We start from the raw sequence: 115,343 nt of genomic DNA on the forward strand, positions 1-115,343 counted from the left end.
CATCGGCTACAAAACCTATAGACTCCCCTTGAACGAAACTACAAATCTGACCATTCGGCTTGAAAAAGATGACCGTGTGCTGGAGGATGTCGTGGTGGTGGGTTATGGCACGCAAAGAAAAGCGACGTTGACGGGTTCCATATCTGAAGTGAAGGGCAAAGATATCGTGAAAAGTCCACAGCCTAATTTATCCAATTCGCTCGCCGGACGTTTTTCTGGCGTGGTAATCAACAACCGGAGCGGTGAGCCCGGTTATGACGGTTCATCCATTACGGTACGTGGACAGGCAACTACAGGAAGTAATGATGTATTGGTTGTCGTAGATGGTGTACCCGGACAAATAGGTGGCCTGGAGCGTCTGGATCCAAACGATATTGAAAGTATTTCGGTTCTGAAAGATGCTTCAGCGGCAATTTATGGTAACAGGGCAGCAAATGGGGTTATTTTAGTCACGACCAAACGTGGAAAAAGTGGCAAACCTTCAATCACCTATAGCGGAAATCTCGGTGTCAGTTCGCCGACACGGTTGCCTAAAATGGCTGATGCCGCAACTTATGCCATTTTAAGGAACGAAATTGCTTATGGAAATAGTTCTTCCGGAGGAATGAATCAGATTTATTCAGCAGAACAGATTCAAAAATTTAGAGACGGATCTGATCCACTGTTATACCCCAATACTGATTGGGCAGATGTCACCTTGAAAAAAGCTGCAATACAAAGTCAGCACAATCTGTCTGTCGCAGGCGGGACCGAAGATATGCGATATTTTATGTCTTTGGGGTCGGTCTATCAGGATGGTTTATACAAAAATGGGGTCACAAAATATAAGCAGTATAATTTCAGAACAAATCTCGAAGCCAATGTAACCGATCGTTTTAAGGTCGGACTCTCTCTTTCGGGAAGACAGGAAGACCGTAAATTCCCCATCGCATCTGCCGGAGATATTTTTCGTTCCATATATAGAGCTTATCCTACAGTAAGCGCATATTATCCAAATGGCTTACCGACGCGTGGCATTGAGGGATCCAACCCCGCCTTAATGGTCACGGATATCGGTGGGACGGTAGATAATCCCAAACAGGTGTTCAATGGCATACTCAAAGCGAGCTATCAGCTTCCTTGGGTACAGGGCCTATCCGTAGATGGTTTTCTTTCGGTTGACAAATCCGCAAATTTTAGCAAAAACTTCAGTGTGCCCTATGTGTTAAATGCGTATGACCCGGCAAAAAACACTTACGAAGAATCTATTGTCGGCGGAAATAACAATAAGGCTACATTGACCGAATCACATACCAATGAATCCTTGATTACAAGCAATATAAAGCTGAATTTTGAACGTAGCTTTGGTGCCCACGCAATCAATGCTTTTGTAGGATATGAGCAAAGTAAAAGGCATTTGGAATATTTTGACGCGCAGCGTTTTAATTATCTTTCCAACCAGTTGCCTGAATTATCACAGGGTGGTTCCGCTGCGACAGATTACCTCAATTCAGGTTATAGCTCAAATTATACACGGCAAAGTATCATAAGTAGATTAGCTTACAATTATAACGAGAAGTACTTGTTTGAAGGGCAGCTCAGGGCAGATGGTTCTTCGATTTTCCCCGCAGGCAAGCGCTGGGGCTATTTCCCTTCGGTATCCGCTGGATGGCGAATCAGCAAAGAAGAGTGGTTTGCCGACAAGATCGGATTTTTAGATGACCTGAAACTTCGCGCCTCTTATGGTACCCTTGGTAACGATAATGTGGATGGATTCCAGTTCTACGATAACTATACCCTGGTAGGAAATGGTCTGGTCGCGCTGCTAAATGAAAAAAGCCAGATCGAACCCAATGTCAAATTGGCGAAATTAGCCAATCCTGATATAACCTGGGAGGTGTCCAAGAAGCTGGATATCGGATTGAATGCGCAATTTCTTAAGAATTTTACGATAGAGGCCATTTATTTCAAACAAAAGAGATCGGATATTCTGACAGAAAGGAATGCGTCGATACCAGCAACCTCAGGTATTGTCAATCCATACAAAGAGAATAGTTCCAAACCGCTTGTTCCTTCGGAGAATATTGGTAAGGTGAATAGCGAAGGATTTGAAGGAACCTTATCGTATCAAAGGCCAGGCGATTTTAGCTGGGGAGTATCCGGAAATTTTACCTTTGCCAAAAGTAAAATTATCTTTATTGATGAGGCCAGCGGCACGTTGGACTACCAACGTCAGACGGGAAGACCATTGGGAACCTATCTGCTCTATAATGCGATTGGACTAAACCGAAGCGAAGCAGATCTCAGCGTGTCGCCACAGGCGCCCGGAGCACAGGTCGGGGATCTGATTTATCAGGATTATAACCAAGATGGTAAGGTTACCGCAGATGATATGATCCGGACAAAATATGGCAATATTCCCCAGATTACCTATGGTTTCAATTTGAATGCGGCTTACAAAAATATGGATATATCTATTCTTTTTGCTGGGCAGGCTAAAGTAAGTCAGCACGTGCTTCCAGAGTCAGGAACTGTAGGAAACTTTTACAGTACCTGGGCCGACAATCGTTTTAACGAAGTCAATAACCCGAATGGAATCTATCCGAAAGTTTCTGAACGCGCCTCTTCAGCCGTGAGCGGTGGCTTATATAATAACACCTTTTGGTTGAATAATGCGTCCTTTTTGCGTTTAAAAAATGTCGAGATAGGATATACTTTGCCTACTGAGGTCTTATCGAGGCTGAAATTGGGCGGGCTTCGATTTTATGTCAACGGATTTAATCTCTTGACCATCACAAAAGTGAAGGACTATGATCCGGAAGGGAATAGCGGTAGCGGTCAATTCTATCCGCAACAACGTATTATTAATATAGGTGCAAATTTGAAATTTTAAGGAGGAACCTCAGCGATGAAATTTATAACTAAATATATAGTGCCTTTGGCCTTGGGATTGACCGTATTTTCGGCCTGTAACAAAAATCTATTGGATGTAACGGCGACTGATCGGATATCGACAGAAGCAATTGAGGCAGATACAGCTGTCTTGGAAGCTTTTATTATCAACAGGTACATCGGTGAAAAGATTATATCAAATGAAGCGGATGGGACGAATCCTGGATTTGGACGCGGTTTTGAATATGCGCTTTGGTCCTCACTATCTGATGAGTCCATGTATACCAATGATGATAACACCTGGCTAATTATTCGGGGGCAGTTGTCTCCTGAAAATTTAGGTGCCGCTGGATCACTTTGGGCACGTAGTTACCGTAGTATCCGTGAGTGTAATTATGCAAAAAAAGTGCTGTCTACTATTCAGATAAGCTCTTCACACAAACGGCATCTCGAAGGTGAACTACAGTTTATCAGGGCATTTCGGTATCACGATCTCATCCGGAACTTTGGTCGCGTCGTCCTGATGGGCGATACCGTGTATGGCCTGAAAGATAATTTAAACACGGTAAGCCTTTTCGAGCGGAAGTCTATGCAGGAAGGAATGGATTATGTGATAAAAGAGCTGGACGAAGCGATTGAAAAGCTGCCCCAGGATAATAGTGACCAGATCTGGGTGAAAGGCCGGGCAACGAAAGCCGCTGCCATGGCATTAAAATCAAGATTACTGCTGTATGCAGCGAGCCCACTGTATAACGTGGGAAGCTGGGCCGCAGCGGCCCAGGCAGCACAAGACCTGATTTCGCTAAATAAATTCAGCCTCTATACAGCGGGGTACCAATCGCTATTTTTGGTTGACCGGAACCCGGAAACTATTTTCGCCCGTTATTATACCAAAAATGCCAATCATGTGCATTTGGAGATTGCCAATGGACCAAACGGCTATGGTGGTTGGGGAGGAAACACGCCTTACCAAAATCTGGTGGATGCTTATCAGATGAAAAATGGTCAAGCCCCATTTAATGAGGATGGAACTGTAAATACAGCTTCAGGATACGATCCCAATAACCCCTATATCAATCGTGATCCACGCTTTGATGCAACAATTCTACACAATGGTTCGATGTACAGAGGACGCGCTGTTGAAACATTTACTCCAGGTGGACAGGATAGCAGGGAGGGAAGGGATAATTGGAATACATCCAAAACCGGTTATTATCTACGCAAGTTTATGAATGATGCATATCCGCTGGAAAACCCATGGGGAAATGCAGGATTTCAACCCTGGAATTATTTTCGTTATGCCGAAATTCTACTAAATTTTGCAGAGGCGGCCAATGAGGCCTACGGCCCGGATGTACTACCCCAAGGCAGTACTCTTACCGCTAGACAGGCCTTAAATTTAGTTCGGACAAGACCTTCTGTCGAGATGCCTGAAATCCCCGTTGGAAAATCGAAAGATGAATTTAGAAAACTGTTGCGTTACGAACGCCGGATAGAGCTGGCCTTCGAGGAACACCGTTTTTATGACGTAAGGAGATGGAAAATCGCCAACATAACAGAGAATGCGCCAGCTGCCGGAATGACGGTAACAAAAGGAAGCAATGGGCTTACCTATACGCGAAAAGAGGCATTATCGGGCCGCCGTTTTGAAGAAAAACATTATTGGCTTCCGATACCGCGGGCAGATATTTTGTCCTCGAACGGACAACTGGAACAAAATCCAGGTTATTAATGTTAATCAATCAAAAAAAGACATACGCGATGCGCTGGGACCTCTTTCGGAACCAGCGCATTGTTGTCAGATCAAGCAACCTTTTACTAAATTATTTTATACATGCGATTTACGGTTATAGCATTTTTATTGATAAATATTGCGGCATCGGCATACGCGCAGGCCTATCGCCATGGGCCTACCGAAAAGGATTTTGCCGGTTATTTATTTGCTTATTTTAAGGGTAATGCGGTGGCCGATGAAGCGGTCTGTTTTGCCATTAGCACCGATGGTTATACGTACCGTGCGCTGAACGGTAACCGTCCGGTACTGGATTCGAAGACCATCAGTAAAACCGGAGGTGTCCGGGATCCGCACATCCTTCGGGCTGAAGATGGAAAGACTTTCTATATGGTACTGACCGATATGACCTCCGCCAAAGGCTGGGATTCCAATCGCGGTATGGTCCTGCTAAAATCGCAGGATCTGCTGCACTGGTCCCATCGGGCCATCGATTTCCAGCAGCGATTTACTGGGCAGGAAGATCTGAAGCGCGTATGGGCGCCACAGACCATTTTTGATGCGGCAGCAGGAAAATATATGGTCTATTGGTCCATGCAACATGGGAATGGTCCGGATATCATTTATTACGCCTACGCGAATAAAGATTTTACCGATTTTGAAACAGAGCCAAAAGTGCTCTTCATGCCTAAAAATGGCAAATCCTGTATTGATGGCGATATTATCGAAAAGAACGGACTCTTTTATCTTTTCTACAAAACGGAAGGGCACGGCAATGGGATCAAACTTGCCATGACGGACTCCCTGACTTCGGGAAAATGGATCGAACAGCCTGGTTATAAGCAGCAAACAAAGGATGCCGTGGAGGGATCAAGTGTTTTCAAGCGAAACCAGTCGGACCAATATATCCTGATGTATGATGTGTATGGTAAAGGAAAATACCAATTCTGTATTTCCGATGATCTCGATCGTTTTAAAGTGATCGACCAAGAGATTGATATGGATTTTCATCCCCGTCACGGAACCATCATACCGCTTTCCAGAGAGGAGCTGATCCGGTTGACGGCAAAGTGGGGCAAACCCAAGGATATACCATTTGCGTTCAAAAAGAACCCTATTCTGGACGGTTACTATGCAGACCCCGACATCTTGTATGCTAACAAGACCAAACGATATTATATCTATCCCACAAGCGATGGCTTTGATGGCTGGGGTGGCTTTTATTTTAAGACTTTTTCTTCCGCCGATCTGATCCATTGGAAGGATGAGGGTGTCATCCTGGACCTTAAAAAAGAGGTTCCCTGGGGACCGAGTCATGCATGGGCGCCAACGATCACCGAGAAAAAAGTTAAAGGCGACTATAAATATTACTACTATTTTACGGCGGCGCAGAAAATCGGTGTCGCCGTAGCGGATCAGCCAACGGGGCCCTTCAAGGATTCGGGTAGGCCCTTGATCGACTTCAAACCTCCGGGGGTAACCGGGGGTCAGGAGATCGATCCCGCGGTGTTCAATGATCCCAAGTCGGGTAAAAGCTATTTGTATTGGGGGAATGGCTACCTTGCCGTTGCCGAACTAAATAAAGATATGGTCTCCATCAAAAAGAATACAATAAAGGTATTGACACCCGACAAAACATTTCGTGAAGGGGTATATGTGATCTTTCGCAATGGAATATACTATTTTCTTTGGTCAGAAGATGATACCCGCAGCGAGAATTACCGGGTTCGCTATGGGACATCAACCTCTCCCTATGGGCCAATCCAGGTGCCTGAGAACAATCTGATCTTGCAAAAAGATCCGGCGAAAGGAATCTATGGTACTGGTCATAACTCGATCTTGCAGGTTCCCGGAACCGACGAATGGTATATTGTCTATCATCGGTTTAATTATCCAAATGGGATCAGGATGGGGGATGCAGCAGGTTTCCATCGGGAAGTATGCATGGATCGGCTTTATTTCGATGCGAATGGCCAGATCGTACCTGTAATTCCAACCCATTAATAGCAATCAGATCAACCTAAACGACTACATAACATGAGCATAATAATTAAAAATATAGCGATCCTTGCGGCGTCAGTTTTAACCGGGCTGAGCTCCGTTTACGCCCAGCCGGGTTTTGGTGTCGCGCAGCGTATCAATGTAGACTGGCAGTTCCAGTTAGAAACCGCAGGAGCAGGGCAAAGCGCAACAGCACTAAACGAGCAGGCCTGGAAATCGGTTAGGCTACCCCATGACTGGGGCGTAAAGTACCCCTTGAGTCCAAATCTCGCCAGCGCCACGGGATATTTACCCGGGGGGATAGGCTGGTACCGAAAACAACTGGCCATACCTGCTGAAGACCAAGGAAAGAAGATCTTTCTTTATTTTGAGGGTGTTTACAACCGCAGTGAAGTTTTTGTCAACGGCAAATCTGTCGGCAAGCGCCCCAATGGCTATGTATCATTTTCCTATGATATCAGCCCGTACATTGAATTTGGGAAGGAAAATACCATTGCGGTCAAAGTCGACCATAGCAAAAGCGCGGATTCGCGCTGGTACACAGGATCCGGAATCTACCGCGATGTTTGGCTCGTCAAGGCCGATCAGGTGCATCTGGATCAATGGGGAGTATATGCCTATCCGGAAATCAAGGGCAGGAAAGGCGTGCTCAATACCGAAACTACGGTGGTCAACAGTTCGTCCCAGCGTAGCGCTGTTACCGTGCAGCAGGAGCTCATCGATGCCGAAGGTAGGCTTGTTGAGAAAAAATCCGGGCAGCTTACGATCGCTGCTACCGATAAAGCACGCCTGGATCTGAAATTGACAGCATCAAATCCAAAGCTGTGGAACTTAGCGCAGCCCATACAATACACCTTGCGGACAACAGTATGGCAAAATGGCAAGCAGATCGATCAGTCCGAAGTAAAGACAGGCTTTAGGACTTTTACCTTTGATCCGGATAAAGGCTTTGCCTTAAACAAGCAATGGATGAAAGTAAAAGGTGTCTGTTTGCATCACGATGCCGGTGTACTCGGTGCCGAGGTGTACCCTGAGGTGTGGCGGCGGCGCCTGCTCACACTGAAATCGCTTGGTGTTAACGCCGTGCGTACGAGCCATAATCCACAGGCAACCTCACTTTATAATTTATGTGATGAGCTGGGCCTGTTGGTCATGGATGAAGCATTTGATGAGTGGGAATTTCCGAAGCGAAAGTGGCTGCAGGGCTGGAATGCAGGGGTACCCGGTTTTGAGGGCGCTTACGATTTTTTTGAAGAGTGGGGGGAGCGGGATTTGGCCGATATGGTCCAAAGGGACCGGAATCACCTGTCGATATTTGCCTGGAGCATAGGCAATGAAGTGGATTATCCCAATGATCCCTATTCCCATCCGATTTTGAATGGCGAGAAAAAAGAAGGTGGCTTTACCCAGGCCTCTTATGGCGGTTATAAGAAAGATGCACCGGACGCCATGCGTTTGGGGGATATTGCCAAACGTCTGGTTGCTGTGGTAAAAAAATACGATCGCAGTCGGGCGGTAACAGCAGGCCTGGCGGGGGTAGCGATGTCTAATGAAACGGCCTACCCCGGAGCACTTGATATTGCGGGTTACAATTATACGGAGAGCCGATATCAGGAAGATCACCAGCGTTACCCGAAGCGTGTCATCTATGGCAGTGAAAATCGGCATGATCTTTCGGCATGGCTGGCTGTACGCGACAATGCGCATATATTTGGACAGTTCCTGTGGACAGGGATCGACTATCTGGGCGAATCGGGCCGTTGGCCTTCGCGTGGTTTTTATTCGGGCTTACTTGATTTTGCTGGCTTTATCAAACCCAGGGGATATTTTCGCCAGTCTTTGTGGGCAGAAAAACCCATGGCTTATTTGGGAACCTATCCATTGGCCGGGGCAACTGGTACGACAGATGTGTGGTCCGCTTTGGAAGCCCAGCAGGAACAACAAAAGAATGAAAGACCCTCCATGGATGCCTGGCCGATCTGGAATTATCAGGACGGGCAGCTTATCCGGGTAGTCTGCTATACCAATAGTGCTGCAGCCCAGCTAACACTGAATGGACAGACCGTGGGTGATGAGAAAAAATACGATGAGAAAACAGGGATTATCTTTTGGGATGTCCCTTATGCCACTGGTAAACTGGAAGTGATCGGGCTGGACGGCAATGGCAAAGAAGTTGTTCGCCATGCGATTCAATCGAGCCAGCGGCCGGCATCCATTCAGGCGGTGCTTGTTGGGGATCCGTTGATCAAAGCAGGTGGGCTGCTGCAGCTGATGGTGCAGCTTGTCGATGATAAGGGCATTCCCGTGGTTCTTTCGGAAGATGAAATTACCTGCGATATTGCCGGGAATGCGCGTTTATTGGGTATGGAGGCCGGAAATAATGCTGATATGGGCGATTATACGGATAATAAACAGCGGGTCCATCAAGGCAAAATGATCGTTTATGTACAATCAACGGGCAAAGCGGGTGACCAGATTACCATTCGGTTGAGCTCCCCTTGGCTGAAAGCCGCCACGGTATCCTATAACGTTAACTGATGGGCTTATTCATCCGAGCGGAGTGTTCGTATTTCTAAAATTTTATGACTGGGGGACCTTGATGTCCCCTTGATTTTTACCTCTATTGTCGACATAGCGGTACTTCCTTTGGGAAGCTTTATGCGCGAGGTTGTAATAATAGCACTGCTATCGGTGCTCTTTAGGGTTTCAACAAGGGTTCCATTGACGATGATTTCGGTACTCCGCAGCGCAGTATCTGTCATAAATTTCAGGTATAGTGCACTAGCGTCTGTATTTTTTAGCTGGTAACTGAACCAGCCGGTGGTTTCACGCCAACGCGTATCGTCTGTACTTCCGGCCTTGCTATTTTCTTCCTGAAAGAAGTGATCCGATTCCGGCTGTTGTTCACCTGCAATCACCTTGTCCACCGTGATTGCAGTGAGGGCAAGGCTTTCGCGTTCATCCCTTTCAATTTTATCCTGCAGGAGTTGAAGTTGGCTGGCAGTTGTTTGTGGCCAATATAGAATATATCTACTATCATGAAGTCCATAGAAAGGTTCAAGTTCCATGTTTAGTGTGTCTTTCCCTTGACGAAGTCCTGTGAGTGTAAAATGCAATGGTTTGCCAGGGATCGGATGAATAAGTGTCGGGATCGCTTTAGGATCAGTGACAAGGATAGGGATATCGCGCAATGGGACCTGTCTTCCGGATGCGATATGACCCATCCGGCTATCGCCGGCCTTTAGTCCTGTGAGATCACTTGTTCCCGAACGTGCAGCGAGCACAACAGGCCCATAGGATATGTTGTAATAGTTACTCTGATCAGGTAATTGTTCAGTCTGGATTTCCATTGGCAATTCCATACGCAGACGATCTCCGGGCTTCCAAGTACGTTTTATTTTGATATGCGTTTCCGTGGAATCCGTAATGGGATAAGATTTTTCGTTTATTGAAATAGTTGGCTTAGTTTTCAGCCATTTAGGTTTACGTAGATAAAGAGTAAATTCATGTTTATTTTTTGAATTAATTATCAGCGAGGTATATGGATCCTCCGGAAAGTTGTTGTTCTGAATGATCTCGATTCCCTTTTCTTTCCAATTTAGTCGAGAGGGAACAAAGAGATTGACGTACAAGTCATCCTTTGTATGTGCATAAATCATTTCACCATACTTGGCATGGTTTTCCATTCCAGACCCCACGCAGCACCACATACTCGTCTGTGGTTGTGAGTAGACGCGATAATGTCCCGGACGGATTTGCGTAAAGTAGACCAGTCCACCGTGTTCGGGATGTTGGGTAGATAAAATGTGATTATATAATGCCCTTTCATAAAAATCCATATACTTGGCCTGTTGATCTGTACGATACAGCATTTTTGTGAGCCTGAGCATATTGTAGGTGTTACAGGTCTCGGGACCCTCGATGCTATGAACCATCTTCGAAAAATCGTTTGTAGGATTAAAGTGTTCACTGACACTATTCCCTCCGATGGCAATGGATCTATGCAATACAACGTTATCCCAGAAATAGCGTACTGCCTCGGCCCATTGTATATCGTTGGAGAGTTCTGCAATTCGTGCGAAGCCCAAAACTTTTGGGATCTGTGTATTGGCATGTAATCCCGTTAATTTATCTTGATGTTGTTTTAAGGGGACCAAGATGGATTGGTGAGAAAATTTTCGCGCAAGCTCCAGGTATTTGGGGTTTTGAGTAATTGCAGCGACATCTGCAAAAGTTTCATTGAGACCACCATGTTCACTGCGTAACATGTCTTGTATTTGATTGTCAGATAGTTGGGAGACCAGTCTCACAGCCCAATCAGTCATCTCGATAAGCATGGTCTTAGCGGTTTGATTAGCCGTCAGCAAGTAGACATCACGCAATCCAGCGTAGGTTTTATGAATATTATAAAGCGGAACCCACTTTCCATTTAGACTAAAAGTGTTTGAATGGATATTACCCATATGAATTTCTTCCCAGATGCGTTTACCTCCCGGCACACCGCCAATATAGCCATTTCCATTTGCTTGCTGACAGCGCCGCAAGGTTATAATCATATAATCAAGTCGTTCTTTGATCCGCGGATCGTCAGTTGAAGCGTACATGTGGGAGAGTGCAGATAGGTAATGACCACCGATATGACCGTCCAAACCAGTGTTTTCCCAGTTCGTGTAAGATTCTTTAATGACCGGTAAGCCAGCTTCCCTTAAAAACGGGGCAAGTAGGCGATCAGGATCCATTGCCAATAAGTACTGCAAATCAAGTTGTTGTGCATGATAAAAGGGACACGGTAATAATCGAATATCCTTTAGATCGAAATAGTTTAGCTGTTTGGGTGTCTGTGCAAATAAAGAAGAACAGAAAGCGAATACAAAGATTATTTGAGAAAGACTACTATTTAATTTCATTTCAAATTTAAGGTATGTAATCAGCTGCATGTAAAAGTATGCAACAAGTTGGTTATTGGAAAATATGAAGTATTGTGTCGTTAAATCAAAGATATAAATTACCAAACGATTTTTAAATGTTTTTTTAACATTTATTTTGTTGCTATATTAAGGAACCTGTTGATCCTTTAATTTGGAGCAATTTTATCAGAGGAATATGGCTGTAAGTCTTATTGATGTTATATTGATTATACCTCCTGCGAGTCGGAATTTGCGAGAATGATCTGAACTTGTCTGAAGAAACCGGGATTAATCTGTTATTTACTAGTTTTATACATTTTTACCCTTCTTTTAATTATTTGTTGCAAGGTCATTTTTTTGAAACCTATAGCTTTGCTTTATAACCAATTGGCGAATGGCTAGCGCATTCCTAGGAATGCTCCGAGAAAGGAAATAATGAATCTTTAGCAATGCAACTTGTATTTTTTTGCCTACAGTCAGCAGGCTAGTAATAACCAATTCGTTTAAATAAATAACCAAGTACGCGCCTCTAGGGGCAAAAAGACATTTATCTCAGATAAGATTATGAACAGAAATTATGTGTCTTCTTTCTTTTGTTTTCCTAAAGAAAGGAACAGGAAAGTGAAGTGGTTGTTAATGGCTTCCATGTTAATGTCCATTGGACGGCTGTCTGCCCAAGAAAAAGTCGTTCATGGAAAGATTGTAAGTGATCAGGGAAAACCGATTATCGGGGCATCGATCAAAGTAAAGGATAAAGCCCTAAGTACATCAACCAACGATAAAGGCGAATTTGTACTCAAGCTCAATCCGGGCGAAACCATTATTGTATCCAACGTAGGGTATAATCATGTCGAATATGTAATCGGCAACTCTTCAGAAATCAGTATCCCGCTTGTCTCTTCGGAAATCGCAGTAGATGAGGTTGTGGTGGTGGGCTATGGTAAGCAGAAGAAGGTGGATCTGACCTCTTCTATTGCCGTGGTGGACACCAAAGATCTTGTCAAAGTTCCCGGCGGAACAATTGCCACGCTTCAGAGTGCTGTACCCGGGGTGCAGGTAACCAATGGCGCCGTCCGCATCCGTGGTGTTGGATCCATTAACGGCACGGATCCGCTCTATGTGGTTGATGGGATGATCGGCGGCGCTATGCCGGATGAAAATAATATTGCCAGCATTCAGGTGTTGAAAGATGCTGCATCCAGCGCCATCTATGGTGCCCGTGGAGCCAATGGCGTTATTTTGGTCACCACAAAACGGGGTAAAGCGGGGGATGTAAAGCTCGATTACAATGCTTTCGCCGGCATCAAAAATATTTCCCACAATGTCCCCCTGCTGAACGGACAGCAACTGGCCGAATTGATTAATGAGGAAATGTATAATAAAGATCCTTCGCGTAAAGACTATTTGGACGCTCTGTCTAAACCGTCAGCCATCGGGCAAGGGTATAATATGATGGATGAACTGTTACAGACGGGAAATTATCAAAGGCATAATCTCTCGGTCTCCGGTGGTTCTCAAAATGCCAATTTTCGGCTGAGCGGTATTTATGCAACAGATAAATCCATTATTATTCAGGACAAGAATAAGTATTATGGAGCCCAATTCATCTCTGATTTTACCAAAGGAAAACTTAAGATAGGCGAAACACTTTCCTTAGGCTATACCCGCCGCAACTGGAGTGACAAAAATATCATCGATGCGCAAAAGTGGTCCTCCACATTACCGTTATATGATGCCAACAGTAGCACCGGATTTGCAGGAGCAGGGAATGGAACAGATGTACAAAGTGCTTTGGCAAATGCTTATCTTAATAAAAATGTCAATGATAATTTTTCGGTAAACGGCAATGCTTGGGCTACCTATGAGATCATCAAAGGACTGATTTATAAGTTTAATATGGGCGTAGATCTTAGCCGTGTACGGAATGAAGGCTATATCGGTAACTACTCCGTTGGTCAATATCAGAACCATAGCCCGGATGAACTCAATATTTCCAGCAGTCAGAATAATCGTTGGCTATTTGAAAATACGCTGACTTACGAAAATAATTTTGGTAAACATGCGATTTCGGCTTTGGCAGGGATCACCTCGGAAGAATCGCGATACAATGCTGTAAACGCAGGTGCCCGCGGTTTGCCCAGTCCAGATGTTTTGATACTCAATTCGGCTTCCTTGGCAAGTTCCCGCCTGGTGGGCTCAGGTGTGGGGCAGTCGGCCATGTACTCCATGCTGGGACGTGTTAACTATAATTATGACAATCGTTACCTCCTGACCTTTAACATGCGGCGCGATGGATCGGCCAACTTCAGTAATCAATACCGCTATGGAAATTTTCCTTCGGTATCGGCAGGATGGCGGATCAGTCAGGAATCCTTTCTGAAAGCATTTCCCGCTATCAGCGAATTGAAGCTCCGTGGTAGCTATGGGCTCCTGGGTAATTCGGATATTGCGCAATATCAATATCAACGGACGGTTAGTTTCGACCATGTCTGGTATTACCTGAACAATGTGATGGTGACGGGAGCGCTGCCACAGACGCCTTCAAACCCGAATGTAAAATGGGAAAGTCAGTATTCAACTGACCTTGGTCTCGATCTCGAGCTCTTTGATCACAAATTGGCTTTGACGGTCGATTACTATAATAAGAAGACGGAGGACATGCTGATCAATGTACCCATTTCGTTCACTGCGGGCTACGTCAACAACTTCCCCGTGCTGAATGCCGGCAGCATACGAAACCGGGGCTGGGATATCCTGGCATCCTACAAAGATCAGATCGGTAATTTTGGCTATCATATCGGTGCCAATATTTCTTTTGTGAAAAACCGCGTCCTGAGCCTGGGTAACAATAATGAAATTCTATGGGGAAGTATTTCGCCTGGGGGAGAAAATGTCACCAGGACCGCCGTTGGCCGTTCGATAGGGGAATTTTGGGGCTATACCACTGACGGTTTATATACCAGTCAGGCACAATTGGATGCCGATAAAGCTTTTGCACCAAATGCAGCACTGGGTGATGTGCGCTTCAATGACCGAAATGGAGACAAGGTCTTAAATGATCAGGATAAGGACTTTCTGGGAAGTCCAATACCTGATTTTAGCTACGGTTTCAATGCGGATGTCAACTACAAAAGTGCCATTGGTACCTTTGACCTGTCGATGATCTGGCAGGGAAGCCAAGGAAACGATATCTACAACAATAGCCGCTACTGGGGCGAGGGAATGTATCATTACTACAATAATTTTGCCTCAACGTTGGATCGATACCGCGCAGAAGAACTTGTCTTCAAAAATCCGGTATCCGGTGAAACGACCGTTTATCCAAAAAATACAGATACCAATATTCCTCGTGCTGTACTCGGAGACCCGAATCAAAATTTAAGGGCATCTAACAGGTTTTTGGAGGATGGTTCTTATCTGCGGCTGAAAGTCGTCAACATTGGTTACAGTTTTTCAAGTCCGAGACTTGAACGCTGGAAGATCGACCGATTGCGGTTTTATGTCGGCGCAAAAAACCTACTGACCTTTACCAAGTACTCGGGCTATGATCCTGAGGTGGGATCGGGTGATACACGCTCCAATCTAAGCCGTGGTATCGATGGACAAACACCATGGGGACTGAGCTTCCCAAATTCAAGAGAGTATTTTATGGGGATTCAATTTACATTCTAACCACTTTATCGACATCATGAATAGACACTATATAAAACTAGCAGCTGCTGTTTTGTTGATACAGTTTTCGGGCTGCAAACCGAATCTGGATCTCTCCAACCCGCAGGAATTGTCGACAGACACCTATTATAAGACAGCAGATCAATTGGAAAACTCAGTCATACCTGCCTATCAGGCTCTAATCGGCCGTACGCAGGGGGGATATGCACGTAGTTTGTATTACGAACTTTTGGCTCCTGGGGACGATTATAACCATACCTTCAAATGGGAACCCATGTATCAGGATAGCTACAATACCCCTGCAAGCGATGGGATGACAGCCCAGACCTGGAGAGATTTTTGGAACGGTGTGTTTGCGGCTAATTTAGCCATCGACCGTATTCAGAAGTTTGAGGGCGAAATAGACCAGAATAGAAAGAATAGACTGTTGGGGGAAGCGCATTTTTTGAGAGCGCTGAACTATTTACACCTGGGAATGCTGTTTGGAGAAACCATTCCGCTAATGAATAAACCTGTTGAAACAAATGAAGATTATTATCCAGGCAACGCACCCACGGGTGCAGTATTTGCGCTGATTGTGGATGATTTTAAGAAAGCATCAGAATTGTTGCCAACGCGCGCAGCACTTTATGCCGACAGTAAAATGATCGGTAGGGCAACCAAAGGTGCTGCTCAGGCTTATCTAGCTAAAACTTACCTTTATAAACCCATCCTAGCAAAAGGACAAACCGCAGATTTTGCAAATGCCGAGATCCAATTGAAAGGCGTTATTGAAAGCAAGGAGTATCAATTGATGTCTTCTTACAGAGATAATTTTTTGGAAACGAAAGAGAATAATCAGGAGTCTGTTTTTGAAATACAGCTTTATAATGGTCCAGGTTGGCTAGGGGACGATATTTCGAGTTCATGGCGCTGGCAGGAAATCGGAATGTTTGACGGAACAGGTGGGGCCTGGTGGAATCTGGCGCCCAATAAAATGGCTCATGATGAATTTGAAGATGGAGACCCTCGTAAATATATGACCTTATGGTGCGAGAATGGCGCAAAGTTTACACAACTGGATGGTAAGGTCACGAACTATACAGACTGGATGAAAAACCTGGCGACCAATAAAGATTACTTTGGTACCCGGAAATATTGTCCGGATGTTCAGATAGCGGACTTTGATAATGGCAACAATGATCGTATTTTTCGCTATAGTGATGTGTTGCTACTGTATGCTGAGTGTCTCAATGAACGGGGGGATGTTACAGGAGCGAAACAATACATCAACCTGGTGCGTAAACGCGCCAATAATATCGTCCCCGATGAGCAGCCACACCTGTGGTACCAAAAATCCAATGGGACAATTCCCGATGTGGATGGGTTGCTCGCGCAGGGTTTAGTAAAAAATGGTGTTTCATTAAACACGGTCAAAAATATCATCGTACATGAGCGATTCGTCGAGTTCTTGGGTGAATATCAACGGTATTTTGACCTTCTGCGTTGGGGTATGGCTGATCCCGCCTGGCTGGAGCCTTTAAAGAAAGGGGGCTGGTCGCCAAAAGCCATGTACTATCCTTTCCCGCAGGCAGAACTGGACAATAACAAAAATTTGAAAGGGAATGACATGAACAATTGATCTGGGAAAATATATGTTTTTATTTATTCATAGTTAGTGTTAGGTGGAGGTGTCCTTTTTAGGGCACCTTTTTTGGGAATCAACCGAACAAAAAGAATCCTGTGTCGATATTGTACTAGTATTGATCGATTATGTAGTTTCTTTCCTAGAACAATACAGTTATTTTTGATTTTAGATAAAATAACAAATTATAAACCGAATGATTTTGTCCAGCAGTTTGGGCTCAAAGCATTCCGATCGAAGTTCAGATTACAATGGATAGAAGAACAGCAATTAAATGTCTCGGCGCGACTATTCCGAGCCTTTTCCTGAGTAAATTTAGCCTTGCCCAGGTTCATCTGGGAAAAGCTCCTTTTCATCCCAACTGGCGTTCACTAGAAAACTATCAGGTGCCTGAGTGGTTCAGGGATGCCAAATTCGGTATCTGGGCGCATTGGGGACCACAGTGTCAGCCCGAGCGCGGGGATTGGTATGCCCGGGGCATGTATCAGGAGGGGTCCGATCAGTATAATTACCACATCGAAAAATATGGACATCCTTCGGTGTTTGGCTTTAAGGATATTATTCATCAGTGGAAGGCCGAAAATTGGAATCCAGAAGAGTTAATGGAACTGTATCAAAATGCCGGAGCCCAATATTTTATGGCTTTGGCTAATCATCATGATAATCTGGATCTTTATCGCAGCAGTCATCATCAATGGAATAGTGTCAATGTCGGCCCCAAAAAAGATATTGTTGGCGGATGGGAACGTGCTGCTAAAAAGCGAGGGCTCAAATTTGGTGTGAGCGTTCACGCAGCGCATGCCTGGACCTGGTACGAAACAGCGCAACGAAGTGATAAAGCTGGAAAGTTTGCCGGAGTACCTTACGATGGGAAGTTGACAAAGAAAGATGGCGCAGGAAAATGGTGGGCGGATTACGATCCACAGGAACTCTACGCACAGGATCATGAGCCTAGTTTGGATAGCAAAGACGACAACACGGTTCATCGGCAGTGGCATTGGGATGTCGCCTCCGGCGTGAGCGTACCTAACAAAGCGTACTGTGAAAATTTTAAAGCACGCACGCTGGAACTGATGGACAACTACAAACCCGACATGGTTTACTTTGATGATACCGTCCTGCCACTCTGGCCGGTAAGCAATGTTGGACTGGAAATAGCAGCCGATTTTTATAATAAGAGCATGCAGGCAAATAAGGGTAAGGTCAATGTGGTCATCAACGGTAAAATCCTGAACGAACAGCAACGGAAATGCCTGGTATGGGATATCGAACGTGGACAGAGCAATACCATTGAACCGCACCCCTGGCAGACCTGTACCTGTATTGGTTCATGGCATTATGATCGACGGATTTACGATAATAATCACTATAAATCTGCCAAAACCGTTATTCATATGTTGATTGATGTGGTCAGTAAAAATGGTAATTTATTGTTAAGTGTACCCTTACGCGGTGATGGTTCTATCGACGACCGGGCAAAGGAGGTCGTCGAGGGAATAGGAAGTTGGATGGCGGTGCATAAAGAAGCCATTATCGGAACGAGACCATGGTTTATCTTTGGGGAGGGACCTGCACAGGAGGAGGCTCCGTCATTGAGTGTTCAGGGCTTCAACGAAGGAAAAGGAAAAGCTTTTACCAGCGATGATGTCCGTTTTACAACGAAGGGAAATGTTTTGTATGCCTTTATTATGGGAACAGCGACCGAAAAACAAATAAAAATTAAGTCATTAGGCCGTTCGGAACCGAATTCGAGAACAGTAAGGCGAATACAGATGCTCGGATGTGATGCTCGGATTTCATATCAGCAACTCGATAATGCTCTTCAAGTCTCCATACCCGATAGTTTGGCTCAAAACAATATCGCGATGGTATTAAAAATCACGTAAAGTTTTAATCTCTTCTGCTGCTAAAGCATGTTTTGTATGCTGGATAAAAAGTCCATGACCGTGTCTCGTGGGATAGCGAGGCAGGCTGTATGACTAAAACGTGCAATGTTGATGCCTATGAAGTTTCCCTTGCCATCGATGATCGGACTCCCACATTCGTCGGAATGAATACGAGAATCGTGGATAAATACGCGCGGAAAATTATCCCTTCGCAATGACTTTCCTTGAGGAATGTTGTTTGCAGGATGTGGATTTTCCCGAAGGTTCCATCTGGAAAGAATGATCTTCGTATGTAACTCGGTCACCCCGCGTCGGAAGTGAACTTGGAGTGTATCACCTGCATAAAATTGTTGCATCGCCGCGTTGATTTTAGCGGCGCTCGCTACATCATGACCGTTTAATGCAATTATTCCATCGCCGGCGCGCAGTCCAGCTCGGTCTGCAGCACCCATGCTGTCTACTTTTGTTAAGGTTGGAAGGCCTTGGATTTCCTGCATCTGTGCTTCGAAAGTTCCCGGGATGGGAATTCGTGGGAACGTTTGGGGCGACATGCCGAGGACTCCGCTTTTACGCTGATTGGCGGCAAGGAGCGACCACAACTTTATTCCGAGTAAAGAATCAGGAACGCCTTGTTCGGTTATCTTCGATGCAGTGACTGCTGGAAATTTATGGTCGCTCACAAGTGCTATCAGGTCGTTTTTTTCATCCCTGAATAAGATTTTCAAGGCATAGGTGCTGTTGTGAATTTCGGCGATTGGTGCGGCACCAACCTGGCTGCTTTTGGATAAGATCACCTGCTTATTGTTTGCCAGGTTAAATGCAGTGCCTAATATATACATGTTATTGCCATGTAATGTACTACGGATGGGGATAGACTGAACCTTTGTTTTGGGATCTTGTGCCGGTTTTTTGAGTCCCAATACCATGAGTTTTTTCGCTAAGGGATCGCTACCGATTGAATCAGTAGCAGTGGGATAGCTGTTAATTGCAACCGGGTGGGTCAGGGAGCGCCAATAGATGCGATAGCTGTTTACAGGTACCTCAAAATTGATGCCCTCTGCAGCATCGATACGGCTATGTAGACCAATTACGCGGCCTAAGGCGTCAAATAATGGACCGCCGGAATCACCCGGCTCCATGATACTGCTGCTTTGAATGAAACCATAGTCATCCATTTTTTTTAGAATGCGTCCAGCACGGAGAAAGGGAGTATTGAAGGGCAGCGTTTCAGGATAGGATAGTCCAAAGCAGCGTTGGTTTTCAGAGATGGTTGAGGACCAGCCCATCTCGGCAAAAGGCCAGGGGCCTTCGCCCTGCATCTTCATCATGGCAATATCGGGCAAGTTGGTCTGTTGGTCGACGACCAGACGTCCGAGCGCTTTGGCAAGCCCCTGCTTGCCATCAGGGAAAATCACACGATAGAAATTGCCAGGCTTCGTGGAATGCGCCACAGTGAGGATCGAACCATCCGGACACACGATGACTCCACTGAAAGGCGCACTGTTTTGTTGACCGCTCACACTGTCTATACCGAACATTTTTATGGAAGCAGCGAGCGCCCGGTCAATAATAGACCTCGGTATCTCGCGTTCAGCGGTCTGCTTGCGCTGTGCTAAGCAGTAATTGTCGCATGTGAATAAGCACAATATTGTCCAAATAATGAGGTATTGGAGGAAGGTGCTTTCAAGAAATTTTTTGGAATAAGGTGTCATATTGCAAATAGGTTGATTTATTGGATTAGGTTTTGCTTTGCAAAGCCACAGCTCAAAGGTAGCGGATTTGTTAACAGAAAAACAAGGGTAACGAAACAGTTCTGAATAAATTATTGACCTTGGCTTGTTTTTTATGCGGTTTGCTGAAAAATTTATGGCTTAATACACGAAAATTAAGAAAAAATAATAGGAAAAATCTAGAAATAGGTCGGCCATAGGAAGTATCCATTCTTTTTAGTTATCTTTGTCCACGAAAAGATTAACTGCTTGCTAAACCGATCTACCGATGAATTATACGAGCGAAAAAGAGCTGCTTGATGACTTTCTGAATGGAGAGGAGCGTGCCTGTGCGCATGTATACAACCGTTATTTTAGTCGCATTTGTTTATATGCATCGAACTTTGTGGATGAAAGTAAAGAAGCTGAAGATATTGCCGAAGAGGGATTTATCCGCTTGTGGCAGAGCAGGCGGCGCTTTGAAAGTTTATCACATCTGAAGGCAGCCCTTTATCAGGCTACGCGTCATGTAGGAATCAATCACCAGACCGCCCGGAAGCGAAGATTAAATCGGGTCGATAGTTATGTGGCGCAACAGGAGCCGGATCAAAAATCCCATTTGCATGAGCTTGTTTATGCCGAAACAATGGCCGAACTATACGATGCCATTCAGAAGCTACCTCCAAAAGCACGTGAAATTATTCAGCTGAGCTACCTCGCAGGCAACAGCAATCAGGAAATTGCGGATCTATTACAGCTAAATATTCAAACGGTAAAAAATCAAAAATTACGTGCCCTAGGCCTTCTACGTCAACATTTAACACGCGATTCCTTTAATTATTTGCTCTCGTTAATCGTTCTTTTTGGAAAAATTTAATTTTTTTTTATTGCCTTTGGTACTTTTTTTAATCGGTGTGGTATCTATAGATGAAATAGTTCGAAATGGATCCTAAAGAAGAAGAAAAACTTATTCATATCAGTTCGCTTGTCCTCCATGAAATGCGGGGATCGCTTAGCGACGAAGACCGCCTTTTTCTGGAGGGCTGGCTACAGGAATCCGCAATGAACAAACACATCTATCAACGCTGTCTGGATGAGGCGCAGCGGCGTAAAGGATATGCCAGTTTGCAGCAATTTGAAAAGCAACGTAATTTTGAGTCGATAAAAGCTAAACTTTCCTTCCGTTCTTCAAAGAGTAGGCAAGGACTAATGAAGCGTCTATGGCCTTACCTTGCTGCGGCAAGTGTGCTGTTGGCGCTTTCGGTTGTGTGGTATTGGAACCAGGATAACAGCCGACCCGTTCAAACCCATCTCGGCGCTGTAAATGACCGCCTTCCGGCTTCCCGTCAGGCGATTATAACGCTCTCAGACGGCAGACAATATGTTTTGAATAGGGACGAAAAACAAGTGGTTATCGATGGGAGCGGCATACGCTACGACGATGGTCACAAAGTGGCGTCGATCAATGCTGCGGTGTCTGCAAAAATAGAAACTCCGCGTGGCGGTACTTATGATGTCACTTTGCCCGATGGTACTCAGGTGAAATTAAATGCCGGAACAATACTTTCTTATCCAACGGTATTCGCAAAAGACAGACGCGAGGTCAGTCTCTGGGGCGAGGCCTATTTTGAAGTTAAAAAACGGAAAGATCAACCTTTTATGGTCCACACCCAAAATCAGCAGGTACAGGTACTTGGAACACACTTTAATATCAATGCCTATCCGACAGCAACACAGACAAAAACAACTTTGCTGGAGGGTAAAGTGCAGGTAAAGGAGCTTGTCAAAGGCCAAAAAGTAACCCTGCTGCCAGGCGATCAGTCGGTTAATACGGGAACGGAGCTGATTAAGCATCCGGTCAACATACAGCAGGAAATCGCCTGGATATACGGTAAATTTAACTTTGACGGGAAATCACTTCGGCAGGTTATGGATGAACTGTCCCGATGGTATGCAATTGATGTAATCTATAAGGGCGATGTACCCGATGTTTCCTTCTTCGGCGGAACATTCAGAACGAGTAAATTATCAACTATCCTGAAAATATTGAAAGACCAGGATCTGTCATACCATTTGACGGACGATGGTAAACTCATCATTGAAAAAAGTGATCCTAAAGAACAGAAAGGAGGGCAGTAAAAAACGTAAAATTATACATTACCATACATTATGAATTAACAAATTGGGCAGTGAATCCTATCATCTAAGCAATGGATCCTGCAATCTAACCTAACTAAACTAACTAGAATTAATGAAATTAAGTTGTTTTTCACAAGCGACAAGACCCTTTTTATGGCTACTTTTTGCTGTCTTAGTCCAGCTGGGCCATAAGGTAAATGCGCAGACCGTAACCTATGCCGGGCGCAATATTCCACTGATGGATGTGCTGCAGGTTGTCAAACTTCAGACGAACTATGAGGTGCTCGGAGCCAAAAAGATATTGGAATCGGCAAAGCCAATTTCAATTAAAGCAGACAAAATGCCCCTTAAATTATTTCTTGATAAAATTCTAATTCCGCAGGAAATCGGCTACACGATTGAATCCAAGACTATTTTCCTGGAAAAAAAAACAAGTTCACGGAGATCGGAGCCCAAAAGCCCTCCGCAAGGGGAAAAATCATTCCAAAGACAGATCCGGGGACAAGTGCTGGGAAAAGACCGGATGCCTCTTTCCGGAGTGAATATTTCACAGCTGGGCAATACCATCGCAGTAGCCGACCAAGAGGGACGTTTTTCCTTTGTTAGCACAATGCAACCGCTTACATTAAGTCGGGTTGGTTATAAAAACTTTACCCTCGCTTTGGTCGAAAACAAAGATGAATATAGCATTGTGATGGAAGAAGAGGCGAATGCACTGGAACAAGTCGTTGTTACTGGTTATCAGGTGCTAAAGAAAGATTCGTATACCGGAACTGCTATTACCAAAAGTGGCGATGAACTGCGGCAGGTCAATCCGCAGAATGTGCTGCAGGCTATGCAGGTGTTTGATCCATCATTTAAGATATTACCTAATAACTTAGCCGGGTCCAACCCAAATGCCCTGCCTAATATTAATGTGCGTGGGTCCTCGGCATTGCCCAGTGGAAGTACAGATGTTCTGAGACGTGATAATGTTACGACGACTATGAATTTGCCTGCTTTTATCTTGGATGGTTTTGAAGTGAGTCTGGAAAAAGTAATGGATCTAGATATGACACGCATTGAGAGTGTCACCACATTGAAAGATGCGGCTGCAAGTGCTATTTACGGCTCGCGTGCAGCCAATGGGGTAATGGTAATCGTTACTAAAGCTCCCAAAGATGGTAAACTGCAAGTCACATACACACATGAAACCAATGTCAACATGCCAGATTTGTCTGGCTATGACTTATTGAATGCACCAGATAAGCTCGCTTATGAGAAGCTTGCCGGGCTGTATGATGGGCAGAAACAACGTCAATCGCAGGACGTATTGGATGAACTATACTATCATAAACTCGCAAATGTGCTTGGAGGAATTGATACCTATTGGCTATCGCAACCTGTACGTACAGCAGTCGGGCAAAAGCATGGCGTTTTCTTGGAAGGTGGTGCGAAAACTTTTCGCTATGGTGTGGACATGCGTTATCAGACGCGTCCGGGCGTGATGAAAGGTTCGGGCAGAAACCAGTATTCCGGCGGATTAAATTTTAGTTACAATCCAAAAAATAAAATTCGTTTTCAAAATGAGCTCTCCATTACCGTCGTCGACGGCCGGGAATCTCCTTATGGTAGTTTTGAGAACTTTGTTAAAATGAATCCTTACTATAGACTGAAAGACGATCAAGGTAATATTACACAATTATCGGATCGTTGGATCAGGGTAGATCCTTCAGGAAATAGAAATGAGGAGTATGTCCTTAATCCTGCATATGACGCAACATTGAGCAGCTATAACAAATCGGGCTATACCGAATTATTGAATAACCTTTCTGCTGACGTTGATCTCGGTAAGGGGTTGCGCCTTAGGGGATTGCTTTCTTTGCTGAAACGGATGAATACGGGGGATGATTTCCGCTCGCCGCTGTCCAACGAGTTTTATTCTTACGAAACTTCAAGGGCAGATGAAAGAGGAAGTTATGGAAGTTATAGTAACAACGAATTGTATTGGGATGGAAATATACGTTTGAATTGGGACCGAAATATAGGGAAGCATTATTTCAATATGATTGCTGGTGCCAATATAAGAACAGAGAGTTATGATGAACGCTACTTCAAAGCGATTGGTTTTCCGAATGACCGCTTTACTGATATTGGTTTTGCGAAAGGTTATGAAGAAGGAAAAAGTCCGCAGACGAATGTGGGCGCTTCCCGTCTCTTTGGATCTTTCTTAAGTGGTAATTATAGTTATGACAACCGCTATCTTTTTGATGCAACCTTACGCATCGACGGTTCGTCAAAGTTTGGTGCAAATAAGCGGACAGCACCTTTTTGGTCAACAGGAATCGGTTGGAATATACATAATGAAAAATGGTTTGCGACAAAGGTGATCAGTCAGCTACGTCTTCGTGCTACTGTTGGGTTGACGGGGTCTGTTCAATTTGACCCTTATATGTCGCGCGTTACCTATTCTTATGATAAAAACAATTGGTACTCGTCGGGATTAGGAAGTACAGTACGTAATTATGGCAACGAGAATCTAGCTTGGCAAAGGACGCAGTCGGTGGACCTAGGTGTTGATATCGGCTTTTGGAGTAACAGATTGACGTTTTCATTGCGAAACTATAGTAAAATTACAAAAGATATTTTGGCGGACATTAATATCGCCCCTTCAACAGGATTTAGTTCGTATAAGGAAAATCTAGGCGATATGGAGAACAAGGGAATCGAGCTGGGCGTCAATTGGCAGGCGATTAAAACTGAGAAATGGACCTTGAGCTTGCTGGCTAATCTTGTACAGAATCGCAATAAAATCGTGCGTATTTCCAATGCATTGAAGAGTTACAATGAACGTGCAGATGATGAACAGCAGAAAGACGAATATAAAGCTGTTCCCTTGTTGCGCTATGAGGAAGGACAGTCAATGGACGCTATTTATGCTGTTCCGTCTTTGGGTGTAGATCCTGAAAGCGGACGGGAGGTCTTTGTAAAACGCGATGGCACCCTCACATATACCTGGGATCCACGCGATATTGCGGTAGTTGGGGTAGCGACACCAAAAATGGAGGGATCTTTCGGTGGTACCTTACGTTATCAACAGTGGATGTTGGTAGCCTATTTCCAAACGCGTATGGGAGGGAAGACCTATAACCAGACCCTCGTGGATCGCGTCGAAAATGCAGACCCACGCTACAATGTAGATGCTAGGGTGCTTGAAGAACGCTGGAAAAATCCGGGTGATCACACGTTCTTCAAAAGTATTGAAGATTTGGGACGAAGCGAATTGTCTTCTCGTTTTGTAATGCCAGACAATCTATTAGCATTGCAATCCCTGAATATCTCTTATGATGCGAAACAAGCTTTTGCAAATCGCTTGGCGCTGGCAAGTTTGCGTGTGGGCTTGATTGGCAACGATATATTTCGCTGGTCTAATGTGAAGGAGGAGCGGGGTATAAATTATCCTTTTGCACGATCTGTTACCTTAACGTTACAGGCTAGATTTAAATAAGGTTTGTTAAGATCAAGAATTTAGATTAATAGCAATCTTATTCGTGAACATTATTTCATACAGACGAACTAACATATGAAAAAGAAAAATATATTTATCGTTTTACTTTGCAGTATCTGCTTGTTTTCCTGCCAGAAGTGGCTTGATATACAACCCCAAAGTGAAGTTGAAAAAGACCTCCTCTTTACTACGGAAGATGGTTTTAAGGAGGCGCTATTGGGAATCTATACCCGCTGTGCTGGCGGAGATCTCTACGGCAAGGAATTAACAATCGGGACACCTGAAGTACTGGTGCAGAATTATACCATTCCAAACAATGATCCTCTTAATTATCAGAAGACAGCTCGATTTTTATACGATGATGGTGGCTTTAAAGATCGCAAGGACAATATCTGGAAAGGTTTATATCATGGGATAGTGAATGCAAATCTCTTGTTAGCCGAAATCGATGGGAAAAAAAATCTGTTTGTCGGGGACAACTACGCTTTGATCAAAGGTGAGGCGCTGGCTCTGCGTGCTTTCCTACATTTCGATGCTTTACGTTTGTTTGCTCCAGCGCCTATTGTGAATGCGCAGGCAGATGCAATACCTTATGTCACCAAATATTCGAATAAAACAACCCCTTTGAGCAAAGTATCAGTAGTGTTGGATTCTGTTATTGCGGATCTGAAGATCGCGAAAGATTTACTAAAGATAGATCCAATACGCACAGCTTCTTATGTTGTTGGGTATCCGACGGTAAGGGATACTTTGGCAAACTCAGAATTGAGCAACAGCAGTCTCTTTTTGCAAAATAGAAGACATCGATTGAATTATTATGCGGTATGTGGTGCTCTAGCCCGAGTTTATCTCTATAAGGGAGATAAACCCAACGCTTTAGCAAATGCCCTAGAGGTGATAGCATCTAAAAAGTTTCCCTGGACTAATAATACTGATTTTCAGTCCGTTAAGGAGGATAAGAAGGACCGAATTCTATACAAAGAGCTATTATTCGCCTGGTATATTCCTGGAATGAATCGAGAGTATAATCAAGAATGGTTTAGTACAGGGCGGATGAATCTGGATAAAGAAGAAGGGCGAACGATTTATGAAGTTGGTGGAAACGGTGGTGGCGATCTGCGTTATACCCAATGGTTCGGTTCGGTAAGTGTAGGCACTACGGCTTTAAGTTCGTTAGTAAAATACAATAGAAACACTTTCAGTGATGATTTTGAGGCCAATCTACATTATCTGATGGCGCCAGCGATCCGATTGAGTGAGCTTTATTATATTGCTGCGGAATGTAACTATGAAGGCAACCCGACTTTAGCGGCAGAATATCTGAATCAGGTACGTATACAGCGCGGCATAGGAGAACCTGCTGACGTATCAACGGCAACAAAATTCCGTACTGAATTATTGAAGGAATACCGTAAGGAGATGTATGCCGAAGGGCAGCTTTTTTATGCGTATAAGCGGTTAAACGCACCTATTATTGGAGAAAAGGGTACCGTCATTCCAGCAAACCAAAAAATCTTTGTATGGCCATTGCCGAGTGATGAAATAACTTATGGACAACGCTAATATAGAAATAGTATGAAAAAAAATAGTTATATACTGCTTGCTTTTGTTTTTTTTCTGTTCTTTTCTTGTCGGAAAACAGAACTAAAAACCTACGACGCAGCTGCTAATGTTTATTTCGATCTGAGTTCGGAAGCACGGGATAGTATCGTATATACTTTTGCCTATGAAATGACCAAAGCATCAGATACGCTATATATACCTGTCCGGCTAATGGGCAATAGGGTGGGTAACCAGCGGCATTTTCAGGTTTACGTGGAGAACGATTCATCCACTGCACGCAGCAATGTGCATTATGAAGCATTGGCCGCAGAATATCCTTTGGAATCAGATCGTGGAACTGGTTATGTCCCCTTAATTATTCACAATACTAGGGATTTAGAAGAAAAATCAGTGTCGCTCATCTTAAAATTGAAAGCGAGCCCAGACTTTGGTGTTAATGATCCACGGCTTATACGAACCTATATCATTCTTTCCGCACAACTTGAAAAGCCAAATTGGTGGGATAATTGGTCACCATTGGGTGAGTATTCCCGGGTAAGGCATCAGCTGTTTTTCATAGCAACAGAACAGCGACAACTGTCCACCGATGGATTGGATGCACCAAAGAACCTATATTTTGCCAACTTGTTGACCATAATGCTTAACGATCCATTTAAATGGGTTTCGGATCATCCTGAAAAAGGCTATGTGCTGGAAAGCAAGGATAATGGTCAAAGCTATATCTTCTACCATAAAGACAATCCTAATCGGCCAATTCTGCTGAAAAAAAATACTGGAGTAGGTAAATTTTTCTTTATTGATGAATCAGGAAAGGAGCTTAGATAAAATGAAAAAATTGATCATGAGCATCGTCGTATTGACGGTATTATCGGCCTGTTACAAGGACAAAGGAAATTATGTTATCGACATGCCTGAGTCGCCGGTGTTACAAAATTTAGATACACTTTATGAAGCAATGACTGGAGATAGCCTGATTGTACAGCCTAAAATTACGGGGATAGCTACCGAAGATTTGGAATGTGACTGGCGTATCGATGTTCCAGAGGCAGTTGTGCCAGAAGCCAATCATTATAAAGGAAATGCGCTAAGAATAGTTTTTGGGCTAGAAGCAAAACGTTATACTGCTCGGCTTACGGTAACAAACAAAGCCAATGGGATGAAATATTTTTACCCATTTAAAATTCAGGGCGTGACGGAGTTTTCTCGAGGTACATTGGTCTTGACAGAGGATCAGGGCGTTAGTAAACTTTCTTTTATTAAACAGGATAACAGTGTGCAACCTAATATTTATGAAGTAATCAATGGACAATCTTTACCGGCCGAGCCTTTGCAGTTGCACTATGTAAAGAATCAATTCACGGGAAATACGCCATTGGGTTATTGGATTATTACGAAGCAAGCCGGCGTGCGCTTAAATGTCAATACCTTAAAAAAGGAAAGTTTAAAGCCAGGGACGTTATTTGATAATTTCTTTTTGGCTCCGCCGACCATTAACGTAGGTAGCCTTCAAGCTCATCCACAAGGGGTACTTATGGGGGTCATCAATGATAAATTCTATGGTGGGGCAACGACAACATGGGACCAATCGGCAACCTACGGGATGTTCGGTACCTATGCGGACGGTGAGTATGATTTGGCTTCGAAATTTGTACTTTCGACTGCCAATAATAATTATACTGTAATTGCTTTTGAAAAAAATAAGCGACAATTTGTTCGCATTAATCTTTATGGTTCACCGATGTATTTTGGCACGCAGTACAGTGCTATTAATTCAGATGTTTTTAATCCTACCAGTGTCGGTATGGATTTGTTACAGCTAGTTCAGATCAATAATGCGGATACCTATGCTTATGTTAAGAATGCTAATGGTCAGATCTATGAGTTGATGTTCAACGCGAATTTTGCCGGTCCATTTAACTTCACGTCGGGGCATAAACGGCTTTTTGTGCGTCCAGAGTGGATTACTGCTGAGACGAAAATGCTTGCAAGTCGTAGTGGTTATATTTACGTTGCAGCGCAAAATCAAGTTTTTCGCTATAATCCTTTGAGTGAACAAGTACAGGTATTAAAAACAGATATCAAGGGTGAGGTTACTATGCTCAAATTGGAGGATGATGAGGATACCCTGATTGTAGGGGCGGCGGGAACACTCTATTATCTCGATATCCAAGTGGGTAAAAATGGAGAACTTGTCAAAAAAATCGAAGGAATTCCAGGAAATCCTGTGGACATGACTTGGCGTAAGTAATAAGGAATAAAAATAAAATCTAATCATATAAACATGAAAAATTTAAAAATAGCGGCTTTGGCACTGGCATTTTTACCCATGGCATCATTTGCGCAGCAAGCAAATTTCCAGATCAATGGAAGTGCACCAGAAGCTTTCAATGGTAAAAAAGTGTATTTGGATTATACAAAAGATGGATTTCCGGCATCGGATTCGTCGGCTATTGTGAATGGCAAGTTTAGTTTCAAAGGAACAGTAGAGGAGCCTGCTTACTCCAGAATGGTTTTTGATCAAGATGGTAAGGGTAAATTGATCGCACAGAATATTGGCGACCGTTTATACTTCTATTTAGGCAATGAAACTTATAACATTACCATCAGAGATTCGCTGCGTACCGCTTCCATAAAAGGGTCGCCGTTGCATAAGGCGTATGTCGCTTATTTAGATGAGATTGGTGGTGGTTTTATGGATATTATTGATGCGGGTAATAAGGCTTTCGCGGCTGTGAAACAAGATGCTCCTGATGCCAGCGAGCAGTATAAGGCTATCCATGAAAAGTTTGAGGCGCGTTTTGAAGCCCGTCGGGTAAAAGAGTTGGCGTTCGCCGCCAAAAATCCCAATTCAATCTTTGCAGTGGACGCCCTTATTGATGCGGCCAACAAACGCAAGCTCAGTGAGATCGAACCTTTGTTTTTGAAGCTGTCCAAAGAGGTGCGTCAAATGACAAATGCGCGACAGTTGGAAGCACGTTTCCTAGCGGAGAGAAGTGTGAAAATCGGCAATAAGGCACCCGATTTTTCCCAGCCGGATACGGAAGGGAAAATGATCAGAGTATCCGATTTTAAAGGCCAGTATGTGCTGATCGACTTTTGGGCAAGCTGGTGTAGTCCCTGCCGTGCTGAAAACCCCAACTTATTGAAGGCATACAACAAATATAAAAGTAAGGGTCTGGAAGTGCTGGCGGTTTCGCTAGATGATACAAAAGGGAAAAATGCTTGGTTAAAAGCGATTAAGGATGATGGATTACCCTGGATCCATGTCGCAGATTTAAAGGGCTGGAGCAATGAGGCAGCGGTGTTGTATGGCGTACGTGCCGTACCACAAAATTATCTGGTGGATCCTAAAGGAAACATTGTCGCCATCAATATAAAAGGTGAAAATTTACACCAGGAGCTGGCCAAAATTTTTGGGAATTAATGGTCAAAGGCACTGTATCGTAATTTCCTTCGCTTTAAGCATAACGGACAACATGATGCGAACGAGATGTAGTATTCTATACTGCTGATTAGCTTGTAAAGCTAGGGATTTAATTCCCTAGCTTTTTTATTTTTTTGCTTTCGCTAGCAACTTAAGCATGCTTGCCGCATAGTTTTTACCCAACTGTCGATATCCTGCGGGACTGAAATGCAACCCATCGCTTATGCCTTCACAACTTGCAGAGGAGATGATATGGGCTGTCGGTACAGTGGTGGGCAAGGTTTGGATGATGCTGTTCATGCTTGCGCATTTGCCTCCGGCTTCCGCCGATAGGAGTTCGCCAGCAAGTAGAGGAACTTCTTCTGCTTTCAAGTTCAAATCGTGCAATAGATTTCCATAGACTTTTTTTACCTTATTAGGCCATTCACGATCGCCGGTGTTGGATTCGCCTTGATGAAGTAAGATGCCTTTGATCACACCTTTCTGCTGTGCAATCTTGGCTAATGCTACAAGTCTTTCATACGGGTTATTATCATAAGCAGCAAGCATGGATTTCATCCACTCCGGTGCGTTTGCGACATAGCTAGCGGTGCTGTCCTGGTCAAATAATTGAATATGGCAGCCACCTACCGAAACGTTGATGACACCGATCTCGACATTTTGGGGAAGATTTTCTACAAGTGTTCTGCCAAAATAATCGGCGGGGGTAAGTCCGGTATGGCAGCGTGTGAGCGGCGCCCGGGCGGGGTACCAGTTGCCATACTGCCTTCCTAATTCGGGGCAGTCTACTGCCGCAAGTACATGGAACCGACTATTAGTAATGGTGTCCTGCGCCTCAAATTGGCCATGCCCCTCCATATTGGATTGTCCAAAACAAAGGTATATATGAAAGTTTTTGTCTTGAGCGAAAGCTGCTGTTCCTAAGACGTTCCCCAGCAGGAAGATGAATAGCAAGATTTTAAATGGTGTTTGATGCATCGTGGAGTTTTTTATATTTCTAAAATTAACATATTTCGCGGTAAGCATAGCTTACCGCGAAAAGATATTATTTAGTTCATCGCTATAAATTTGAATTTGAACAATTGACAGGATGTACCGTAGTAGTCCCAAAGCTGCAGGTTGGAGTTCCCATCCATTGTACAGCTGGGGATATCCCATCCGCGTGTGGCATCGACTTTTGATACGATTTTGTAATATCCATTTGCTACAGCCGTTACCTTCCATGTCTGAGCATCATTGCTGTAATTCTGCCAGAGGCGGATGGAGGTTCCGAGTGCATTGCTGTTACTCGCTAGATCAATGCAACGATTGCTCGCACTTGCCTTGGATACAAACCGCCAGTATCCGTTACCGGCATCGATTGCTACCCAGCGCTGCGCATTTGCACCATTTCTAGTCCAGGGTCTGAGTACAGCACCATCGGCATCCTGACCTGACTTTAAATCAAGGACTTTGTTAGCGTCGGTCTGGAATTCAATTTCGTAAATGCCATTATTGACCAGGCTAGTGACGTTGCAGTTAGACATCGGATAATTGGAGGCAGCATATTGCTGAAACCATTGTTTGCTGGGTGCAGCACATGCTTCCCAATCGTTGTTGTAGGCTGTGCCACCATTGGGATCCCCTTTATGGAGCAGATTGTCCGGAGCAAGAAGATTCCAGCTCACATTGCCGGATTGATCAACAATATACTTTAAATTTGCACCAAAGCCATTGCCTCCGGCGGTACCGGTGTAACCTGTACCGAAGGTACCATATCCTTGTGGAGCCCAGTCTGTCTCTGTAATGGCGATCGGCGCAATGTCAGCAATAGGTTTCACATTGGTATTCCAGGCATTTTGAAAGGCTTGATAGGTATTGACACCACCCCAGTATCCCGGATATATATGTACCGCATAGCCGATGTTACCACCAGTAATCTGGTTATTGACATAGCCTTGGTAATGGGACTGCCAACCGGTACCGGGTATCCAGCATACGTTATTGGCACCGTTGTTACGGATAATATTTACCAAAGGCTGGAAGAAATTTTTCAGCGCAGCGAAATGCTCGTTGCCCGTCATCCCCCAGGTACCATTTGTTCCCAATATTTCTACGGGCTCGTTGGCCAACTCAAACATCACATTGTCTGCATTTTTCAGTGAAGCGTGTTGCGAAAGAAAAGTCCATACCGTCTTCAGATAAGTATGGTACGCATCATTCACTGCAATACGGTGCGGACATACGCCTGGGGGACGCAAGATGACGTACATGCCACGGCTGCGGGCATGATTAATCAACGGAATAATGACTTGGTCGGTGTAGGTAACCAAGCGATTATAGTTAAACCTTGAGATGTCATTTTCAGGAATAGGCGCTCCTGGATCGTTGGTCCAATAAGGGTCGATGTGAAGACGAATATAATTCAGGTACCAACCATCGGCTGCACTGGTGAGTTTGTCGATGACGGCTTTGTTATAGTTGAGGGCACCTTGTACATTGTAGTTATCCCAGGTACAGTACCCTGAGTTGGCACCGTATTGACAGCCGTTGAACCAAGGGCTCGGAGTAATGGCGACCCCATGAAGGACGATGTTGTTGTCGCAGGGATCTTTGAGGTACTTTCCTCCTACGTGTAATGTTGGAGTTGGCCGAGGCCAGTTTGTAACGGCTTGCGCAGAAACATTGGATTTAAGACTTCTTTCGGATTCGCTGGTTAGCGTTTTTTCTTCCAGCCGCGAACAGCTGAAAAGGAGGGTCATTAAAAAGACCACCAGTAACCACATGTTGTTTGTTCTCATAATTTAAATATTTAAGGGTGATTAATGATCTTATTTTTTAACGACCAATGCCTCGGCCACTGCCTGATAGGCTGGCTTTCGGACAAATCCTTCGGTCCATAAACCAATCGGCTCTCCGCGACGCCAGAATGAACTCTCCTGATCGGGGCTATCCAATGGACTCCATATGGTAATGCCGTATTGTTTATCTTTTGGAATGATTTCCAGATATTTCTCAACGACATATCTGTATAGGTCAGCTTGTTGCTGATACATTTCAGCCGTGGCATTGCTAGTCTTGATGCCATTTCCTAAGCCAATATCGAGCTCGGATACTTTAATCATCTTACCTGTGGAGGCCAATAGATTGAACATACTGACGATATTTTCTTTGCTGGTGTTGATATCGATGTGCATCTGGGTGCCAATCCCATCTACTTTAACACCTTTACTTTCGATGTAGCTGACATAGGCGATCAGCCCCTTACATTTGTTGCCACTGCCTTCCAATCCATAGTCATTGATGAATAGGAGGTCATTGGCATTGCCATATTTGCGGGCAAGCTGGAAGGCTTTTACGGCATAATCTTTCCCTAAATAATCTTGCCAGTAGAATTCGTCATCCGCCAAATCGGTCTTTCCGATTCCGGTCTTTAAGGCATATTGGTCTGGCCAGTCGGACATTGGTTCGTTGACGACATCCCAAGCTTTGATGTAACCTTTGGTTTTTTCCAGCATACCAGCAATAAATGTCTCCAGCGCTTTGGTGAGTATGGTTTCTTTCTCTGCCGGTGTTTTTTCAATAATGTAGCCCCCGGGGCTGCCATAGCCCTCACCATCTGCTGACTGTGCTCTAGTGGAGTTGTTTCCCCAGCCGCCCCAGCCATCGATATTGTTTTCAAAATCCCCGTTAGCAATCAGATTAGCTGAACTACCGGTCTTTGTAAGCACAACCTTGTCGATGAATATAGTACCGTCGTATTGGCCGAAATTGATAATAAAACGATCTCTTTCAGCAGTCGCAGTAGCTTTGAGTTCGTACTCTTTATAGCTCGTCGTTAATGCTAATGAGCCCATATTGTCACCAGTATAATTGGAAGAAGTCTGCAAATCAATGCTTAGGTTACCTGCTTTATTGCCCCGGGCGACGATCTTTAAGACATACTCTTTCCCCACCTCGGTGGAATTAATGGCATAGGCTGTCTGTGCTTCCCAAGGGTTGACAACGGAAGGATTACTCATTTTTAATGCATGTCCGGCTAGGGCTGGCCCGTCGGAACCTGGTATTTCCACAGGTGCTATTAATTTATTGAGATAGGCCGCATTCTGTCCAGAGTGCCAGCACAGCGTATGCCCATATAAAGCCATATTGTTTTCCTGTGCAGCCGTGATCAGTTGTTCAACACGTGATAGATTAAGGCTTCCGTCGGCCTGCACAATGGAACCATGCTTCATTTCATAGCCCATGACCATTTCTTCAAAATTTCGGTTGGCTAAGCGGTAAAGCACCCCTTTATTTAAATAGTCGTTTATATTGAGCGCCACACCCAGCTTAAATCCGGGGTTGGCTTGCTTATCCAAATAACTTTTTAATGGGTTGTAAGCATTGATATCTTCCTGCGCCAGTACTTTCTCCGGTTTGTCGACGGCGTATTCCAGGGCATGATATTTGGAACATGAACTCCATACGGCACCGAGCGAAAGTAGGATGACGATAGTTTTATTGATTTTTTTCATCGCGGTTCATAATTGATTTAATACTACTTTTTAGTGGGTGTAAAAGTTTCCATTTTGACTGATCTGTCCCGCATCACAAGGGTATCCTTGCTTGTGACAGTCATTTGTGCCATATCTATCGTGTAGGATAGATAAAGTGCATCTCTGTCTGTATTGCCCCAGCTATTTTTTTCGCCCCGTTTGACAAACTTTCCGGTCCCTGACGCAGATATTCCCGAACTGCCCGAGCTAACACTGCAATTGTTATCGTCATCAAAAGTTAAGTTCAGATTGACAGTGATATTAACATCATCAGCTCCCTTAAAAGATAGCGGCAAAATCGACTTTTTAAGTGCTGCTGTGCTGACGCTTTTGACTTCATCTTTTTCGACATAAGCCTGGTGCCTGACAACATTTTTAGTCAAGTTGCTGTTAGCACCTTTGCCCACGATCTGGTCGGTGCCCCGGCGGAGATAGTTGCCGTGCCAAGGGTTGATATATTTGAGTGCATAAAAGATAAAATCTTTTGGCGCGACATCCCAATCGGATGCGATAGCCCTATTGGCTGCCTGTAAAGAAGTTTTACCGGATAGGATAGAATCAGCATTGGCAACTTTTGTCATCCTTAAGGGGAGGACGTAATAGGTCTCCAAAGATTTAGGGTCGTCAAAAAATGCGTCTGTCAGCTGTACCTCTACACCGCCTGTGAGGCTACCATTTGGTATGCTGATCTGGTTGCTGGCAAGCTGATAGTAAGCGGTCGGCAAAGGCGTGATCGGCTGCCCATTCGGGTAGCTGAGTCCATTTGTGAGGCTGTTGTCGACAACGAAGTCAATACGAATATCTTTCTTGTTGTTATACACGCCGCCCGTAGTGGCCATGACTTGCACCTTATGTTGATTGTCGAGGCTGTTGTCAAAGATGTCTTCGCCCAGTGTTACCGTTCTAACGGGTGTCTGATAGGCGAAGTACACCGATTGAAATTCAAAGTCTGGGAACTCCCAATCATTATTTTTGCAAGACGCCAAGCTAACTAAGGCCATTGCGTAGAGGATATTGATCTTTTTCATCGTGTGCATGTTAAGTTTAATTCCAACCTATATTTTGTATAAGATTACTGTATTTAAGTACCTCACTGTAAGGGATTGGGCCATAGTTCATATAACTTTCATAGAGTCTATTCTCTACAGGTATTTCAGTGTAGTTGTTATTGGTTATACTCATTCCTTTTGCGGCCACATTAATGTCTGTTTTCCAACGGCGGAGATCCCAAAAGCGAAATCCTTCAAAGCAAAGCTCCAGCCGGCGTTCGTTTCGGATCAGCTGCCGCATTTGATCTTTATTGTTTTTTACTTGCTCCAGGTATGGATCGCCATTGTTGGTGCCTACACCTGCACGCCTGCGGATAGCTTTGATGATATCATAGGCAGAGAACGCAAAGGTTCCCATGCCGGTAGGTCCCCAAGCTTCATTAGCTGCTTCGGCATAGGCTAGGTACATTTCTGTCATGCGTATACGAGCGTTGAAATGCATTTGCTGGGTTGAAGATGATGGATTGAGATTGACATCCTGACGTAGGAGCTTTTTCAGGTAGTACCCCGTCCGTGTGGAGGTTTCCACTTTGTTTAAGCCGTCATTTGTTGGACTATTGGCTGTTGTATTGATCGCTGTATTGCTGACCCCTGCTGTTGCTCCATTGACAATGATATAGGTTTTCAATCGGGGATCCCTTTTGTCGTAAGGGTTGGCCGTGTTGTAAGCCGAATTGGCATCGCTAATGGGATAGCCATTCTCCATAGGGAAGGCATCGACCAGGTTCTGTGTTGGATTGAGTCGCCCTCTCCCAAATAAGGTGGGCGGAAAATGGTCTTGCTCCATGCTATTGCTATTTCCTTTGTCAGTGCGCCAAATAATTTCGGCTGGATTGGATCCGGAGGTCAGGCCATCGACCACGTCTTTATTGTACCAGGTAAATCCTTTAGGATCTATGCCACTGGCTCCGCCTTTGGCTTGAATGACCTGTCCCGCATAGTTTGCGGCTTGTTCCCAAGTGGTTTTGCTCCCTTCACTGTATGCTGGGCTGGCAGCTAGCAGCGCTGCTCTAGCTCGGATAGCTTGTGCGATGCGTTTGGTCATCCGTAGTTTAAAAGTATCGCCAAATACGCGATTGTAATCATTGGCGTTTATAGATCCTGCATACTTGGCTGGAACTTGGCTATCGCTGGTTATATTTTCATAATCCATTGGGAGTAGGTCCTCTGCATTTTTTATATCATCGTATAACTGTTGCATACAGGCTTCAAATGATGCTCGAGGTTGATTGAAATCCGAATTGACGGTCTCAGGAGTCAAGCGAATAGGTACGCCCAGTATCTCTCCTGTACTTGACTTACCGGCATGTGCTTGTAGAAGATGGAACATAAATAGCGCACGAAGACCGTAGGCTTCGCCTTTCATCCGGTCGTTGAATAGGGCACTGACTTTTGGTTCCATTGCCCATTCTACCTGATCGGTTAAGGACAGAAAATTGTTTAGATATTGGATAGCTGCGTAACTGTTACGCCATTGATCGAAAGGATTGTTTATACTTGTCCATTGTCCGGTTGCCGTTTTTAGAAAAGTATTGTTCTTATCGTTACTCACTGCATTGTCGGTTGCCACATCGTCAAAACTGTAGCTGTTGCTCGGAATCCGGTTATATCCATTTAGGAGCAGTCCCTGGGCATACAAAGGACGGCTATTGGCCGTTTCAATTTCGAGATTGTTCTCGAGAGCGGGCTCAAACATATCTTCGCAGGAAGAAAATAGCAGGCTGCCCGCCATGGCTAGAATTAGTATTTTTTTCATCATTCTCATTTTAACTATTCAGAATTAAAATAATGCCTTTAGGCCGACGTTGAAAAATCGGGTTTGAGGCGCTTGTCCAATATTCAGTTGCATGGTTTCTTTTTCTTTTGCAATCATCAACAGATTAGATCCATTCGCATAAATTCCCAGTTCATGGATAAATTTTGAACTAAGTATACGCTTGGGAAAATCGTAGGAAAGCTGCACTTTGGACAGATTAATGCGATCCGTCTTATAGAGCCAAAAGTCTGAGCTTCGAAAGTTGTTATCACTGTTGAATGTGGTAAGGCGTGGATATGTTGCGGTCTCCTTGGTAGACTCGGTCCAGCGGTCACGTACAATAACCGAATATTTATCCTCTGCGTCTACCCAAAAGTATGAACTGTTTTTTATGGCGTTAGCGCCGAACTGTCCTGTAGCAGCTGCAAATAGGGTGAAGTTGTTCCATTTCACTGTCAGGTTCAGTCCTAGTGTAAGTGGCGACCCCGCCCATCCGCCTTTGCCCAAATATACTTCGTCTCGTGTATCAATGGTGCCGTCTCCATTTTGATCTTTATACTTAATATCTCCGGGCTTTACTTCCCCAAATGAGGAGAAGGCCGAATTGTCAATATCAGACTGGCTCATATAAAAACCATCGTGCTGTAAGCCCCAGATGGCGTCTAGCGGTTTTCCGGCTCTGTTTTGATAGTTGAACTGGTATAATTCGTCTCTTTTTACTGCCTTTGTCGTATAGTACATCCCGTTGAATCCCAGCGATACAAAAGTTTGGTTTAGCTGTTTGTTCAGATTGACACCAAAGTCAACGCCCTGACGTTGGTCACTGTTGTAATTGATGTAGGGAAGATCCGAGTAAACAGGCCAACCTGTCATGAAATACATAGGATATTGCGTTGTCGCTTGTACCAAGCCACCGCTCATCCGATTTAAAAAGTAAGCGGTATTGAAGGTGATTAGGTTATTGTAAAATCCCCCTGCAAGGCTGACGTTAAATTCCTTACGTTTAGGGAATTTCATGTTTGGATTGTCGCCTCTACGTCGATCAAAAGAATGCACCAATGCGCCATCCGCCCAGCTATACCAGGCTCCATCGTTGTAGGTATAATAACCCTGATAAAGGAAATAGTCGCTAATATCCAGATCGGTATTTAAAATGCCGGCCGAAGCAGATAATCTTAAATCATTGACAACATTACTGTTTGCTAGAAAATTTTCTTTTGATAGACGCCAGGAAAGGGCTAATGTCGGCGAAAGGGCCTGTCTGTTTCCCGCTGGCAATTTAGCCGAATGGCTATAGGCGCTACTAAAATCAACGTAATATTTACCAGAATAGTTGTAGCCTAGCTGAAGCCCTAGATTGGCATTGCTAACTTTATGATAACTGCCGGATTCAGCAATCTGAAAAGCGTTGGCCAATAGGATTGCCGAAACGTGGTGATTGTTATCGTAAGTGCGGTTAAAGTTTAAAGAGCTATTTAGTCCGATGGTCTGCCGATAGGTGCTGTTGCTGATATTTTGGATGCCCGATATGCGATCATCACCATATTTTGTGAGGCTGCTGATCCGATCTTTTCCGTCGTAATTGTTCCATGATGCTTGATACACCGCATAATTGTTGTTGTAGGACTGATTGTAATTTGACTGATAGTCTACCGCGAGGTTGGTTTTGAAAACCAGGCCTTGCAAGATGTTTTTCAAGTCAAAATTCAATCCTGTATTGAATTGAAACTGCCGATTGAGATAACGGTTGGTACCACCGGCATAGATGTTTGCAAAGGCATTGGTTTGGTCTAGTTGACTTCCCCCCAGTAGGTATTTGCCATCGATAAGAAAATTACTGTTGTTGACATACACCATCGAATTGACGTCGCCTTCTTCGATCATATCAATCGGGATGAGGGGAGAGAAGCGATGAGGCCGTATGTTAGCCGCTGCCTCCCAATAGTTCGCATTCACCCCCTTTAAAACATAGAAGCTGGCAGCGGCATCTACATTTAATGAGATCATATCGTTTACTTTGACATCGATATTACCACGCATATTAAATCTATTGGCGCCACCATTTTTTTTCGCCTGCCCAAAGTTCAGCATGGAGCCTTCGGACCAAAATCCAAAGTTGGTATAATACTGCGCGCGCTGATTGCCACCAGAAATTTCGGCGGTTGCATCGTAGCGGTTATAATGATCTTTGATATAGTCCGGTGAATAGTAATCGACATTGGGGTAACGAAAAGGATTGCTTCCTGCTGCGTGCTGATAGATCGTTTCGGCATTGTAAAGTGGTGTAAGCCCATCATTTTGGCGAGCTTCGTTATACAAAGTCATATATTCTGCTGACCCCAGGTATTTCGGATAGCTTATCCGCGCATTGAGACCAGCATTGGCCCTGATTTTTACCTTCTGACCCCCAGCCATTCCACGTTTTGTGCTAATGCTGATGACGCCTTTAGCCGCACGGCTTCCATAAAGTGCAATGGCATTGACTCCTTTTAGCACACTGATCTGCTCAATCTCCGTGGGCATAACATTGTTGGCATCGCGCGGAAATCCATCCACTAAGACCAGATAACCGCTCATCCCCCAGATATTTCCATTATAGCCAGGAATGAAGGCCTCCAAATTCTCCAAACTGTAGGTGTTGTAGCTCTTATCAAGCAATTGAGGGATATTGATGGCTTGGACATTGCCCATAAGATCATTTTTTTGGACTTTGCGAAATGCCACTTGCACAAGAGTCGTACTATCTGTGCTGCTACTGTCTGGAATTGTTGTTGTCAAAAATTCCTGGAATATATTTTTATGTAGTATAACACTTGGATCATGTGATGCTTTGGCCAATCCTTTTGTGGTGGCGGTCCAGCTTAATCCAAGACATAGTGCTATCGTTAATTTTTTGTACTTCATTTTTTGAATGATTAAATGAAAACTTGTTACCAACCTGGGTTCTGATAGAACTCGGGATACATACTAACATCTCTGACCTTTAGTGGCAACCAGTAGTGTTTGTTCGTAAATTTGCGTTCCAAAATGATGTTCTCTTGGATATTGACAACGCGATTTTGAGACGGGTCCTGGTTGTTAAATACGCCTACTCGATCAAATGAAACCGCTTTCTTCACTGTGTAAGGCGCTTCGGTCAATAACAACCAGCGGCGCAGATCATTAAAGCGGTGCCCTTCGAATGATAGTTCCACAGCACGTTCGCGACGTAACTCGGGAAGCAAAGCGGCCGCGGAGCTGAGAAATTTGCTGTCTACATGTCCCGCGCCAGCCCGGTCGCGTACAATATTGATTGCGTCGACAGCTGTTCTGCTATAATTGTCTGCTTTACCTGTGGCCGAATTGGAAGCCATCATAGCAGCTTCTGCATACATCAAATAGACATCAGCAAGGCGCATGTAAGGAACGTAAATATGAAGATTGGTACCGTAACTATAGGCTTGATCATATTTATTGGATGTTAGAGGGATAAATTTGCGTAAGACGTAGCCTGTCTGACTACCGGTGCGGATATCTCGATAGCTTCCTCCTGTGTACAGATTGGCGTGGCGGTCTACTTCTTCTTTTTCCGGCATGTTTCCCTGAACGACCTTTACACCGTCAAAAATAATGTCCTTATAAAAGCGTGGGTCACGATCTTTCCATGGGTATTCGGCATTGTACCCGGACTCCACATCGGACTGGGTGATGTCCTTGATCGGTAAGCCACTTTTCATGCCATAGTAGTCGACATAATTTGCGGTTGGGTTAAACTTAAGGTCGCCGTCGCCAACCTCTAATGGGATGTACTGTTTGCTGGTCCCCCAATTAGATACCCAGGCATCAATATAAGGTCCCCTGAAGATCGCCTCCGTACTTCCTGGCATAGCCCAGTTTTGTCCCGTTGTATAAAAGTTTAAATGAATGTTCGCCATTGGTAATAGCGTATAATTTGTCTGACCGCTCTCTACAAGGGATAGCAATTCGCCAAACGCTTGGGTAGCTTTTTTACAGTAGTCCGCATGATAGGCTTTACTTCCTGTAGATTGAAAATTCATTAGCGGACTTCCTGCCCAAAGGTAGTTTTTGCCGAGGTAGGCCAGTGCCATGATTTTATTGATACGCAGCTGATTTTTGCCCAGTGTACGTTTTCCAGCGGTTGTATTATCCCAATCAATTGGCAAGAGGTCGGCCGCTTCTCTAAAATCGGCTGCGGCAAGATCCGCACAGGCATGATAGCTAAGTCGGGGTAGTCGAAGCTTTTCGTCGCTCGGAAGTACATAATTAATGTATGGCATTCCACCAAAATATTCCATCAATCGGTGGTGAAACCAACCTCTGAAAAATAACAATTGCCCCTTGATTAGATTCTTTTCTTCTTGGGTGGCTTCGGTCAGTTTATCGATATTTTCTAAACCAAGACTTATTTTCCGCAAGCCGAACCATGCGGCGCTCCATAGATCGCGGAAGGCGCGGTTGGCGAATACATCGTCGTTTCTGGTGGTAAAATCACCCTGATCCATCCAACCGGCGCCCCAGCCATCAAACTCCCTTTGCCAGCCCCAAAAATTGCCCTGGTCAATCTTGTTTACAAAATGAAAATTGTTGGCTGTCGAGGTGATTTCATCCTCGCCCCAGTTCCAGGAGTTGGTCCAGTAGTTGTTGCTGAAATTGACTACACAGTTATACAGCTCTTCGGTGTACCCCTGGAAGTTTATAAAATTTTTAAATGCTTCTTTGGATGACACGTTGGACTGCTCTTCTTTATCGAGATATTTATTGCAGGAGAGTAATGATGTAGACGACCAGAGTACACCCGTTATAAAAATTACCTTGAAATATTTTTTCATCTGTCTAATTGCTTTAAAAAGTAATGTTTGCTCCTAGGTTAAACCGCTTTACCGTAGGATAAGCTCCTTGGGAAGCCCAACCTGTACCGGCGTAATTTGATTCTCGGTCATCCGGCATTTTCGACCAGAAGACCAAGTTATTGCCATTTAGAAACAGGCGGAGATTTTGGAGACCCAGGCGTTTGATCACGCTGGATTCACGATTGAAATTGTAAGCAATCTCAGCTGTCTTCAATCGAATGTAAGACCCGTCAAACATATACCGGTTGCCAGGCGTATAACTGCTGGGTTGGGATAACCATCGTGGAAGTGGCACATCGGCATTAATATTGTCCTTTGCCCAATAGGAGCCTTCATCGTAAGCCAGATTAAGCTGTCCTGCAAAACTGTTGAAGACCACCTGACGGGTAACATTATTCACAGCATACCACTGCGTCATAACACTGAAATTCTTCCAGTCGAACCCGATCGTCAAATTGTAGGTGTTTTGGGGAACGGAGGGGAAAGCATATGGTATATTGTCCTTAGCGTCGATAATACCATCACCGTTGTAATCCAATAGGTGATAATTGCCGGGAAGCTTCGCAAGGTCATTGCTTTCATGTATGGTACTGCCATAAAGTTCATCCCAGGTGTTATAATAGCCAGAACTTACATAGGAATAGGTTTGGTTTACCTGTTTGTTATCCGGCTTTTGATATTCGGGCAGCAATTCAGCTGCATCAGCATTGATGACTTTATCCTTGGCATGGGTAAAATTGATATCAGCCCATATCCGCCAATCAAGATTGAGTTGCTTATTAAATTTCAGTTCGACTTCATAACCTTTATTTTCTACTTCTCCGAGATTGGCTGTTGGAGCCTCTACACCAAAATAGGAGGGAATAGATCTTCCTGCGCCTGTAATAAGGACATTTGTCCGATGATCTTTGAAGAAGTCCACCTTTCCGGAAATCTGTCCGTTGAACAGACCGAAATCCACGCCGAAATTTAGCTTCTTGACTTTTTCCCAGCGGATATTTGGATTTCCGAGTATATTTTCTTTATACCAGATGTACGGACTGGTGTTTCCATCTGAGTAGGAAAACCGACCGTCGACACCCATTCCTGACGTACCGCCGTAGGCCCATTGCGTGAGATAAAGAAACTGTCCACCGCCACTGTCATCGCCAATATCCCCATAGGAGGCGCGTAACTTTAACATGCTCAAAAAGGACAGAGGTTTTATAAATTCTTCTTCCGAAACTAGCCAGCCTATACCACCCGAATTAAAAAAGGCAAATCTATTTTCAGGTGCGAATTTCTCCGATCCCGTATAGGCGCCATTATACTCGAGCATGTATCTGTTTTTATAGTTGTAGGTGGTGCGGAATACCCAGTCTTCCCGATAGGAAGGAACGGTGTTTCCTGTTCCGTATTGATTTCGGTTGACTAATCCCATCGCCGAAATATTGTGGTTTTGAGCAATTGTAGTTGCGTAATTCAGTTGTAATTGGTAGAATAATCTTCGATAAGTAAGTCTGTTATCGACAACACCTCCTCCTGTTGTCCAGTCAATACCTTCGACAAAATCAAATCTATTGGTAGCATCAGAAGTGATCTGGTAAGTCGGAAGTCCGGTTTCGGGATTTATCCATTTGGTTTGGGTGTTGTTATTCGCGTCGTTGATACCGCGATTGGCTTCAACAAAAGTGTTGTCTAGGGAGAGCGTCCCGCGTACATTAAGTCCCTTTGCTAAAAATTTAAGGTCTTGTTCGAGTGTAAAATCGCTCGTAATGCGACTTGTAGTCGTATACTCCGTTCCACTGATGGCCAGCACACGAGCAGAGTTTATGCCAGCATTTGGGTTTAGCGCATTAAATCCCCAGGTGCCATCTGAATAACGTGGATAAATAGCATCCGGTGCTACGGTGTACGCTGCAATCCAATAGGAATAATGATTTCCACCGCCAAATGGACTTTTTCGGACGCCACGTGAGCCCGATAGATTCGTTGAAAATTTTGTTGTTGGTGTCAGTTGGAAATCTAGGTTGGAACGGACATTGAGCCGGTTAAATCCATAGCCCGTTTTATAACCCCTCGCATTTTCAAATTGGCGGAACATATCGCCTTCATAGAGATAATCCGCATTGGCAAAGTATTTGACAAATGGGGTACCGCCGGCAATATTCACACTGCTGTTTTGCGAAAATGCTTGGCTCCTAAAGAGCTCTTTCGCCCAATCGGTATTCACATAGCGCTCCCGTTCAGTTTGGTCAGCAGGGAAACGGTATTTATTGATGATGTCCTGCGGTGAATAATCGGCCCAACTTGCAGGATTGATGCCCAATTCATATTCAATCACCTTATTGCGTAGCATCAGCGCGTCGTACGAATCCATTTTACCTGGAAGTTGGGAAACGGTCTTTATAATGTTGTTAACGGTCCCGCGTATCAGCATTTGCCCTTCTTTACCCCGTTTAGTAGTGATTAAAATAACGCCGTTGGCCCCTCTGACACCATAGACAGCGGTTGCCGACGCATCTTTGAGTACAGAGATCGTTTCAATGGAACTGATATCAACCGCAGATAATGGCCTTTCCACACCGTCGACCATGACTAAGGGGTCAGTATTATTCCAAGTACTACGACCCCGGATGACAATACGAGGGTCTTCTTCTCCGGGCATACCTGTACTGGCTGTCGTGATTACCCCAGGAACATTGCCTGTTAAAGCGGCACCCACACTGGAGACACCCCCTGCACGTTCCAGAATTTTTCCTGAAGTCTGGGCAATAGCCCCCACGACAGTCTCTTTTTTCTGACGGCCGTATCCTACAACGATGGTTTCTTCTATTTCAATAGATTTTTCGGTTAATTGAATTTCTATCGTAATTTTCTGAGCAACATCAACCTCGACCTGATTATAACCTAATTTGGAAATGGTCAGTAAACTTTTACCCTCGGGTATTTGAAGTGTGAAACTTCCGTTTTCATCGCTGGCCGTAGCCAAAGATGTACCCTTTATTTTGATCGAAGCACCGCTTATTCGCTTATGGTTGCTATCAACGACGCTGCCTTTTATTTGCCTTTTGGCCTGAGCAAGTAGCGTTGACTGTCCAAAGCAGATTAGGAATAGCAGTAAGGTGAATGGCCTAGCTATACCCCATAGCTTTTTCCAATGCCTTACTAGTGTGATTGTAAATGTAATCATCATAGCATTTGTGGATTAATAAATAGGTTTAAGAATTATTGGTTAAATTTTCTTTAATTGGCTAAATACGATTGTATTTGTATTTCCCTTTATTCATTTTAATAAAATGAATCGCCGTCATGGATCATCAAGTGTTGTCATGTTTTGCATTAATAATTGGTTAAAATTTCTGATTGTAAAAACATCGCAACCGGTTGCACAATTAGGATGTAGTTTCTCCACGAATGGAGATGCCTTTCAAAGCAGTTTATAATTGTAAACCAAAACTAGCCAATGCATGGATGTAATGATAGCAAGAATGTTTAAATGAAGGATAAGAATGTCAAATACGATCGAATATGAAGTATAAATTATAACGATATTGGTTTGGTCAGGATTAATTTAATAAATTAGTCGACTGTTCACAGTGCTGTTTTAAAATAGCGAAGATTACACCTGAATATATGATACGGATTTCACTGATATTAACTTGGACGATGTTGGCGTTTTTTTCTTACGGGCAAAATGAGCCTGTCACGTTCCAACGTTACTCCTCGAAAGATGGGCTTTCCTCCAATACGATTTATAGCATTTATCGAGATAGCAACGGTTTTCTTTGGCTGGGAACGGAAGATGGACTTAATCGATTTGATGGTCGCCATTACAATGTCTATCGTTATGATGCCAACCAAGAGAATAGTTTGATGGCAAATCATATTTCGGCACTTTGCGAAGATAAAAAGGGGCGAATATGGATTGGCACAAACGGAGGAGGACTAAGCTACTACGACCGGGAGACTGACCGTATTCGTTCGTACAATCTTACTCCGGATGGCAAGTGGCTCAGTACAGCAATTAATGCAATTGATAAAGATGCTGATGGAAATATTTGGATCGCCTCCTATGGTGCGCTAGATATTCTCGATGTCAACGATCTGCGAAAGAAAACAGACCCCAAATATAGACATATCATTGAGGCTTTTGCCGGTAAAGTGACGAGTTGCGTATTTCGCGACAAACAAAACAACATGTGGGTTTCTTCGGAGAAGAATGTTTTTCGGATTTCAAATGACTTAAAGACAGTAAAACGTTTTGAAGTGCTGTCCGAACAGGAGGGTTATGGTAATGGAATAGAGGTGACTTCTATCGTAGAGGATGATAAAGGCCGGATCTGGATAGGTTCAATGCTTGGACTGAAATACCTCAATAGCGGTGAGGCTTATTTCAATAAGTTTATAGCAAAGCAGGGTAAAGGAAACCTGAGTAGTCCGCGAATTTATTCTTTATGTTTCAACCATCAGCAATGCCTATGGGTTGGAACCGATAATGGACTCGATGTGCTCAACACCGGGGATTTAACCATTCGGACTTTTAAACCCGATCCGAGTAATGTACATAGCTTGTCACATAAGTCTATACGATCTATTTGTGTAGATAACAGTGGTATTTACTGGATCGGTACTTTTCAGGGGGGGCTGAATAAGTACGATACGAATTTAAGTCAATTTAAGTTAAAAAGTTTGGACTTCTTAGAAGGAATGACAGGTGATCCTGCCATAGTAACTTCTTTTGCAGCTTATCAAAATAAGATTTTTCTGGGCGTTGATGGTGGTGGTGTCTGGCAATACGATAAGGAGTCAGATAAATTGTCTTCGGTTAAATTATCCACCAACCTGCCTTCGGGTCTAACCGTTTTGGCCTTGGAGAGAAAGCTTGAGCAACTTTGGATTGGCACTTATCAGCAAGGACTACTTTGTTATGATCTCCTTACGGGAAATCTAAAAAGATATGCTGCGGGAAATAAGTATGACAATTTAAATAACAACGATATATTTTGTATAAAAAGTGATTTTCAAGGAAATATTTGGGTAGGAACCAATGGGGGTGGTATAAATATTATTCAAAAAGGGACCGGTATTGTAAAGAAATATAGACAGAATGAGGCGGGAGTAGATGGGATCCAGCTGCCAGGAAATTTTATACGGGCTCTGGAAGAGGATCACACACAGGCGATGTGGATAGGCACGTATGGTTCGGGGCTTGTTAGGTATAATCCTCGGACGAGAGGTACTATGGTTTTTGATAAAGCAAACAATAAACTACCTAGCAATTATGTACTGTCCATTCATAGTGATAAAAATGGGAATTTATGGGTTGGAACCAATGGCAATGGAGTAGGAATACTTCGAAAAGGAACAACACAATTTGAAATCCTTTCTGAGAAAGATGGTCTGGTTAATGGTGCCATACAAAGTATTGTCGAGGACGATAAAGGACGGATGTGGTTTTCAACCAATAAGGGGTTAAGCTGCTATTCTCCATCAGAAGGCAAATTTAAGAACTATTCGACAGCTGTAGGATTACAGGAGGGGGCTTTTATGCTCGGCGCGTCTCTAAAAACTGCTGATGGTGAAATATATTTTGGAGGACAGAAAGGTTTTAATCATTTTAATCCGGCACACCTAAAAACAAATGGTAACCCTGCTAAAGTAGTACTGACCGACCTAAAAATTGACAATGTCATTATTCAACCGACAGAGAAAGGACCAATACAGCAGTCCTTGTTGACAGCGGATCGTATCCATTTAAAGTATAAACAAAATTTCTCCATTTCTTTTGCAGCATTAAATCTTACGGTGCCGGAAGATAACCAATATGAGTATAGGCTTGTCGGCTTTGATAAAGACTGGATCAGGAACGGAAAAGAGAATAGTGCTTATTATACAAATTTAGATCCCGGAGATTACACCTTTCAGGTACGTGCAAGTAATAATGACGGAATTTGGAACAAGGAAATAAAATCGATAGCTATTCACGTTGCACCACCTTTTTGGCGAACGATCTATGCTTATATATTTTACGTCATTGCAGTTGCTGGAGGATTGTTATGGATCAGACATCGCGGAATCCAAAAATTAAAACAAAAATTTGCACTGGAACAGGAACGTATCCAAGCGAAGCAGTTTATCGAGCAACAAAAAAGGGATGCGGAAACGAAGCATCAATTGGATGCGATGAAAATTCGGTTCTTAACAAATTTAAGCCATGAATTCCGTACGCCAATTTCATTGATTATGGGGCCTATTGATACCTTACTTGCAAAAAATAAAGATAGCAAACTGGGAGATCAGCTGAATTTAATCGGGCGTAACGCACGAAGGCTGTTAAATTTGGTCAACCAATTGCTTGACTTTAGAAAGATGGAATACCATGAATTGAAGTTGCAGGATGAAGATGGCGAATTGGTTTCATTTGTGGAGGAAGTCTATCGGTCATTTCAGGATATGGCCTTGCAAAAGGGAATCGACTATTCTTTTTTACCTTGTCAGGAAAAATTATATTGCCGTTTCGACCGTAATAAAATCGAACGTATTCTATTTAATCTAATCTATAATGCCTTTAAATTCACAAAGAAAGATGGGGATATAGCGGTGAGTATAATATCCGTCAGCATGATGGACAAGAAGCTACATGTGTGCTTTGAAGTAAGGGATACGGGAGTTGGAATTCCCGAACAATTGCAAAAATCCATATTCGAAAGCTTTTTCCAATACGACAACGATCGTAAGGTTGCTAGCCAAGGCTCTGGCATCGGATTGTCGATTGCGCAGTCATTTGTTGAGATGTATAATGGCGAGATTTCAGTCGCTAACCAACCGGAAAGGGGCAGCGTTTTTAAATTTGATCTGTGGTTAGATCCCGCGGAGCCAGATGATGACATGTTGCCTGAACAGGAAATAATAACTTCCGATCAATTGTCGGAACCTAGGCAGACCCCACTTGTCCTTATTATAGAAGATGACGAAGATTTTAGGTATTATCTTAAGGAATCCTTAAAAGAATACTATCAGATCATCGAGGCCACCAATGGAAAAGATGGTTGGCAAAAGGCACTTTTTCATCATCCCGATCTTGTCGTGAGCGATGTACAGATGCCTTACCTCAATGGTATGGAATTTTCACAAAAGCTTGCGCAGGATAAACGGACCAAGCACATCCCCGTCGTTTTACTGACTGCTTCACATGTCGATAATGGACTTGTCTGCGGCCTTGAGTCGGGAGCAGTCGGTTACCTGACTAAGCCGTTTGATATGGATGTACTAGTTGCTAAGGTTAACAGCTTGTTGCAGCTAAATCAGGCGTTCAAGGAAGTCTATAGTAAACAGGTATCTATTTTGGCTCCCGAAGTCACTATAGAATCCGAAAAGGATAAATTTTTACAAAAAGTACTCAAGTATGTCCACGATAATGTTGATAATCCGCAATTATCGGTGGAAGCGTTAAGTGCCCATACGTTGATGAGCAGAGCCTCCCTGTATAACAAATTATTGGAACTTACGGGTATGTCACCCGTAGATTTTATCCGTTCAGTAAAATTAGAAAAGGCTGCGAGCTTGTTAGAAAGAAGTGATAAGTCCATTTCTGAAATTGCCTATGAAACAGGATTTGCCAATCCAAACTATTTTACAAAAGTCTTCAAAGCTAAGTATCAGATGACACCGAGTGAATATATTCAATCGCAGAAAAGCCCGTCTGTGTGAGCGGTATATGATAGTTGTTTAAAAGGTCGTTTTAGATCATTTTTTTAGAAGGGTATGCTGTTTTAAACATTTTTACCCTTCTTTTTTTTATTTGTTGCAATCCTATCTAGCTGAAAACAATAGTTTTGCCTTATAACCAATCGCTAGAGAGCTAGCGAATACAAAACTAATCAACTAAAAAAAATGAAATTTTTTATCGATACAGCAAGTCTCAGTGAGATTCGCTTGGCTCAGAATTTAGGTGTTCTAGATGGTGTAACGACCAATCCTTCGTTGATGGCAAAAGAGGGGATTGCAGGAACGGTTCATGTTCACGCACATTACAAAGCTATCTGTGATATTGTGGACGGTGATGTAAGTGCTGAGGTGATCTCAACTGATTACAGTTCGATGATTGAAGAGGGTATGCTCCTGGCGGCTCTAGACAATAAGATTGTGGTCAAGGTTCCGATGACCGAAGATGGTATTAAAGCGATCAAATATTTTAGTACCAAGGGAATTAAGACCAACTGTACCTTGGTGTTTTCAGCGGGTCAGGCGCTCTTAGCCGCTAAAGCCGGAGCAACCTATGTATCGCCTTTTGTGGGCAGACTGGATGATATATCTGTCGATGGTCTGGCGCTGATCCGCGAAATACGGACAATATTTGACAATTACGCTTTCCCAACCCAGATTCTTGCAGCTTCTGTACGCCACAGTGCACATATCCTGGGTTGTGCCAAAATAGGCGCCGATGTGATGACAGGGCCCTTGCAGGCGATCTTTTCACTATTAAAACACCCGTTGACGGATAGTGGACTAGCGCAATTTTTAGCTGATCATAAACGCGTTGCTGCGCAAAGTAACAATTGAGATGGTCATGACAAAAAATAGTATACATAATTTAGAAGCTATTGTTAAGCAAGTTCGGAGAGATATAATCCGGATGGTGCATGCATGCCAGTCAGGACATCCCGGAGGATCGTTGGGTTGTACCGAATTGTTGGTGTGTTTATACTTCGAATTGATGCGGCGAAACGACCATTTTGACTTGGACGGTATAGGAGAGGATCTATTTTTCCTTTCCAATGGACATATATCTCCGGTGTTTTACAGCGTTCTTGCACGGGCAGATTATTTTCCGGTCGATGAACTATCTACCTTCAGAAAACTTAATTCGCGCCTTCAGGGGCATCCCACAACGCACGAAGGACTTCCTGGTATTCGTGTTGCTTCAGGGTCTTTAGGACAGGGACTTTCTGTTGCTATTGGTGCTGCACAGGCTAAAAAGCTAAACCATGACAATCATTTAGTGTATGTATTGATGGGGGATGGCGAATTACAGGAAGGCCAAGTATGGGAAGCGGCTATGTATGCCGCCCACAACAAAATGGACAATTTGATTGCCATTGTAGATTACAATGGCGCTCAGATTGATGGCGCTACCAATGATGTGCTCTCGTTGGGCGATCTACCGCGAAAATGGATGGCATTTGGTTGGAACGTTATTGAAATTATGCGAGGAAATGATATTGAATCAGTGATTTCGGGACTTCGAAAAGCTCAAGCTTCAACTGGCGTAGGCATGCCAGTAATGGTGTTGCTACATACAGAAATGGGTAATGGCGTTGACTTTATGATGGGTTCACATAAATGGCATGGCATTGCTCCCAGCGATGAGCAGCTAAGCTTGGCCTTAAATCAGAATGCAGAAACATTGGGGGATTATATCGGCTAATACGCAAAGGATTTTGAAATAGATTATCATGAAAAAATATACATATACAGAGTCAAAAGACACGCGTTCGGGATTTGGAGCCGGTTTGCTTGAAGCAGGAAAGCAGGATGAAAATGTGGTCGCACTATGTGCTGACCTGATCGGTTCGCTAAAAATGAACGATTTTATTAAAGCCTTTCCTGAACGCTTTTTTCAGATTGGGATTGCAGAGGCAAATATGATGGGAATCGCAGCTGGACTTACCATCGGTGGAAAAATACCTTTCACAGGAACATTCGCTAATTTTTCGACTGGGCGAGTATACGACCAAATTCGGCAATCAATTGCTTATTCGGATAAAAATGTAAAAATAGCAGCTTCGCATGCTGGTCTGACCTTGGGTGAAGATGGAGCGACCCATCAAATATTGGAAGATATCGGATTGATGAAAATGCTTCCTGGAATGACTGTTATCAATCCTTGCGATTATAACCAGACGAAGGCCGCAACACTAGCTGCTGCTAAATACAAGGGGCCAGTTTACCTTCGATTTGGTCGTCCCGTGGTGCCGGTTTTTACGCCCGAAGATCAGGAATTTGTGATTGGTGAAGCCGTGATGCTGAATCCAGGCACGGCAGTGACTATATTGGCGACAGGGCATCTGGTGTGGGAAGCCATCCGTGCGGGCGAAGAGTTGGAAGCTTTGGGTATTGACGCCGAGATCATTAATATCCATACCATCAAACCTTTGGATGAACATGCCATACTGAATTCTATTGCTAAAACCGGTTGTGTCGTTACCGCTGAAGAACATAATCGTATCGGTGGACTTGGCGATAGTGTCGCACAATTGCTGACAAAGAAAATGCCTAGGCCGCAGGAATATGTGGCTGTGAATGATAGCTTCGGAGAATCGGGGCCACCGAGTGCATTGATGGATAAATATGGCCTGAATGCAGACGCGATCGTAGCAGCGGCGTTGCGGGTACTTAAAAGGAAAGAGGTGTAAACTATTTATAATATGAAAAAGATAATCTGCACACTATGGTGTGTTTTCTCCGTCAGCATAATCGCTCAAGCGCAGCAGGCTGCTCCACAAGGATTTGATCTTGAGCGAGCATTGGCCTCAACTGGAAAAATAGATTCACTAGTGTATCCTTCAAAAACTGTTGGAGTAACGAGAAAAGCTTTAATCTATACGCCGCCTGGATATCATGCTGCAAAAAAATATCCTGTAGTGTACTTGCTGCATGGAATAGGTGGGGATGAAAGGGAATGGTTCAGACATGGAAACCCGCAGGTTATTTTTGATAATCTATATGCCGAGGGAAAGATGGAACCCATGCTGGTGATTATGCCGAATGGCCGCGCCATGAAGGATGATCGTGCTGGTGGTAATGTGATGGCACCTGATCGGGTTGCAGCGTTTTCGACTTTTGAACAAGATCTTCTCAATGACCTTATTCCCTATGTTGAAAATCAGTTTCCCATTATCAAAGATCGCGAACACCGTGCGATTTTTGGATTATCGATGGGGGGCGGTCAGGCGCTGAATTTTGGACTGGATCATCTCGACACGTTCGCCTGGGTAGGGGGCTTTTCTTCTGCGCCCAATACGAAGATGCCGCAAGAATTGCTCCCTGATCCGCAAGATGCTAAAGACAAGCTAAAACTACTTTGGATATCCTGCGGCGACCAGGACGGCTTGCTTCATATAAGTAAGCGTACGCATGAATACCTTTTGCAAAATGGGGTACCTCATATTTATTATCTTGAGCCTGGAGGACATGATTTCAATGTGTGGAAAAATGACCTGTATAATGTTTCGCAATTGCTATTTAAGGATAAAAAATAAACACTTTTTAATTAGGAATAAAATAGTACACATTTTGCCGGGCTGGGTTTAACGTGGATAAGTCGGTGGTTTAGGTCGAAACGGTAAAAATAGGATGAAGAGAAATGATTAAACACCTTATTTGGAAGCATATTATCACATTCATTGGAATCATAACATTGCATACTACACTTTTGTTTGCGCAAAAGCAGTCGGCTTTAACCCTATGGTATGATCGGCCAGCTGATGAGAAGATATGGGAGCAGGCCTTACCGTTAGGAAATGGTCGGTTGGGTGCTATGTTTTATGGAATTCCATCGTGTGAACGCATGCAGCTCAATGAGGAAACTATCTGGGCGGGTGGACCTTATCGGAACGATAATCCCAAAGGCGGTAGGGCATTAAAAACTATTCAGGATTATATATTTGACGGGAAATCAGCTGAAGCTGAAAAGCTTGCAAATGAAACTTTCTTTACAAAGACCCATGGCATGCCTTATCAAACTGCCGGTAATATTCTGCTCCGATTTCCGGGGCATGACAACTATCAGGACTATTGTCGTGAACTGGATATCGAGCACGCTGTAGCGCGTTCTCATTATACAGTAGATGGGGTAACATATACCAGGGAGGTTTTCACTTCATTTGCTGATGATGTGATCGTAATGCAGATCCGATCGAGCAAGAAAGGGAAACTCAGCTGTACCTTGGCGTATGAGAATGAGTCGAAGCATACTATTTTTAAAAGCGGTGATCGACTTGTTTTAGAAGGACGGGGGACTGATCATGAGGGGGTTAAAGGCGAGGTTGTTTATCAGATCCATGCTGGCGTAAACCTTACGGATGGAGAGCTAGTTGTCGAGGACCAATCGATTACTATAGAGGATGCTACTTCCATTCGTCTTTATATTTCAATTGCGAGTAATTTCAAAAATTATAAACAGTTGGGATCGGATCCCTTCAAGGAGGCCACGGAAAGGTTGCAAAAGGCAATGAGTAAGGATTATCAGCTCGCTTTTCAGCAGCATAAAACCGCTTACAATAAGCAGTTCAACCGTTTTCAGCTGCATTTGGGCAGCGTCAACAATGAACAGCAACAGCCTATTTCAACACGAATTGAAAATTTTGCCCGTACACAGGATCCAGCGCTAGTGACCCTATTGGCTCAATTCGGCCGATATTTGCTTATCTGTTCTTCGCAGCCAGGTGGCCAAGCTGCTAACCTGCAGGGCATCTGGAACCGCTCCATGCAGCCCGCTTGGGACAGTAAATATACGATCAATATTAACACGGAAATGAACTATTGGCCTGCGAATGTAACTAACCTTTCCGGGACCCTTCAGCCATTATTTTCTATGATTAAAGAACTCAGTGAAAGTGGAAGAGAAACGGCAAAAACAATGTATAATGCATCCGGTTGGGTAGCTCACCATAATACAGATATTTGGCGTGTGACGAGTCCTATTGATTTTGCAGCAGCTGGAATGTGGCCCAGTGGTGGGCTGTGGTTGTCGCAACATGTATGGGAGCATTACCTTTTTACGGGAGATCGTTTCTTTTTGAAGCAATATTACCCCGCTATGAAGGGGGCTTGTGATTTTCTTTTGTCTACACTTAGCGTACATCGTGGATATCCAGATCAGCAATGGCTTGTCTTGAGTCCTTCAATTTCGCCCGAACAAGGCCCACTCTCTGCAGGGGTGACGATGGATAACCAGCTGTGTTATGACATGCTCACTCGTACCGCTTTGGCTGCAGACGTTCTGGGTATCGATTCTAGCTACAGGGATACATTGCTAAGTACGGCTCGCCGTATTCCACCGATGCATATTGGTCGATATAACCAGCTACAAGAATGGATGGAAGATGTGGATGATCCCCAAAATCAACATCGGCATATTTCACACCTATATGGCTTATTTCCAGGGAGCCAAATTTCACCTTTTGGCACACCTGAATTGTTTGAAGCAGCTCGTAATTCATTGATTTATCGAGGGGATTTCGCAACAGGATGGTCGATCGGCTGGAAAATAAACCTATGGGCCCGTCTTTTGGATGGAAACCATGCGTACGAAATTATAAAAAATATGCTGACCCTTTCTGATGAAAAACATCCAGAGGGACGTACCTATCCTAATCTTTTTACAGCACATCCTCCATTTCAGATAGATGGTAATTTTGGGCTAACAGCAGGTGTGGCAGAAATGCTGGTCCAAAGTCACGATGGTGCTGTGCATCTCCTGCCAGCAATTCCCGACCGATGGGGCGAGGGATGGGTAAAAGGCATAAAGGCACGTGGGGGATTTGAAATTGAAATGCAGTGGGAAAAAGGAAAGATAAAGGAAGTTAGGGTATTTTCTGCCTTAGGTGGTAAGTTGCGGCTTCGTACAGCTTCGGCATTGGAAGGGCCTGGAATTCAGCTCGCAAAAGGTCATCTGAGCAATGCTCTTCTCGCTTCAATACGAACACCAAAACCTATCCAGTCGGCTGAATCACATCTGAAAGGAATTAAATTACCACACTATTACGAATACGATGTGCTGACCGTACCCGGGAAATACTACACTTTGACGGCTTACTGAATTCATGTGATCATTTAATCATTTTACTATGTTAAGAATTAAAATTAGTGCTTTTATCTGCTGCTTTATGATCCTATTTTTGGATTCATTAGCGCAGCAAGCCCGTAATCCAATCATCTTTGCCGATGTACCTGATATGTCCATGATACGTGTTGGTGATACCTATTACATGAGCAGCACCACCATGCATATGAGCCCCGGGGTTCCGATAATGAAATCCAAAGATCTCGTCAATTGGACTTTGGTTAATTATGTGTATGATCGCCTTGGAGATCAGGATGAACTCAATTTGTCGAATCAGAAGAATGCGTATGGGCACGGTTCCTGGGCAAGCAGTTTACGCTTTCATGAGGGGCAGTACTATGTAAGTACATTTTCTTCCAATACAGGTAAAACACATATCTATCGCACGGCAGATATTGAGAGAGGAACTTGGGTTTCTACCGAGTTTAGCCCGATGATGCACGATCATAGTTTATTCTTTGACCAAGGAAAAATTTATATGATCTGGGGTAGCGGACGTATCCATATTGCCGAATTGTCGCCCGACTTTTCAGGCATTAAAGCTGGGACAGAACGCGTGTTATTAGATGATGCTTCTTTACCTGCTAAGCCTAAAGAAGGTAAAGTGGGTTTGCCGGCTGAGGGGTCCCAAATGTTTAAGATCAATGGCTTTTATTACCTTTTTAATATTTCATGGCCCGCTGGAGGAATGCGCACGGTGATTGTCCATCGGGCAAGTCAACTGGAAGGTCCGTATGAAGGGAAAGTGGTTTTGCAGGATCAAGGTGTGGCCCAAGGGGGGCTGATTGAGATGCCCGACGGAAAATGGTATGCGTATCTTTTTCAGGATTATGGTGCTGTAGGACGTATTCCGTTTTTGGTCCCTGTCACATGGGAAGATGGATGGCCCGTGCTCGGTATCGGCGGAAAAGTGCCGGCTACCTTAAATCTACCTGCAAATAAAAGTTTAATGCCCGGAATCGTTAACTCCGATGATTTTAACCGGAAACCCGGAGATGAGGCTCTTCCTCTGGTGTGGCAATGGAACCATAATCCAGACAACAATTTATGGTCTGTAACAGCGCGCCCGGGTTTTTTGAGAATGCATACTGGCGATCGTACCGATGATTTTCTCTCGGCCAAAAACACCCTTACCCAGCGTACCGTCGGGCCGACTTGCAGTGCCGCTATCGCGATAGAGGTTTCTAACATGAAAGATGGTGATTTTGCAGGCCTATCGCTTTTGCAAAAAAACTATGGGTTAGTTGGGGTCCGTATGGAAGGAAATGCGAAATCATTGGTGATGATCAATGCGACGACAGGCGTACCACAGGAGGTGGCCAAGGTCGGCCTCAAACAGCAGCGTATCTATCTTAAAGCAAGCTGTGATTTTACAAACAAAAGAGATCTCGCTCAATTTTTTTATAGTACCGATGGGCGCAATTGGAACAGGATAGGTAATGATTTAAAAATGAGTTATACCATCCCTCATTTTATGGGCTATCGGTTCGGACTCTTCAACTATGCGGCTAAAGCCGCTGGTGGCTATGTAGATTTTGATTATTTCCATTTGACCGCAAATTAAGATGATATGATGAAACGATTTTTTATACAATCCCTATTCGGATTGTTGCTCCTATTCTTGGTTATGATAGGTTCATTAAAGGCACAAAATCCCATTGTGCAGACTGCTTATACTGCGGATCCGGCACCTTTGGTGTATAACAACCGACTTTATCTGTATACTACACAGGATGAAGAAGAATCCACCTGGTTTAACATGAACAATTGGCGTGTGTATTCAACCGATGATATGCTGAATTGGACCGATCATGGTGCGATTCTTTCTTATACAGATTTTGAATGGGCAAAAGGGGATGCTTGGGCGGCGCAATGTGTTGAAAAAAATGGTAAATTTTATCTTTATGTACCTGTTATTTCCAAAGTGAACAATCGAGGTGCGATCGGCGTTGCTGTCGGAGATAGCCCATTGGGACCATTTTATGATCCTTTGGGAAAACCATTACTGCAAAGCGAATGGGGAGATATCGATCCTACTGTGTTTATTGATGATGACGGCCAAGCTCATATGTATTGGGGTAATCCTCAGCTGAAATATGTTAAGCTGAATGAAGATATGATCTCCTATAAAGGTGATATTGTTGAGGTCCCGATGACTGCAGCATCGTTTGGAAAGAGGGAGGGCGACCCGAAGCGGCCTACGACCTATGAGGAAGGGCCTTGGTTGTATAAAAGAAATAGCTTGTATTATCTTTTTTGGCCGGGAGGTCCTTTGCCTGAATTTATTGGTTATTCCACAAGCGATAAAGCCGAGGGACCTTGGAAGTACGGTGGTATAATCATGCCCGCGGAAGGAAAAGCATTCACAAATCATCCCGGCGTTGTCGATTTTAAAGAGAAAACCTATTTCTTTTACCATAATGGGGCCTTACCTGGAGGGGGTGGCTTTACGCGATCTGTCGCTGTTCAGGAACTGAACTTTAATCCAGACGGCAGCATAGATCCAATGAAAATGACGACTGGAATTACTCAAGCAACCGGCAAAGTGAATCCCTATGAACTTCATCAGGCTGAAACGATTGCCTGGTCCGAACACGTTACATCCTACCAAAATAAAAAGGTGGGTGTTTTTGTAAAGGCAAAAAAAGATGGCGCTTTCACCTGTGTGAAGAATGTTGACTTTGGCGATGAGGGAGCGACGAGTTTCTTCGCGCGGGTAGGCACAACACATAATGGTGGTGTCAGTATGGAGGTGAGGTCAAACGCAGTGGATGGTCCCATTCTAACGACGATAGAAGTTCCAATGACGGGTGGAGATGACAGATGGACTACGGTAGACACTCTGCTTGCCAACAAGGTGACAGGAGTTCACGACCTGTACTTTGTCTTTAAAGGTAAGGCTCCATCCAATATTCTTTTTTTCGATTGTTGGAAGTTTGGAAAATAAAGGAAAAATTATATGACTGATAGCGCTGGAACTTTCTTTTTTATGCCTCACTGTTGGCGCCCTGTGACGCTGTTCATTGTTTTGTTACTGGTATTACTGCCAAGTTTTGGTAAAATACGTCTCCCTTCATTTGTTAGCGACCAAATGGTGCTCCAAAGAGGTACTGAACTCGATATTTGGGGTTGGGCTACAAAAGGAGAAAAGGTAACCCACCGTTTTCGGGGGGTATATTACTATACTGAGGCCGGCAGTGACGGCAAGTGGAAGCTGACCATGCCGCAACAGCATTATGTTGGCCCCTACGTCATGGAGATCAACGGACTGGTCATCAGGGATATTCTGATCGGCGATGTATGGCTCTGCTCAGGTCAGTCCAATATGGAAACACCGATCCAGCGACTTGTAGAGCGATTTCCGGAAATCGCCGTCTCGAATAATCATATGATCCGTTATTTTAAAGTCCCGACACAAAATAGTGTTCTGGAGACCCTTATTGATAGCGATTCAGTCTACATCAATGGCCATTTTGTTGGGGCAACCAGCTATCGCTATCCTCCGCGGGTGTATGATGTATCAGCAGGTATCCTCCATAAAGGGGACAACACGGTAACGATCCGCTTGCGGAAGGATGGGCTGGACGGTGGTTTCACGTCAGATAAAATGTATCGGTTGCAGGTTGACGATTCAAGGCGAATATTCATAGCGGCACGTCGTAATCCTGTAGACGCAAATCTGATCAATAAAGAGGGGCTATTGGCAACAACTTTCCGTACCGATAATTGGTAGGATAAATCTAATTTAATCAGATACGTCAATTCGAAAGAGTAACGAACAATATATAATTCAGCAATTTAAGTAACTAATTTATTCAATTTTATGAAAGGACTAAATATTGTCTTAAAAAAAAGGACAATGGTATTTGTATTATCCGTCGTAGGAATTTTGTCGACGACAATGGTGGTAGGACAACAACAACAAAATGTCGTGAAGGATTTAAGTAAAGGTTTTGTACATCAATCTATCGGTAATCCCTACTTGCCACTTTGGGAGCATCTTCCTGATGGCGAACCCCGTGTTTTTGAAGATCCGGATCGGCCCGGAAAATACCGCGTTTATATCATTGGTTCACACGATCTGCGTTTTACAAGTTATTGTGGACCCGACATTCGGATGTGGTCGGCACCTATTGAGGATTTGACAAGCTGGCGTGATGAAGGGGCGATTTTTACCTACCCGATGGACGGTAAATGGGACGTCATGTATGCTCCGGATCTTGTGGAGGTCAAACGAAAAGATGGAAAGAAAGAATATTATTTATTCCCACATAGTCGGGGCGAACATCGTGAAGCCATGGTCGTTAAAGGAGATAGACCCAATGGTCCATTTAAACCGGTGAATCTGACTGCGGACGGTAGACGTACTCTGCCAGGAAGTATCTTGGGATTTGATCCCGCAGTATACATTGAGTATGTTACCGATCCGAACGATCCCGATTTCGAAATAGGCTTCAGAGCTTATGGGTTTTGGGGATTTCAACGATCCATGGCAGCGCAGCTGGATCAGAAAACAATGTTTTCGCTGCGACCGGGAACTGAGATTATTAATTATCTATTGCCGGCAAGTGCGCGATATGGTGAGTTACGTGATCCCAAAGGAACTTCTTATCCCAACATTTTTTCTGGAGAAGATTTGGGTACTTTTAATTTCTTTGAAGCCTCTTCGATTCGTAAGGTCGGTAATAAATTTGTCACAGTATACAGTGGCTATTCTGGGCCTGAATATGGCGTCGGTAGCTCCAACTCGACTTTACGCTATGCCGTCGCAGATTCACCATTAGGGCCGTGGAAGAGCGGTGGCGTATTGGTAGACTCCCGAGCTCCAGTATTGAATCGAGAAGGTTCGGGGATTGAAACCAGTAATGCAGGTCACAATACACATGGCAGTATTGAATTGATCAATGGACAATGGTATGTCTTTTATCATAGACCGCCAAGGGGATTTGGTTTTGCCAGACAGGCTGTGGTAGAGCCTATTAAAGTGGAATGGGATGAAAAGTCTGTAAAAGAAGGAGGGATGGTTTCCATTCGTGCCTTTAACCCTTACCATGCAAACACGACCGTTAAGGATGCGCAAGGAAAGGAATATAAAGGCGCAGAGGTTACATCCGAAGGATTCCATTTTTATGGGTTAGATCCTTACAAGTACTATTCTGCCGGATATGCCTGTTATCTTTCAGATATCAGCCTACAGCAGGATTCATGGGATATCTGGGACAATCATATGCCAGTGACTAATATGAAAAATGGAAATATTGTCGGTTTTAAATATTTTGGCTTCGGTGGTCTTGATCAGGATAAGTTTGGATTGAAAGCTTTTAGTGGTACGAAAGTAGGAAATCGCACCGCTTTCGATCTGTTTATCGCTCCAAAAACACCAAGTGCGTTTAAAGTAAATGTGTGGTTGGATGGTCCTTGGGATAATGATGTCTGGAAAGGAAAAAAGATTGCCCAAATAGTCATTTCGGCTAATTCCAAACCTGAAGTAACACAAGTAACAGTTGATGTTTCAAAATACGTTGATCATCTGGAGGGCAAGCATGCGCTATATCTGGTGGCCGAAGGAGAGGAAGGCAAACCACTCTTTGATTTTATCGGATTGGGGTTCAGTTCGAAAGATAAGAAAATTGTACGTCCAATATCGCCAACGGTAGATATTATTGTAAATGGCAAAAAACTTGAATTGCCTTCTCTACCAATTCGGTCCACCGATGAGAATGGTATCATTGGTTACAATACTTACGAGGTCGCTTCTCCTATTCAAGTTAAAGGTAAAAATATCCCTATTGTGAGAGCATCATCAGTTAATCCTGAAGTGAAAATTACGGTCAGACAGGCGAATTCATTGGCAGATTATGCCCAAGTTGACTGTGTTTACAAAGGACAGATGAAAAGCTATCTGATAAAATATGTTACAGAATAAATAGATCAATGGTAATTTGTCGAACTTGAAGTTCCGTGTAAGGAGAGGGGATCTATATTCCCTTGTTCCTGAGGTAATATCCTATGGTGAATATAAAATCGGCAAACGCATATCCGGAATTGTCAATGCATTGACAGGTATTTTTTACAAAACCGGGATGGCATTGGGTGGGATCGTTCCGGGATTGGTATTGGCTTATGTGGCATTTGATAAAGATAATGTAGTGACACAATCGGACATGGCGGAAAAGGGAATTCAATGGCTGTTAGCTGTTATTCCTGCGATACTTTTATTGTTGGCGATGTATGTGATTTCCAAATATGAGTTGGATGATGCTACTATAGATAAGATCAATCGAGAGATAGAATCCAAAGTTAATTACTAATCAAAAATAAATCATGAATATGCTAAAAACTATAGTTTTGGCCGTAGTAGCCTTAATGGGCTTTAACCCTGTCTCCCCAGCTATGCAAGGTATGAATCGGGAGCCTGATTCACTGACGTTGAAAGAGGTTTTTAAAGATAAATTTTTTATAGGCACGGCACTCAACCTTGATCAGATATGGGAGCGAGACACTAAAGCTGTAGCTGTCGTCAAAAAACAATTCAATTCCATTGTCGCTGAGAACTGCATGAAAAGTATGTTTTTGCAGCCTCAGGAAGGGCGGTTTTATTTTAAAGACGCGGATCGTTTTGTTGCATTTGGAGAACAGAACAAAATGCAAGTTATTGGCCATACATTAATCTGGCATTCACAGACACCAGCTTGGTTTTTTGTTGATAAAAAAGGAAAAGATGTATCTCGCGAGGTGTTGATTGAACGTATGCGTAAGCATATACAAACTGTCGTTTCCCGCTATAAAGGTCGCGTGTTTGGGTGGGATGTCGTGAATGAAGCTATATTGGATAATGGCGAATGGCGTAAAAGCAAATTTTATCAGATTATTGGGCCAGAATTTATACAATTGGCTTTTCAATTTGCCCATGAGGCGGACCCTAACGCTGAATTGTATTATAATGACTATTCAACGGCCATTCCCGAAAAGCGAAAAGGAATTATGGCTATGGTACAACAGGTGAAGGTAGCCGGCGGACATATAAGTGGGATTGGTATGCAGGAGCATAATGCGCTGGACAATCCGCCACTGGAAGAGGTTGAAAAGACCATTTTGGGGTTTGCAGGCCTCGGTGTGAAAGTTATGGTGACTGAGATGGATATTTCTGTGCTTCCACATATTCGACCCAACATGGGCGCAGAAATTGGAGAACGCTATGCCTACAGTAAAGAAACAGACCCCTATGAAAAAGGATTGCCTCCGGGCAAGATGGCGGAACTTGGCAAAAGATATGTTGACTTTTTTAACCTATATCTCAAGCATCAAGATAAAATATCCCGTGTGACCTTATGGGGCGTTGGTGATGGCGATTCATGGAAGAACGGCTGGCCTATTCCGGGACGTACGGATTACCCACTTTTGTTTGACCGTCATTATCAGCCCAAACCATTTGTAAAAGATATTATAGGATTGACTCAAAAAAAAGTAATAAAGAAAATGAACAAAAGTAAATACTTATATCCAAGTGACTATATGGCTGATCCATCGGCCCATGTTTTTGAAAATAAAATCTATATTTATCCATCTCATGACCGCGAGAGTGGTATTCCTGAAAATGACAATGGCGATCATTTCGACATGCGAGATTACCATGTTTTTTCACTGGAAGATGTGCAGGACGAAGTCGTTGACCACGGGAAAGTATTGGATGTAAAAGATATTCCTTGGTCCGGCCGGCAACTTTGGGATTCAGATGTTACTGAGAAAGATGGCAAGTACTACATGTATTTTTCCATGAAAGACAAAAACGATATTTTTAGACTTGGTGTTGCATTAGCGGACAAACCCTACGGGCCATTTATACCGCAGTCTGATCCGATCAAGGGAAGTTACAGCATCGATCCCTGTGCGTTTAAAGATGAGAATGGATGCTATTATCTCTATTTCGGCGGTATCTGGGGTGGGCAGCTTCAATTTTATCGAAATAATAAAATTGTTGTACCAAATGAATTGCCTAAGGCAGATGAACCGGCATTAACGCCAAAGGTCGTTAAGATATCTGCCGATATGCTTGAATTTTCCGAGCAACCGCGTGATCTTGTCATCTTGGATAAAAATGGTACGGCCTTAAGACAAGGGGATACCGAAAAACGATTTTTTGAAGCGTCCTGGATGCATAAATATAAGGGAAGGTACTATTTTTCTTATTCCACGGGTGATAGCCATTTAATTTGTTACGCAATAGGAGATAATCCTTATGGACCATTCACCTATCAGGGCGTTATTCTATCCCCAGTTGTAGGCTGGACGACTCACCACAGTATTTTGGAGTTCAAGGGCAAATGGTACCTTTTTTACCATGATTCCGTTCCGTCGGGCGGAAAAACTTGGCTAAGAAGTATGAAAGTTGTTGAAATTGAATATGATGAAAACGGACATATCAAACCTATAAATGGTTTATCCTCCTAAATAATGATTTTGTTGAATTCGCGAATGACCTATATCATGCGCTTGCGCTTCTTCTTGCCAATAGTTTTATTTTGCTTTCCGCATTTAGTAAGATCAGAGGATGGAAGTCAATTATGGCTAAATTTGACTATTTCACTTTGCATAAAAGCAAATCTTCCCGATGAATTGGGAAGATTTGCTTTTATGCTCCGATTTAACTAATTGAAATTGTTTATGAATTGATCTGCTACAATGTACCAAGCCTTCTTTTTTTCTCCCCGATCAGATAACAATCCTTTTCTGTTCCAGCCCTTTTGATAAATGGGATGGGCTCTCCCCGGAGAACGGAAATCTACTAGGAGCCATGGCGTTGCTCCACTTAGAAAAGGTATGTTCTTGAACATTTTAAATTGGCGCATATAAATATCCGCCAGGTAATCTTCACTCCAGCTGCTTGCTCGATTTGGATCGATATTGTTTCCGAAAACTGCTTCACCTCCAAATTCCGAAAAGATTAGCGGTTTATTGAATTTGGATATCCATTCGACTTCTTTATCTGTTTCGGGCCATGGTTTATACCAGCCGAGGTATTGATTGATCGCCATGACGTCCATCAAACTATTGAGTTTATCTTCAATATAGGCCTTGTTGCCCTCAAAGCGCATATTATTAAACGCTGAGGTCACGAGACGCGTATTGTCCAACGATTTTGCTAGGTAATACAATGCTGTGAGCGAACTGTCTCTTGGCGGCGAGGAGTAGGTTTCATTCGAGAGGCTCCATATGATGGTTGCAGCCCGGTTTTTATCCCGGGCAATCATCTCTTTAAGCATCAAGTTCATTTTTTCTTTCATGTCTGCATTTGTAAAGTCTATTCCCTGGTAAATAGGCAGTTCTTCCCAAACCATCAGGCCCATTTTCTCCGCCATTTTTACCATCTTTTCATGATGTGGATAATGTACCAGACGCACATAATTACAGCCTAAATCCTTGGCCCATTCCAAAAGCATTTGATAGTCGCTTTCGCTATAGGCACGGGAGCGACGTTGCGGAACTTCTTCATGAATATTAATCCCTTTTAAAAAGATTGCTTTGCCGTTCAATAAAATATTTGTTCCATCAACTTTTATTGTTCGAAATCCAATTTGCTCCTTTATGTGATCCGTTTCTGCGGAGACACGTACCTCATATAACTTTGGATTTTCCGGTGTCCACAAGGTCTTCTTCCGAAAAGGAAATTTGAGTATAGCTTTTCCCTCTTTATCTGTTCTGGTTTTAAACCTGACATGTAATTCTGGAATGTTTATTTCTATATCTTGTTCTTTTGAAGGGCCATCAAGGGAGACGTATCCGTCAATGGTATTTTCATTATGCTGTGCCAGTTGAATAAAGTAATCCTTAATATAGGTTTTTGGAGTCTGTACGAGGTCGACATCACGTGTTATCCCACCGTAATTGAACCAGTCGAAGCCAAGTCCGGGTATACCATCCTTCATGCGCTGATTATTTACTTTCACAATAAGACTATTTTCCCCACCTTTTAGCAGGTCTGTTACTTCAAATTGGAAAGGTGTAAAACCACCTTCATGTTCACCGATTTTGCTGCCATTCAAATAAACTTCTGCCTTATAGTTTATTGCGGCGAAATGGAGAAAAAATCGGCGATCTTCAGTTTTTTGTACGTTAAACGAGCGTTTGTACCAGATGCTACTTTCATAATAGTTGAGCTCAGGAAGTTGGGAGTTGAAATCTCCGGGCACATAAAGCTGAGGACCACCTTCAAATGCGGATTCGACAAAATCGGTGTTTTTTAAAGGCTTTCGATCTTTATAATAGGCAGCCCAATCTCCAGACCCGGCATCGAAGGGATCTATAATGACATTCCATAAACCATTTAGGCTGCTGCTTTGCCGCCCTTCGATATGGATCATTGCGGATTGAGCAAACGATAGGAGCGGGAATAACTGTAATAATGCTAATATAATTTTCATGTTGCACATAGTTTTAATTTTCTAATTTCTTAGCCGATGTCCGGAGAAAGCCTTGCTGTATTATTTTTATAGTCCGAAGAAACGGTTTAGTTAATCTTCAAAACCAGCGAAATTTGATTTGGCATCTCCACCGGCAAGGTGACGGAAAGTGCCTCTTCATTTTGATGGAATATCAGTTTTTTCTTATGGCCCAATAGTGATACGGTTTTAACGCGCAGTGAAGGAACTGTTTTATTTTTCTTTCCCAAAGACTTTATCAAAATTCTTCCATCGGTTGGCCAAGCCATGATATGGGCATAAATGGCGTCTCCTTTCTGTACAAAACGGATATCTTCTGCGGTATAGGCATTGTCCTTATCTTCATTGAATCCAGCCGCGTTCAAAGGGCTCTTTTCTACTGTACTTGGTCCCTCACCATATATTTTCCAGGGGCGGGTATCAAAGATTCCTTCTTTATTGATTTGCATCCAGTCGCCTATCTCATGTAGAATTTTCTCTTCTTTATCGTCTATGCTGCCATCTCCCTTGATCGGAACGTTAAGCAGGAGGTTACCATTTTTACTGACAATATCAATAAGCATATGAATGACCTTTTTACTGGACTTGTAAGTGTTGTTTTCGTAGTCAGCTTTATTATAGTGCCAGCTACCCAGACAGGTACATGTCTGCCAGGCTTTTTCTTGAACTTGATCGGGCACGCCACGTTCGACATCCCATACCAAACACTCTTTTTGTTGTTCGGACAAAATTTTTCCAAACAGTACTGCATCGACCTTTCCTTTGTTTTTCTTGACGTTACTATTATAAAAATGGGCGGCAATATCGAGTCCAACATTACTGATAGGCCACAAAGGGAGTGTCGTATCATCAAAATAGAGCAGGTCGGGTTGATAGGTGTCGATCATGTCGACTGTTCGTTGATAGAAATTATCGATATACTCCCGCGTCGGTATGGAGGCTCCATTATGCCAATCCCACTGCGCCCATAAAGATTTCACATCCTCACTTCCCTTGCTAAGGGGATGATTTTGACGGTAGAGTTCTTTGGGGTCATAGCCTTCCCACCATTTACCTTTTCCATCTTCTTTTGTCATATTACCATCATAGGGAACGCCTTTGAGTGGGCCAGATTGATCCGCTCGTTGAGCTGTTTCATACCATGTCCATGCATGGGAGGAATGAATGCTTACACCGAAGGGAAGGCTATTTTTCTTCGCGGCCTTTGACCAGGCGGCGAGGATATCACGTTTGGGCCCCATATTGACCGAATTCCATTTTTGATATTTGCTATCCCACAGATCGAAATTGTCGTGATGGTTTCCCATTGCAAAGAAATATTGTGCCCCGACCTTTTTGTACAATGCGACAAGTCTTTCAGGATCCCATTTTTCAGCTTTCCAGGTATTGATAACATCTTTAAATCCAGCCACAGAAGGATGTCCATAATTTTTTAGATGCGAATTATGCTGCCAGCTGCCTTCATCATACATGCCGCGGGCATACCAATCACCCTGTTCGGGCTGACATTGAGGCCCCCAGTGTGCCCAGATTCCGAACTTGGCATTGCGAAACCATTCAGGCGCTTCATATTGCGCCAGGGATTCCCAGGTAGGCTGAAATTTATCCGAAGAGGAGGCCGTTTCTCTTTTTTGTTGGGCGGACGCATTTAACGCCGTTCCGAGGACTGTAAAAAGTAATAGTGTTTTAAAAATATTCTTGTTCATCGTATGCTGTATTTTTATGTTGAATAATGTATTTAATCTGTTAATGTTACTGTGGTTTGATAACCGCGGCATATCCGCCACCATTGACCATTGATATTTTTATTGACTTTCCAGCCTCGAATACCAGTGTTTCTTTATCAAGCTTTGTAGGTGTTGTTGCCGCATCTTTTGCATCCTGCCAATATTCCAGCACATATTTGCCTGTAGGCAGGAAATTGGTCGGTATCGTAATGGTGCGGGCCATGTTGTTGGTCATGGCACCGATAAACCAGTTTGTTTCCGAACGTTTGGCCATCACAATAAATTCCCCGGGGTAACCGTCTATGAAACGTGTATCATCCCATACTGTGGGTACGATCTGCAAAAAATCACTTCCAGGTTGGCCTAAAACATGCTTGGGGTGGTCGCAGAACACAGTCAAGGGACTTTCATATAGTATAAATTTGGCGAGTTCGGCACAACGGGTGTTCATTATCATGGTTGGTGACTGCTTCTTAAACTGGGCTGCGCTCACATTGAGAAAACCCCCTGGCGTATAATCCATAGGCCCTGCCAGCATGCGCGTAAAAGGTAAAGTAACGTTATGTGTAGGGATGATACGGTCAGAAAATTTGGCATACTCTTCACCCAGCACACCTTCACGTGTGATCATATTGGGGTAGGTACGTTCGATGCCATCGGGTTTGTAGGCACCATGGAAGTTGACCATGAGTCGGTGCTCGGCTGCTTTTTTGATCACTTTATGGTACCAGTTTACCATCTCCTGATCGTCGCGGTCCATAAAATCTATTTTTACGCCGGCGATCCCCCAGCGCTCGTATAGTTCAAAGGCTTTTTCGAAGGCGTTGTTGCGGTTGGCATCGGTGCTGTACAGCCACAACCAGAGACGCACATTTTTCTTTCGGGCATAATCGAGTATTTCGGGCATATTGATTTGGGATGCCGGTTTGGTAATATCGGCCTGGGCTTGGTTGAACGGCCCATACCACTGCCAGTCGATCAGCATATAAGGCCATCCCTGTGCAGCAGCAAAATCTATATATTCTTTGATAACGGCGGTCTCCATTTTCACTTCGCCGCTCCACCAGTGGTCCCATGCGCAAAGTCCCGGTTTTATCCATGTGGGGTCTTCGATTGCGCAGGGTGGGTTGAGCGATTGAACAATTTCGGATTCGATAAATCGTCCAGGGTTATCGCCAATCATTACCACACGCCAAGGAGTCTTTATTTTGTCTGCAAAACGGGCTTTGATACCGTCTTCTTTTTCACCCGGCAACGGAGAAAGTTTGGTTGTGAGCAGTGCCTGTCCTTTAGCATCAGCGGAGCTGCTACCGATATAAAATCCGGGATAATTGTCTATGTTCGCTTCGGTGATAGCCAGATAGTTTTCCCTGTCAACTTCAATCAATAAAGGAAGTCCGGTCAGGGTCTGATCGCTGAATCCGGCCAAGGGAACTTTATTGAATTCGCTTTCCTGGCTAGAGGTATAACGTAGCTTATATGTTGCTGCCCAAGCGTGAGCCTGACCAGCGACTGAAAAGCCGGTCATTTCGCTGGTGATGGCTCTGTTGCCTATTTTCGGGCTGCTGTACAATTGATAGCGAAAGGCTACCCCATTGTTATAGGCCCGAAAGAAGAGGTCCATCCGTCGTTTCTCGCCTTCCTTTTCGATCAGGGCAAGATGAGTTTCGTTCCACTGCATGTCGATATTGGCGTGTTTATTCTTTACGACTGGTCTCCAAGAATCGCGTTGACTGCTGGTTTTAGGAGTGCTTAGCAAGGTAAAGCCTCTATGCATGGCAGGTTCATCCTGTAGTTGAAAACCCATTGGCGAAGGGTGTATGACTTGCTTGTCCCTGTAGGATACGGAGTAGGAGAGCCCATCGGATAGGTCAATGTCCAAACAAATTTTTCCGTCAGGGGATTTTATTGTGTAAGTCTGTGCCGAGAGGCCCAACGATATTGCGAGAAATAGAATGATGATAAATGCTCTCATGATAATTAGTGAATATGTTGATAAGGGAATGTGAATTACTTTTCTTCCATGATATACACGTCCCAAGGGCCTAATAAGATCTGTTGACCTGCTTGCACCACATTGCCCGAAATAAGTTCTTTCGTTGGAGCACCTGTATATGTAATCTGTTTTGGTTGAGCACTATAATTAAATAGGTAATGTATCGCCTTGCCCCATTTATTCGTTCCCGAACGCTGAATGATTGGGAAAGTGTAGCTGTTGACGGCGGTAACCTTGGCCGCCGTAGCAGTTTCTCGGATAATCGCATTGAGCAATTCCTGTGAAGGATAGGTTCCGATATAGGTTAGCTTTCCTTTGCCGTATGTATTTTCTGTTATCACGGGCCTCTTTCCAAAGAAGGGGTGTTCGGCATAGGCCAAGGGTTTGGCAGTCTCAGTTTGTAAAAACTCGTACCAGTCGCCTATTTGGTTCTTGCTGGTCAATTGAAAAGGATTATCTTTCAGCTGCATATCGCCGATTGTGGAGAACTCTTGATAGTAGAATCCACAGGCTTTCCGCAATGGTCCGGGTGCTGCCGTGGCCCTAACGGCAGAGTGCTCGTCGCAATAGCCGCTTTTGTGCATCATGACGACATGGCCGCCCTCTTTTACAAATTTATCAATCGCCTGAAGCAGTTCATCCGTAGCGACATAAAGCGGAGGGATAACCAACATGGCATAGCCGTTAAAATCATAAATTTTATCGCATGGGATAATATCTGCTTCAATATTTTGAAAGTATAGTGATTTGTGGACCATGTCGATGGGGTAATTGTTTTTATAGGTATAAGGCATAAAGTTCATTGCGTGGTATGAATCGTGGCTATACAAGATTGCTACTTTATTTTTCTTTTTCAAGTCGATGATATGATCCCCGATTTTTGCCAGCTCTTTTGCAGTAGTTTTAAACTCATTGTATATTCGATTCGGCTGCAGATCGTGTCCCAATATGCCGCGCCAATAGGTTTCCTGGCCATAATGTAGGGTAGACCAATGCCAGTATTCCACCATATTGGCACCTGAGGCATAATGGGCATACACGTTTTGCCGTAACTGTCTGTCGTAGGGTGGATACTGGGTGCGCGCGTCCCAACCTATTCCCTGAGCGTTGGTTTCCATCACGATGTAATTATTCTTGCCGACAGTGCGTACAAAATCACCTGCATAAGCGATGCGCTGCCCATCTTGTTTATCCTGTACGTCATGGTAAATATTGATGGCAGGATATTGCATCTGACGAAAACTTTCCACCTGATCTATATTGTGAAAATCAGGCATAAAGCAGTGGGTTATAAACTGGTCTTTGCGCTTATATTCATTGACAATGTCGCATTGCCAGTTGAGAAAGTCAGCGACCTGTTTGCGGTTGTACCGCTCCCATTCGTTTTTATAGGAGGGATTGGTGACGCCATCGCGGGTATAGAATTCTTCCCAAGTCCGAATATTCATTCCCCAGTAGTTCATACCCCATGCTTTGTTGAGTAAATTGAGGTCATTGTTAAAACGGTTCTTTATGTAATTTCGAAATCCGATAAAATAATCCTGATTATTTACACCACGCGCTTCTGTTTCATTGTCTACCTGATAGCCAATTACCCCAGGATGTTTTGCATATCTTTCCAATAGCTTACGGATGATACGCTCACTGTAATATTTAAAAGTGGGATTGGTAAAATCTATATTTTGTCTGATTCCATAATACGCTTTATTGCCGCGCTGATATTCTGCCAACACCTCGGGATGTGTGTGGGCAAGCCATGCGGGAATGGAATAAGTAGGTGTTCCAAGTATCATTTTAATACCTGCCTGATACATTTTGTCGATAATCCGGTCCATCCATTCAAATTCAAATACGCCTTCCCGTGGTTCAAATAGACCCCAGGCAGATTCGCCTATACGGATGACGTTGAGCCCAGCATTTTTCATTAGACGGATATCTTCCTCCAGGCGCTCGCCCGGCATGTATTCGTGGTAGTATGCTGCACCGTAAAGGGGGCGATCAAACTTGTATTGTGCCTCCAGGGGAAGGATTGTGATGCACATCAAGCATAGGAAAAAAATGTTTTTTGGTGTCATTGGTTTTGGTATATCGTTATGTTAAAGGTTAGAGACGTACGTTGTACGCCTCCACGTGCTACTTTTTCAAAAGCTCTTTGTTGTACGCGATCCATAAGTTGCGAATGGCAAACTTTATTTTTTATTGCGTGGATATTTAGTAGGTATTGCTTTCATCTGTTCCAGAAAGACTGGATCTTTAAAAGTACTCGTTGTCCGATCATATTGCCCGGCTCCCTGAACATCCCAGAGCATCGGACACATACCACGCGAATAAATTGCTTCAGTAACTGAAACATTAAATAGCCTGACTACTTCCTGTGTTCTATTCTTGGAGGAACAGGCATATTCGCCAATGACGACCGGTATCCCTTTGTCGACACAATTTTTCTTTAGCAGATCCATGTTGTCGTTAAGTTCCTTAAATTCTTGCGGCGTACCCCAAGAAGGGACACCAACTCCCCATCCTGCATCTTCACCATTGCCTAATATGGCAAATAATGGCGGAGTATAATAATGTACGGTTAACGCAAGATGTTTTGCCGGATCGGTAGGAATTTTGGTGAGTGGGTCAAAAGCATACTCCAGACCAGTATTGTAAATTTCTACTAAAAGATGGCGTTTTGCATTGTTACCGCCCGATTTTCTGACGATGTCCACAAAAAGTTGATTAAGTTCATTTACATAGCCGAATGCTTTTGCTTTTTCGGTCTGTCCTCCATTCCAAGGAGTCCATATCTCATCATAGCCGATTTCATTCATGGGTTCAAAGATCAGGTGATCACCATATTTCTCAAATCGGTTACAGAGTTGTTCCCAGATGGAAGTGAACTTTTTCTTGGCTTCATTGTCTGTTGGGACTTTTTTGACCCATTCATTCTCATGGTGCACATTTATAATAGCTACCAAACCGCAATCAAGTGTCCAATTTAAGATCGATTCGACTCTGTTCAGCAGATCCGGATGGATCCTGTAATTTTCCTCGTTTATCATCATGTTGCTCCAGGTGACTGGAATTCTCAGTGAAGAATAACCGGCTTCAGCATACCCTTCAATCATTTCTTTTGTAATGAGCGGGCTGCCCCATGCCGTTTCGTAATTGGAGATATTGCTTGGGTTGATCCAGCTGCCTGTCGCATCCAAGGCATTGCCTAGATTGATCCCTAAACCCATTTCATCAACCAATTGCCTGGTACTGAAATTTTCACGAATTGCGAATTTACTGTAAGCAGGTTTTAGTTCCTCTTTCTGTTCAGGTGTATGCAACTCTGTATTGGCCTTAATCTCTTTATTAGAGCATGCTGGAAGTATCAACAGCATGATGATGTAACTCAATAACTTTTTCATTGGATCAATTCTTATATTTATTTTTTGATTAAATTATGCAACTTATGGTCTAACGTTTTAGTCACTCATTACTGAAAGGCACAGCAGGTAAGCCCTCCTTATTGAATAAATTGACATCTGGGTTATTACTCCATGCATAGCGAACAAACTCAGGATTTAAAACCTGATCGGCATAGACAATTAATTTGTTGCCTTCTATATGCGCTTTGGCCCATACAAATTTTTTATCTGCTCCAGCGATGGCAAAACCTTCCACATAACCGTATTTGTTGTCAACCACGAGTCCTCCTCCGGTAGCATCAAAAGATATAACCAGTTTATTGCCTTCCTTTACCATCGATTTGAACATCGGCCCCGAATAGACAAGCTCTTTTTTGCCATAATCTTTGGCCAATGCAATTAAAGCGAGTCGTCGGCCGACTTCCTGCTTGTTGCGCGGATGGATATCATCTGCTTCACCAATATCGGTAATTACAGCCTGACCAGTATGTACAAGACGGAGGGTCCGAGTCTGTGCATCTCTCAGCTTTGCCCAGTCACTATCTTCAGGGGTTTTATCTTTGGCCATATAATTGGCCAATTGCACCCAATAGAAAGGGAAATCAAATTTCCAAAGTGATCGCCAATCCTGTATTAGATTGGGGAAGAGGGTACGGTAATCGTAAGCCTGGCCGGCATTATGTTCGCCTTGGTACCAGATGACACCCCGAATGGTATATGGGATAATGGGATTGATCATGGCGTTAAAGAGCAAAGATGGAAACATATTTGGCGAAACTTCTTTATAGCCGTGCTGCTTGGTTGTGATGGCCTCTTTATAATTCCATTCGCCATCAAGGGGGGATTTCTCTCCTTCAATTTCGAGATATAGCTGGGCAGGATTTCCGTAAAATCCGCCACCGCCACCGGTATCCATAATTTTTAGGGTAATAATATTTTCACCATCCTTTAAAACAGTTTTTGGGATATTGTAGCTCCTAGGAATGGTATATCCTTTTGTTTCACCCACTTTTACGCCGTTTATCCAACAGATATCATTGTCATCAATGGTTCCAAGATGTATAGACGCGGACTTGCTGGCACTACCCTTTGGAAGATGAATGCTACGTTTGAACCAAACAATGCCGTCGATATTATCCAATTTGGGTTCCCATAATTGTGGGACATTCATTTTTCCCCATGTTGATAAGTCCGTATTGTTTTCGTACCATTTCTCGGCTATCCCCGGATCGTTCGCTAAAGCCTGTTGATAGGCCTGTTTCTTTAATTCGTTTTCGCTCATAAAACTCTTTAGATCGCCTGTGGAAGCTTGTTTGTAGGGGGCGTTATAATGTGCAGGCAGTTTGTTAAAGCTGTTTCCACTGGTCCAGGTCTCAACACCTGTACCACCCCAGGAAGAATTTATTATTCCGACGGGTATACCTAGTTCCTGATAGAGCTTAAGGGCAAAGAAGTATCCTACAGCTGAAAAATCGCCCACGGTGGCAGGGGAACATATTTCCCATTTCCCGTTAAGATCTAGTTTGGGCACATCACTCATATTCTTTTCGACATTGAATGCCCGAATGTTCGGATAATTTGCCTGCCTGATTTCGCCGGTGGCATTATTGGAATTTTTTACGATCCATTCCATGTTAGATTGGCCGGAAGCAAGCCATACCTCGCCGACCAAGATATTTTTTAATAGGATCTGTTCCTTACGGCCATTTATTTTTAAACGATACGGTCCTCCGTGTGAAGTAGGGGCTAAGGTGAGTTTCCATTGACCATTTTTATCTGCCTTTGTATTCAGGTTTTGCTGCATAAACTGGACATGGATCGTTTCATTTTTTTCAGCCCATCCCCATAATTTTATGGGATTGTCCCGTTGTAGGATCATGTTGTCGCCAAATATAGCGGGAAGCCTAAGCTCAGCTTTTAATAGAAACGCATGTAAGAAAAAAGCAATGAAAATTGGGAGATGTTTTAGATTCATATTTTATATTGTTTTATAGTCGAACCAGTCAAAGAATACTTTTGCGTTAGTCGGAATGCCATTGGAGGTGCTATAAAGCCCTATCATTACACCAGTAAAGCCGCCAGCAACTTCGGTTGCAAGATACCGTGTGTCCAGTTTGCCGATTTCGCTGTAATTTTCACTATCGGGATTAGCTACCGAAAAGATATACTGTTGTGGAGTTCCTTCTACTCTTAATTTTTGTTGATTGCCCTGCACTATTCTTTCGGCGGCGATGTAGCTCAGTGAACCTACTTTAACGCGTAATTGAATGATATTCTGTTTTTTGTGTTTTATGATCAATAAATCATAGTGATGGTTGTTGTTTTGGATTAATGTTATTCCAGCTTCTTCATTTTCCTTTGAAGATTCAAATTGCAGTAGTGTAGTAGCCGTAAAATTGTGTTCCGTTTGTCTTCTTAGGATTGCTGAGATCGGTTTGGCATCGTTTAGCGTATTTGGGGTAGTTTTTATCGTGAGCCATCCCTTTTTTTCGGATAGGGAATAATTGTCCCGTAGCGGATTTCTTAAATATTGCCATTCAAAACCAAGTTGTTGTTTGTCAAAATCGTTTCGAATAGCAGGTTTGCTGAACGGTTTCAACGGCAAAGTTGCCGTTTTCATGTCGAGGCTGATTGTTCCATTGCCATTGACCTGTGGCCATCCTCCTTGCGGCCAGTCCACAGGAGCAAGAAAAGTTTCACGCCCCAGGACGTGGTAATAGCTGTAGGGCTGTGTAACCCTGAAACCGAGGCAAACCAGCCACCAGCTGCCATCCTTGGCCTGGACTAGATCTGCATGCCCTACACCTTGAATGGGATTTGCCTGTCCAATTCTATTGGCATGCGTCAGGATCGGATTCAGTGGACTGGATTCATAGGGCCCAAGGATATTTTTGCTTCGCCCAATTGTTGCGCTATGCATGTATTCGGTACCGCCCTCCCCCAGAAGCAGGTAATAAAACCCGTCTTTTTTATAGAGATGTGGAGCTTCGGGAAAACGCCCACCGATACCGCGCCAGACTAAGTGTTCGGGGCCTATGACCTTGCCGGTTTTGATATCAATCTCCGTCACCCGAATCCCTTCATTTCCTTGCGTGACAAAATAGGTTTTACCGTCCTCGTCCCAAAATATATCAGGATCGATACTCTCGATGGCAACGTAGATCGGATCACTCCAGGGGCCAGTGGGATCAGTAGCCGTGCAAAAGAAATTGCCGCCTGATGATACATTGGTACAGATGACATAAAACAGGCCATCGTGATAGCGGATCGAAGGGGCAAATAAGCCGCCTGAAGCAGCTGCCTTTTCCAGCGGTAGCTGGGCATCCCGGGTGAGACAGTGACCTATCTGTTCCCAGTTGACAAGATCCTTACTATGATAAATCGGGAGGCCCGGAAAATATTCAAAGGACGAAGTAACTAGGTAATAGTCATCGTCTACACGACAGATACTTGGATCCGGATTGAACCCTTTGATAATAGGATTTGAAAAGCCAGTTTGTGCAATGACATAATGAAAGGCAATGGAAAATAGGGCGGAGATAATGACGTAAATTGACTTTTTAAATTTCATGTGTGTGTTTGTGAAAGATGATTGGTTACTAAAGGCCGTTATTAACGATTGCTCGTGTATCCGGCCTAGTTTTAAAGTGCTTATTGTTGTAAATGGGTTTAGTTTTTGCTTGTGTCTATAATTCTAAAATTGTCGAAATAGATGTCTACCTTGACATTGGCATTGTCTGCTTTATTTTTCGTGAAAATGCTCAGTTCCGAGCTGGCTATGGCAGCAAAACTTCCGTAGTCGGCAACTGTCGTAAACCTATTGAGAAGGATGTCACAGGTCATCCATTTCCCAAGATTTGTTTTGTTGCTGTTTCGGTCGCGTGGCACATAATCTGACACCATTTTATCCCCGTTGCCTTTGAGCTGTAGGTCAAATGTCGCCGTCGCCAGAGGCTCATTAAGGAAGCATTCAAAGCGCAGTACAAGACTGCTAATAGGCGTATTGGCGGGTATTGTAGTTATTGTGGGGTAATTGCCTTTGTTGGACAGGTTGCCCCACCAATATTGCCATGCACCCGGTGATCCGAAGATGCGGTAAGCAGTCCCCGCTGTGAAGTAAGGTGGCTTGGTGCCGTCTGCCATTACAGGCATATTGTTGTCTCCCCACTCATAATGGCCTATTTCGTCCCAATTCAGGACAAGATTCTCAATAGGATAAAATAGCTTTGTTGAATTAGATTGCCCACCAGCCGCATGAACCGTAATTGTACCGGATTTGATAGGGGCTTTAGGGAGTCGATAATAGATGGTATCTTGACTTTTTGCTACCATAAGATCTTCACTTGGAATATCAAATTCTCCATTGATATTTAGTTTGGTCACGTTGATGAAGTTGACACCGGTAATAAACGCCTGGTCGCCAACAATAGGCATATCGCTGCTCCATGATTTTATTATTGGCGGCGAAACGTTAGTTGTGAAGGCTATGCTGACCGAATCTGTTATGCAGTAGACTGCCAGCCGGCCATCTTGGATACCTGATGGGATCTTTAATTCGATTTTATCATAGTCCTTACCGACTTCATATTCGGTAGCTGGTACGCTACCGCCAGTTGCGGTTTCGAATGCTATTTTTTTTACTTCATAAAAATTTAAACCATATATACTGAGCTTTTCACCAGCTTTGGCTGGATAATTTAATTCGATACGGCTGATCTGGGGTGCTGGAGAGTAGATATGGAAATTGAACCTCGCTTCACCGTGGCTCGTTTCTATCCGAATCTCATTGGGGAGATCCGGATTGGTGCCAGTCAGTAGCAAGTTGGCAGGAATGGAAATAATGGCGCTTGTTGACGTGCAGTAATTTGCATTAAATCCAATCTGTTGATCATTAATATAAATTTTTTGTATACCGTCAAGATTTTTTCCGACAATAGCAATCATTGTGCCCGGAAATGCACCTGTAAAGGTGCTATCAGCTTTTTCAGGATCTGTCAGTCGTATGTGGGTTATCTCTGGGGGCATTGTCAGATCATTGTTGCGGCTACAGGATAGCATAGACAGCATAATAAATGCGATGAACACTAATAATATAAAGCGATTGTTATCATATATTGCTTTCATAATTCTCTATTAATTATTAAAAGGATAAGCCTGTGGTTCGTCTTTTAACTTCGGATTCTGTATGAGATCATTCTCAGGATAAGGAAAGAAGATGTTGTTTGCTGTCACGACCACAGGCACTGCGGGTGCTGTGGGATCTTCGAAAATAAGATTCCCGTCTTCATCCTTCGTAATGGAGGCCGTTGACCAGCCCCGTTGCTGATCATTAAAATATTTCAGCATTTTTTCAGGCTTGTAGCAATACCAGCTGACCATATCATACCAGTTGGTATACTCCATCGCAAATTCAACGCGTCGTTCTTTGATGATGTCATCCAATGTAATTGAAGGTTTTCTCCCGATTTTGGCCCGATCCCTTACCTTGTTAAAGTAGCTTAAAGCTTCACCACCGCTGAGTGTAGTATTATTTCCCAGACTAGCTTCAGCATAGGTCAAGTATACATCTGCCAATCGTAAAATATAGGTGTTGAGTGGCGAACTCATCGACTGTACAAAGCCATCATTATCATCATTTGGTCCGCCGATTACCCCTTTTTTTATGGATGCTCCTGCATTAGGATAAGAATAACCGCCTTTATCAATGGCGATATAGGGATAGAGGGAGTGCTGGGTAAAATAGGTGGCATTTCTCCGGAGCGTATCGGCACGTTCGTATTGTCTGAGCATGTCGATCGTTCCGTTCAGCCCGCCGCCCCAAACATTGACACCACCTGTAACATCGGATGAAAATGCCAGATCAGCTAAGAGCGTATTGCAGACGCCCCAGTCGCCAAGTGGTACCCATTGCATGGCAATAAGCGATTCGGGATTATTATTATGTTTGTATTTGAAGAGATCTTCATATTTAGGATATAGTTCCAGTCCACTATTTATACAGACATCCTGTGCGTATTCTTTTGCTTTGGCAAGATCGGCTTCATTTCGGGTGCCACCGGTTTTCCAACCCGCGCGGGAGAGGTATACCTTGGCGAGCATACCTTTGGCGCCCCAGCTTGTTGCCCGGCCTTTATCAGCTTTATCCGGAAGGTTTTGAGCGGCAAAACTGAGATCATCGATGATAAACCGAAAAATATCTTCTTCCCGATGCCTTGGCTGCATAGGGTCTTTGATCACGGCATCATTGTTTTCGATCAATATAACAGGCCCCCAAGTACGCAAAAGATAAAAATATGCTATACCGCGCATAAGTCGTGCTTCTGCGATAGCTACGTTCTTTTGTATCTCAGTGACATTGATCGCCTTGTTTTTAACCGCGACGATGATGGCATTCGACATCGTTACGACACCATAGAATGACTTCCAGGAATCCGAAAGCCCATCGTCAAGTGATGTCACCGTGAATAGGGTATAAGAGGGGTTCATATAAGGATTATAGCCATCATTTGCCCTTAAGCTTCCAATGGCAACAGCAGGTCGCTTATTATAGTCAAACCATGCTCTGTTGTAGAGTGGAGCTGTGGCTGCTTTTAATGCCTCGGGGGATGTATAGAAGGTTGCGTCCACATATGCACCTTCAGGCTCCCGTTCAAGGAAGCTTTTGTTGCAGGAATGTAGAACAACGGTAGCCATCAATGAGGCTATCAAGAATAGCTTTTTCATAATTCAGTAGTTAATATTAAAACATGAAGTTTAAACCGAAGGTATAGATACGCTGTGAGGGATATCTCGCATAATCTATTCCTTTCAATAAAACATTTTGGTTGTAGGATCCTATTTCCGGGTCATAGCCCGAATACTTTGTCCAGGTGAAAAGATTTTGAATATTGACGTATAACCTGAGATTTTCAATTTGATATTTTTTCAAAAGCTTTTGTGGGAAGGTATACCCCAGTGAAATATTTTTCAAGCGCAAATAGGAGCCATCTTCGATAAATCTATTGCTCATGCGGCTATTGTCATTCGCATCACTGACGGTAATACGCTGAATGCTCGCGTTAGGGTTAGAAACCCGTACATTGGCAATATCCTGGTCGGAACCGCTAGGATCAATCGTTTCGATCTGGGCAATTCCCGTCGTTTCTTTGAGCATACCCGAATTGTTCATTGGGTTCGTAAAATCCTTGCGCAATTGATTATATATCTTGTTTCCATAGACGGCATTCAGAAAGATATTCAGGTCAAATCCTTTGTAGGCTAGATAATTGTTCAGTCCGAGGATAAACTTAGGGTCCGGATTGCCTATAAAATCGCGGTCTTGCTCATCGATTTTACCGTCTTTGTTTTTATCTTCGAAGATAAAATCGCCAACCCAAATCTCGTTGATACCTATATTTTTGTCTTTGGGAAGAGCCACAGGTATTTTTTTGCCATCTTGATCTAACACGGGGTTATTGTGACTATCCTTGCGGTAAAAATCACTTTCGTTCTGGAACATGCCAACCACATTATAACCATAGAATTGGCCAACAGGATTTCCAACCTTGGTCATTGTAAAGGTTTCGGCTCCTATTTTTCCTTGAATCGCAGCAGCCTCGGTATATAGGTGCGTTACACGGTTTCTGTTCATGGAAAATGTCAATCCCGACTTCCAGAATAATCCATTTTTATTGATATTTACGGTGTTTAAGCTAAGTTCAACCCCTTTATTGCTCATCGAACCAGCATTAACCCAGGGGGCCGAAATAAGGCCGCTGATATAGTCTGGCAATACAGCCTGCATCAATAGATTGTCGATTTTCTTTAAATAAACCTCGGTCGTCAGTTCAATCCTGTTTTTAAATAGACTGAGATCCACACCGACATTATAGGCGTTGGTTTTTTCCCATTTCAGGTCAGGATTGGGAAAATTGGCAGGATAGAAACCTGTGCCCCATATGGATGCAGCTGACGCCATTGTCACGCCGTAGGCATATGAGCTTGCCGCCTGATTACCGACAAGCCCCCAGCCTAGCCTTAGTTTTAGATTCTCGATTGTGGAATTTTCCTTTAAGAAAGATTCATTTTTAATCTTCCAAGCTGCTGCAAGAGAGGGAAATGTTCCCCAGCGGTTGTTGACGCCAAATTTGTCCGACCCGTCTCTGCGAAAAGTAGCAGTCAAGAGATACCTATCGTCAAATCCATAATTGAAACGTCCGAAATAAGATTCAATGGCGCCCGAACTTCTTGAGCTGCTATTTTTGGCTGTCTTTGAATCACCGGCATCCAGTTCATGGACAGAATTTAAAAAATAATTAGTTCGGCTTCCAGACAATGACTCCCATCTGTTTTCCTGTGCCTCATGCCCGACCATAATTGTGAGATTGTGTTTTTCGGAAAAATATTTATTATAGGTCAGATAAGTCTTAAAGTTTGTAAAAGAGCCATTACTTGCAAATCTTGCCCCCGCAGATTGTTGCTTGAAATTGCCATAATCATACGATGGCGTGAATTGGTAGGAATTGGAATAATTATAGTTTCCATTACCTTCGATCCGGAGTACAAGATCTTTGATGGGAGAGATATCTGTATAGGCGTTGACACTGATTTGTGAGCCTTTCGCATAATTTTCCCGAGTAAGCGCTTCTTCCAATGGGTTAGCGAAATAGGTACCATACATATTTTCCTGTTGTGTTCCCCAGGTTCCATCTGGATTTTTTGCTGGAACTTCCGGCAATTGTCGAATGGCGAGTGAAATGATTCCTCCATTGTCAATGGTGTTTCTGTTTTTTGTTTTCGCCGTATAGGCATTGATTCCAGCTGTTAGCCATTTGTTGATTTTCGAATCGAAGTTCATCCGCAAGGAGTAGCGTTCAAAACTTGATCCTTGTGCGATACCTTGTTGGTCAAGGTATCCGCCAGCGATCGCAAATTTATTTTGTTCGGTTCCACCGGAAATGTTCAATTGATGGTTGTGCATCAATGAGGTTCGAAATATTTCCTTTTGCCAATTCGTTCCTTCACCTAACAAGGATGGATCTTTAAATTCGTCTCGATCACCAAAGCCAATGACTTTGCTGCGCAGATTTTGATACACCGCATATTCGCGCAGGTTGAGGACGTCCAGTATATTGGGCAGCTGTTGAAGGCCCACATATCCTTCATAGCTCAATTTGGTTTTTCCGGCTAATCCGCGTTTCGTTGTAATCAGCACAACACCATTTGCTGCTCGGGTTCCATAGATGGCGGCAGCTGAAGCGTCTTTCAATATTTCCATGGATTCTATATCTGATGGATTAATTGACGAGAGTGCACTGGAATTGTCTCTGGTATTGCCATCTATGGGAATTCCATCGATAACATATAAGGGCTCATTACCACTGAACGAATTTGTACCACGGATGCTGACCGATATTCCGCCCCCCGGTGCTCCAGAGTTCTGGGTCACGGAAACACCTGCGGCACGCCCCTGGAGGGCTTGGTCCAATGATGTACTTACCGATTTGCTTATATCGTCTGCCGTTACAGAGACAACAGATCCGGTTAGGTCACTTCGCCTCATTTTTCCATATCCCACGACAACGACTTCACCCATTTCTTGTATATTTTCCGTTAGCTGAATATTTTGCTGATTGTTCGTTACTTTTATTTCTTGGGTATGGAATCCCAAGTGTTTGAAAATGAGTGTACTTCCTTTTGCTGTTGAAATGGCATATCTCCCGTTTTCATCGGAAGAAGTTACCCAATTTGTTCCCTTGACCTTGACTGAAACATTGGTTAATGGAACTCCGGTGGCTTTGTTCGTAATCAATCCGGAGACATTGATTTTTGTTCCCTGAGCCAGTAAGGTGTTGACAAAAAGGAAAAGTAAGGCCATTGACATGAGATACTCCCAATGTCGTAATTTGGGCCAAAAAAACTTTTGAGATCCGTTTTTTGATTTCATGGTTAATTTAAGTTTATAATTTGTTTGGTTATTATCCCCAGAAAGGGATGATTAAAATTAGGAATAGAAAATTGTGTTAATAGGGTTCAAATGTTGCAGAAAAGAGGGCAAAATGTTTATAAAACTAGGCATAGTAGCGATTGTTGAGAAGATATGGCCGGTAATCCCGATGAATCTTTTTCGGGAGGGTAGGTTTTGTAAGGTGTCCAAATGTTTCAGGTTAGGGTATAAAATGATTACTTATGCTGTAAAGGTTTGATAAAATCTGTATTTTAACGCTTAGTTCTTGAGACGATAACCAATGAAACAACTATTCTTTCTGATTTTACTTTTTTCTGCCATATCCAGCTTTGGGCAAGCTTATAAATTTGCACAATTAAATACACGTAATGGAATTGTTGGAAATGAGGTGGTTGCTATCTATAAAGATAGTAGGGGTTTTGTATGGTTTGCAACCAACACAGGTCTAAATAGATATGACGGTGAGCGAATCAAAGTATTCAATCGGAGCAGCGACGCACTGGCAGATAGCCATTATGATGCAATGAAAAAAATTGTTGAAGATGAAAAAGGGAATCTCTGGATGTTGGGCAATAAGTATGTGATGTTTGACTGGCGTAAGGAGGTTTTTGTCAACAATACGGATTCGATTCTTGAACAGATGGGCCTTCCTTCAAACCCCGTTTCGATTCAGATAGATGAGCTTAAAAATTTTATTGTCGCCTATGCGGATAAAGGGGTATATAAATTTCAACCCAAAACGAAGAAACTTGTGGCCTATAAACCGTTGAACGATCCAACAACCATCCTGTCTACTGAGATTGTCGAGATCGCGGTAAAAGGTCCATTCGTGTGGATACTCCATAAAGATGGGCTACTGGAGCGTTTAAATTGCAGCACTGGAAAAGTCGATTTACGTAAAAATCAGCTGAAGCGTACACCGATAAACTCTTTGATTCCAAAACGCATTTTTATCGATTCAGACAATATGGTCTGGATATATCCCGGGTTGAATAATAAGGGGGCAGTTTGCTATAATGAGACAAACGATCAATGGAAGCAGCTTGATATCGACAGTAAACCGGCACTTTCCAATTCATTTGTCCGCGGAATCATATCGGATCATCAGGGATTATTATGGATTGCAACCGATCATGGGGGAATCAATTTATTTGATAAAAAAAAGAACACAGTCAAGGTCATTCAGCACGAAGAATATAACAGCAGTTCACTTGGTCAGAATTCCATCGTCAGCTTGTATTGTGACCCCGAGGGAATCGTTTGGGCGGGTACTTATAAAAACGGGGTTTCTTATTATCATCCGAATATGTTCAAGTTTCCAAGTACGGGAATAGGAAATGGATCCAATCGTGGAAATACTATTTTTGATTGTAGCAGCATCATCAAAGACAAAGATGATAATCTGTGGTTAGGAACCAATGGTAAAGGGCTTATCAAGTTAAATGAACAAAGTGGAGAAAGCCACTTTTTTAAGAATAAACGTGGCGACGATAGTAGTCTATCTTCGGATATTGTAACTGCTCTTTTTGAAGACCATACAAAAAGAATATGGGTGGGGACTTTTATGGGCGGGTTGAATGTGTATGATGGCCAGAGATTTACGCAGTATAAAGTTGAGGGAAAAAAGAAAAAAGGTCTTTCTAACCTGAGTGTTTATGGTTTAACGGAAGATTCGGGTCATCATTTATGGATCGCAACGCTAGGAGGAGGGATTGACCGATTAGATCCAAGCCGCAGTATATTCAGCAATTTTAATAGGGAAAATAGCAAGTTACGTTCTGATTTCATGTTGTCGGCCTTTCAGGGGGGAGATGGCATAATTAGCTTCAGTTCGGATATCGGCGTGTATAAAATTGGCCCTGATCAGACCATATTACCCTATTTCTCAAATCCTGATTTTCAGGATAAGGCATCAGCCGTACCTGTGTACCAGCTTATGAAGGATTCAAAAGGACGTATTTGGCTGGCAACAAAAAGGGGAATAAAGATTTTCGATCTTAATCGGGGCGACTGTAGTATGCTGACACTGGCAGACGGTTTATCCAGCGATGACGTACGCTCATTGGCCGAGGATCAGGATGGATATATTTGGGCGGGTACAAGCTATGGACTCAACCGCATACAATACATGTCGGGTGAAGGAGGCAAACATAAAAGCATTGTTTTGGCCTTCGATCTGAGCGACGGGCTGACAGGTATGGTTTTTAATCCCAATGCGGTATACACGGATAAAACAGGTAAAATTTATATGGGTACCACGGAAGGCTATGTTGGCTTTTATCCAAGAAAGATTCCTGTCAATAAAAGTGTTCCCCGTGCACGATTCACTGAGTTTTTATTGTCTAATGAGCTCATAAATCCCGGTGATAAAAGAAATGATCACCTGGTGCTTCCTCGTTCCATTGTCGACATCGATCAGATCGTCCTCAAATACAATGAAACAAATTTTACCATTCGTTTTTCGGCATTCAACTTTATACATCCCGAGAAAAATAGATATAGGTATAAATTGGAAGGCATCGATAAAGAATGGATAGAAACATCCCGTAGTACCGGATTTGCATCCTATTCCAATCTTAATCCGGGCCATTATGTGCTTAAGGTCTATGCAGGCAACGAAGACAATGTTTGGTCACCGACAGCCATAGTGATGCACATTATAGTCAAACCGCCATTTTGGTTTTCCTGGTGGGCGATTGTTTTTTATATCATGGCTTTTATCGGCCTTGTCCGCTTTTTTATCCGGTATCGTTTAAAGCGAAAACAGGACCAATTGGACCAAGACGTACGTATGTTGGAAGCGGACAAACTGCATGAAATTGACCAGATAAAATTGAAGTTTTTTACTAATATCAGCCACGAATTTAAGACACCATTGTCACTGATCATCAGTCCGCTCGAGATGCTGCTGAAAGACTCCACTTATCCCGAACAGCGAACAGTACTGGGGGTGATGTATAAAAATGCGCAAAAACTGCTGACCATGGTCAATGATATATTGGATTTTAGAAAACTTGATCAGGACAAAGCAAAGCTAAATATATCGTCGGGTAATATCGTGGAATTTGTAAGAGAAATCTGTACCTCATTTCTCTCTATAGCTGCTGAAAAATCTATCAAACTTACATTCACAGCCAATTATCACTATGTTGATATGCGATTTGATAAGGATAAAATGTATATGGTGTTGTCAAATCTAATATCGAATGCTTTTAAGTACACGAAGAACAAAGGACATGTGGATGTCCAGATTGATATATCTGAGATGGTTGTCGACAATCAGATTGACAAACAGTTGATAATCCGTATTTGTGATACTGGTATAGGGATTGCAAAAGAAGATCTGGATCTTATTTTTGACCGTTTCTATCGAATCGAGTCCAACGAAACACATGGTATAGCAGGGACTGGTGTTGGACTTCATATCGTCAGTGAATTTGTGAAACTGCATTCTGGCACCATCGAAGTTGAAAGCGAACTGGGTAAAGGCACAACCTTTACAGTCCATCTACCGATGCCCAATGAATCTGATATCATAAACAAGCAAGATGTAATCTATTCTGGTGCTGAAATAGAACAGTATGATCAGGAGATCGCCGAAAAAGAGAAGGAAACGTTTGTGGACGCAGGCTCTGGCATTTATACGCTGCTGATTATTGATGATAACGAGGATTTTCGTTTGTTTTTAAAGGATCTGTTTCACGGCGATTACAGGATTCTGTCTGCAAAGGATGGACAAGAGGGATATAATCTTGCTGTTGAACATATTCCGGATATTGTTCTTTGTGATGTGATGATGCCAAATGTAGACGGATATGAGTTTTGTCGAAAGATTAAGCAGGATATAAGGACTTCGCATATCCCCGTTGTGCTTCTCACGGCAAAGTGTTCGGATGAAAATCAATACCAAGGTATGGAAGCCGGTGCTGACGCCTATATTTCCAAACCTTTTAATATCGATATTCTTCGTGTTACCCTCGCTAACATCGCTAAAATGCAAAAGCAGCTTCAGCAGAAGTTTAAATCGAAAATTGATATTTCCACAACGAAGCCGGAGATCGTTTCAATGGATCAGAAGTTTATACAAAAAGCTGTGTCCATTGTGGAGGCCAATATCGCAAGAACAGATTTCTTGGTTGAAGATCTATGTCAGGAAATGGCGATGAGCAGAGTGAATTTTTATAAAAAGACACTCGCTTTGACGGATAAAACACCATCGGAATTTATTCGTTTTATTAGGCTAAAAAGAGCGGCGGAATTGCTCGAAAAAAGTCAGATGTACGTGAATGAGGTTGCGTTTCTTGTCGGATTTAATGAAACCAAATATTTTAGAAAGTATTTTAAGGAAGAATTTGGAATGACGCCCAACGAGTATAAGAAAGTTATAGCAAATAATATACAGGAGTCGGAAAATTGATTTCATGTTTGAGTTTACACTTGCTGAGTTATTTTTAAACAACACCGATAGAACGGGTTTCTAATAAACGAAATCCTACAAAACTTGTTGCACCCGAAAAAAATATTCTTAGGATGCCGTCGGCTATTAGGACAGGACTTAAAAATAGGCAATGAAAAAAACGTTTTTTTGGTATTTGCTCCTTCCATTTTCAGAGACAAAGTAACTATGAAAATATTGATATTGGAATGCGACTGCCGAAAGCTTTCCAATCTTCCGGCAGTCGCATGTTGTGCTGTCTAATATCAACTATAAATAATATATGCTTTTTAAATATGAATTCACATTATTTCTTATGAGAATGCTGAAATTTCGTAATTTTCTACATTTCACTTTTTACAATTAGCTTTGATCAATATTTGAAATTCTTTACTAAGAATAACCAATCGCTAAAGAACTCCCATGAATTCCAAATATGGTGTCATCAGCTTTTTATCAAAAGCAGGTGGAATTAAATCGGTGTCTGCTAAAAACTGCTGTGTATTGCTTCTATCATAATAGTAAGTGTTTTCGTAGGCCTCTACCAGTGATTTTCCTTCATGTATATCTTCTGTAAACAAGCTCAATAAAGGATAAAGTGGTAGTTTATTATCATATTTCCATTGATTGAGCCACTGATGGTATTCCATTCCTTTTAATTTGATATCGTAATATTCATTTATTTTGGCGCAGAAATCTGTTAGCGACACATCATTTTCAGGTAAAGGAGAAAGATGGAAATTTAGTCCGACTGCATCTTTTTTCCTGCTGATATGCGTGATTGCCTTACACATATAGTCTACAGTTGTAAGTTCATCTTTTAATCCCATGACAAGAGGAAATGAATTAAGTTCAATACAGCTTCTAATAAGTGATCCCCACCACTGGTTCATCACGGTAGCTCCTGATGTACTATGACAAACCGCAAAACCTAACCTGAAATTTGTAATCGGAAGCCCCTTTTGTCTAGCTTTCTCGGAAATACTCTCCATTACCCATTTGCTTTTTATATATCCTAGATCTCTTGAAACTGCTGCCATATTCTGATCGATAGAATCATCTTCATACATCCATGTTTTCTTTGTGAAAGGTCTTCCCCAGCTAAATACACCCATGGAAGACAGTAGCATTAAAAATTTTATTTTGCCCGTGACAGCGAGATCAATGATATTATGCAAACCATCTATATTTGATTTTTTAATTAACGAATATGGCTGTACATAACTTACTGAGCTTCCAGAATGATAAATGATTTCGATATGATTGGTAATGAAACTGTAATTTTCACTGTCCATTCCGAAATGGGGCAGAGATAAGTCTCCAGTCATCGCGATAACACGGCTATCATAATCGGACGACCATGATAATTTAAATTTTTCAAAAGTAGCTTTTATACGCTTCAGGCCGTCTTCTGAGGAAGATGCACGTACTAAACAATAAATATTTGCCGACGTCTGCAGCAATAGTTCTTCCAATAAATGAGATCCGACAAAACCTGTTGTACCCGTTAAAAAAATATTTTTAGGATTCTTCAAAACATCAGGATCTGGCGATTGGTCTATATTAAATTCTATGTGTAGTTCAGCATCTTTTATTAATTCGCTGATCATCATTTCAGCTTTGTTTTTTTGCGAAATTTCTGTTTTCACCATTCTGTTTTTAACCTCCTTAACAAAAGCTGAAATTGTAGTGTAAATATAAAGTTCTGGCAGAGTGATCAAATTTCTCACATGTTCGGGAAGCAACATATGTAATTGGGCGAGCATTAGGGAATGGCCTCCTAGTTCAAAAAAATCATCTTCTTCATTAACATTTTCAAGCGAAAGAAGGTCTTTCCAAATGTGCATTACTCCTTGGGCTAAATTATCTTCTTTCCATTTCGGCAGATAATTATTTTTTGTTTGATTTTCGGGAATTTCCAAAAGTTTTTTATCTATTTTTCCGGCGTGGTTCAAGGGCATTTGATCGACAACGAAGATCTTATCCGGAAGCATATAAGAAGGCATTACCTGTTGTAATTTAGCCTTTATATTTTGTGAAATTTTTACCTGATTTTCATTTGTCGCAAGCTGAATAAAAGCAATTAATAGTGGCGAACCATTTTCTTTTCTCTGAACTTTAACAGCACTTTTGGTGATCTGCGGTAATTTTGACATATTATATTCAATCTCGGCAAGTTCTATCCTGTACCCCCTGATTTTAACTTGATCGTCTTTTCGTCCATAAAACTCAAGATTTCCGTCTTCTCGGCGTAGAGCCATGTCTCCGGTTTTATAAAGCTTTTTACCATAATTTAATTGATTCAATAACCATTCGGGAGCCTGTATAAAAGATTTTTGAGTATCTTCTTCACGATGTAAATATCCTAACGCCAATTGAGGACCTCCGATATAAATTTCGCCAACTGTACCATCCATTACAGGTTTCAGATTTTCGTCTAATAGAAATACATTGACAAACGGCATTGCAGTCCCGATAATTTTTGGATTAATCTGTTCTATAAATTCATAATTACTTACCGCGACCGTAGCTTCCGTTGGTCCATAACTGTTGATCAAACGAATCCTTTTATACCATGCTTTTACCGTATTTTCGGTACAGGCTTCACCACCAATGGCTATGGTATGTAGATTACCTAAAGGTTTGTTTAACGGCAGGGATGCCAAAACCATGGGAGGCATCAACGGAACGGTATCGATATGATGATTAACAATAAAATCCAAAAGTGGTTCACCCACAATTTTATTATTCGGATACAAATGAATGGTGGCTCCACTGATCAAAGGTGTCCAAATATCTATTATAGCAGCATCAAAGCTCGGAGAAGCGAATTGCAGGGTAACATTATCAACGGATAAGTTTAAAACTCTCGCCTGATATTTTACAAAAGTATAAAAAGAATCATGTGAAATGATGACTCCCTTGGGTAATCCTGTACTACCTGATGTGTAAATTACATAAGCCGGATTTTCAGGAGCAATATCGATTAAAAGATTCTCGTTTGGCATTTTTTTTAAACTTTCGCCAACAACTAAAGAGTCCAATACAATACTGGGAATTTGGTCATTATTGACTTTATCAAGAAACTGGTCTACAGTGAGCATCAGTTTGATTTTTGAATCATCAATCATCATCTGGATTCGGGCCTGCGGTAGTTCCCCATCAATAGGTAAATAGGTGGAACCCGCTTTTAAAATAGCTAAAAAAGCTATGATACGGTTTGTTGATTGGGGGATACAAACACCGATCAATCCCCCTTTTTCAATGTCTTGGGTTTGCAAATAGCGCGCTAATTGATTTGCCTTATCATTTAACGCTTCATAGCTAGTCTTTTCATAACCATCTACAATTGCAGTTTTTTCAGGGTGCTCCTGTACGATTTTTTGAATTTGTTTTACAATATCGATAGCATTGTTTTTGAAATTCCTTTCCGAAAAATCATTCGGATAATGATTAATTGCATTGACTGTTTCTTTTTTCATGGTTTAAAATTTTATATTAGGTTTGTATATAAAATTAATAAAAAATATATTTCAAATTGTTATTATAAATTAAATTTTAAATCCTTAATAAGGATTACTCTTGTTTTTTGCTTTTAGAATACCGTAAAATTTGATTTTAAACCAAGTTTTAAACTAATTTTAAATTATTGAAAACAATTTATTAACAAAAAACTTTTTCTTAACATTAATAAGTAACAAGAGGTCAGTCCGACGCCTTGCTTGAAAACTCTAATTCACCCATATCGCCGAATTCTCCAGATGAGAAAAAATACTTGTTAATTTTTCGGTTGTGAATGGATTCTAACACTGGTAAATTTGTTTCATAAATCATAGGTAATTGTATTATGGAATTAAGTTTTGAGCAGATGTATCAGGCAATACTAGACAAAGACATCAGGTATGAAGGAGTGTTTTTTACTGCCGTAAGGACAACAGGTATTTTTTGCCGGCCATCTTGTACCGCAAGAAAACCGAAACCTGAGAATATCGAATTTTTCAGGTCGACTAAGGAATGCATCCTTCGTGGATATCGGGCATGTAAAGTATGTCATCCACTTGAACTGTTGAGCGAAACGCCTTCCTATATCAAAAAGATTATCTCCGAGTTATCTGCGGATCCAAGCTTAAAATTTAAAGACTATGATTTACGTCAGCGTGGTGTCGAGCCCCATCAGTTGAGACGCTGGTTTTTAAAAAACCACCGTATGACATTTCACGCTTATCAGCGAATGTTCCGGATAAATTCAGCGTTTAAAAAGATCCAAAACGGCGAATCTGTAACAGACGTCGCTTTTAATTCAGGATACGAATCACTTAGCGGTTTTGGGGACTCTTTTAAACATATCTTTGGAGTTTCCCCTAAAAAAAGTAAACAACAAAATATAATTGATCTTAAAAGGATAGAAACTCCCTTGGGTACAATGTATGCCTGCGCTGTAACGCAAGGCGTATGTCTACTCGAGTTTACAGATCGGAAAATGCTCGAAACAGAATTTAAAAGTTTGGCAAAAACACTAAACGCAACGATCGTGCAGGGGAACAATCCCCATTTTCCCTTGTTGGAAAAAGAGCTCAGAGAGTATTTTGAAGGAAACCGGCAAGAATTTACAGTACCACTATATAGCCCCGGAACGGTGTTCCAGAACAGGGTATGGGAAGCGCTTAAAAACATTCCCTATGGCGAAACTAAGACCTACAAGCAACAGGCAATCGCTATCGGCAGCGCAGATTCGGTGCTGGCGGTCGCAAATGCGAACGGATTGAATAAAATTTCGATCTTAATACCCTGTCATCGCGTCGTTGGAACAGACGGAAGCCTGACCGGTTATGGAGGCGGTATCTGGCGTAAAAAATGGCTTTTGGAATTGGAGAGCAAAAAATCCTAGGCACTCCCGCTATCGATCTACAATACTAATCCTTTATTCTTATGAAAATTGTTAACAAGTGGTTTGCACTATGTGTAGTGCTTACTGCACCCTTGCTATATGTAATTGATATCTTTATTATCAATATCGCGATTCCGACGATCAAGACAAATCTGCACGCCACTGATGGTGAAATACAATTGGTAATAGCCTCCTATTTATTGGGCAGTGCCTGCTTTTTGGTAACCGGCGGGCGAGCCGGAGACTTTCTTGGTAAAAAAAGAGTTTTCTTTTGGGGGATGCTGGCATTTACAGTCACATCCTGCATTTGCGGTTTATGCCAAAATGCGACACAATTAAATGTCGCACGTTTTTTTCAAGGAGTTAGTTCCGCATTTATGGTAACTCAGTCTATTGCATTAATTCAAGTTTTATTCACTGAAAGCAAAGAGAGAGCAGTTGCAATCGGGTGGTATGGGATAACATTAAGCATAGCAGCCATTATTGGACAAGTTTTAGGCGGGTATTTAGCAGAGACACATTTTGTAATAGAAGGTTGGCGTTTAATATTTTTCATTAATTTGCCTGTTGGCATATTTTCTTTATTAGCTATACATTTTTATCTGACCGAAACACCTACATTGGAAAAAGTGAAGTTTGATTACCAAGGAGCTTTGTATTTAACAATCGGGCTGGCCTGTATCATCTATGCTTTGACCGAAGGTAGAGATAATGGATTTCCTTGGTGGTTTTATACGTTAACATTTTTATCGATCGTTTTTTTGGCTAGCTTTATTGTTATTCAACAAAGAAAACTGAAACGCAAACAAGACCCCTTAATTGATATTTCTTTATTCAAACTAAAGGATTTTAAAATAGGCTTATTTGCTGTACTATTTCATTTTATGCTGCACACGGCTTATTTATTGATTGTTGCAGTTTATTTACAAAGTGGATTGGGGATATCAGCCTTGGCCTGCGGTATGTATTTTATTCCCCATGCTATTCTATTTATGATTTCATCGGTCTTTGCCGGAAAACTCCTTCCTCGATATGGTAAGCGTATTCTACAATTAGGTTTGTCTATCATTTTAGTATCCTTTGTTTTACAAATGATATTCTTCTCGCACAGAGACATTCCATTTATTTCTATGCTCTTGATAGGCTTGTATGGATTAGGCAACGGTTTAGTTCTTCCATTTCTGTTAAATGTGGTTTTAGATCATATTGAGGAGAAAGATGCAGGTGCTGCTTCGGGAATATTTTCTACATTTCAGCAGACAGCTTCCGCATTGGGAATAAGTATCATCGGTGGAATTTTTTATTCGATTTTAGAGCATGAATACTTCAAGAATAACTATCTTTTTGCGCTACAAGCAGGGTTGTCGGTAGGCATTTTTTTTCTGATCATCGTATGGTGCATGTTATCAAAATTACCATATTCTTATAAACCAGAAAAAGTTGATTTACATCAACTAGATTAACACCTCGAAGTAGCATGTTCGCGGCGTTCATCGCGTGCGGTCCATCAACCCGAAGAAAACCTTATCTAATCAAGTAGGGGTAATATCCGTTCCATCGGATCGCTACTGGAAAATGGGCTGCTGAAGCCGCATTTTCCATGTTTTTGAATTTGACGAATTGGGTAAAGCATAGATGCAGAGTGAAACAGACTTACAGTGGTAAAGTTGTCTTCAAGTGATGAGCAAAATGCATGAAGGCATAAACTTTGAATATGACTGAAGAAAAAGGCGCAGAAACTCGATTAAACGCAAAAAGCTGAGGTTTATACTTCAGCTTAAAGTAATTTGCATATTGCAATATTAAGTTGTTATCTTCAGGTATTTGATTCGTTCATTAGACAACTGGAAATGATATTTCAAAACAACGGGACTACCGGGAAATGTGCCTGAAGCCTCCGCCGATAAGATGCATCCACTTTCATTAAAATCTAATGGTTTCATCGTAGCTCTGTATTCTTTGTTGGCTAGGTCAATCCAGTTTTGAATTGCAATTTTTCCCTTGTGATTTTTTCCTTCATCAAATACTTCCGCATCTTCAGTAAAACAATTTGCGTAAGCTGCACTGTCAAATTCGTTTTGCGCCTTCACTAGTTCGGAGATAATGTTTGGTAAATTCATGTTTTTTATTTTTTAGATGATTATTAAATGGTCGGTACTGTTCCGCCGTCAATTACATATTCTGTTCCAGTTAGATAACTGGCTCTTGGCGAAACAAGGAAGCCAACAAGTTCAGCCACCTCTTTAGGTTCAGCGGGTCTGCCGAAAGGAATTCCTCCCAATGCATCCATTACGCTTTGTTGCGCTTCTCCAATGGTGCTGTTGGCGTTTCTTGCAATTTCGCCCAGCCAGGCCTCGGATGCTGTAGTATTGATCCATCCGGGCGAAACAGTCAGCACACGCACACCTTTAGGAGTAACTTCGTTCGATAAACTTTTGCTGTAATTTCTCAATCCTGCTTTTGCCGCTGCGTAAGGTAAGGTTGAATCATATAGAGGCAATTTACCCTGAATTGAAGCAATGTGGATGATAACACCGGTTTTCCGATGGATCATCTGCGGCAGAAAGCCCCTATCCAGACGAATTGGAGCCAAAAGGTTAGCCTGAATTGTCGATTCCCAATCCTCATCGCTTAGCGCTGCAAACCCGCCCGCAGGCGTAGATGATCCGCCGAGGTTGTTTACCAGAATATCTAGTCTGTCATAGCTCGAAAGCACTTCGCTCACTACTTTTTGCGCTCCCTCTGCTGTACTCAGATCGGAAGCAATGAAATGCAGCTTGCTGTTTTCTGGTTCGGGTGAATTTCTGGCGGTAATCACAACCGTTGCACCAGCCTGTAGCAGCCTATCCGCAATAGCTCTTCCAGCACCTTTTGTACCTCCGGTCACCAAAGCAATCTTGCCTGATAACTCATTGTTGAAATTAAATTGTTCCATTTTATGAATTGTTTATAGGACAAAATTGGGGTATAAAAACAGTCTGTACAAGTACGGAGTTACGATTCATATAGGGATAAATTTTTCCCCTATTGTACAAATCGGAACATACCTTTAACTTTGAAATATGTATGAGAGAAAAATAATTCCGAACCTGAACTGCGGCCTCGACTTGATAGGCGAAGTGCTTTATGGGAAATGGAAAATACGCTTGCTCTGGTTTATTGAACAAGGGCACAAAAGGCCCAGTGAATTGCAGCGTAAAATACCGGATGCCTCTCGACGGGTACTGAACATTCAACTGAAGGAACTGGAGGATCATGAGCTTGTCATGAAGAAAATATATCCTGTGGTGCCACCAAAAGTAGAATATTCGCTCACGGATTTTGGGAAGAGCTTGATTCCGGTGATTTCTGCCTTGGGACACTGGGGTGATCAACACCAAGATCGACTGAGAAGAGTAATCTTAAAAAGAATTCCGGGATAAGTGGAATGAAATATTAAACTGAATTTATATAAAAACAGCGGTCAATTGACCGCTGTTTCACGATGTCCTCTGATTTTACAGACTACGGATCGTACCGCCATCGACCCGTAGCACAGCGCCACTTATATAGTCTGCAAAACGACTACAGAGGTAGACCACGGCCCCCGCAATTTCCTCAGGTGTACCGAACCTGCCGGTATCGTTAGGAATAAGCTCCTGAACCGCTTTGTACTTGATCTCTTCCATATCCTTTCCCCAGCCAAATTTAGGAGCTGCCTGCTCGAGCCATTGTTCCACCATGGGATTAATGATGGCTCCGGGTGATACGATATTAGAAGTGATCCCCGTATCTTTAAGCTGCCTCGCCAGCGAAGCGGACATATTATGCCGCGCGGCAAGAGTAGCATTATAATGCGGCTGTTCCTTTATGGGCTGTATGGCCAGACCACCACCGATGTGTATCACTCTGCCCCAGCCAAGCTCTTTCATCTTTGGAACGATGCGTTGTATCATACGTACATAAGAAACCACGTTGGTATCGTACAGCTCAAGCCAGTCCTGCGTACTAGCTTCGCCCCACGCTTTATGTGAAGTAACTCCGGCATTATTAACCAGTATATCCACCGGTCCACATGAGAGTGCTGCTGCAGCTACGGCATCGGCACCTTCATCTGTCTTAAGGTCTCCGATAGCTACTGCTGCTGATCCGCCGGAAGCGTTAATCTCCGCAGCTACAGCTTCGGCACGTTCAAGGTTACGCCCATGTATAATTACCATGGCGCCTTCACTTGCGAGCATTTTGGCAATAGCTTCGCCCAACCCGGAACTAGATCCGGTTACCAGGGCACGTTTACCCTTTAATTGTATGTCCATTTTAAATGATTTTTGTTATGAATGTTTTTTATTTGGCGCATAACCAAATTCCTTTTTGTAGGCAAAGGAAAAATGGGAGAGATCCTCAAACCCCAGATCCAGGTACACCTCGGATGGTTTCTCTTTTTGCTGTTCGATCAGAAAACGGGCTGTATCCAGACGCTTCCGCAACAGCCATCTGCCCGGACTGGTATGAAACTGCTTTTCAAAATCGCGTTTAAACCCCGAGAGGCTGCGGCCCGTAAGAAAAGCAAAACGTTCCATAGGTACATTGTAGCGGTAGTGGCTGTTCATAAAAGCTTCAAGATCTATCTTACCCGGTACATTAAAATCAAACAAAACATTTTTAAATACAGGATTAAGCTGGATAAGCAGCAAAACAAGCTCTCTGGCTTTTAGCGCAACAATGCGCTCATCCATTTGCTGTTGCAGGTAAGGAACTAAAGAATCTACAAAACCTTGCAGTAATGTGCCCGACTGTATCAGCAGTGCTGTATGGGGATTAATTATGCTATCGGCTTTCAGCCCGTACTGCTCGCTCATTTCCTTTAAGGTGCATTGATCGATATGCACTGCGATAGACCTGAAACTTCCGTCGGTAGTACTTTTCACGTATTTGGTCAGCTGGTTGCGTCGGAAAAAGCGGAAGTCTCCTTCATGATAAGAATGCTTTTGATCAGCCAGCCAGACATCCTGTTTACCTTGGAGAATATAACTGAAGATATGATCTGCTACAAAAGCTTCACCCTCGATCGTATTGCCTGAATACGAATTGAGCATTATTTTAGGGCCTGTGGCAGCATCTTTTGCTTTTTCAGAAATATCATTTTTGCATTCCATGGCGATTAGCTTATGATTACTTTTGGTTCTAATTGTTCTTCGAGGCCATATAAACCTCCTTCTCTGCCCAGGCCCGATTGTTTAAATCCGCCGAATGGTGCCAGCGCATCGTGAGCGATCGTATTGATCGCGATCCTGCCTGCATTGAGCTGTGCAGCCACTCCCTGCGCCCGCTCCATGTCTGAACTGCTTACATAAGCATGCAGTCCATATATAGTATCATTGGCGATGGCAATAGCTTCTTCTTCAGTTTTGTAAGTGATAACGGATAATACAGGCCCGAAAATTTCTTCCCGGGCAATCGTCATTTCATTACTTACACCTGTAAATATAGTGGGTTTGACGTAAAATCCGTCTTGTAATCCATCCGGTTTGCCCAGACCTCCAGCTAAAAGTTCCGCGCCCTCGTCGATACCCAGCCTGATGTAATGCTGTATCCGGTCATATTGTTTCTGACTGGCCATTGGCCCGATGACCGTCTGCTCATCTCTTGGATCACCCACTTTTTGTGTAGCTATCGTTTTCAGCAAGATAGCTTTAACCTCTGGCAGGACAGCTTCGGGCACCAGCAGTCGTGTGCCAGCAATACAGGCCTGACCACTGTTCATAAAGGCCGCATTTACCGCCATTGGTATTGCAGTATTGAGATCCGCATCATCAAGAATGATGTTGGGTGATTTTCCGCTGAGTTCCAGCGTGACCCGCTTCATCGTGTCCACTGCATTACGGGCAATGATCTTGCCGACCATTGTAGAACCTGTGAACAGAATTTTGGTTACTGCGGGATGGGTAGACAATACCGTTCCCAAAATATCTCCGCGTCCATGCACCATATTGATTACGCCGGCTGGAAGTCCTGCCCGGTCGAAGCACTCGGCCAGAACCTGAGATTGCATCGCACTCATTTCACTGGGCTTGATCACTACGGTACAGCCAGCTGCAATCGCCGCTGCCAGCTTCACACATATGGAACCTGAATTGGCATTCCAGGCCGTCATGATCCCGGTTACACCAACCGGCACCATTGCCATTGCCGACTGACCTATGCGGCGTTCGAAAGAAAAATCCCTAAGGATTTCCTTAAAGTAAAGGAATGTCTCTGCGGCATACTGGTTCGACCAGCGCGACCGTTGTGCCGTTGCACCGTACTCTGTTGTGGTTACTTCCTGCAGGGCATCGAGGCACTCCATCAGCGCATCGTGTAATTGCTGTAGGTAATCCATGCGCTGTTCTCTGCTTGTTTGAGAAAAAGAAGGTAACGCTGCTGATGCAGCAGCTATTGCAGCCTCCATATCCTGCTCATTGCCCAATACCACTTGGCCGATGAGGCTTTCATCCGAAGGATTAATGATATCCATCTTCTCGGTTCCTGTCGAAGGCCGAAATTGACCATCGACATAATGCTGGTTGATTATTTTCATTTTGCTGTCTTTTAACACTTCGCTCAAGAGCATCGTTATTTATTAACACAAAATTACTTCGCTACCGTCTTTGAAGGTTTGTTAGAAAGCCCAGATTACTTTGTTGATTGGATCAATTTTTATTTCTTTTTAATTTATCAACAATAAAACCTATCAACCATCCCAATCCGCCTCCTATCAGGATATATACTAATATCTTTTTGATAAAGAATTGCCAAGAAATAATGCTGATTCCATATTCATCTATAGGAGCAGTATCAGAATAACTTACTACTGAATCCAAAATTGAAAATAATAAGCCTATGCCTCCACCTACTGTAGTTAATGCTTTTTTCATAACTTCTTCACTAAAACTTCTGTTGGATAATAACGATTTTTCACATTTCTAATTTCTTAATCGCCCGATTCCCTTGCCTTGGTAGGAGGGAAGAGGTTTATCAAACTGAAAAAACGGTCGCCATGCGGTAAAAACAGCATATAAAGAGCTTTGAAATGTTCTTTTAACTTACCTTGATAAAGATAGAGTCTTTCATTGTCAAATATGGTGCCCATAGAAAGTTGGTTGAGTATGGATCGTGTTTATTTCAGATTCAATATAAGTAATTTTATGAAGATCGGAAAATGATTCCGACGTTTCAGCAAAGGAGACAGTCTTTTCTTCGTTACCGAGATTAATGAACTGCAGACAATTTGACGGTATCGTAAATACGTTGGAAGCAATAGATCCGCCTGATGCTGATCTTCTAGCTGAGAGATCTTCTCATCGTTTGTTAAACGAATTCTTCAGGAGACGTAAGATCAGGCAACTCAGGGATAAACGATCATTTTTTTTAGTGATCAACGTCAGGATTTCTAAGCCCAATGATTTGTAATTTTAGTATATTAAAATTCAAGGTTATGAAAGCGTTTCTGAATTTTACGATGATTTTTTTCGGCATAATGCACATTGTTGTCCATGGGCAGGATACAAAGACAGCTAACAAGATCACATTATTATTGAAAGACAGTCTCTATTTGGCTAACTTAAATTATCCAAAATCAGTCAGTCGATGCTATGCCACAAATAGTTATAATTTTCTTTGGTTAAATGATAAACAAAACATAGATCAGGCTGAAACGGCTTTAGCGCTTCTAACACACGCTAATCGCTTTGGATTATTATCCTCAGATTACTATTCTAAGAACCTCACATTTGAGGGATTAAACCAATTGGGCGGTTTCTTTTCTGAGAAACACGAAGAGCGGAAAGCCATTTTCGATATATTGATGACCGATGGTCTCATTACCTTTATCAATAATATTCATTTTGGTAAATATAATCCATTATATGATCGTTCCTATATTGATAGTATTAGTATTAACGGTTTTTGTGCGGACAAAGCGTTATCTAATGCTCGTCGTCAGTTAGATTTTTCCAAAGCAGTATGTGAGGCTCAGCCTAAACTCAAAGCGTATCAGGATTTGCAGAACTATTTGGATCAATTTTATGCGGTAGGTAATCCCGATACGACATCCGCTGAAATGGCAAAAATTCTAATAAATATGGAACGTTTAAGGTGGATAAATACCCAAAGCTCAGATTATGTTTGGATAAATATCCCATCCTATACTTTAGCGTTTCATCATCAGGGTAATGTGTCAGAATTTAAAGTCGTTGTTGGGAAACCAAAAACAGCAACACCTGTTTTGGAGAGCGAAATAGATTATTTTTCCACAGCTCCCGATTGGAGAGTTCCTCAAAGTATATTTCGGAATGAAATTTTGCCTGAAATTTTAGAAAACAGCGGGTATCTAGAAGATAACCATTATTCGATCTACGATGAAACAGGGGGGGAAATTATCGTGAATTCATCGACATTACAAGAAATAAACAAAAATCCACGAAAGTATAGCGTGCGGCAATCCTCCGGTGGTCACAATGCCTTGGGTGCAATCGTCTTTCGGTTTCAGAATTCACATGGTGTATACCTGCATGATACTCCACAAAAGCAGTACTTCAATCGAGAAAACAGAGCACTTAGTCATGGCTGTATAAGGGTTCAAAATCCCAAGTTACTGGCGACTCAGCTTTTGGCATTTGATGATTCAAATGAAAAAATCGCGGTTCTGGAAGAGGCAGTGAAGGCGTACTGTAAGAGAGATTTTATTCTGAAGCAACCTGTACCTATTATTATCACTTATTTGACTGTGCTGATAAAAAATGGCAAGCCAATTATATACGATGATATCTACCAGTTAGACAAATCTTTAGTGGAAATGTTACATCATGATATGCGGACATTATTCGATCTACGATGAAACAGGGGGGAAAATTATCGTGAATTCATCGACATTACAAGAAATAAACAAAAATCCACGAAAGTATAGCGTGCGGCAATCCTCCGGTGGTCACAATGCCTTGGGTGCAATCGTCTTTCGGTTTCAGAATTCACATGGTGTATACCTGCATGATACTCCACAAAAGCAGTACTTCAATCGAGAAAACAGAGCACTTAGTCATGGCTGTATAAGGGTTCAAAATCCCAAGTTACTGGCGACTCAGCTTTTGGCATTTGATGATTCAAATGAAAAAATCGCGGTTCTGGAAGAGGCAGTGAAGGCGTACTGTAAGAGAGATTTTATTCTGAAGCAACCTGTACCTATTATTATCACTTATTTGACTGTGCTGATAAAAAATGGCAAGCCAATTATATACGATGATATCTACCAGTTAGACAAATCTTTAGTGGAAATGTTACATCATGATATGCGGACTGCCACTACTCCATAATATAGCAAATTTACGTTTACACCAGAAGTTTATAATATCTTCCCATTTCCTACAGGACATGAATAAGAACCGCATATGCGAAATTGGCTTACTATCTGTAATGAAAGTGACCAGTATCATTATTAAATATCGCAGGAATCATGATTTAATAGTATGGATAAACCTAATTTTAGAAATAAAACCATTAAATTAATTTATTATGAAAACCGCAGAAACAAACAGTAAGGCCAAGCAATCTTCACTTGGATCGACAATAGAAAAACTTTTGGACTAAGGATGAATCGTCTATTCAATTGGACAAAATGGAACCAACAATCAATATTATTGAAAAGAATGGTGTTTATAAAATTAAGGCTCTGGCACTTGAATCAGATAAAGGCCAATTATAAAGATGGACTGCTTCATATAACCATTAAAAAAACACATTGGACAATTAGCAAGTAAAAAGAAATCAAAATACGGTAACTAAACTTTACAGATTTCCATAATACTGGCCTTTAAACTAAAAAACGATGGAAACTATTTTTTTAAAATCCCTTGGCGGCGCGGGAACAGTCACTGGCTCTAAACACCTATTAACCCCCCCCGAACTCACTATATTGGTCGATTGTGGTTTGTTCCAAGGTATAAAAACCCTGCGTGAAAAAAATTGGGAACCCTTAGCTATTTCTGTCGAAGAGATTGATCTAGTTATTCTTACGCATGCTCATCTGGATCATTGCGGCTATATTCCCTTGCTCGTAAAAAACGGATTTAGAGGAAAAATCTATATGACGGAGCCTACCGCTGAACTGACAAAATTGATCTTGCTCGATAGCGCCAAAATACAAGAAGAAGATGCAAGAAAAGCAAATTACCATCTTTATTCCAAACATCATCCTGCGAAGCCACTGTACACGAGGGATGATGCAGAGCGATCTTTTAACTATTTTTATACCGTCCAGGAAAACAACGCTATAAACTTGAGCGATCACATTCAATGTGAGTTTAAACCCTGCGGCCATATCATCGGCGCCTGTTCAGTAGCCGTCACATGCTTTGATAAAATCATCGTATTTTCAGGAGATATCGGAAGGAGGCATAGTGAGGTTTTACCTATTAACGACTTTTTTACCAAAGCCGATTATTTAGTCATGGAGTCAACTTATGGAGACCGGTTACATGATAATACAAATGTGTATGATAGTTTGCAACATTGGATCAACCTGACGGTTGAAAATCAAGGGAATATTATCATTCCAAGTTTCGCAGTAGGCCGAGCCCAGGAGCTTCTTTATATAATTCATCAATTAAAGAAGCAGAAAAGAATTCCGCATGATCTACCGGTTATATTGGATAGCCCAATGGCTGCTTCAGCGACAGCCATAATGGTTGATTATGCTGAATATACTACCGTGGACAAAAGAGAATGGTCTGCGATTGTCTCTGGTGTTGATATTAACAGAGATTATATCAATACGCAGGAAATCATTCGTGATAAAAAAAGTAAAATTATAATTGCTGGTAGTGGCATGGTGACCGGCGGTCGTGTTCTTGAGTATTTGAAGCACGACCTAGGGAGCAGTCGGAATACAATCTTAGTTGTAGGTTTCCAGGCGGAAGGCACACGTGGCAGGGCATTGTTAAATCAATCGCATGAATTGAAGATCCACGGTTCGTATTATCCTGTAAGGGCTAATATTGTAGAATTGACCGGATTATCGGCACATGCCGATCAGTCCGGGTTAATGGAATGGATTGGCAAATATATAATCACTCCTAAGCAAATCATGCTCGTACATGGTGAACCTTCAGCATTGGAGGCACTACGTGTAAAGATCCAGACAGATTTAAACATCCCTGTTAAAATATTAGTCAAAGATGAACAGGTTGCCTTTTCATAGCCTAAATATTCTTTGCATCAAGTGGTGCATCCCAGTGTCCAGGTATAATCATTTATGGAAAGATATCTAATTTTCTTCATCGTAGCGTTAATCGCTGAAGTATTAGGGACAGTCTCTGGATTTGGTTCATCCATATTATTCGTTCCAATCGCCGCTCTATTCTTTGATTTTAAAACAGTATTGGGAATTACTGCGGTATTTCATGTTTTTAGTAATCTGTCTAAAATTGCATTGTTCAAAAAGGGGATCCGTTTGGATATTGCGATCAAGCTGGGTATTCCCGCCGTTATATTTGTCATATTGGGCGCCATCACCACCAAGTTTTTACCGGTTCAGCAAATTGAGTTGGGGATGAATATCATCTTGGTTTTTCTGGCTTTATTTTTAATGTTTAAATCAGGCAGGCCTGTTAAACCATCCAATTCAAATCTATATATTGGAGGCATCACTTCCGGGTTTATTGCTGGCATAGCAGGTACCGGCGGAGCGATTCGTGGTATTACATTAGCAGCTTTCCAATTACCAAAAGATGTTTTTATCGCTACTTCCGCTCTGATTGATCTGGGGGTCGATCTGAGCCGGGCAATTGTCTATATAAGCAATAGTTATTTTACCAGTAAACACCTATTTTACATCCCGTTTTTGATCGGTGTAAGCGTTTTGGGTAGTTATCTTGGGAAGTTGATATTACAAAGAACATCGGAAAAAACATTTAGATATATTATTCTGATCGTTATATTGATTACTGCCGCATTCCAGCTTTATAAGTATATCTATACGGGTAGATCATAAATAGAAAAGCCATTGGCGCCTTTAACTTTCTGAACAGAACGATTAGGATGGGTGTCAATTAAGACACCCTTATTTTGAAATTAAGATTTTAGCCAAACTGCTTCATTTTTAAAATTTAAGAATACAATTGAATCCAAGCTGATTTGACTGGTAATACGGAATATAGATCATTTTATTATCCTGTTTGTTCCCGAACAGTTTTGAAATTTTTGGAAATGACCAATATGCGAATTCGGTGGACAATATTCCTATGCCTGCTCCTGCGACCACGTCGCCGACCCAATGCTTATCATTGAATGTTCTATATGTTCCGGTAAATATCGCAAAGGGGTAACCGAGGAAACTAAGCCACAAATTATGTCCGCGATATTCGCGGAACATAAAATGGGCTGTTGCAAAGGCTGTAGCTGTATGACCAGAAGGAAAAGATAAGCTGTTTGAACCATCGGGTCGTTTTTCGTGTACGAGGTGTTTGGTAGGCGTAACGATAGCTGTGGAAAGAAGCAAAGAAGTGGCCAGAATTATACTACGATCTTTAAAATCATGCTTTCCTTTTATACCAATTTCATTTAAACCATAGACTAAAGCTCCGGGTATAAATTGCGTGTAATTATCAACTTTAATATGCGATGGACTGTGCTCTCCGATCTCAAAACGGGTTGAACTGTTGATCTCTTTTATTCCCGGGTTGGTAAGGCTAAGAATACCATATCCAATGCATATGGATGGTATAATTGTCCTTTTGTAGCTTGGCTTATACATATTGTCCGAAGAATCGACGTGGGCCGACTCGTTTCCAACCAGCGTATCCAGACTAGTGCCAATAAACATTCCAAACGCTAAATTCCCGAAAAGTGAACATACGATTGTGATTAAGATTGCGACTTTCATGTAATTGAATCCAAGATTTAAGAGAATAATATTTTATTATAAAAAAAAGTATCGGTAGCGACGTGTTTAATAATGTTTTCATAGCGATTTTATTTAATCTTCCCCGCTGTTTTTTAACTGCATTAACAAGGTGTAGGCATTCTTATTAACGATTTTTTTACCTACGAAATCTCGATGGTTCAACACCTTTGCCAGCCCTTTTTGGGGTTCCTCAACGGATATTGCTGCCAGGCGATAATTTCTGTTTCCTTCCGAGACGAATACATAACTTTTTCCTTCAAAGTCTATAATACATTCTTCCGGCAGGGCCTGTGCTAACGTGGTTTTTGTTTGGATTTCAGCATTCATATATACCCCAGGTACCAGATCCGGATCATATTTATCCAAATGGCAATGGACAGCTGTCATACCTGTGGGATCGACATCCTTGCCGATCAAATGAATTTTTCCCGAGTACTTTTTATTGGGATTAGCATTGGAGTAAGCTAATAACGTTTGTCCTGGATGGAGCTGTTCAAGATCCTTTTCATAGACTTTCAGATTTAGGTGGATGTCCGTTGGGTTGATCAATTCAAAGAGGACATCCGAAGGATTTACATATTTTCCGATATTGACATTGACTTTACTTACATAGCCATCGATCGTGCTGTATACGGGAGCACTTTTACGGATATTCCCGGCAGCAATGGTACTGGGTTGAATATGAACGAGTTCTAATTGTTTGGCGATTGCATTCATAGTTATTTGCTGGCTGTTCATTTCGGCCTGTGCTTGTTGCATTACTTTATCACTGCTTGCCTGACTCTGGTTGAGTTCTTTTTGACGTGTGTAGTCGAGCTGGGCAAATTGTAGTTTCGACTGGGCGGCAAGATAGTCTTGCTGCAGTTGGATAAACTGTGGATTTTCGACGATGGCAATAATATCACCTTTTGATACTTTCATGCCTGGCAGCAGGCTGGTACTCTTTAAGTATCCCCCCAAAGGAATACTTACAGACACCAGATTCTGAGGCGGTACATCAATTTTTCCATTCAGTTTTAATATGCTGGCTATCGGCTGGTCCGAAAGCGTTACCGTCTCTATTTGGGCATTTTGTAGTTGCGCTTCCGTTAAGGAAACAAGAGTTTCGTCTTTCGGCTTTGCTGATGACGGTGAAGCCTCGCCTTTATTGCCCTGGCAAGAGATGCCAGTTGTTGCCAACATAAGAAAGATATATTGGACTATCATATTTTTCGTTTTCATTTCTATTGATTTATCATGATGTAATGAAGCTGAATGGCATTTTCATTGAGCTGCCACAATGCATCTGTATAGCTACTTTTCAGCGCGATTGCCTGGTTTATTAAAGTGACAAATTCGAGATAGTCAATGGCTCCATTGGAAAATTGCTTCTGCGCTGTTTCAAAAACTATTGCTGCATTTTTGAGTTCCTCGGATTCATATTGATCGACAATAGCGAGACTGGTCTGATAGCGTTGGGCGAATTCTTGGGACCGTCTTTCAAGCGCAGATTGTGCATTTTGAAGTTCATCGCTTGCAATGGTTTCTGCCAGACGTGCAGTTTCGATCCGAGCACGCTGTCCGCTGGAAAATACCGGTATGGAGAGCCCTAACTGCACCGAATGAAATCTTGGACTCGCGTCGTAGATTCTGTTATCAGGCCCCGCACCTTTAAAACTATTCAAATTGTAGCCTAGCAACAGTTGGGGGAGTAGTCGGGATTTTTCCATTGCAGTTGTATGCGCTGCGACTATCTTTTCTTGTTGCAGCACTTTGAGTAAAGGGTGGTCGGCCACCGATGACTGAACGAAAGTAGCCTTTTCCACAATGGTAGGGGTGTAGGCTTGTGATGTATTTAGCAACCATTGGAATTGCAGTTTAAGGACATTTATTTCATCAGCTACCTGTCTCAATTGGATTGTGATTGCGGCCTTTTGATTTGCCGCAGTTGAGCTTTCCAGCACATTGCTTTCTCCTGCCTTCTTACGGAGAACTGTTTTGTCAAGGAAGCTGCTATAAAGGGATAATGCCTCGCTCAAAAGTTTTTCCTTTTGCTGCCAATATAGTATGTTATAGTAGGTAAGGCTAACAGCCTTTTTCAGCTCAAACTCTTTGAGGGTGACATTCAGCTGACTTTTTTTCCATTCTTCGGTATAGCGCATACGTTGTCTTCTGTAGACGGTAGGAAAACCAAAGCGTTGACTGATACTAACCTTTGTATCCTGATAAGCGCTATTGATCTGCCCGTAATCTAGGCTGATATCCGTCTGCGGAATATCAGCAGTGGATGTCTTTATTAGAGCTTTGGCATAAGCTACACGCAGTTTTTCAATTTTTATGTTTCGGTTGTTTTGGAGCGCGAGTTCAATGGATTGATCCAAAGTGATCTTGGTCTGTGCTGTCGAATTTTTTGTTGCAAAAACAACAAGAGCAATCAAAAGAGGCACAACATGCTTTCTTTTTAATTTATGAGGTTTAAATCCGCGCTCCATGGTTACGTAAAGGAGCGGAAGCACAAATAAGGTTAATAGCGTCGCAATAAGCAGACCACCGATGACCACAGTTGCCAAAGGGCGCTGTACTTCAGCTCCAGCCCCGTTGCTTAGCGCCATAGGGATAAATCCCAGTGAGGCCACCGATGCGGTCATCAAAACGGGGCGCAACCGATTTTCACCACCATCGACAACAATACGCACAATATTACGGATGCCACTTTTTTGAAGCCGGTTAAATTCAGATATCAATACGATACCATTGAGCACCGCGACACCAAATAGCGCTATAAATCCAACTCCGGCACTAATACTAAAAGGCATTCCCCGCAGCGCCAATAAGAACACTCCACCGATAATCGATAATGGTATGGCGCTATAGATCAATAAACTTTCCCTAACAGATTTAAAAGCAAGGAATAAGAGTATGAAAATTAGCGCTAACGCAATAGGCACTGCAATCAAGAGGCGCTGCTTGGCGTTGTTGAGGTTTTCAAAAGAACCACCATATTTAATGGAGTATCCTGTTGGAAGTTTGATTTCCTTATCAATCTTAGCTTGTAGGTCATGAACGATACCTTGTACATCCCGCCCGTTGATATTAAATCCTACGACAATCCGCCGTTGCGCATTTTCCCGTTGGATCTGATTAGGGCCCTGTACAATCTCTACACGGGCCAACTGGGACAGTGGAATTTGGTTGCCCATAGGAGTAGGGATCAAAAGGTTACGGATATCAGTAATATTATTTCGGTCTCTGGCAGCTAGCCGTACAACCATGTCGAAGCGTTTCTCACCCTCGAACACCAAGCCCGTTCGCTGCCCGGCAAAAGCAGCATTGATTGTTCTGTTTATTTCATCAATCGAGAGATGATGTTGTGCAATGATAGGGCGATTATAAGATATGACAACCTGAGGAAGCCCAGCAATCGGTTCGATGTAGAGATCTTGGGTTCCCTCGACCTGTTCGATAATTTTACCTATTTTTTGAGCATGTAAGGTAAGGGAATCCAGATTATCTCCAAATATTTTGAGGACAACATCCTGACGTGCCCCCGTCATCAGCTCATTGAACCGCATTTGTACAGGATATTGAAATCCGGCCGTAATGCCGGGAACATCGGCTAATGCTTCGCTCATTTTTGTAGCAAGTTCAGGAAATGTACGCGCCGAAGTCCATTGCTTTTTGTCTTTTAAAATAACCATCATATCCGAGGCCTCCATCGGCATAGGATCGGTCGGCACCTCACCACTGCCAATTTTGGTGACTACTTTTTCTACTTCAGGAAATCTGCTCTTTAAAATATGCGCAGCTTTCTGTGTGCTTTCAATGGTCGTGGTCAGATTACTTCCTGGGAGGACACGGGTATCTACCGCAAAATCACCTTCCTCCAGTGAAGGAATAAATTCCCCACCTAGCTGGCTGAGTATCACTACAGCTCCTAAAAAAAGTAAAATAACCAGTGTAAAAATTGTCTTTGGAATCCGCAGTACTTTGAGTAGTATGTGCAGGTAAAACTTTTCCAGTCTTTTCATCAGCTTGTCCGAGAGTGAAGGTTTACTATTTCTTATACGTAGTAAAATTGAACTCATCATCGGTATATAGGTGAGCGATAGAAGAAATGCACCTAGTAAAGCAAAGGCAACCGTTTCAGCCATAGGTTTGAACATTTTACCTTCGATTCCCTGTAGCGTTAAGATGGGGAGGTAAACGATCAGGATAATGATCTGTCCAAAGACAGCGCTGTTCATCATGCGACCCGCTGATGCTGTTACCAAATCGTCCATTTCAGAAGCAGGTACTTTGAGTAGGGCTTTGAATCGTTGCTGTTGAATAAGCTGATGCATGACGGATTCAACAATAATGACTGCGCCATCAATGATTAATCCGAAATCGAGTGCACCAAGACTCATCAGGTTACCACTTACCCCAAAAAGGTTCATCATGCAGATTGCAAAGAGCATGGCCAGAGGAATGACCGAGGCCACGAGCAATCCGGCTCGTATATTACCCAGAAAGAGAACCAGCACAAAAACGACAATCAGTGCGCCTTCCAAGAGATTTGTCCGCACCGTGCTGATGGCATTATTGACCATTTTGGTACGGTCTAGAAAGGGCTCAATGATGACACCTTTGGGCAGGGTTTTTCGGATTTCCGCTACCTTGGCCTTGACGTCCGCAATCACTTGGCTACTGTTGGCTCCTTTAAGCATCATGACGACGGCTCCAGCCACCTCTCCATTGTCATTGTAGGTCATGGCACCGTATCGCGTTGCAAAACCAGGACGTACATCGGCTACATCCCGAATGAAAATCGGTAAGTCATTTCGATTCCCTGTAATCGCAATATTCTGAATGTCTTCAATCGTGCCAACCAATCCTTCACTTCGGATGTAGAGGACTGTGGGGCCTTTTTCGATGTAAGCGCCACCAGTATTCTGATTGTTGGTGTTGAGGGCATCAAAGACGTCGTTAATGGTAATCCCATACGCATTTAGCCTGTCGGGATTTACAGCGATCTCATATTGTTTGAGTTTGCCGCCAAAACTGCTGACCTCGGCCACACCCTTAACACCCAGCAGCTGCCGTCTGATAATCCAGTCCTGGATAGTACGGAGCTCAGTGACATTATATGTACGCTCGTATCCCTGTTGCGGACGAACGACATATTGGTAAATTTCTCCAAGACCTGTGGAAATGGGGCCTAGTTGAGGCGACCCTATACCTTGTGGGATTTCCTGTTGTATCTGTTGGAGACGTTCGGCTACTTGCTGCCGCGCCCAATAGATGTCAATATTATCATCAAAAACAATGGTTACCAGGGATAAGCCAAATCGCGAAAAGCTCCGTATTTCCTGTAATCCAGAAATATTACTGTTGGCCTGTTCGATCGGAAAGGTAACCAACCTTTCAATATCTGTAGCTCCAAAAGAAGGAGCAATGGTAATGACCTGCACTTGATTGTTGGTAATATCGGGTACGGCATCAATAGGCAATTTTGTTACCTGATAAGCGCCTATACCGATTAAAGCCAACATCAATAGCACGACAATGAGTTTGTTCTTTACAGAGAACTCAATGATTTTTGTAAGCATATCAAATAGATTCTGTTAAATCGTAAGTTTTGACAAAGACACTCGTGCACAGTAATATATTGACATTGAAAAGTACTTCCGTATTCGCATACAGAAATTATGGTTTTTTACTGTCAAGAAAGCTGTTGAACTACGGATGTCTTTATCCGAAATAATAAAAAGAGGAATGTATTAACAGAATTTTGGCGGTTGCCATATGGAAGTTAGGAAGGTATCGGCTATAAAATGATCGTTCCGGATGGGAGTAGTATTATCTTTCGTTAGTATGGAGCTGTTATGAATATCCACTTCTATAGTCGGTGGGCAGATAAAAACAGCATAATATGAAGTCGCATGCATCATAAATGGAAGTTTTTGATCTTCCTCATAGTCGTCATCATGCGGATGGTTTTCCAGATGATCTCCATTGTAATGAATCTTTAGAAAATCGAGGACAGATAGTTCCGGATTTTTTTCCTTATGCTCGAAATAATGCTCTATCAACAACGGAAACCGCAACAACTGCGCAATTTCGGTTGCAGAGACAATATAGATCGTCAAAAAGCAAATAGCAAGCAATTTCTTCATCCTATACAAAATTATTAAAAAATATTGTTGAATCTGTTCTACTATCAAATATTTTCATTGTTCTTACTTTTTTCAGAAGTTTTCTTGTCCAAAGAGATATTTCGATTTATGGAACATTAACTTCAATGGCATTAATCATATTCTTGCGCTTCTCGATATACGAAAACAAACATTCAATTTAGTATATCTATGAGGCTGCTTCTTTTAGAAAATAAAACACCATATTCGATAAAATAGAACGCTGGCTAAAAAATAACCCTACCTCAACGTCTAACTTTACTTGGTGCCATACCGAACTTTTTCTTGAATGCCTTACTAAAGTGCTGTAAGGAACAGTATCCCAACTCAAACGCTATTTCAGTGGCCTGTTTTTTGCCCTCCAATAGATCATTTTTTGCGAGATCTAAACGTAGGTCAGATAAATAAGAAAACGCTGTTTGATTAAATATTTCCTTAAAGCCTCGTTTTAGTTTATATTCGTTAACACCGGCTATTCTCGCTAATTCTATCAAGGTTGGGGGCGACTGAATATTCTTAACCAAATAATCACGGGCATATACAATTCGTTCTTTATCATAATCATGTTTTATGTATGTTGATGATGAATCTTGAAGGATATTTAAAGACTCTGCTTGCAAAACAAGCAACTCAATGGTTTTTGAGAGAAGAAACAATCTCTTTAGCCCACCGGAATAATCACAATTCAGAATCGAATGGATACAGGTTTGTATCGGCAGATCAATATTTAGACTAGCATCTGAAAAAGCGACCGGAATTCCTGAAACTATTTTATCCGCAAACTGCTTTAGGGATTCGTTTCCATCTTTTGATATTGTTAAAAAAGAATCTTTTTGAAATTGCACCATAAATGATTTCATCTGCAAACCATCAAACTTCATTTTACCTGTAGCTTTGGTGCCATAGAATAAATTGTGCTGATTACCATTTAAATCAAAAGAATTGCTCATTCCGTTCTGTACTATTGAAGTTCTTCCTTGCAAATTAAAGTGCATGGTTACCAGTTCTGAATCTCCTTTCCAATCCAATTCGGTCGGTTGATCAATATTAGTTTCGGAATATAAGATCTTGATGCCATCAAAAAGCCATTGTCTGGCAGTTAATTGTCCAAAGGGAATATTCGTTTTAAAGGCATTTTCTTTAAAACCATGATCGCCAAAATCATTTTCGTCAAAGGCTATTTTAAAAGCCTTTTTATCATTTTTCAGTTCAAATCCCATTATGCCCTAATTTACCAGTTTAACTCCTTTTTTTGCAAGCGCTTTTTTCGATGGCGCGGTACTTTTGCCAAGTGAGTGAATGTAAGAAATAAATTTAAAAAGTTTAGAAAAATGGGAAATACATACCAATACCCGAAAGCTACCCGATGGCTATTTTATTCAATCTGTGCTTACTTTATTATGAATGGAGCGCAGTTATGGGAAACCGCTATAATGGTTCCTGCATGGACAGCAGCTCCGCCTTCTTCATTCATATTTTTTCAAAAACCTTACGGGCTGGATTTTAAAATGTTTTGGATAATAGTCCATGGAATTCATGAATCGGTATTTATCACAGCGTTGATTTTTAATTGGGGGATAAAGAGTCGTAGAAAGTTAATGGTACCGCTTTTTGTTGCGCATATAGCAGTTCGGATATGGACATTAACGTATTTTGCGCCTCTTATCACCGAATTCCAGCAACTTTCATATAGCGATACCCTGGATATAAACTTACAGGAAAAAGCGGCTCAATGGCGTAATTTAAATTACGTGCGCGTCGCCATTTTTTTTGCATTGAACTTATTGCTCATATCCGGATTAAAAATAAAAGAGGAAAACAATGGATAAAAAAGTACTCATTATCGGTGCCGGCGTAGCCGGCCCCATACTAGCTTTACAACTGAAAAAAATAGGTTTTAATGTTGAAATATTTGAAGCGAGATCAGAAGACAATACAAAAGAGGGAGCCTTTTTGGGCCTTACACCCAATGGCTTGAATGTATTGAAAGAATTTATTGACTTAAAACTGCTCAAGGAAGATTATACTCCCGGCACAATGAGGTTTTTTAATTCTAAAGGAAAGCAAATAGCAAAACTCGATACGGCCTATCAGAAACAACAATATGGTGTAGAAACAATTCAGATCAAAAGAGCAAACCTCAATAAATACGTCCGGTTAGCTGCTAAAGAAGCCGGTATAAAAATATGGTACAACAAAAAATTTGTCAGATATCAGGAGACTAATGAACAGTTAACAGCATATTTTGATGATGGAACAATGGTTGCTGGATACATTATGTTGGCTTGTGATGGAATGTTTTCCGAAGTTAGAAATCAATTATTCCCGAATGCTTCTGCCATTAGGTATACGAAAGTCATTTCCACTGGGGGGTATGCAAATATCCCTGAACTTTCCGAACCGTTGGATTCCATACGCATGAACTTTGGCG

68 protein-coding genes (2 of these 68 running past the window's edge) are annotated in these 115,343 nt (G+C 42.6%); 36 read left to right on the top strand and 32 right to left on the bottom strand.

Annotated features, from left to right (window positions below; translation table 11 throughout):
* The 4 genes from D7322_RS07895 to D7322_RS07910 form a co-directional block, all read left to right on the top strand.
* Positions 1 to 2,872: the 3' portion of a SusC/RagA family TonB-linked outer membrane protein gene (locus D7322_RS07895; protein WP_121122980.1), read on the top strand. 218 nt of this gene lie to the left of the window's left edge; the window shows 2,872 of its 3,090 coding nt (coding positions 219-3,090); its start codon lies beyond the left edge, outside the window; it ends in the stop codon at positions 2,870 to 2,872.
* Between the two features lie 15 nt (positions 2,873 to 2,887).
* Positions 2,888 to 4,603 carry a RagB/SusD family nutrient uptake outer membrane protein gene (locus D7322_RS07900; RefSeq protein WP_121122982.1) on the top strand — a complete coding sequence of 572 codons (1,716 nt, stop codon included), beginning with the start codon at positions 2,888 to 2,890 and terminating at the stop codon, positions 4,601 to 4,603.
* A 102-nt stretch (positions 4,604 to 4,705) separates the two neighbouring features.
* A complete protein-coding gene (locus tag D7322_RS07905; RefSeq protein ID WP_121122984.1) occupies positions 4,706 to 6,607 on the top strand; it encodes a family 43 glycosylhydrolase in 1,902 nt (633 codons plus the stop codon).
* A gap of 33 nt (positions 6,608 to 6,640) precedes the next feature.
* Positions 6,641 to 9,142, top strand: a complete 2,502-nt coding sequence (locus tag D7322_RS07910; RefSeq protein WP_121122986.1) for a sugar-binding domain-containing protein — start codon at positions 6,641 to 6,643, stop codon at positions 9,140 to 9,142.
* 5 nt (positions 9,143 to 9,147) lie between these two features.
* On the opposite strand, the gene D7322_RS07915 is transcribed toward D7322_RS07910, so the two are convergent.
* Positions 9,148 to 11,511 (bottom strand): glycoside hydrolase family 127 protein, encoded by a 2,364-nt coding sequence (locus tag D7322_RS07915; protein WP_121123485.1) that lies wholly within the window; start codon positions 11,509 to 11,511, stop codon positions 9,148 to 9,150.
* 564 nt (positions 11,512 to 12,075) lie between these two features.
* On the opposite strand from D7322_RS07915, the gene D7322_RS07920 reads away from it, so the two are divergent.
* The 3 genes from D7322_RS07920 to D7322_RS07930 all read left to right on the top strand — a co-directional run bounded on the left by D7322_RS07920 (position 12,076) and on the right by D7322_RS07930 (position 18,693).
* A complete protein-coding gene (locus D7322_RS07920) occupies positions 12,076 to 15,183 on the top strand; it encodes a SusC/RagA family TonB-linked outer membrane protein (RefSeq protein ID WP_121122988.1) in 3,108 nt (1,035 codons plus the stop codon).
* 16 nt (positions 15,184 to 15,199) lie between these two features.
* A complete protein-coding gene (locus D7322_RS07925; RefSeq protein ID WP_121122990.1) occupies positions 15,200 to 16,804 on the top strand; it encodes a RagB/SusD family nutrient uptake outer membrane protein in 1,605 nt (534 codons plus the stop codon).
* A gap of 254 nt (positions 16,805 to 17,058) precedes the next feature.
* Entirely contained in the window at positions 17,059 to 18,693 is a 1,635-nt protein-coding gene (locus D7322_RS07930; RefSeq protein WP_121122992.1) for an alpha-L-fucosidase, read from the top strand.
* Between the two features lie 20 nt (positions 18,694 to 18,713).
* On the opposite strand, the gene D7322_RS07935 is transcribed toward D7322_RS07930, so the two are convergent.
* Complete coding sequence (locus tag D7322_RS07935) at positions 18,714 to 20,405, bottom strand: trypsin-like peptidase domain-containing protein (protein WP_121122995.1); 1,692 nt, start codon at positions 20,403 to 20,405, stop codon at positions 18,714 to 18,716.
* A gap of 286 nt (positions 20,406 to 20,691) precedes the next feature.
* On the opposite strand from D7322_RS07935, the gene D7322_RS07940 reads away from it, so the two are divergent.
* The 7 genes from D7322_RS07940 to D7322_RS07970 all read left to right on the top strand — a co-directional run bounded on the left by D7322_RS07940 (position 20,692) and on the right by D7322_RS07970 (position 31,015).
* Entirely contained in the window at positions 20,692 to 21,279 is a 588-nt protein-coding gene (locus D7322_RS07940; RefSeq protein WP_121122997.1) for an RNA polymerase sigma factor, read from the top strand.
* Between the two features lie 65 nt (positions 21,280 to 21,344).
* On the top strand, positions 21,345 to 22,541 hold the full coding sequence (locus D7322_RS07945) for a FecR family protein (RefSeq protein ID WP_121122999.1): 1,197 nt from the start codon (positions 21,345 to 21,347) through the stop codon (positions 22,539 to 22,541).
* Between the two features lie 112 nt (positions 22,542 to 22,653).
* Entirely contained in the window at positions 22,654 to 26,028 is a 3,375-nt protein-coding gene (locus tag D7322_RS07950) for a SusC/RagA family TonB-linked outer membrane protein (protein WP_121123001.1), read from the top strand.
* A gap of 75 nt (positions 26,029 to 26,103) precedes the next feature.
* Positions 26,104 to 27,591 carry a RagB/SusD family nutrient uptake outer membrane protein gene (locus tag D7322_RS07955; RefSeq protein ID WP_121123003.1) on the top strand — a complete coding sequence of 496 codons (1,488 nt, stop codon included), beginning with the start codon at positions 26,104 to 26,106 and terminating at the stop codon, positions 27,589 to 27,591.
* Between the two features lie 12 nt (positions 27,592 to 27,603).
* Entirely contained in the window at positions 27,604 to 28,416 is an 813-nt protein-coding gene (locus D7322_RS07960; RefSeq protein ID WP_121123005.1) for a DUF4843 domain-containing protein, read from the top strand.
* 1 nt (position 28,417) lies between these two features.
* Positions 28,418 to 29,839 carry a PKD-like family lipoprotein gene (locus D7322_RS07965; RefSeq protein WP_183078637.1) on the top strand — a complete coding sequence of 474 codons (1,422 nt, stop codon included), beginning with the start codon at positions 28,418 to 28,420 and terminating at the stop codon, positions 29,837 to 29,839.
* A gap of 33 nt (positions 29,840 to 29,872) precedes the next feature.
* Positions 29,873 to 31,015 carry a TlpA disulfide reductase family protein gene (locus tag D7322_RS07970; RefSeq protein ID WP_121123009.1) on the top strand — a complete coding sequence of 381 codons (1,143 nt, stop codon included), beginning with the start codon at positions 29,873 to 29,875 and terminating at the stop codon, positions 31,013 to 31,015.
* Positions 31,016 to 31,141: 126 nt separating this feature from the next.
* Here the strand turns inward: D7322_RS07970 and D7322_RS07975 are convergent, their stop codons facing one another.
* The 8 genes from D7322_RS07975 to D7322_RS08010 form a co-directional block, all read right to left on the bottom strand.
* Positions 31,142 to 31,993 (bottom strand): sialate O-acetylesterase, encoded by an 852-nt coding sequence (locus tag D7322_RS07975; RefSeq protein WP_121123011.1) that lies wholly within the window; start codon positions 31,991 to 31,993, stop codon positions 31,142 to 31,144.
* Positions 31,994 to 32,064: 71 nt separating this feature from the next.
* Entirely contained in the window at positions 32,065 to 33,795 is a 1,731-nt protein-coding gene (locus D7322_RS07980; protein ID WP_121123013.1) for an RICIN domain-containing protein, read from the bottom strand.
* Between the two features lie 30 nt (positions 33,796 to 33,825).
* Positions 33,826 to 35,511 carry an endo-1,4-beta-xylanase gene (locus D7322_RS07985; RefSeq protein WP_220700035.1) on the bottom strand — a complete coding sequence of 562 codons (1,686 nt, stop codon included), beginning with the start codon at positions 35,509 to 35,511 and terminating at the stop codon, positions 33,826 to 33,828.
* A gap of 23 nt (positions 35,512 to 35,534) precedes the next feature.
* Entirely contained in the window at positions 35,535 to 36,560 is a 1,026-nt protein-coding gene (locus tag D7322_RS07990) for a DUF5627 domain-containing protein (RefSeq protein WP_121123015.1), read from the bottom strand.
* 16 nt (positions 36,561 to 36,576) lie between these two features.
* Positions 36,577 to 38,340 carry a RagB/SusD family nutrient uptake outer membrane protein gene (locus D7322_RS07995; protein WP_245971283.1) on the bottom strand — a complete coding sequence of 588 codons (1,764 nt, stop codon included), beginning with the start codon at positions 38,338 to 38,340 and terminating at the stop codon, positions 36,577 to 36,579.
* A gap of 21 nt (positions 38,341 to 38,361) precedes the next feature.
* Complete coding sequence (locus D7322_RS08000) at positions 38,362 to 41,241, bottom strand: SusC/RagA family TonB-linked outer membrane protein (RefSeq protein WP_121123019.1); 2,880 nt, start codon at positions 41,239 to 41,241, stop codon at positions 38,362 to 38,364.
* A 26-nt stretch (positions 41,242 to 41,267) separates the two neighbouring features.
* On the bottom strand, positions 41,268 to 43,166 hold the full coding sequence (locus D7322_RS08005) for a RagB/SusD family nutrient uptake outer membrane protein (RefSeq protein ID WP_121123021.1): 1,899 nt from the start codon (positions 43,164 to 43,166) through the stop codon (positions 41,268 to 41,270).
* Positions 43,167 to 43,179: 13 nt separating this feature from the next.
* Positions 43,180 to 46,362 (bottom strand): SusC/RagA family TonB-linked outer membrane protein, encoded by a 3,183-nt coding sequence (locus tag D7322_RS08010; protein ID WP_245971284.1) that lies wholly within the window; start codon positions 46,360 to 46,362, stop codon positions 43,180 to 43,182.
* A gap of 440 nt (positions 46,363 to 46,802) precedes the next feature.
* Between D7322_RS08010 and D7322_RS08015 the strand changes: the two genes are divergently transcribed.
* From D7322_RS08015 to D7322_RS28910, 12 genes are all read left to right on the top strand, one after another.
* On the top strand, positions 46,803 to 50,879 hold the full coding sequence (locus D7322_RS08015; protein ID WP_121123022.1) for a hybrid sensor histidine kinase/response regulator transcription factor: 4,077 nt from the start codon (positions 46,803 to 46,805) through the stop codon (positions 50,877 to 50,879).
* A gap of 183 nt (positions 50,880 to 51,062) precedes the next feature.
* On the top strand, positions 51,063 to 51,731 hold the full coding sequence (fsa, locus tag D7322_RS08020) for a fructose-6-phosphate aldolase (RefSeq protein WP_121123024.1): 669 nt from the start codon (positions 51,063 to 51,065) through the stop codon (positions 51,729 to 51,731).
* Positions 51,732 to 51,738: 7 nt separating this feature from the next.
* Positions 51,739 to 52,596 (top strand): transketolase, encoded by an 858-nt coding sequence (locus tag D7322_RS08025; RefSeq protein WP_245971285.1) that lies wholly within the window; start codon positions 51,739 to 51,741, stop codon positions 52,594 to 52,596.
* A 28-nt stretch (positions 52,597 to 52,624) separates the two neighbouring features.
* Positions 52,625 to 53,584, top strand: coding sequence for a transketolase family protein (locus D7322_RS08030; protein WP_121123028.1), 960 nt, complete (start codon positions 52,625 to 52,627; stop codon positions 53,582 to 53,584).
* A gap of 12 nt (positions 53,585 to 53,596) precedes the next feature.
* Positions 53,597 to 54,430, top strand: a complete 834-nt coding sequence (locus D7322_RS08035; RefSeq protein WP_121123030.1) for an alpha/beta hydrolase — start codon at positions 53,597 to 53,599, stop codon at positions 54,428 to 54,430.
* Between the two features lie 104 nt (positions 54,431 to 54,534).
* Complete coding sequence (locus tag D7322_RS08040; protein WP_183078638.1) at positions 54,535 to 56,991, top strand: glycoside hydrolase family 95 protein; 2,457 nt, start codon at positions 54,535 to 54,537, stop codon at positions 56,989 to 56,991.
* A 28-nt stretch (positions 56,992 to 57,019) separates the two neighbouring features.
* A complete protein-coding gene (locus D7322_RS08045; protein ID WP_183078639.1) occupies positions 57,020 to 58,579 on the top strand; it encodes a glycoside hydrolase family 43 protein in 1,560 nt (519 codons plus the stop codon).
* A gap of 6 nt (positions 58,580 to 58,585) precedes the next feature.
* Positions 58,586 to 59,962 (top strand): glycoside hydrolase family 43 protein, encoded by a 1,377-nt coding sequence (locus tag D7322_RS08050; protein WP_245971286.1) that lies wholly within the window; start codon positions 58,586 to 58,588, stop codon positions 59,960 to 59,962.
* A gap of 12 nt (positions 59,963 to 59,974) precedes the next feature.
* On the top strand, positions 59,975 to 60,748 hold the full coding sequence (locus D7322_RS08055) for a hypothetical protein (RefSeq protein WP_121123036.1): 774 nt from the start codon (positions 59,975 to 59,977) through the stop codon (positions 60,746 to 60,748).
* 126 nt (positions 60,749 to 60,874) lie between these two features.
* Positions 60,875 to 62,941 (top strand): hypothetical protein, encoded by a 2,067-nt coding sequence (locus D7322_RS08060; protein WP_220700036.1) that lies wholly within the window; start codon positions 60,875 to 60,877, stop codon positions 62,939 to 62,941.
* A 25-nt stretch (positions 62,942 to 62,966) separates the two neighbouring features.
* Positions 62,967 to 63,326 (top strand): MFS transporter, encoded by a 360-nt coding sequence (locus tag D7322_RS08065; protein WP_245971287.1) that lies wholly within the window; start codon positions 62,967 to 62,969, stop codon positions 63,324 to 63,326.
* Positions 63,327 to 63,345: 19 nt separating this feature from the next.
* Positions 63,346 to 65,466, top strand: coding sequence for an endo-1,4-beta-xylanase (locus tag D7322_RS28910; RefSeq protein WP_245971288.1), 2,121 nt, complete (start codon positions 63,346 to 63,348; stop codon positions 65,464 to 65,466).
* Between the two features lie 197 nt (positions 65,467 to 65,663).
* Here D7322_RS28910 and D7322_RS08080 read toward each other — a convergent pair whose 3' ends face one another.
* From D7322_RS08080 to D7322_RS08125, 10 genes are all read right to left on the bottom strand, one after another.
* Entirely contained in the window at positions 65,664 to 67,436 is a 1,773-nt protein-coding gene (locus D7322_RS08080; protein ID WP_220700037.1) for a glycoside hydrolase family 2 protein, read from the bottom strand.
* Between the two features lie 86 nt (positions 67,437 to 67,522).
* Positions 67,523 to 69,160, bottom strand: coding sequence for an alpha-L-fucosidase (locus D7322_RS08085; RefSeq protein WP_121123040.1), 1,638 nt, complete (start codon positions 69,158 to 69,160; stop codon positions 67,523 to 67,525).
* 46 nt (positions 69,161 to 69,206) lie between these two features.
* Entirely contained in the window at positions 69,207 to 71,156 is a 1,950-nt protein-coding gene (locus D7322_RS28740) for a glycoside hydrolase family 97 protein (RefSeq protein WP_220700038.1), read from the bottom strand.
* Between the two features lie 35 nt (positions 71,157 to 71,191).
* Positions 71,192 to 73,219: a beta-galactosidase gene (locus tag D7322_RS08095; protein WP_245971289.1), complete on the bottom strand. Its 2,028-nt coding sequence runs from the start codon at positions 73,217 to 73,219 to the stop codon at positions 71,192 to 71,194.
* A gap of 147 nt (positions 73,220 to 73,366) precedes the next feature.
* Positions 73,367 to 74,578 (bottom strand): glycoside hydrolase family 5 protein, encoded by a 1,212-nt coding sequence (locus D7322_RS08100; RefSeq protein ID WP_121123044.1) that lies wholly within the window; start codon positions 74,576 to 74,578, stop codon positions 73,367 to 73,369.
* A gap of 61 nt (positions 74,579 to 74,639) precedes the next feature.
* Positions 74,640 to 76,553 carry a sialate O-acetylesterase gene (locus tag D7322_RS08105; RefSeq protein WP_121123046.1) on the bottom strand — a complete coding sequence of 638 codons (1,914 nt, stop codon included), beginning with the start codon at positions 76,551 to 76,553 and terminating at the stop codon, positions 74,640 to 74,642.
* Between the two features lie 3 nt (positions 76,554 to 76,556).
* Positions 76,557 to 78,149, bottom strand: coding sequence for a glycoside hydrolase family 43 protein (locus tag D7322_RS08110; protein WP_121123048.1), 1,593 nt, complete (start codon positions 78,147 to 78,149; stop codon positions 76,557 to 76,559).
* 98 nt (positions 78,150 to 78,247) lie between these two features.
* On the bottom strand, positions 78,248 to 79,702 hold the full coding sequence (locus tag D7322_RS08115; RefSeq protein WP_121123050.1) for a glycan-binding surface protein: 1,455 nt from the start codon (positions 79,700 to 79,702) through the stop codon (positions 78,248 to 78,250).
* Positions 79,703 to 79,711: 9 nt separating this feature from the next.
* Positions 79,712 to 81,301: a RagB/SusD family nutrient uptake outer membrane protein gene (locus D7322_RS08120; protein WP_121123052.1), complete on the bottom strand. Its 1,590-nt coding sequence runs from the start codon at positions 81,299 to 81,301 to the stop codon at positions 79,712 to 79,714.
* 16 nt (positions 81,302 to 81,317) lie between these two features.
* Positions 81,318 to 84,503: a SusC/RagA family TonB-linked outer membrane protein gene (locus D7322_RS08125; RefSeq protein WP_121123054.1), complete on the bottom strand. Its 3,186-nt coding sequence runs from the start codon at positions 84,501 to 84,503 to the stop codon at positions 81,318 to 81,320.
* Between the two features lie 301 nt (positions 84,504 to 84,804).
* Between D7322_RS08125 and D7322_RS08130 the strand changes: the two genes are divergently transcribed.
* A complete protein-coding gene (locus tag D7322_RS08130) occupies positions 84,805 to 88,941 on the top strand; it encodes a hybrid sensor histidine kinase/response regulator transcription factor (protein ID WP_121123056.1) in 4,137 nt (1,378 codons plus the stop codon).
* A gap of 428 nt (positions 88,942 to 89,369) precedes the next feature.
* Here the strand turns inward: D7322_RS08130 and D7322_RS08135 are convergent, their stop codons facing one another.
* On the bottom strand, positions 89,370 to 92,441 hold the full coding sequence (locus D7322_RS08135; RefSeq protein WP_121123059.1) for a non-ribosomal peptide synthetase: 3,072 nt from the start codon (positions 92,439 to 92,441) through the stop codon (positions 89,370 to 89,372).
* A 365-nt stretch (positions 92,442 to 92,806) separates the two neighbouring features.
* Between D7322_RS08135 and D7322_RS08140 the strand changes: the two genes are divergently transcribed.
* Together D7322_RS08140 and D7322_RS08145 are read left to right on the top strand one after the other, a co-directional pair.
* Positions 92,807 to 93,847: a bifunctional transcriptional activator/DNA repair enzyme AdaA gene (locus D7322_RS08140; protein WP_121123060.1), complete on the top strand. Its 1,041-nt coding sequence runs from the start codon at positions 92,807 to 92,809 to the stop codon at positions 93,845 to 93,847.
* 41 nt (positions 93,848 to 93,888) lie between these two features.
* Positions 93,889 to 95,310: an MFS transporter gene (locus D7322_RS08145; protein WP_121123062.1), complete on the top strand. Its 1,422-nt coding sequence runs from the start codon at positions 93,889 to 93,891 to the stop codon at positions 95,308 to 95,310.
* Positions 95,311 to 95,649: 339 nt separating this feature from the next.
* Here the strand turns inward: D7322_RS08145 and D7322_RS08150 are convergent, their stop codons facing one another.
* The gene (locus D7322_RS08150; protein ID WP_121123065.1) at positions 95,650 to 95,967 is read right to left on the bottom strand and encodes a Cif family virulence factor; all 318 of its coding nucleotides are present in this window, start codon (positions 95,965 to 95,967) and stop codon (positions 95,650 to 95,652) included.
* Between the two features lie 23 nt (positions 95,968 to 95,990).
* Positions 95,991 to 96,782 (bottom strand): SDR family oxidoreductase, encoded by a 792-nt coding sequence (locus tag D7322_RS08155; protein WP_121123067.1) that lies wholly within the window; start codon positions 96,780 to 96,782, stop codon positions 95,991 to 95,993.
* Positions 96,783 to 96,909: 127 nt separating this feature from the next.
* On the opposite strand from D7322_RS08155, the gene D7322_RS08160 reads away from it, so the two are divergent.
* Positions 96,910 to 97,269 (top strand): winged helix-turn-helix transcriptional regulator, encoded by a 360-nt coding sequence (locus D7322_RS08160; protein ID WP_121123069.1) that lies wholly within the window; start codon positions 96,910 to 96,912, stop codon positions 97,267 to 97,269.
* A gap of 75 nt (positions 97,270 to 97,344) precedes the next feature.
* Here the strand turns inward: D7322_RS08160 and D7322_RS08165 are convergent, their stop codons facing one another.
* From D7322_RS08165 to D7322_RS08180, 4 genes are all read right to left on the bottom strand, one after another.
* Positions 97,345 to 98,142, bottom strand: coding sequence for an SDR family NAD(P)-dependent oxidoreductase (locus D7322_RS08165; RefSeq protein WP_121123071.1), 798 nt, complete (start codon positions 98,140 to 98,142; stop codon positions 97,345 to 97,347).
* 15 nt (positions 98,143 to 98,157) lie between these two features.
* Positions 98,158 to 98,982 (bottom strand): helix-turn-helix domain-containing protein, encoded by an 825-nt coding sequence (locus D7322_RS08170; RefSeq protein WP_121123073.1) that lies wholly within the window; start codon positions 98,980 to 98,982, stop codon positions 98,158 to 98,160.
* Between the two features lie 5 nt (positions 98,983 to 98,987).
* Positions 98,988 to 100,403, bottom strand: a complete 1,416-nt coding sequence (locus D7322_RS08175; protein WP_121123501.1) for an aldehyde dehydrogenase family protein — start codon at positions 100,401 to 100,403, stop codon at positions 98,988 to 98,990.
* 112 nt (positions 100,404 to 100,515) lie between these two features.
* On the bottom strand, positions 100,516 to 100,740 hold the full coding sequence (locus tag D7322_RS08180) for a hypothetical protein (protein WP_121123075.1): 225 nt from the start codon (positions 100,738 to 100,740) through the stop codon (positions 100,516 to 100,518).
* Positions 100,741 to 101,300: 560 nt separating this feature from the next.
* Between D7322_RS08180 and D7322_RS08185 the strand changes: the two genes are divergently transcribed.
* From D7322_RS08185 to D7322_RS08200, 4 genes are all read left to right on the top strand, one after another.
* A complete protein-coding gene (locus D7322_RS08185) occupies positions 101,301 to 102,701 on the top strand; it encodes a L,D-transpeptidase family protein (protein WP_121123078.1) in 1,401 nt (466 codons plus the stop codon).
* Entirely contained in the window at positions 102,670 to 103,173 is a 504-nt protein-coding gene (locus tag D7322_RS08190) for a L,D-transpeptidase family protein (protein ID WP_121123080.1), read from the top strand. The genes D7322_RS08185 and D7322_RS08190 overlap by 32 nt, the downstream gene beginning before the upstream one ends.
* Positions 103,174 to 103,685: 512 nt before the next feature.
* Positions 103,686 to 105,056, top strand: a complete 1,371-nt coding sequence (locus tag D7322_RS08195) for an MBL fold metallo-hydrolase RNA specificity domain-containing protein (protein ID WP_121123082.1) — start codon at positions 103,686 to 103,688, stop codon at positions 105,054 to 105,056.
* 54 nt (positions 105,057 to 105,110) lie between these two features.
* Complete coding sequence (locus D7322_RS08200; RefSeq protein ID WP_121123084.1) at positions 105,111 to 105,848, top strand: sulfite exporter TauE/SafE family protein; 738 nt, start codon at positions 105,111 to 105,113, stop codon at positions 105,846 to 105,848.
* A 108-nt stretch (positions 105,849 to 105,956) separates the two neighbouring features.
* Here the strand turns inward: D7322_RS08200 and D7322_RS08205 are convergent, their stop codons facing one another.
* From D7322_RS08205 to D7322_RS08225, 5 genes are all read right to left on the bottom strand, one after another.
* On the bottom strand, positions 105,957 to 106,739 hold the full coding sequence (locus tag D7322_RS08205; RefSeq protein WP_121123085.1) for a phosphatase PAP2 family protein: 783 nt from the start codon (positions 106,737 to 106,739) through the stop codon (positions 105,957 to 105,959).
* A gap of 93 nt (positions 106,740 to 106,832) precedes the next feature.
* On the bottom strand, positions 106,833 to 107,981 hold the full coding sequence (locus D7322_RS08210; protein WP_121123087.1) for an efflux RND transporter periplasmic adaptor subunit: 1,149 nt from the start codon (positions 107,979 to 107,981) through the stop codon (positions 106,833 to 106,835).
* 2 nt (positions 107,982 to 107,983) lie between these two features.
* Positions 107,984 to 112,327 (bottom strand): CusA/CzcA family heavy metal efflux RND transporter, encoded by a 4,344-nt coding sequence (locus D7322_RS08215; protein ID WP_121123089.1) that lies wholly within the window; start codon positions 112,325 to 112,327, stop codon positions 107,984 to 107,986.
* Positions 112,328 to 112,498: 171 nt separating this feature from the next.
* Positions 112,499 to 112,894: a hypothetical protein gene (locus D7322_RS08220; RefSeq protein ID WP_121123091.1), complete on the bottom strand. Its 396-nt coding sequence runs from the start codon at positions 112,892 to 112,894 to the stop codon at positions 112,499 to 112,501.
* Positions 112,895 to 113,157: 263 nt separating this feature from the next.
* The gene (locus D7322_RS08225) at positions 113,158 to 114,132 is read right to left on the bottom strand and encodes a helix-turn-helix domain-containing protein (RefSeq protein WP_121123093.1); all 975 of its coding nucleotides are present in this window, start codon (positions 114,130 to 114,132) and stop codon (positions 113,158 to 113,160) included.
* 111 nt (positions 114,133 to 114,243) lie between these two features.
* Between D7322_RS08225 and D7322_RS08230 the strand changes: the two genes are divergently transcribed.
* Together D7322_RS08230 and D7322_RS08235 are read left to right on the top strand one after the other, a co-directional pair.
* Complete coding sequence (locus tag D7322_RS08230; RefSeq protein WP_121123095.1) at positions 114,244 to 114,741, top strand: transposase; 498 nt, start codon at positions 114,244 to 114,246, stop codon at positions 114,739 to 114,741.
* Positions 114,734 to 115,343: the 5' portion of an FAD-dependent oxidoreductase gene (locus D7322_RS08235; RefSeq protein WP_121123097.1), read on the top strand. It continues 575 nt past the right edge of the window; 610 of the gene's 1,185 nt are visible here — the first part of the coding sequence; it begins with the start codon at positions 114,734 to 114,736; the stop codon falls past the right edge of the window. Before D7322_RS08230 ends, D7322_RS08235 begins: the two co-directional genes overlap by 8 nt.

This window comes from Sphingobacterium puteale (genome assembly GCF_003627955.1).
GTDB lineage: Bacteria > Bacteroidota > Bacteroidia > Sphingobacteriales > Sphingobacteriaceae > Sphingobacterium > Sphingobacterium puteale.

Coding starts and splice junctions, on each gene's coding strand:
- D7322_RS07900 (WP_121122982.1), top strand. CDS start 2,888: ATGAAATTTATAACTAAATATATAGTGCCTTTGGCCTTGGGATTGACC.
- D7322_RS07905 (WP_121122984.1), top strand. CDS start 4,706: ATGCGATTTACGGTTATAGCATTTTTATTGATAAATATTGCGGCATCG.
- D7322_RS07910 (WP_121122986.1), top strand. CDS start 6,641: ATGAGCATAATAATTAAAAATATAGCGATCCTTGCGGCGTCAGTTTTA.
- D7322_RS07915 (WP_121123485.1), bottom strand. CDS start 11,511: ATGAAATTAAATAGTAGTCTTTCTCAAATAATCTTTGTATTCGCTTTC.
- D7322_RS07920 (WP_121122988.1), top strand. CDS start 12,076: ATGAACAGAAATTATGTGTCTTCTTTCTTTTGTTTTCCTAAAGAAAGG.
- D7322_RS07925 (WP_121122990.1), top strand. CDS start 15,200: ATGAATAGACACTATATAAAACTAGCAGCTGCTGTTTTGTTGATACAG.
- D7322_RS07930 (WP_121122992.1), top strand. CDS start 17,059: ATGGATAGAAGAACAGCAATTAAATGTCTCGGCGCGACTATTCCGAGC.
- D7322_RS07935 (WP_121122995.1), bottom strand. CDS start 20,405: ATGACACCTTATTCCAAAAAATTTCTTGAAAGCACCTTCCTCCAATAC.
- D7322_RS07940 (WP_121122997.1), top strand. CDS start 20,692: ATGAATTATACGAGCGAAAAAGAGCTGCTTGATGACTTTCTGAATGGA.
- D7322_RS07945 (WP_121122999.1), top strand. CDS start 21,345: ATGGATCCTAAAGAAGAAGAAAAACTTATTCATATCAGTTCGCTTGTC.
- D7322_RS07950 (WP_121123001.1), top strand. CDS start 22,654: ATGAAATTAAGTTGTTTTTCACAAGCGACAAGACCCTTTTTATGGCTA.
- D7322_RS07955 (WP_121123003.1), top strand. CDS start 26,104: ATGAAAAAGAAAAATATATTTATCGTTTTACTTTGCAGTATCTGCTTG.
- D7322_RS07960 (WP_121123005.1), top strand. CDS start 27,604: ATGAAAAAAAATAGTTATATACTGCTTGCTTTTGTTTTTTTTCTGTTC.
- D7322_RS07965 (WP_183078637.1), top strand. CDS start 28,418: ATGAAAAAATTGATCATGAGCATCGTCGTATTGACGGTATTATCGGCC.
- D7322_RS07970 (WP_121123009.1), top strand. CDS start 29,873: ATGAAAAATTTAAAAATAGCGGCTTTGGCACTGGCATTTTTACCCATG.
- D7322_RS07975 (WP_121123011.1), bottom strand. CDS start 31,993: ATGCATCAAACACCATTTAAAATCTTGCTATTCATCTTCCTGCTGGGG.
- D7322_RS07980 (WP_121123013.1), bottom strand. CDS start 33,795: ATGAGAACAAACAACATGTGGTTACTGGTGGTCTTTTTAATGACCCTC.
- D7322_RS07985 (WP_220700035.1), bottom strand. CDS start 35,511: ATGAAAAAAATCAATAAAACTATCGTCATCCTACTTTCGCTCGGTGCC.
- D7322_RS07990 (WP_121123015.1), bottom strand. CDS start 36,560: ATGAAAAAGATCAATATCCTCTACGCAATGGCCTTAGTTAGCTTGGCG.
- D7322_RS07995 (WP_245971283.1), bottom strand. CDS start 38,340: ATGATGAAAAAAATACTAATTCTAGCCATGGCGGGCAGCCTGCTATTT.
- D7322_RS08000 (WP_121123019.1), bottom strand. CDS start 41,241: ATGAAGTACAAAAAATTAACGATAGCACTATGTCTTGGATTAAGCTGG.
- D7322_RS08005 (WP_121123021.1), bottom strand. CDS start 43,166: ATGAAAAAATATTTCAAGGTAATTTTTATAACGGGTGTACTCTGGTCG.
- D7322_RS08010 (WP_245971284.1), bottom strand. CDS start 46,362: ATGATGATTACATTTACAATCACACTAGTAAGGCATTGGAAAAAGCTA.
- D7322_RS08015 (WP_121123022.1), top strand. CDS start 46,803: ATGATACGGATTTCACTGATATTAACTTGGACGATGTTGGCGTTTTTT.
- fsa (WP_121123024.1), top strand. CDS start 51,063: ATGAAATTTTTTATCGATACAGCAAGTCTCAGTGAGATTCGCTTGGCT.
- D7322_RS08025 (WP_245971285.1), top strand. CDS start 51,739: ATGACAAAAAATAGTATACATAATTTAGAAGCTATTGTTAAGCAAGTT.
- D7322_RS08030 (WP_121123028.1), top strand. CDS start 52,625: ATGAAAAAATATACATATACAGAGTCAAAAGACACGCGTTCGGGATTT.
- D7322_RS08035 (WP_121123030.1), top strand. CDS start 53,597: ATGAAAAAGATAATCTGCACACTATGGTGTGTTTTCTCCGTCAGCATA.
- D7322_RS08040 (WP_183078638.1), top strand. CDS start 54,535: ATGATTAAACACCTTATTTGGAAGCATATTATCACATTCATTGGAATC.
- D7322_RS08045 (WP_183078639.1), top strand. CDS start 57,020: ATGTTAAGAATTAAAATTAGTGCTTTTATCTGCTGCTTTATGATCCTA.
- D7322_RS08050 (WP_245971286.1), top strand. CDS start 58,586: ATGATGAAACGATTTTTTATACAATCCCTATTCGGATTGTTGCTCCTA.
- D7322_RS08055 (WP_121123036.1), top strand. CDS start 59,975: ATGACTGATAGCGCTGGAACTTTCTTTTTTATGCCTCACTGTTGGCGC.
- D7322_RS08060 (WP_220700036.1), top strand. CDS start 60,875: ATGGTATTTGTATTATCCGTCGTAGGAATTTTGTCGACGACAATGGTG.
- D7322_RS28910 (WP_245971288.1), top strand. CDS start 63,346: ATGCTAAAAACTATAGTTTTGGCCGTAGTAGCCTTAATGGGCTTTAAC.
- D7322_RS08080 (WP_220700037.1), bottom strand. CDS start 67,436: ATGAAAATTATATTAGCATTATTACAGTTATTCCCGCTCCTATCGTTT.
- D7322_RS08085 (WP_121123040.1), bottom strand. CDS start 69,160: ATGAACAAGAATATTTTTAAAACACTATTACTTTTTACAGTCCTCGGA.
- D7322_RS28740 (WP_220700038.1), bottom strand. CDS start 71,156: ATGAGAGCATTTATCATCATTCTATTTCTCGCAATATCGTTGGGCCTC.
- D7322_RS08095 (WP_245971289.1), bottom strand. CDS start 73,219: ATGTGCATCACAATCCTTCCCCTGGAGGCACAATACAAGTTTGATCGC.
- D7322_RS08100 (WP_121123044.1), bottom strand. CDS start 74,578: ATGAAAAAGTTATTGAGTTACATCATCATGCTGTTGATACTTCCAGCA.
- D7322_RS08105 (WP_121123046.1), bottom strand. CDS start 76,553: ATGAATCTAAAACATCTCCCAATTTTCATTGCTTTTTTCTTACATGCG.
- D7322_RS08110 (WP_121123048.1), bottom strand. CDS start 78,149: ATGAAATTTAAAAAGTCAATTTACGTCATTATCTCCGCCCTATTTTCC.
- D7322_RS08115 (WP_121123050.1), bottom strand. CDS start 79,702: ATGAAAGCAATATATGATAACAATCGCTTTATATTATTAGTGTTCATC.
- D7322_RS08120 (WP_121123052.1), bottom strand. CDS start 81,301: ATGAAAAAGCTATTCTTGATAGCCTCATTGATGGCTACCGTTGTTCTA.
- D7322_RS08125 (WP_121123054.1), bottom strand. CDS start 84,503: ATGAAATCAAAAAACGGATCTCAAAAGTTTTTTTGGCCCAAATTACGA.
- D7322_RS08130 (WP_121123056.1), top strand. CDS start 84,805: ATGAAACAACTATTCTTTCTGATTTTACTTTTTTCTGCCATATCCAGC.
- D7322_RS08135 (WP_121123059.1), bottom strand. CDS start 92,441: ATGAAAAAAGAAACAGTCAATGCAATTAATCATTATCCGAATGATTTT.
- D7322_RS08140 (WP_121123060.1), top strand. CDS start 92,807: ATGGAATTAAGTTTTGAGCAGATGTATCAGGCAATACTAGACAAAGAC.
- D7322_RS08145 (WP_121123062.1), top strand. CDS start 93,889: ATGAAAATTGTTAACAAGTGGTTTGCACTATGTGTAGTGCTTACTGCA.
- D7322_RS08150 (WP_121123065.1), bottom strand. CDS start 95,967: ATGAATTTACCAAACATTATCTCCGAACTAGTGAAGGCGCAAAACGAA.
- D7322_RS08155 (WP_121123067.1), bottom strand. CDS start 96,782: ATGGAACAATTTAATTTCAACAATGAGTTATCAGGCAAGATTGCTTTG.
- D7322_RS08160 (WP_121123069.1), top strand. CDS start 96,910: ATGTATGAGAGAAAAATAATTCCGAACCTGAACTGCGGCCTCGACTTG.
- D7322_RS08165 (WP_121123071.1), bottom strand. CDS start 98,142: ATGGACATACAATTAAAGGGTAAACGTGCCCTGGTAACCGGATCTAGT.
- D7322_RS08170 (WP_121123073.1), bottom strand. CDS start 98,982: ATGGAATGCAAAAATGATATTTCTGAAAAAGCAAAAGATGCTGCCACA.
- D7322_RS08175 (WP_121123501.1), bottom strand. CDS start 100,403: ATGAAAATAATCAACCAGCATTATGTCGATGGTCAATTTCGGCCTTCG.
- D7322_RS08180 (WP_121123075.1), bottom strand. CDS start 100,740: ATGAAAAAAGCATTAACTACAGTAGGTGGAGGCATAGGCTTATTATTT.
- D7322_RS08185 (WP_121123078.1), top strand. CDS start 101,301: ATGAAAGCGTTTCTGAATTTTACGATGATTTTTTTCGGCATAATGCAC.
- D7322_RS08190 (WP_121123080.1), top strand. CDS start 102,670: ATGATATGCGGACATTATTCGATCTACGATGAAACAGGGGGGAAAATT.
- D7322_RS08195 (WP_121123082.1), top strand. CDS start 103,686: ATGGAAACTATTTTTTTAAAATCCCTTGGCGGCGCGGGAACAGTCACT.
- D7322_RS08200 (WP_121123084.1), top strand. CDS start 105,111: ATGGAAAGATATCTAATTTTCTTCATCGTAGCGTTAATCGCTGAAGTA.
- D7322_RS08205 (WP_121123085.1), bottom strand. CDS start 106,739: ATGAAAGTCGCAATCTTAATCACAATCGTATGTTCACTTTTCGGGAAT.
- D7322_RS08210 (WP_121123087.1), bottom strand. CDS start 107,981: ATGAAAACGAAAAATATGATAGTCCAATATATCTTTCTTATGTTGGCA.
- D7322_RS08215 (WP_121123089.1), bottom strand. CDS start 112,327: ATGCTTACAAAAATCATTGAGTTCTCTGTAAAGAACAAACTCATTGTC.
- D7322_RS08220 (WP_121123091.1), bottom strand. CDS start 112,894: ATGAAGAAATTGCTTGCTATTTGCTTTTTGACGATCTATATTGTCTCT.
- D7322_RS08225 (WP_121123093.1), bottom strand. CDS start 114,132: ATGGGATTTGAACTGAAAAATGATAAAAAGGCTTTTAAAATAGCCTTT.
- D7322_RS08230 (WP_121123095.1), top strand. CDS start 114,244: ATGGGAAATACATACCAATACCCGAAAGCTACCCGATGGCTATTTTAT.